This window comes from uncultured Serinicoccus sp. (assembly GCF_947500995.1).
Classification (GTDB): Bacteria; Actinomycetota; Actinomycetes; order Actinomycetales; family Dermatophilaceae; genus Ornithinicoccus.
The window spans coordinates 172,346-285,351 of record NZ_CANMUA010000001.1; the positions used below are offsets into that span (position 1 = coordinate 172,346).

At 74.3% G+C, this 113,006-nt stretch carries 106 protein-coding genes (2 of these 106 running past the window's edge); 43 read left to right on the forward strand and 63 right to left on the reverse strand.

Annotated features, from left to right (window positions below; genetic code table 11):
• Positions 1-279: the start of an SAF domain-containing protein gene (locus tag Q0967_RS00675; protein WP_298747789.1), read on the reverse strand. 411 nt of this gene lie to the left of the window's left edge; 279 of the gene's 690 nt are visible here — the first part of the coding sequence; the start codon lies at positions 277-279; the stop codon falls past the left edge of the window.
• A 143-nt stretch (positions 280-422) separates the two neighbouring features.
• On the opposite strand from Q0967_RS00675, the gene Q0967_RS00680 reads away from it, so the two are divergent.
• Positions 423-638, forward strand: a complete 216-nt coding sequence (locus Q0967_RS00680; protein WP_058891674.1) for a helix-turn-helix domain-containing protein — start codon at positions 423-425, stop codon at positions 636-638.
• Between the two features lie 28 nt (positions 639-666).
• Here Q0967_RS00680 and Q0967_RS00685 read toward each other — a convergent pair whose 3' ends face one another.
• Positions 667-1,212, reverse strand: coding sequence for a hypothetical protein (locus tag Q0967_RS00685; RefSeq protein WP_298747784.1), 546 nt, complete (start codon positions 1,210-1,212; stop codon positions 667-669).
• A 153-nt stretch (positions 1,213-1,365) separates the two neighbouring features.
• Between Q0967_RS00685 and Q0967_RS00690 the strand changes: the two genes are divergently transcribed.
• Together Q0967_RS00690 and Q0967_RS00695 are read left to right on the forward strand one after the other, a co-directional pair.
• On the forward strand, positions 1,366-2,109 hold the full coding sequence (locus Q0967_RS00690; RefSeq protein ID WP_298747781.1) for a LysM peptidoglycan-binding domain-containing protein: 744 nt from the start codon (positions 1,366-1,368) through the stop codon (positions 2,107-2,109).
• Positions 2,106-2,636 (forward strand): Rv3235 family protein, encoded by a 531-nt coding sequence (locus tag Q0967_RS00695; protein WP_298747778.1) that lies wholly within the window; start codon positions 2,106-2,108, stop codon positions 2,634-2,636. Before Q0967_RS00690 ends, Q0967_RS00695 begins: the two co-directional genes overlap by 4 nt.
• Positions 2,637-2,664: 28 nt before the next feature.
• Here Q0967_RS00695 and secA read toward each other — a convergent pair whose 3' ends face one another.
• Entirely contained in the window at positions 2,665-5,403 is a 2,739-nt protein-coding gene (gene secA, locus Q0967_RS00700) for a preprotein translocase subunit SecA (RefSeq protein ID WP_298747746.1), read from the reverse strand.
• 18 nt (positions 5,404-5,421) lie between these two features.
• Here secA and Q0967_RS00705 point away from each other — a divergent pair, with 18 nt between their 5' ends.
• Positions 5,422-7,185: a GNAT family N-acetyltransferase gene (locus Q0967_RS00705; protein WP_298747743.1), complete on the forward strand. Its 1,764-nt coding sequence runs from the start codon at positions 5,422-5,424 to the stop codon at positions 7,183-7,185.
• A 34-nt stretch (positions 7,186-7,219) separates the two neighbouring features.
• Here the strand turns inward: Q0967_RS00705 and Q0967_RS00710 are convergent, their stop codons facing one another.
• The 8 genes from Q0967_RS00710 to mtr all read right to left on the reverse strand — a co-directional run bounded on the left by Q0967_RS00710 (position 7,220) and on the right by mtr (position 17,216).
• Entirely contained in the window at positions 7,220-8,425 is a 1,206-nt protein-coding gene (locus tag Q0967_RS00710) for a winged helix-turn-helix domain-containing protein (RefSeq protein ID WP_298747740.1), read from the reverse strand.
• A gap of 100 nt (positions 8,426-8,525) precedes the next feature.
• Complete coding sequence (gene raiA / locus Q0967_RS00715; protein WP_367181606.1) at positions 8,526-9,236, reverse strand: ribosome hibernation-promoting factor, HPF/YfiA family; 711 nt, start codon at positions 9,234-9,236, stop codon at positions 8,526-8,528.
• Positions 9,237-9,361: 125 nt separating this feature from the next.
• A complete protein-coding gene (locus Q0967_RS00720; RefSeq protein WP_298747734.1) occupies positions 9,362-10,177 on the reverse strand; it encodes a ComF family protein in 816 nt (271 codons plus the stop codon).
• A gap of 9 nt (positions 10,178-10,186) precedes the next feature.
• Positions 10,187-11,965, reverse strand: coding sequence for an LpqB family beta-propeller domain-containing protein (locus tag Q0967_RS00725; RefSeq protein WP_298747731.1), 1,779 nt, complete (start codon positions 11,963-11,965; stop codon positions 10,187-10,189).
• Positions 11,965-13,578: an MtrAB system histidine kinase MtrB gene (gene mtrB / locus Q0967_RS00730; RefSeq protein ID WP_298747729.1), complete on the reverse strand. Its 1,614-nt coding sequence runs from the start codon at positions 13,576-13,578 to the stop codon at positions 11,965-11,967. The genes Q0967_RS00725 and mtrB overlap by 1 nt, the downstream gene beginning before the upstream one ends.
• 22 nt (positions 13,579-13,600) lie before the next feature.
• Positions 13,601-14,278 (reverse strand): MtrAB system response regulator MtrA, encoded by a 678-nt coding sequence (gene mtrA / locus Q0967_RS00735; protein ID WP_298747727.1) that lies wholly within the window; start codon positions 14,276-14,278, stop codon positions 13,601-13,603.
• A gap of 34 nt (positions 14,279-14,312) precedes the next feature.
• Positions 14,313-15,776, reverse strand: coding sequence for an adenosylhomocysteinase (ahcY, locus tag Q0967_RS00740; protein ID WP_298747725.1), 1,464 nt, complete (start codon positions 15,774-15,776; stop codon positions 14,313-14,315).
• Positions 15,777-15,785: 9 nt separating this feature from the next.
• Positions 15,786-17,216, reverse strand: a complete 1,431-nt coding sequence (gene mtr / locus Q0967_RS00745; protein ID WP_298747723.1) for a mycothione reductase — start codon at positions 17,214-17,216, stop codon at positions 15,786-15,788.
• 182 nt (positions 17,217-17,398) lie between these two features.
• Here mtr and Q0967_RS00750 point away from each other — a divergent pair, with 182 nt between their 5' ends.
• Positions 17,399-18,778, forward strand: coding sequence for a hypothetical protein (locus Q0967_RS00750; protein WP_298747721.1), 1,380 nt, complete (start codon positions 17,399-17,401; stop codon positions 18,776-18,778).
• A 506-nt stretch (positions 18,779-19,284) separates the two neighbouring features.
• Here Q0967_RS00750 and Q0967_RS00755 read toward each other — a convergent pair.
• From Q0967_RS00755 to Q0967_RS00780, 6 genes are read right to left on the reverse strand one after another with little or no spacing between them, the layout of a single operon-like run.
• Entirely contained in the window at positions 19,285-20,520 is a 1,236-nt protein-coding gene (locus Q0967_RS00755) for a kynureninase (RefSeq protein WP_298747719.1), read from the reverse strand.
• On the reverse strand, positions 20,513-21,409 hold the full coding sequence (locus Q0967_RS00760; protein ID WP_298748193.1) for a tryptophan 2,3-dioxygenase: 897 nt from the start codon (positions 21,407-21,409) through the stop codon (positions 20,513-20,515). Before Q0967_RS00760 ends, Q0967_RS00755 begins: the two co-directional genes overlap by 8 nt.
• 44 nt (positions 21,410-21,453) lie before the next feature.
• The gene (locus Q0967_RS00765; RefSeq protein ID WP_299448817.1) at positions 21,454-22,746 is read right to left on the reverse strand and encodes an SIS domain-containing protein; all 1,293 of its coding nucleotides are present in this window, start codon (positions 22,744-22,746) and stop codon (positions 21,454-21,456) included.
• A gap of 17 nt (positions 22,747-22,763) precedes the next feature.
• Positions 22,764-22,979 (reverse strand): Trm112 family protein, encoded by a 216-nt coding sequence (locus Q0967_RS00770; RefSeq protein ID WP_298747715.1) that lies wholly within the window; start codon positions 22,977-22,979, stop codon positions 22,764-22,766.
• Between the two features lies 1 nt (position 22,980).
• Positions 22,981-24,393 carry a phosphomannomutase/phosphoglucomutase gene (gene manB / locus Q0967_RS00775; protein WP_298747713.1) on the reverse strand — a complete coding sequence of 471 codons (1,413 nt, stop codon included), beginning with the start codon at positions 24,391-24,393 and terminating at the stop codon, positions 22,981-22,983.
• Between the two features lie 24 nt (positions 24,394-24,417).
• Entirely contained in the window at positions 24,418-24,786 is a 369-nt protein-coding gene (locus Q0967_RS00780; protein ID WP_298747711.1) for a DUF3499 domain-containing protein, read from the reverse strand.
• A gap of 89 nt (positions 24,787-24,875) precedes the next feature.
• On the opposite strand from Q0967_RS00780, the gene Q0967_RS00785 reads away from it, so the two are divergent.
• Positions 24,876-25,262 (forward strand): metallopeptidase family protein, encoded by a 387-nt coding sequence (locus tag Q0967_RS00785; protein WP_298747709.1) that lies wholly within the window; start codon positions 24,876-24,878, stop codon positions 25,260-25,262.
• A 49-nt stretch (positions 25,263-25,311) separates the two neighbouring features.
• On the opposite strand, the gene Q0967_RS00790 is transcribed toward Q0967_RS00785, so the two are convergent.
• From Q0967_RS00790 to Q0967_RS00800, 3 genes are read right to left on the reverse strand one after another with little or no spacing between them, the layout of a single operon-like run.
• Entirely contained in the window at positions 25,312-26,922 is a 1,611-nt protein-coding gene (locus Q0967_RS00790) for a DUF5719 family protein (protein ID WP_298747707.1), read from the reverse strand.
• Positions 26,919-30,101, reverse strand: a complete 3,183-nt coding sequence (locus Q0967_RS00795) for a glycosyltransferase (protein ID WP_299448820.1) — start codon at positions 30,099-30,101, stop codon at positions 26,919-26,921. Before Q0967_RS00795 ends, Q0967_RS00790 begins: the two co-directional genes overlap by 4 nt.
• A 53-nt stretch (positions 30,102-30,154) precedes the next feature.
• A complete protein-coding gene (locus Q0967_RS00800; protein WP_058891690.1) occupies positions 30,155-30,424 on the reverse strand; it encodes a WhiB family transcriptional regulator in 270 nt (89 codons plus the stop codon).
• A gap of 159 nt (positions 30,425-30,583) precedes the next feature.
• Here Q0967_RS00800 and cofD point away from each other — a divergent pair, with 159 nt between their 5' ends.
• Positions 30,584-31,591, forward strand: a complete 1,008-nt coding sequence (cofD, locus tag Q0967_RS00805; RefSeq protein WP_298747646.1) for a 2-phospho-L-lactate transferase — start codon at positions 30,584-30,586, stop codon at positions 31,589-31,591.
• Position 31,592: 1 nt separating this feature from the next.
• Complete coding sequence (locus tag Q0967_RS00810) at positions 31,593-32,636, forward strand: coenzyme F420-0:L-glutamate ligase (protein WP_298747643.1); 1,044 nt, start codon at positions 31,593-31,595, stop codon at positions 32,634-32,636.
• On the opposite strand, the gene Q0967_RS00815 is transcribed toward Q0967_RS00810, so the two are convergent.
• The gene (locus Q0967_RS00815) at positions 32,614-33,549 is read right to left on the reverse strand and encodes a DNA-3-methyladenine glycosylase (protein ID WP_299448823.1); all 936 of its coding nucleotides are present in this window, start codon (positions 33,547-33,549) and stop codon (positions 32,614-32,616) included. The two genes, Q0967_RS00810 and Q0967_RS00815, sit on opposite strands and share 23 nt — an antisense overlap.
• A 61-nt stretch (positions 33,550-33,610) precedes the next feature.
• On the opposite strand from Q0967_RS00815, the gene Q0967_RS00820 reads away from it, so the two are divergent.
• The 3 genes from Q0967_RS00820 to Q0967_RS00830 are packed head-to-tail and all read left to right on the forward strand — an operon-like array spanning position 33,611 to position 35,837.
• A complete protein-coding gene (locus Q0967_RS00820; RefSeq protein WP_298747637.1) occupies positions 33,611-34,357 on the forward strand; it encodes a TIGR03089 family protein in 747 nt (248 codons plus the stop codon).
• Positions 34,358-34,367: 10 nt separating this feature from the next.
• Positions 34,368-35,165: a CoA transferase subunit A gene (locus Q0967_RS00825; protein ID WP_298747634.1), complete on the forward strand. Its 798-nt coding sequence runs from the start codon at positions 34,368-34,370 to the stop codon at positions 35,163-35,165.
• A 3-nt stretch (positions 35,166-35,168) separates the two neighbouring features.
• Entirely contained in the window at positions 35,169-35,837 is a 669-nt protein-coding gene (locus Q0967_RS00830; RefSeq protein WP_298747631.1) for a 3-oxoacid CoA-transferase subunit B, read from the forward strand.
• A gap of 3 nt (positions 35,838-35,840) precedes the next feature.
• On the opposite strand, the gene Q0967_RS00835 is transcribed toward Q0967_RS00830, so the two are convergent.
• Entirely contained in the window at positions 35,841-36,818 is a 978-nt protein-coding gene (locus tag Q0967_RS00835; RefSeq protein WP_298747628.1) for a glycosyltransferase family 2 protein, read from the reverse strand.
• 86 nt (positions 36,819-36,904) lie between these two features.
• On the opposite strand from Q0967_RS00835, the gene Q0967_RS00840 reads away from it, so the two are divergent.
• Positions 36,905-38,164: an LCP family protein gene (locus Q0967_RS00840; protein ID WP_298747625.1), complete on the forward strand. Its 1,260-nt coding sequence runs from the start codon at positions 36,905-36,907 to the stop codon at positions 38,162-38,164.
• Positions 38,165-38,202: 38 nt separating this feature from the next.
• Positions 38,203-39,951, forward strand: a complete 1,749-nt coding sequence (locus tag Q0967_RS00845) for a serine/threonine-protein kinase (RefSeq protein ID WP_298747622.1) — start codon at positions 38,203-38,205, stop codon at positions 39,949-39,951.
• Between the two features lie 17 nt (positions 39,952-39,968).
• Here the strand turns inward: Q0967_RS00845 and Q0967_RS00850 are convergent, their stop codons facing one another.
• The 4 genes from Q0967_RS00850 to Q0967_RS00865 are packed head-to-tail and all read right to left on the reverse strand — an operon-like array spanning position 39,969 to position 43,979.
• Positions 39,969-41,132 carry an acyl-CoA dehydrogenase family protein gene (locus Q0967_RS00850; protein ID WP_298747619.1) on the reverse strand — a complete coding sequence of 388 codons (1,164 nt, stop codon included), beginning with the start codon at positions 41,130-41,132 and terminating at the stop codon, positions 39,969-39,971.
• Between the two features lie 43 nt (positions 41,133-41,175).
• Complete coding sequence (locus tag Q0967_RS00855) at positions 41,176-42,201, reverse strand: LLM class F420-dependent oxidoreductase (protein WP_298747617.1); 1,026 nt, start codon at positions 42,199-42,201, stop codon at positions 41,176-41,178.
• Between the two features lie 21 nt (positions 42,202-42,222).
• Positions 42,223-42,720 (reverse strand): 5-(carboxyamino)imidazole ribonucleotide mutase, encoded by a 498-nt coding sequence (gene purE, locus Q0967_RS00860; RefSeq protein ID WP_298748191.1) that lies wholly within the window; start codon positions 42,718-42,720, stop codon positions 42,223-42,225.
• A gap of 41 nt (positions 42,721-42,761) precedes the next feature.
• Positions 42,762-43,979, reverse strand: a complete 1,218-nt coding sequence (locus tag Q0967_RS00865) for a 5-(carboxyamino)imidazole ribonucleotide synthase (RefSeq protein WP_298747614.1) — start codon at positions 43,977-43,979, stop codon at positions 42,762-42,764.
• A 41-nt stretch (positions 43,980-44,020) separates the two neighbouring features.
• Between Q0967_RS00865 and Q0967_RS00870 the strand changes: the two genes are divergently transcribed.
• Positions 44,021-44,542, forward strand: coding sequence for a GtrA family protein (locus Q0967_RS00870; RefSeq protein ID WP_298747611.1), 522 nt, complete (start codon positions 44,021-44,023; stop codon positions 44,540-44,542).
• Here Q0967_RS00870 and Q0967_RS00875 read toward each other — a convergent pair.
• The 4 genes from Q0967_RS00875 to Q0967_RS00890 are packed head-to-tail and all read right to left on the reverse strand — an operon-like array spanning position 44,515 to position 47,913.
• Positions 44,515-45,579 (reverse strand): HAMP domain-containing sensor histidine kinase, encoded by a 1,065-nt coding sequence (locus Q0967_RS00875; RefSeq protein ID WP_298747608.1) that lies wholly within the window; start codon positions 45,577-45,579, stop codon positions 44,515-44,517. The two genes, Q0967_RS00870 and Q0967_RS00875, sit on opposite strands and share 28 nt — an antisense overlap.
• Before the next feature lie 5 nt (positions 45,580-45,584).
• Positions 45,585-46,289: a response regulator transcription factor gene (locus Q0967_RS00880; protein WP_298747605.1), complete on the reverse strand. Its 705-nt coding sequence runs from the start codon at positions 46,287-46,289 to the stop codon at positions 45,585-45,587.
• Positions 46,290-46,332: 43 nt separating this feature from the next.
• On the reverse strand, positions 46,333-47,151 hold the full coding sequence (locus Q0967_RS00885; protein ID WP_298747602.1) for an enoyl-CoA hydratase/isomerase family protein: 819 nt from the start codon (positions 47,149-47,151) through the stop codon (positions 46,333-46,335).
• Positions 47,152-47,160: 9 nt separating this feature from the next.
• Complete coding sequence (locus Q0967_RS00890; protein WP_298747600.1) at positions 47,161-47,913, reverse strand: biotin--[acetyl-CoA-carboxylase] ligase; 753 nt, start codon at positions 47,911-47,913, stop codon at positions 47,161-47,163.
• A gap of 22 nt (positions 47,914-47,935) precedes the next feature.
• Here Q0967_RS00890 and Q0967_RS00895 point away from each other — a divergent pair, with 22 nt between their 5' ends.
• Both Q0967_RS00895 and Q0967_RS00900 read left to right on the forward strand, forming a co-directional pair.
• Positions 47,936-49,555 carry an acyl-CoA carboxylase subunit beta gene (locus tag Q0967_RS00895; protein ID WP_298747597.1) on the forward strand — a complete coding sequence of 540 codons (1,620 nt, stop codon included), beginning with the start codon at positions 47,936-47,938 and terminating at the stop codon, positions 49,553-49,555.
• Positions 49,552-49,797, forward strand: a complete 246-nt coding sequence (locus tag Q0967_RS00900; protein WP_298747594.1) for an acyl-CoA carboxylase subunit epsilon — start codon at positions 49,552-49,554, stop codon at positions 49,795-49,797. The genes Q0967_RS00895 and Q0967_RS00900 overlap by 4 nt, the downstream gene beginning before the upstream one ends.
• Here Q0967_RS00900 and Q0967_RS00905 read toward each other — a convergent pair.
• The 4 genes from Q0967_RS00905 to Q0967_RS00920 form a co-directional block, all read right to left on the reverse strand.
• On the reverse strand, positions 49,794-50,459 hold the full coding sequence (locus Q0967_RS00905) for an MOSC domain-containing protein (protein WP_298747591.1): 666 nt from the start codon (positions 50,457-50,459) through the stop codon (positions 49,794-49,796). The genes Q0967_RS00900 and Q0967_RS00905 overlap by 4 nt on opposite strands.
• On the reverse strand, positions 50,456-51,925 hold the full coding sequence (locus Q0967_RS00910) for a sodium/glutamate symporter (RefSeq protein WP_298747588.1): 1,470 nt from the start codon (positions 51,923-51,925) through the stop codon (positions 50,456-50,458). Before Q0967_RS00910 ends, Q0967_RS00905 begins: the two co-directional genes overlap by 4 nt.
• A gap of 75 nt (positions 51,926-52,000) precedes the next feature.
• Complete coding sequence (locus tag Q0967_RS00915; protein WP_298747585.1) at positions 52,001-52,810, reverse strand: methyltransferase domain-containing protein; 810 nt, start codon at positions 52,808-52,810, stop codon at positions 52,001-52,003.
• The gene (locus Q0967_RS00920; RefSeq protein WP_298747582.1) at positions 52,800-53,837 is read right to left on the reverse strand and encodes a hypothetical protein; all 1,038 of its coding nucleotides are present in this window, start codon (positions 53,835-53,837) and stop codon (positions 52,800-52,802) included. Before Q0967_RS00920 ends, Q0967_RS00915 begins: the two co-directional genes overlap by 11 nt.
• A gap of 54 nt (positions 53,838-53,891) precedes the next feature.
• Here Q0967_RS00920 and Q0967_RS00925 point away from each other — a divergent pair, with 54 nt between their 5' ends.
• From Q0967_RS00925 to Q0967_RS00935, 3 genes are all read left to right on the forward strand, one after another.
• Positions 53,892-55,577 carry a DUF885 domain-containing protein gene (locus tag Q0967_RS00925; RefSeq protein WP_298747577.1) on the forward strand — a complete coding sequence of 562 codons (1,686 nt, stop codon included), beginning with the start codon at positions 53,892-53,894 and terminating at the stop codon, positions 55,575-55,577.
• Positions 55,574-56,167, forward strand: a complete 594-nt coding sequence (locus Q0967_RS00930; RefSeq protein WP_298747574.1) for a GNAT family N-acetyltransferase — start codon at positions 55,574-55,576, stop codon at positions 56,165-56,167. Before Q0967_RS00925 ends, Q0967_RS00930 begins: the two co-directional genes overlap by 4 nt.
• A gap of 257 nt (positions 56,168-56,424) precedes the next feature.
• Positions 56,425-57,069: a nucleoside triphosphate pyrophosphatase gene (locus Q0967_RS00935; RefSeq protein ID WP_298747567.1), complete on the forward strand. Its 645-nt coding sequence runs from the start codon at positions 56,425-56,427 to the stop codon at positions 57,067-57,069.
• Positions 57,070-57,159: 90 nt separating this feature from the next.
• On the opposite strand, the gene paaE is transcribed toward Q0967_RS00935, so the two are convergent.
• Genes paaE through paaA form a run of 5 tightly spaced genes read right to left on the reverse strand, consistent with a single transcriptional unit; the run spans position 57,160 to position 60,961 of the window.
• Entirely contained in the window at positions 57,160-58,287 is a 1,128-nt protein-coding gene (gene paaE / locus Q0967_RS00940; RefSeq protein ID WP_298747564.1) for a 1,2-phenylacetyl-CoA epoxidase subunit PaaE, read from the reverse strand.
• A 7-nt stretch (positions 58,288-58,294) separates the two neighbouring features.
• Positions 58,295-58,813, reverse strand: a complete 519-nt coding sequence (paaD, locus tag Q0967_RS00945) for a 1,2-phenylacetyl-CoA epoxidase subunit PaaD (protein ID WP_298747561.1) — start codon at positions 58,811-58,813, stop codon at positions 58,295-58,297.
• A gap of 8 nt (positions 58,814-58,821) precedes the next feature.
• A complete protein-coding gene (gene paaC, locus Q0967_RS00950; RefSeq protein WP_299448994.1) occupies positions 58,822-59,583 on the reverse strand; it encodes a 1,2-phenylacetyl-CoA epoxidase subunit PaaC in 762 nt (253 codons plus the stop codon).
• A gap of 44 nt (positions 59,584-59,627) precedes the next feature.
• Complete coding sequence (gene paaB / locus Q0967_RS00955) at positions 59,628-59,915, reverse strand: 1,2-phenylacetyl-CoA epoxidase subunit PaaB (protein ID WP_298747556.1); 288 nt, start codon at positions 59,913-59,915, stop codon at positions 59,628-59,630.
• Positions 59,912-60,961, reverse strand: a complete 1,050-nt coding sequence (gene paaA / locus Q0967_RS00960) for a 1,2-phenylacetyl-CoA epoxidase subunit PaaA (protein WP_298747553.1) — start codon at positions 60,959-60,961, stop codon at positions 59,912-59,914. The genes paaB and paaA overlap by 4 nt, the downstream gene beginning before the upstream one ends.
• A 96-nt stretch (positions 60,962-61,057) precedes the next feature.
• On the opposite strand from paaA, the gene Q0967_RS00965 reads away from it, so the two are divergent.
• From Q0967_RS00965 to Q0967_RS00975, 3 genes are all read left to right on the forward strand, one after another.
• Complete coding sequence (locus Q0967_RS00965) at positions 61,058-61,624, forward strand: GNAT family N-acetyltransferase (protein WP_298747548.1); 567 nt, start codon at positions 61,058-61,060, stop codon at positions 61,622-61,624.
• Positions 61,625-61,631: 7 nt separating this feature from the next.
• Entirely contained in the window at positions 61,632-62,816 is a 1,185-nt protein-coding gene (locus tag Q0967_RS00970) for a heparan-alpha-glucosaminide N-acetyltransferase domain-containing protein (protein WP_298747545.1), read from the forward strand.
• A gap of 190 nt (positions 62,817-63,006) precedes the next feature.
• On the forward strand, positions 63,007-63,159 hold the full coding sequence (locus Q0967_RS00975; RefSeq protein ID WP_161937881.1) for a hypothetical protein: 153 nt from the start codon (positions 63,007-63,009) through the stop codon (positions 63,157-63,159).
• Positions 63,160-63,252: 93 nt separating this feature from the next.
• On the opposite strand, the gene Q0967_RS00980 is transcribed toward Q0967_RS00975, so the two are convergent.
• Complete coding sequence (locus Q0967_RS00980; RefSeq protein ID WP_298747538.1) at positions 63,253-65,739, reverse strand: polyribonucleotide nucleotidyltransferase; 2,487 nt, start codon at positions 65,737-65,739, stop codon at positions 63,253-63,255.
• A gap of 139 nt (positions 65,740-65,878) precedes the next feature.
• Positions 65,879-66,148, reverse strand: coding sequence for a 30S ribosomal protein S15 (gene rpsO, locus Q0967_RS00985; RefSeq protein WP_130014607.1), 270 nt, complete (start codon positions 66,146-66,148; stop codon positions 65,879-65,881).
• Here rpsO and Q0967_RS00990 point away from each other — a divergent pair.
• The 3 genes from Q0967_RS00990 to Q0967_RS01000 are packed head-to-tail and all read left to right on the forward strand — an operon-like array spanning position 66,147 to position 68,003.
• Positions 66,147-66,272, forward strand: coding sequence for a hypothetical protein (locus tag Q0967_RS00990; protein WP_298747531.1), 126 nt, complete (start codon positions 66,147-66,149; stop codon positions 66,270-66,272). The two genes, rpsO and Q0967_RS00990, sit on opposite strands and share 2 nt — an antisense overlap.
• 4 nt (positions 66,273-66,276) lie before the next feature.
• Entirely contained in the window at positions 66,277-67,272 is a 996-nt protein-coding gene (locus Q0967_RS00995) for a DNA topoisomerase IB (RefSeq protein WP_298747528.1), read from the forward strand.
• The gene (locus Q0967_RS01000) at positions 67,269-68,003 is read left to right on the forward strand and encodes a PIG-L deacetylase family protein (protein ID WP_298747525.1); all 735 of its coding nucleotides are present in this window, start codon (positions 67,269-67,271) and stop codon (positions 68,001-68,003) included. The genes Q0967_RS00995 and Q0967_RS01000 overlap by 4 nt, the downstream gene beginning before the upstream one ends.
• Before the next feature lie 106 nt (positions 68,004-68,109).
• Here Q0967_RS01000 and Q0967_RS01005 read toward each other — a convergent pair whose 3' ends face one another.
• From Q0967_RS01005 to Q0967_RS01060, 12 genes are read right to left on the reverse strand one after another with little or no spacing between them, the layout of a single operon-like run.
• Complete coding sequence (locus Q0967_RS01005) at positions 68,110-68,946, reverse strand: Fpg/Nei family DNA glycosylase (protein ID WP_298747520.1); 837 nt, start codon at positions 68,944-68,946, stop codon at positions 68,110-68,112.
• Positions 68,947-68,992: 46 nt separating this feature from the next.
• The gene (locus Q0967_RS01010; RefSeq protein ID WP_298747518.1) at positions 68,993-69,652 is read right to left on the reverse strand and encodes a PepSY domain-containing protein; all 660 of its coding nucleotides are present in this window, start codon (positions 69,650-69,652) and stop codon (positions 68,993-68,995) included.
• 56 nt (positions 69,653-69,708) lie between these two features.
• Positions 69,709-72,501, reverse strand: coding sequence for a phosphoenolpyruvate carboxylase (gene ppc / locus Q0967_RS01015; protein WP_299448836.1), 2,793 nt, complete (start codon positions 72,499-72,501; stop codon positions 69,709-69,711).
• Between the two features lie 10 nt (positions 72,502-72,511).
• On the reverse strand, positions 72,512-73,048 hold the full coding sequence (locus tag Q0967_RS01020) for a GNAT family N-acetyltransferase (protein ID WP_298747512.1): 537 nt from the start codon (positions 73,046-73,048) through the stop codon (positions 72,512-72,514).
• Positions 73,045-75,117: a penicillin-binding protein 2 gene (mrdA, locus tag Q0967_RS01025; RefSeq protein WP_298747509.1), complete on the reverse strand. Its 2,073-nt coding sequence runs from the start codon at positions 75,115-75,117 to the stop codon at positions 73,045-73,047. The genes Q0967_RS01020 and mrdA overlap by 4 nt, the downstream gene beginning before the upstream one ends.
• Positions 75,114-75,599 carry a rod shape-determining protein MreD gene (mreD, locus tag Q0967_RS01030; RefSeq protein WP_298747504.1) on the reverse strand — a complete coding sequence of 162 codons (486 nt, stop codon included), beginning with the start codon at positions 75,597-75,599 and terminating at the stop codon, positions 75,114-75,116. Before mreD ends, mrdA begins: the two co-directional genes overlap by 4 nt.
• Complete coding sequence (gene mreC / locus Q0967_RS01035) at positions 75,596-76,396, reverse strand: rod shape-determining protein MreC (RefSeq protein ID WP_298747499.1); 801 nt, start codon at positions 76,394-76,396, stop codon at positions 75,596-75,598. Before mreC ends, mreD begins: the two co-directional genes overlap by 4 nt.
• Positions 76,397-76,401: 5 nt before the next feature.
• Positions 76,402-77,451, reverse strand: a complete 1,050-nt coding sequence (locus Q0967_RS01040; RefSeq protein ID WP_298747496.1) for a rod shape-determining protein — start codon at positions 77,449-77,451, stop codon at positions 76,402-76,404.
• Between the two features lie 19 nt (positions 77,452-77,470).
• Positions 77,471-80,038: a CHAT domain-containing protein gene (locus tag Q0967_RS01045; RefSeq protein WP_298747492.1), complete on the reverse strand. Its 2,568-nt coding sequence runs from the start codon at positions 80,036-80,038 to the stop codon at positions 77,471-77,473.
• 7 nt (positions 80,039-80,045) lie between these two features.
• The gene (locus tag Q0967_RS01050; RefSeq protein ID WP_298747489.1) at positions 80,046-80,537 is read right to left on the reverse strand and encodes a hypothetical protein; all 492 of its coding nucleotides are present in this window, start codon (positions 80,535-80,537) and stop codon (positions 80,046-80,048) included.
• Entirely contained in the window at positions 80,534-81,142 is a 609-nt protein-coding gene (locus Q0967_RS01055) for an RNA polymerase sigma factor (protein WP_298747486.1), read from the reverse strand. The genes Q0967_RS01050 and Q0967_RS01055 overlap by 4 nt, the downstream gene beginning before the upstream one ends.
• Positions 81,142-82,830 (reverse strand): S8 family serine peptidase, encoded by a 1,689-nt coding sequence (locus Q0967_RS01060; RefSeq protein ID WP_298747484.1) that lies wholly within the window; start codon positions 82,828-82,830, stop codon positions 81,142-81,144. The genes Q0967_RS01055 and Q0967_RS01060 overlap by 1 nt, the downstream gene beginning before the upstream one ends.
• Positions 82,831-83,001: 171 nt before the next feature.
• Between Q0967_RS01060 and Q0967_RS01065 the strand changes: the two genes are divergently transcribed.
• From Q0967_RS01065 to Q0967_RS01080, 4 genes are read left to right on the forward strand one after another with little or no spacing between them, the layout of a single operon-like run.
• Entirely contained in the window at positions 83,002-84,318 is a 1,317-nt protein-coding gene (locus Q0967_RS01065; RefSeq protein WP_298747481.1) for a hypothetical protein, read from the forward strand.
• On the forward strand, positions 84,315-85,211 hold the full coding sequence (locus tag Q0967_RS01070) for a phosphotransferase family protein (RefSeq protein ID WP_298747479.1): 897 nt from the start codon (positions 84,315-84,317) through the stop codon (positions 85,209-85,211). Before Q0967_RS01065 ends, Q0967_RS01070 begins: the two co-directional genes overlap by 4 nt.
• The gene (locus Q0967_RS01075; RefSeq protein WP_298747477.1) at positions 85,208-86,110 is read left to right on the forward strand and encodes a T3SS effector HopA1 family protein; all 903 of its coding nucleotides are present in this window, start codon (positions 85,208-85,210) and stop codon (positions 86,108-86,110) included. The genes Q0967_RS01070 and Q0967_RS01075 overlap by 4 nt, the downstream gene beginning before the upstream one ends.
• Entirely contained in the window at positions 86,107-87,396 is a 1,290-nt protein-coding gene (locus tag Q0967_RS01080) for a lanthionine synthetase LanC family protein (protein ID WP_298747475.1), read from the forward strand. The genes Q0967_RS01075 and Q0967_RS01080 overlap by 4 nt, the downstream gene beginning before the upstream one ends.
• Before the next feature lie 4 nt (positions 87,397-87,400).
• Here Q0967_RS01080 and ndk read toward each other — a convergent pair whose 3' ends face one another.
• The 3 genes from ndk to Q0967_RS01095 are packed head-to-tail and all read right to left on the reverse strand — an operon-like array spanning position 87,401 to position 89,098.
• Positions 87,401-87,844 (reverse strand): nucleoside-diphosphate kinase, encoded by a 444-nt coding sequence (gene ndk, locus Q0967_RS01085; RefSeq protein WP_298747472.1) that lies wholly within the window; start codon positions 87,842-87,844, stop codon positions 87,401-87,403.
• 36 nt (positions 87,845-87,880) lie between these two features.
• Positions 87,881-88,711, reverse strand: a complete 831-nt coding sequence (locus tag Q0967_RS01090; protein WP_298747470.1) for an undecaprenyl-diphosphate phosphatase — start codon at positions 88,709-88,711, stop codon at positions 87,881-87,883.
• A 3-nt stretch (positions 88,712-88,714) separates the two neighbouring features.
• Positions 88,715-89,098 (reverse strand): DUF4233 domain-containing protein, encoded by a 384-nt coding sequence (locus tag Q0967_RS01095; RefSeq protein ID WP_298747468.1) that lies wholly within the window; start codon positions 89,096-89,098, stop codon positions 88,715-88,717.
• Between the two features lie 99 nt (positions 89,099-89,197).
• On the opposite strand from Q0967_RS01095, the gene Q0967_RS01100 reads away from it, so the two are divergent.
• From Q0967_RS01100 to Q0967_RS01120, 5 genes are all read left to right on the forward strand, one after another.
• The gene (locus Q0967_RS01100) at positions 89,198-89,830 is read left to right on the forward strand and encodes a DUF3105 domain-containing protein (RefSeq protein ID WP_298747452.1); all 633 of its coding nucleotides are present in this window, start codon (positions 89,198-89,200) and stop codon (positions 89,828-89,830) included.
• A gap of 44 nt (positions 89,831-89,874) precedes the next feature.
• Positions 89,875-90,612: a DUF305 domain-containing protein gene (locus Q0967_RS01105; protein WP_298747449.1), complete on the forward strand. Its 738-nt coding sequence runs from the start codon at positions 89,875-89,877 to the stop codon at positions 90,610-90,612.
• 104 nt (positions 90,613-90,716) lie between these two features.
• Complete coding sequence (locus Q0967_RS01110; protein ID WP_298747446.1) at positions 90,717-91,031, forward strand: hypothetical protein; 315 nt, start codon at positions 90,717-90,719, stop codon at positions 91,029-91,031.
• A complete protein-coding gene (locus Q0967_RS01115) occupies positions 91,028-92,314 on the forward strand; it encodes a cupin domain-containing protein (RefSeq protein ID WP_298747443.1) in 1,287 nt (428 codons plus the stop codon). Before Q0967_RS01110 ends, Q0967_RS01115 begins: the two co-directional genes overlap by 4 nt.
• A complete protein-coding gene (locus Q0967_RS01120) occupies positions 92,311-93,342 on the forward strand; it encodes a sucrase ferredoxin (RefSeq protein WP_298747440.1) in 1,032 nt (343 codons plus the stop codon). The genes Q0967_RS01115 and Q0967_RS01120 overlap by 4 nt, the downstream gene beginning before the upstream one ends.
• Here the strand turns inward: Q0967_RS01120 and Q0967_RS01125 are convergent.
• The 4 genes from Q0967_RS01125 to Q0967_RS01140 all read right to left on the reverse strand — a co-directional run bounded on the left by Q0967_RS01125 (position 93,339) and on the right by Q0967_RS01140 (position 101,514).
• Entirely contained in the window at positions 93,339-94,814 is a 1,476-nt protein-coding gene (locus Q0967_RS01125) for a folylpolyglutamate synthase/dihydrofolate synthase family protein (RefSeq protein ID WP_298747437.1), read from the reverse strand. The two genes, Q0967_RS01120 and Q0967_RS01125, sit on opposite strands and share 4 nt — an antisense overlap.
• Positions 94,815-94,835: 21 nt before the next feature.
• Positions 94,836-98,198, reverse strand: coding sequence for an isoleucine--tRNA ligase (gene ileS, locus Q0967_RS01130; RefSeq protein ID WP_298747434.1), 3,363 nt, complete (start codon positions 98,196-98,198; stop codon positions 94,836-94,838).
• Between the two features lie 300 nt (positions 98,199-98,498).
• On the reverse strand, positions 98,499-99,608 hold the full coding sequence (locus Q0967_RS01135; RefSeq protein ID WP_298747432.1) for a hypothetical protein: 1,110 nt from the start codon (positions 99,606-99,608) through the stop codon (positions 98,499-98,501).
• Between the two features lie 226 nt (positions 99,609-99,834).
• Positions 99,835-101,514, reverse strand: a complete 1,680-nt coding sequence (locus Q0967_RS01140; RefSeq protein WP_299448846.1) for a sodium:alanine symporter family protein — start codon at positions 101,512-101,514, stop codon at positions 99,835-99,837.
• Positions 101,515-101,667: 153 nt separating this feature from the next.
• Here Q0967_RS01140 and valS point away from each other — a divergent pair, with 153 nt between their 5' ends.
• The 8 genes from valS (at position 101,668) to Q0967_RS01180 (ending at position 109,475) form a co-directional block, all read left to right on the forward strand.
• On the forward strand, positions 101,668-104,364 hold the full coding sequence (gene valS, locus Q0967_RS01145) for a valine--tRNA ligase (RefSeq protein ID WP_298747428.1): 2,697 nt from the start codon (positions 101,668-101,670) through the stop codon (positions 104,362-104,364).
• A gap of 8 nt (positions 104,365-104,372) precedes the next feature.
• Positions 104,373-105,101, forward strand: coding sequence for a DUF4129 domain-containing protein (locus Q0967_RS01150; RefSeq protein ID WP_298747424.1), 729 nt, complete (start codon positions 104,373-104,375; stop codon positions 105,099-105,101).
• On the forward strand, positions 105,098-105,646 hold the full coding sequence (locus Q0967_RS01155; protein ID WP_298747421.1) for a hypothetical protein: 549 nt from the start codon (positions 105,098-105,100) through the stop codon (positions 105,644-105,646). Before Q0967_RS01150 ends, Q0967_RS01155 begins: the two co-directional genes overlap by 4 nt.
• A complete protein-coding gene (locus Q0967_RS01160; RefSeq protein WP_298747418.1) occupies positions 105,643-106,677 on the forward strand; it encodes a MoxR family ATPase in 1,035 nt (344 codons plus the stop codon). Before Q0967_RS01155 ends, Q0967_RS01160 begins: the two co-directional genes overlap by 4 nt.
• Positions 106,677-108,041 (forward strand): DUF58 domain-containing protein, encoded by a 1,365-nt coding sequence (locus tag Q0967_RS01165; RefSeq protein WP_298747415.1) that lies wholly within the window; start codon positions 106,677-106,679, stop codon positions 108,039-108,041. Before Q0967_RS01160 ends, Q0967_RS01165 begins: the two co-directional genes overlap by 1 nt.
• Complete coding sequence (locus Q0967_RS01170; protein WP_298747412.1) at positions 108,041-108,601, forward strand: hypothetical protein; 561 nt, start codon at positions 108,041-108,043, stop codon at positions 108,599-108,601. Before Q0967_RS01165 ends, Q0967_RS01170 begins: the two co-directional genes overlap by 1 nt.
• A 149-nt stretch (positions 108,602-108,750) precedes the next feature.
• Entirely contained in the window at positions 108,751-109,122 is a 372-nt protein-coding gene (locus tag Q0967_RS01175) for a YidH family protein (protein ID WP_130014729.1), read from the forward strand.
• On the forward strand, positions 109,119-109,475 hold the full coding sequence (locus tag Q0967_RS01180) for a DUF202 domain-containing protein (RefSeq protein WP_298747404.1): 357 nt from the start codon (positions 109,119-109,121) through the stop codon (positions 109,473-109,475). The genes Q0967_RS01175 and Q0967_RS01180 overlap by 4 nt, the downstream gene beginning before the upstream one ends.
• Before the next feature lie 144 nt (positions 109,476-109,619).
• On the opposite strand, the gene clpX is transcribed toward Q0967_RS01180, so the two are convergent.
• The 3 genes from clpX to Q0967_RS01195 all read right to left on the reverse strand — a co-directional run bounded on the left by clpX (position 109,620) and on the right by Q0967_RS01195 (position 112,488).
• Positions 109,620-110,897: an ATP-dependent Clp protease ATP-binding subunit ClpX gene (gene clpX, locus Q0967_RS01185; protein WP_298747401.1), complete on the reverse strand. Its 1,278-nt coding sequence runs from the start codon at positions 110,895-110,897 to the stop codon at positions 109,620-109,622.
• Positions 110,898-111,130: 233 nt separating this feature from the next.
• Positions 111,131-111,799 (reverse strand): ATP-dependent Clp protease proteolytic subunit, encoded by a 669-nt coding sequence (locus tag Q0967_RS01190; protein WP_298748187.1) that lies wholly within the window; start codon positions 111,797-111,799, stop codon positions 111,131-111,133.
• An 80-nt stretch (positions 111,800-111,879) separates the two neighbouring features.
• Positions 111,880-112,488 (reverse strand): ATP-dependent Clp protease proteolytic subunit, encoded by a 609-nt coding sequence (locus tag Q0967_RS01195; protein WP_298747399.1) that lies wholly within the window; start codon positions 112,486-112,488, stop codon positions 111,880-111,882.
• Between the two features lie 197 nt (positions 112,489-112,685).
• Here Q0967_RS01195 and Q0967_RS01200 point away from each other — a divergent pair, with 197 nt between their 5' ends.
• On the forward strand, positions 112,686-113,006 hold the 5' portion of the coding sequence (locus tag Q0967_RS01200; RefSeq protein ID WP_298747396.1) for a DMT family transporter. It continues 609 nt past the right edge of the window; the window shows 321 of its 930 coding nt (coding positions 1-321); its start codon is at positions 112,686-112,688; its stop codon lies beyond the right edge, outside the window.

The following is a 113,006-nucleotide window of genomic DNA, read 5'->3' on the forward strand; positions in this document are numbered from 1 at the left end:
CGGGTCGGTGGCGTCCAGGTAGTGCTCCGCGGAGTCACCGAGCCGCACCTGGACGGTGACCAGGTCCGCGTCCGCGATCGGCTGACCTGGCAGCAGGTCGCGCGCCGCCGCGTAGACCGGCCGGGTGTCGTCCAGGCCGGACACCAGGCGGACACCGCCGGCCACCGAGAGCACCACGAGCAGCACCCCCACGACCAGGCGCAAGTCACGCCACCCCGGCGCCTGCAACCGGCGCGCGGTGCGCCCCGGCCCGTCCGACGTCGTCGCTGTCGGTCCCATCACGAGGCCCCCTTCGTCCCTGTCGGCCCGAACGGCACGATAGCGCCCCGGGCCCCCACCTCACCTCCCCTCGTCCACAGGCACCTCACGGCGTGGGGAGGGATCCGTACCATCGTGGTCAGGACCGACGAGAGGAGACCCGCGTGGCCGGGCCCAGATTCCTGACCCTCACCGACGTGGCGGACACCCTCAACGTGTCCCTGTCGCAGGTCAAGGCCCTCGTGCGGTCCGGGGACCTACCCGGGGTCAAGCTGGGGGGTCGCGGCGTCTGGCGGGTCGAGGCGGCCGAGCTCGAGGCCTACATCCAGCGCATGTACACCCGGACCCGCGAGTCGTTGCACCTGGGCGACGGGCCCTGAGCCAGCACCCCTGCCCGATCCAGAGCCGTCAGAGCCGCTGCACCATCGCGATGGCGTCGTAGGGCAGGGCCACCACCCCACGGACCGCGCCCGGTCGGCGCGGCTCGTCGTCCGCGTGCCGCGCCAGGTCCAGGTGGTCGGCCAGGGCCCGGTCCACGGTGCCGCTCGTGTGCTCGCCGCCCTGGTCGAACACCCGCACCCGCGCCCGGTCCCGGCTCAACGCGCGCACGGCGTGCCGCAGTCCGTAGCGACGCGGCCGGTCGTCCACCCGACCGCTGAGCCCCTCGACCGAGAGCAGGGCGGCGGTCGGGACCAGGCGCTCCTGGTGGGAGGAGGAGCGCGCCTCGTGCACCAGCACCCAGTCCGGGCCGACGTCCACCAGCCGCGCCTCCAGGACGCCGACCCCTCGGACCCCCAGGCGCACCAGCCGACCGACGTCCGCGGCCAGCCGGTCCCCCAGGAGGACGCGACCTCGCTCGGCGCGGGTGTGCTCGGCGGTCTCGGCCGCCCGCTCCCGCCGCTCCCAGTCCGCCTGCTGGCCCTCGAGGTCCGCGAAGAGCTGCTCCCAGCGCATCACCCCATGGTGCCAGGCGTCAACGCACCCGTCCGTCCGTCGTCCACAGGTCTTGACGCCTCTGCCGCACCGCTCGTAGATTGCCGTCATCGAACGCACATGAACGCAAACGTACGCATCGTGCACCCACGAGCGTGGTGGAGAGGGGACGCCATGGACACCACAGGGGGGCGGGTCGGTGGCCCGCCGGTCGGCTGGCGGGCCAGCGCCTGGGGAGGGGGTGGCGCCGCCGCCGCGCTGGGGGCCGCGGTGGTGCTGGGATCGCAGGCCACGACCGCGTGGTCGACCAGCGGGACCCCGGACCCGGGAGACGCCGTGCTGGGGGCCATGCTCACCCTGGCGACCGCCCTGCTCCTCTGGGTCGCCGCGGTGCTCCTCGTGGCGGCGTGGCGGGTGCGACCCGCCGCCGGCCCCGCACTCCCGCCCACCTCGGCCTCGGTCCGCGTCGCCACGGCGCTGCTCGTCCTCCTCGCGACGGGCGCCGGCGGCACCGGGGCCGTCGCCGTGCCCGTCTGCGCGACGGCCCCGGGCGGGGCGGAGGGCGGGGCGGAGGACCACGGTCCGGACGACCACGTCGACGCCGCCGGGGACGTGCCCCTGCCGGGATGGACCCCCGCCCCGGTCACCGCCGGGGCCTCCGGACGCGGCGAGGTCGACCTCGTCGGCGGGCGTGCCGCCGCGCAGTGGGACCTGCCGGAGCACGTGGTCGTCCGTCGTGGCGACACCCTGTGGGACCTGGCCGCACGGCACCTCGGCCCCGGGGCCACCTCCGCCGACATCGCCCAGGAGTGGCCACGGTGGTACGCCGCGAACCTCGCCACCATCGGCCCGGACCCGGACCTGATCCTCCCCGGGCAGGAGCTCACCGTGCCCGGAACCGCGGAGGGCGGGCGGTGAACGAGGCGGCCAGGACGCCCGGCGTGCTGCACCTGCGGCTCGTCGACGTCCCGGAGCCCCCCGCCGAGGGCGCGGACTGGACCCGCCCCGAGGCTGCGGCCCCGCCGCACGGGGACGACTACGTCCAGGGGACCCTGGCGGTCGACTTCCGGCACGAGGCCTACGACAGCTACTTCGGCCCGCAGGCCACCACCACCGACGACCTCCCGGAGGCCCGCGCCTGGGCGGACCGGATGATCCGGGCCCTGCTGGAGATCTGCGCCGGCACCCGACCCGTCCACCAGCTGTCCCGCTGGTTGGCGCCGGAGGTGCGCGACCGGGTCGCGCGCCGGTCGACGCTGGCCCGTCGGCGGGGGCACTGCCGCAGCGGCCCGCCCGTCGTCCGCGCCCTCCTGACCTGCCATCCCGCCGACGGCGTGTGCGAGGTCGCGGCGGTGGTCCACCTCGACGGCAGGGTCCGCGCCCTGGCCCTGCGCATGAGCGGCGTCGACCGGCGGTGGGTCATCACCGCCCTCGAGCTGGGCTAGGTCCTAGGTCCCGGCCGGCCGGGGCCGCTCAGCTGCGGCCGCGCTGCGCCGCCGCCCGGCGCTGGGCCCGGTTGCCCTGGCCCTGCCCCTGGTCGGTCGACGACGAGCCGTTCGGAGCGCCGTCGCTGTGGCTGCCGTCCGCCCGGACGCTGCTGGCCTGGACGTCGCCGCCCTCACCCGGGGCGACGAAGGTCAACCCCTGCCGGGGAGCGGGCTGCTGGGTCTGCGGGGCTCCGCCCGCGGACACCTGGGCGTGGAAGAGCAGGCGCACCGACTCCTCCTTGATCGCCTCCATGACCGCCTGGAAGAGCTGGTAGCCCTCGCGCTGGTACTCCACCAGGGGCTCGCGCTGGGCCATGGCCCGCAGCCCGATCCCCTCCTTGAGGTAGTCCATCTCGTAGAGGTGCTCGCGCCACTTGCGGTCGAGGACCTGCAGCACGACGCGTCGCTCCACGTCGCGCATGACCTCCTCGCCGAGCTCGGCCTCGCGCTCGTCGTAGGCGTGCTGGGCGTCGCTGGTGAGCTCCTCGACGAGCAGGTCGGTGGTCACGCCGGCCCGGCTCCCGGCGCGTTCGACGATCTGCTCGATACGCAGGCCGACCGGGTAGACCTGGCCCAGCTCCTGCCACAGCGCCTCGAGGTCGATGCCGTCGGCCAGACCGGCGCCCCCGGCGCTGGTGACGTAGTCGCCGACGACGTCGTTGACGAAGTGGCGGACCTGCTCGTGCAGGTCCTCACCCTCGAGGACGCGTCGACGCTCGGCGTAGATCACCTCGCGCTGGCGGTTGAGCACGTCGTCGTACTTGAGGACGTTCTTCCGGGTCTCGAAGTGCTGGGCCTCGACCTGGCTCTGCGCGCTGGCGATGGACCGGGAGACGATCTTGGACTCGATCGGCACGTCGTCCTGCATCCCCGACGTCGACATCACGCGGTCCACGAGAGCGGCGTTGAACATCCGCATGAGGTCGTCCTGCAGGGACAGGTAGAAGCGCGACTCCCCCGGGTCTCCCTGACGACCGGCGCGGCCCCGCAGCTGGTTGTCGATGCGGCGTGACTCGTGCCGCTCGGTGCCGAGGACGTAGAGACCGCCGAGCTCGGTGACCTCCTCGTGCTCGGCCTCGACGGAGGCCTCGGCCTGGGCGAGCGCCTCGTCCCACGCCGCCTCGTACTCCTCCGGGGTCTCGTGCGGGTCCAGCCCGCGGCCCTGCAGCGCGGTCACCGCACGAAACTCCGAGTTGCCCCCGAGCATGATGTCCGTGCCACGGCCGGCCATGTTGGTCGAGACGGTGACGGCGCCCTTGCGCCCCGCCTCGGCCACGATCGAGGCCTCCCGCTCGTGGTGCTTGGCGTTGAGCACCTCGTGCCGGACCCCGCGCCGGCGCAGCTGGTCGGAGAGGTACTCCGACTTCGCGACCGAGGTGGTGCCCACGAGCACCGGCTGCCCGGCCCGGTGACGCTCGACGATGTCGTCGACCACCGCGCCGAACTTCGCCTCCTCGGTGCGGTAGACGAGGTCCGGCATGTCCTGGCGGATCATCGGCCGGTTGGTGGGGATGGACAGCACGCCGACCTTGTAGATCTGATGCAGCTCAGCCGCCTCGGTCTGGGCCGTGCCGGTCATCCCGGCGAGCTTGTCGTACATCCGGAAGTAGTTCTGGAGGGTCACCGTGGCCAGGGTCTGGTTCTCGTTCTTGATCTCGACCCCCTCCTTGGCCTCGATGGCCTGGTGCATGCCCTCGTTGTAGCGGCGGCCCGGGAGGATGCGGCCGGTGTGCTCGTCCACGATCATCACCTGACCGTCCATGACGACGTAGTCCTTGTCGCGGGTGAACAGCTCGCGGGCCTTGATGGCGTTGTTGAGGTAGCCGATGAGCGGGGTGTTGGCCGACTCGTAGAGGTTGTCGATGCCGAGGTAGTCCTCGACCTTCTCGATGCCGCGCTCGAGGACCCCGACGGTCTTCTTCTTCTCGTCGACCTCGTAGTCGCCGCTGGACTCGATCCCGCGCAGCGGGTCGGCGGCCTCGCCGCGCTCCAGCCGGCGGACGACCTTGGAGAACTCGGTGTACCACTTCGTCGGCTGGTCGGCGGGACCGGAGATGATGAGCGGCGTGCGGGCCTCGTCGATGAGGATGGAGTCGACCTCGTCCACGATCGCGAACTGGTGCTCGCGCTGCACGAGGTCCTTGAGCGAGGTCGCCATGTTGTCGCGCAGGTAGTCGAAGCCGAACTCGTTGTTGGTGCCGTAGGTGATGTCCATGGCGTACTGCTCACGACGTTGCGAGGGCGTCATCGACGACAGGATGCACCCGGTCTCCAGACCGAGGGCGCGGTGCACGCGTCCCATGAGCTCGGACTGGTACTGCGCGAGGTAGTCGTTAGTGGTGATGACGTGCACGCCCCGGCCGGTGAGCGCGTTGAGGTAGGACGGCAGCGTCGCGACCAGGGTCTTGCCCTCGCCCGTGCGCATCTCGGCGACGTTGCCCTGGTGCATGGCGGCGCCGCCCATGATCTGCACGTCGAAGTGGCGCTTGCCGATGGTGCGCTTGCTGGCCTCGCGCACGGCCGCGAACGCCTCGGGCAGGAGCTGGTCCAGGGTCTGCCCGTCGGCGAGCCGCGCCTTGAACCGCTCGGTCTCCTCGCGCAGCTCGGCGTCGGACAGTCCCTCGAAGTCCTCCTCGAGGGCGTTGACCTGCTTGGCGACGGTCTCCAGTCGGCGCAGCGCGGACTTCTCCCCGGCGCGCAGCATCTTTTCGAACAGGTTCGGCACGCGTCTAGGCTAACGGGCATGGCTGAGGATGCCGCATCGAGCGTGGGGCCGGTGCGCCAGCAGGAGGGGTGGCGGATCGTCCCGCCGCACGAGGGGCACGTCGCGCTGCTGCTGGACCTGGGGGCTGACGAGGAGGCGCGCCGGTGGGGCGACGCCGTCCCCGTCCGGGACCCGGGGGCGGCACGGGCCTGGGTGGCGGTCGCCCGCGACGGGTGGGCAGCCCGGCACCGCTGGGCTCCGCGGCGCTGGGCCGTGGAGGGGTCCGCCGGGGCGGCCACCGGGGCGGGTGCGGATCGCGGATGGCGTCCGGTCGGCGTGGTGGAGTACCGCCCGGACGGCCACGGGGGCGCCGAGGTCGGGTATGCCGTCCACCCGGACCACCGCGGCCAGGGGGTCGCCACGCGGGCGCTCGGTCTCGCGCTGGACCACGCCTTCGAGGAGGACGACGTGGTCCTGGCGCGCTGGCGTGCCGAGGTCGGCCACCGGGCCTCCCGGCGGGTCGCCTGGCGGCTGGGCTTCTCCGTGCCGGTGCACGTCCGGGGCCTGCTGCCGGGGTGGGACCAGGACACCGCACCCCGCGACGGGTGGATGGCGACGTTGCACCGGGACGACCCGCGGGAGCCGGCATACCCGTGGCGGGAGATCCCGGTGCTGGCCGAGCAGGACGGTGACGTCCGGCTGCGTCCCTGGCGGGCGGACGCCGACGACACCGCGGCCCTGATGTCGGTCGACGACGTGGCCCGGCAGTTCGTCGGCCCGGTCCTGCCGGGGTCCGGCGAGGAGGCCGTGCGGGCCTGGACCAGGGCCCGGCTCGAGTCGGCCCTGCTCGGGCACGGCCTCACCTGGTGCATCGCCGACGCGCGCTCCGACGTGGCGCTCGGCGGCATCTCCCTCTTCGACCTGCTGGACCCCTTCGCCCACGGGTGCGCCGAGGTGGGCTACTGGCTCCTCCCCGCCGGTCGCGGGAGGGGGGCCGTGACCCAGGCGTTGCGCCTGGTCACCCGGTATGCCGCGGCCGAGCTCGGCGTGCACCGGGTCGCCGCCCAGACCGACGAGCGCAACGAGGCCTCGCACCGCGCGCTCCTGCGCGCGGGCTTCCGGTGGACGGTCACCGAGCCCCAGTCGTGCGTCTACTGCGCCGGGGGTGAGAGGCACGGCACCGCCCGGTTCGCGCTGCTCGGCGACGACGGGGCCGGGTCACCGGGAGTCCCGGCACCGCTCCCGACGCTGCGTGCCGACCCCCTGGTGCTGCGCCCGTGGCGCACCGGCGACGAGGACCGGATCGTCGAGGCGGTGACCGATCCGCTCAGCCGGCGATACCTGCCGCAGCTGCCCGACCCCTACGGCCAGCCGGATGCTGCGACCTTCGTCCAGGCCTGCGCCGAGGCCGCCGAGCGCGGCGAGCGGCGCACCTGGGCGGTGGCGGACGCGGCCGACGACCGGGTGCTGGGCGCGGTCAGTCTCACCCAGGCGTCCGCCTCGGGGCCGCCCGGGGAGATCGGCTACTGGGCCCACCCGGACGCCCGCGGCCGCGGCGTGACCACGGCCGCGGTGAGAGCGGTCGTCCGGTACGCCCTGGCGCCGGGGGCCGAGCAGGGTCTGGGCCTGCGGCGGGTCTGGGTGCAGGCGGCGGGCAGCAACCTGGCCAGCCAGCGCGTCGCGGTCGCGGCGGGGCTGCGCGAGGTGGGACGGGACCGTCAGGCCGAGGTCCTGGGCGACGGCACGGTCGAGGACCTGGTGCGGTTCGACCTCCTGGCGCAGGAGGTGCCTGCCCCGGGGTGAGCGCGCGCGCCGGGCCGGCGGGCTGGCGACGATCTCAGGTCGGCAGGTCGACCCTTCCCAGGCCCAGCCAGCCGGCCATCGTCTCGAGCTCGGCGACCAGCCGGGGAGCCGCGTGGGCCACGTCGGTGCCCTGCTCCCAGTGGACGGCCCGGGACCGCAGCACCCCCGCCTCCCGGTCCGCCTTGAGGTCGACCCGCCCGACGAGGTGCTCGTCGAGAAGGAAGGGCAGGACGTAGTAGCCGTGCACCCGTTGCGGCGCAGGGACGTAGATCTCCAGGCGGTAGCGGAAGTCCCAGAGCTGCTCCACCCGCTCGCGCTGCCAGACCAGGGAGTCGAACGGGCTCAGCAGCGCGCAACCCTCGACCCGGCGGGGTCGTCGGGCCCGGGGATCCAGCCACACCGGCCGGTCCCAGCCGTGGACGCGCACCCGCTCGGCCCGGCCCTGCGCCTCGAGCCTTGCGAGGGCCGCCGTCACGACCGGTCCACGCACCCGGAAGTAGTCGGCCAGGCAGCGCATGCTGCCCAGCCCGTGCGCCCGCAGCGCGACGGCCAGCAGCTCCACCACCGACTCCAGCTCGTCGGGCGCGTCCGGCTCACCGGGTGCACGACGCAGGACGTCCGGGGGCAGCACCTGCGTGGTGCAGGCATACCGCCGCTCGAACTGGCTGGTGCGCGCGGCGCTGGTGAGCTCGCCGGTCGCGAAGAGCGACTCCAGGGAGGTCTTGACCGCCGACCAGTTCCACCCCCAGTGGTCGTTGCGGCGCGTCGCGCCGTGCGGCAGGTGGACCTCGACCTCGCGGGCGGTGAGCGGCCCGTGCTCCGCCACCACCTCGCCGACCGCCTCCAGCAGTCCGGGATGCTCCTCGCGCAGCTGCCCACGACGCGCGAGCACGCGGGGACGCCGCATCCGGAAGCCGAGCAGGGGCCAGGTCGCCAGCGGGACGAGGGACGCCTCGTGCGCCCAGACCTCGACCATGCGGCGGCCGGCGCGGGCGCGGCCGCGCACCCCGGCGCCGTCCCGCATGCGGTCCAGGGACGCCGTGTCGTAGGCGCCGAGGCGGGAGAAGAACGGCAGGTACTGGCTGCGGGCGAGGACGTTGACGCTGTCGATCTGGACGACACCGAGGCGGTCCAGGACGCCGGTGAGCTGGCGGGTGCCGGGACCCTCGGGGCGGGCCCGGCCGAAGCCCTGGGCGGCGAGCGCGACACGGCGGGCCTGCGCCGGGGTGAGGGTCAGCACGGGGACCACCCTGCCAGTGCCCTCCGACGCACCGGCCCCGGGGCCACCGCAGGCGGGTGGTCCCCGGGGCCGGTCCGTCGGACCCGTGCGGGCCCCGGGCTCAGGAGGCGACCGCCTGGGCCCGCTCTCCCGTGCCGTGCTGCGGCTGGACCGCGTGCTCGTCGCCGTCGGTGTCGCCGTCGGCGTCGACGGCGTCCAGGCGCAGCACGCCGTAGGACCAGCCGCGGCGGCGGTAGACCACGCTCGGCCGGTCGGTGTCCGCGTCGTGGAAGAGGAAGAACTCGTGGCCGACCAGCTCCATCTGGGACAGCGCCTCCCCCACGGTCATGGGTGGCGACGCGTGCACCTTCTCGCGGATCTCGATGGGGCTGTTGCCGCGCGTCTGCAGGGCCTCGTCGACGGCCTCCTCGGGGCTGCGCGCGGCCGCGTGCTCACGGTCGTCGTCCTGGTCCGCGAGCGGGTCGGTGGGCAGTCCGAAGGTCGCCTCGGCGACGGAGGGGAGACGGTGCTTGCCGGTGTGGGAGACCCGCCGCTTGTCACCGAGCCGTCGCAGCCGCTCGGCCAGCTTGCCCATGGCGAGGTCCAGCGCGGCGTACTCCTCGTCCGCGGCGGCCTCGGCCCGGACCACGGTCCGGTGGACGTAGCAGGTGATCTCGCAGCGCTCGGCCTCCTTGGCCTGGCGCGGGTTGGTCTCGCGGGTCAGCACCACCTCGGTGCGACGGACCCGGGGGGCCAGCTGCGGGACCTTGTCCAGCTTGTCCTCGATGTGGCGGCGGAAGCGCTCGGGCACGTCTCTCTTGCGACCAGTCACGCTGAGTTCCATCAATAACCTCCATGCAAGACGGTGTGGTTCGGGGTATGGCGTCGGCGACGGCGCCTGCTCTCGACCGGCCTCACCCCCTCACGTCTGCTCGCGAGGTGCTCCATGAACCCACACTAGTCCGGCTCCCCCGTGCGCGATAGGGCAGGCTCGGAGTCGGCGCGCCCGCGGCGGGCGGTCGCCGCCACGGTGGCCGCGACCACCCTTCCGGCCCCTGCCTGGCGCAGCGCGCGAGCACACTCGGCGAGCGTCGCGCCGGTGGTGACGACGTCGTCCACGACGACGCACGGCACGCCCGCGAGAGCACCGACCAGCCCGGGGCGCACCCGGACGGCGCCGCCGAGGTTCGCCGCCCGCTGCCCGGCCGACAACCCGGCCTGGTCGGCGACGGCCCGGGTGAGGACGAGGGCCGGGACCACGGCACGCCGCGTCCCGGCCGCGACGACGGCGAGCTCGCGCACCGGGCAGCGACCCCGGGAGCGGGTGCTGGCCGCGGCCGACGGGGCGGGGAGCACGGCGACCGGGCGGCCGGCCCGGAGGGCGTCCCGGTGCTCCGGGGAGCCCGCGACGGCGGCTGCGACCGCCCCCCGCAGCACGTCGCCGAGGGCCCCCGTGAGGTCCACCCGGTCCTGCTCCTTCCAGGCGACGACGAGGGCGGGCAGGACGCCCTGGTAGGCCGGGCCCGACCAGGTGGGCGGGAAGCCGGGCGGGCATGGTGTGGGGCGCCAGGGGCGGGGCCCCGTCGCGTGCAGCTGGCCCAGGCAGTCAGGGCACAGACGGTGCCCCGAGCGCCCGCAGCCGGCGCACCCCGCCGGGGCGACCAGCTCCAGCAGGGCGCGCAGGTCCTCCCCCGGCCGCCACGGCATACCCCAGGATCGCACCCTCGGACCCGACGTGCGGCTGTCCACACCGATGCCGAGCGCGTCCGGCACCGACGCGCCTCAGCCGCCCGGGACGACCACCTGGTCCCCGTTGCGGACCGGCTGCCAGCCCCGTTGCCCCTCGGGGACGTAGACCCCGCCGTCCTGCGTGCGGGCGATGACGTCCACCCCCGTGACCCGGGGCACGGGGGTGGCGTCGACCAGGCCGGGGAGCTCGCCCAGGGGCTCCAGCCACCCGCCGAGCGCGAGCCGGAAGGCCTGCGGCTCGAGGTCGTCCTGACGCTGCCCGACGACGACGAGCTCGCCCGCCGCGCTCCAGTGCGCGGCCGAGACGTCACGCAGCGTCGTCGCGACCGGCAACGGGGTGGTGAGCTCGCGGGGGCGACCCGCGGAGTCCCGGACGATGCCGCTGACCAGCAGGCGGCCGACCGTCGGCTCCTCGGTCTCCTCGGTCGTCGTCGGACCCACGACCAGCGCGGCCCTGCTGCCGTCGGGGGAGATCGACATCGCCTCGACCCGGTCCTCGTCCTCCAGCCAGTCGGCCTCCACCGGACGTGCCACGGCGTCGAGCTGCGCGGCGTCGACCACCCAGACCCGGGGGGTCTGGGTGCTGCGGTGCACCCCGCCGACCCAGAAGGCGCCCTGGGGGTCCACCGCCGGGGCGGTGAGCCCGTCGCCGATGCCCTCGTTGGTGTGCACCCGCTCCCCCCGCCAGCGACGGAAGGCGGTGCCGTCGACCGAGACCGCGGCCAGGTCGTCGAGCCGGTCGGTCGCCGCCAGGCCGGTCCAGCGCAGCTCCACCTGCGGCAGCGCCACGTCGTCGGGGACGTCGAGGTCGCGCAGGGCGTACTGGGAGGGGTCCACCAGGATGAGATCCTCACCGACCCGCAGCAGCACCTCCGAGACCTGCCGGTCCACCTCGGCGTAGGGCAGCTCGGTGGCGGCCGCGATGGGACCCTCGGCGCCGTCCAGCCGCAGGGGCTGACCGGACGCCTGCACCTCCACCCCGGCCACCGAGCTCAGCCCGAGCAGGCTGTGCGCCAGCTGGCTGCTGAGCCCCTCGGCACGCGTCTCGTCCTGGGCCAGCGTCGCGCCCTGCAGGTTGACCGTGGCGACCAGGGTGGAGGGGTCGACGGGGACGGCCGGCGTCGCGAGCCGGACGGACTCGTTGGCGGCGGTGCTGACCGCCCCCTCCAGGTAGGCGGGCAGGGGTGCCAGCTGGGCGCGGGTGACCGCCGTGGGCAGGCCCTCGCTGTCGGCCAGCCACCGCAGCTCGGGGACGAAGACGTCCTCCTGCGTGTTGAGGTAGGACAGCACCGTCGGGCGGAAGACCCGCTCGAAGGCGGTGTCGGAGAGCCACAGGCCGGCGTCGTCCGGGAAGGTGCTGATGCGCGGCTCGCCGTCCACCTCGGTGAGGCCGAAGGTCTGCGTCGAGGACTGCGGGGCCTGCTCGGTGAGCCGCCCGTCGGCGTCCACCCGGCCCACCACGTCCAGCTCGACGCTCACCTCGTCCTCGGAGAGCAGGGTGAGCTCGGCGTCGCCCTCGTAGATCAGGACCGTGGCGGTCGGCACCCAGCTGCTGGCCAACTCGGAGGCGAGGTAGGAACGGGACACGTCGTCGTCCCCGGCGAAGCCCTCGCTCGCCCGCAGGAACCCCTCGACGACCTCGATGGGGCCGGCACCGGGCCGGGCGGGGGGCAGCAGACGGTCGACCTCGCGCTCGGACTGCTGGGAGACCGGCAGGCCGGCCCGCGGTGCGGAGCTGGTCGGGAGCTGCCCCGAGCAGCCGGTGGTGAGGAGCGCGGTGGCGGCGAGCACCGCGACCAGGGGGGTCCGCATCAGTCGTCCTCTCTCGTGGCCAGCGCCAGCACGACGGGGGGCACCTCGGCGTCCCGGGCGGCGGTGGCGCCACCGACGGGCCCCGGCCCGGAGGGCACCTCCGGCGGCTCGTCGGCGATGACGTGGGTATGGGCGCGGGGCAGCAGCAGGCGGAAGCAGGCGCCCTCGCCGGGCCGGCTGCCGACCTGCAACCACCCTCCGTGGACGCGGGCGTCCTCCTGGGCGATCGCCAGGCCGAGCCCGGTGCCGCCGGTGGTGCGGGTGCGGGCGGGGTCGGCCCGCCAGAACCGGTCGAAGACCTGGTCGCGCTGCTCCTCGGTCAGCCCGATGCCGTGGTCGCGCACGCTGATCGAGACCACCTGGGGGTTGGTGGCCACGGTGACGTCCACCGGCAGCCCCTCGCCGTGCTCGACCGCGTTGGTCAGCAGGTTGCGCAGGATGCGGGAGACCCGGCGACCGTCCATGCAGACCTCGACCCGCTCGCTGGGCACGTGCACCCGCAGCACCGTGCCCACCTTGTCGGCGAGGGTCTGCACCCCCTGCACCGCGGCGAGGACCGCGGGCAGGATGTCCTCCTCGTGGCGCTCCACGGTGGCGGCACCGGAGTCGAAGCGGCTGATCTCCAGCAGCTCGGCGAGCAGCTCCTCGAACCGGTCCATCTCCTGGTCGAGCAGCTCGGCGGACCGGGCGACCGGCGCCGCGAAGTCCTCCCGCGAGGCGTGCAGCACGTCGCCGGCCATCCGCATGGTCGTCAGCGGGGTGCGCAGCTCGTGCGAGACGTCGGAGACGAAGCGCTGCTGCAGCTGGGACAGCGAGCGCAGCTCGCGGATCTGGTGCTGGATGGAGTCGGCCATGGTGTTGAAGGAGGTCGCGAGCTGGGCGATCTCGTCGTTGCCCACGACGGGCAGCCGCTCGTCGAGGTGCCCCTGCGCCACCTCCTGGGACGCCTTGGCGACCTCCTCCACCGGCCGGGTCACCATGCGCGTCGCCAGCAGCGCCAGCCCCACAGCGAGGGCGAGCAGGCCCAGCCCGCCCAGGAGGAAGAGCTGCCGGACGAGGTCGAGGGTCTCCTGCTCGCGCAGCAGCGGGTAGACGAGGACGAGGTCGTACGGCCCCGCGCGCAGCAACGACACCCGGGAGCCCACCACGACGGCCGCCGTGCTCTCCTGCCCCTCCCCGAGCGACATCGGCACCACCATGACCTGCTGGTTGGCCGGGTCCTGCGCGATCGCCTCCTGCAGCGCGGCGGGGACGTCCTCGGCGGAGACCCCGGTGGACATGCGCTCCACCACGCCGCTGGTGTTGCCGAGGGCCGGGAGCAGCAGGGCCCGGCGCCCGTCCGCGGCCGACGGACCGCTCATCGACTGGATCTGCTCCTCGGCCAGCCCCCGCAGGCCGCTGTCGTCCCGGCGGTCCGTGGAGTCGAACGCCCGCTGGGCGGTGGCGACCTGCTGGGAGGCGTCCCGCTCCGCGCTGTCCACGGCCTGCTCCACCAGGCCCCGGGAGACCTGCTGGTAGAGCAGGGTGCCGAGCAGGACGGCCAGCAGGGTGCCCACCAGGACCGTCGAGGTGATGACGCGCGCCCGCAACGAGCCCCGCCACCAGGTCAGCACGCGCCGCCCGGTGGCGAACGGGTCAGGGGTGTCCGGCCTTGTATCCGACGCCACGCACCGTCACCACGATCTGGGGGTTCTCCGGGTCCTTCTCGATCTTGCTCCGCAGCCGCTGGACGTGCACGTTGACCAGCCGGGTGTCCCCCGCGTGGCGGTAGCCCCAGACCTGCTCGAGCAGCGACTCCCGGTCGAAGACCTGGGTGGGCTTGCTCGCCAGCGCCACGAGCAGGTCGAACTCGAGCGGGGTGAGCGGGATCTGCTCGCCGGCCCGGGTGACCTCGTGCCCGGCGACGTCGATCTGGACGTCACCCACCTGCAGCCGGGTGTCGTCGCCGGACTCGGTGCGGCGCAGCCGCGCCCGGATCCGGGCCAGCAGCTCCTGCGGCTTGAACGGCTTGACGACGTAGTCGTCCGCACCGGCCTCCAGACCCAGGACGACGTCCTTGGTGTCCGTGCGGGCGGTGAGCATGACGACCGGGATCCCGGACTCCGCCCGCAGCTCACGGCATACCTCGATCCCGTCCTTGGACGGCAGCATGACGTCCAGGAGGACGAGGTCGGGACGGAACTCGCGGAACATCGGCATCGCCCGTCCCCCGTCGGCGCAGCTGGCGACCTCGTAGCCCTCCTTGCGCAGCACGATGCCCAGCATCTCGGCCAGGGCCTGGTCGTCGTCGACCACGAGTACTCGAGCGCTCACGGGTTCCTCCTGCGTCTGTGCCCCTGCACCAGCATCAGTAGCGGTAGTGCTCCGGCTTGAACGGGCCGGCCACGTCGACCCCGAGATAGCTCGCCTGCTCCTTGGTCAGCTCGGTCAGGTCGGCCGCGACCGAGGCCAGGTGCAGCCGCGCGACCTCCTCGTCGAGCTCCTTGCGCAGCGTGTGGACGCCGAGCGGGTAGGCCTCGAGCCGGGTGTGCAGCTCGATCTGGGCCAGCACCTGGTTGGCGAAGCTCGCCGACATGACGAAGCTCGGGTGCCCGGTGGCGTTGCCGAGGTTGAGCAGGCGGCCCTCGGACAGCACGATGATCGAGCGACCGTCGGTGAAGGTCCACTCGTGCACCTGCGGCTTGATCTCCACCCGCTGCACGTCCGGCACCCGCGCGAGACCGGCCATGTCGATCTCGTTGTCGAAGTGCCCGATGTTGCCCAGCACGGCCTTGTCCTTCATCGCCGCCATGTGCTGCGGGGTGACGACGTCCTTGCACCCGGTCGCGGTGATGACGAAGTCCGCCGAGCCGATGACGTCCTCCAGCCGGGCGACCTGGTAGCCGTCCATGGCGGCCTGCAGGGCACAGATGGGGTCGATCTCGGTGACGATCACCCGGGCACCCTGACCGCGCAAGGCCTCCGCGCAGCCCTTGCCGACGTCGCCGTAACCGCAGACCACCGCGACCTTGCCCCCGATGAGCACGTCGGTGGCGCGGTTGATGCCGTCGATGAGGCTGTGCCGGCAGCCGTAGGTGTTGTCGAACTTGCTCTTGGTGACCGCGTCGTTGACGTTGATCGCCGGGAAGAGCAGCTCCCCGGCCTCGTGCAGCTGGTAGAGCCGGTGCACCCCGGTGGTCGTCTCCTCCGACACCCCGCGGATGCCCTCGGCGACCCGGGTCCAGCGCTGCGGGTCATGCGCCAACGAGGCGCGCACGGTCTCCAGGATGACCTTCCACTCCTCCGGGTCCTCCTGCTGCGGGGTGGGCACGGCCCCCTGCCGCTCCCACTCCCGACCCTTGAGCACCAGCAGCGTGGCGTCGCCCCCGTCGTCGAGGATGAGGGTGGGGCCGGCCCCGTCCGGCCAGAGCATGATCTGGGTCGTGCACCACCAGTACTCCGGCAGGGTCTCGCCCTTCCAGGCGAAGACGGGGACGCCCTGGGGCTCCTCGGGGCTGCCCTGCGGGCCCACGACCACGGCGGCGGCCGCCTCGTCCTGGGTGGAGAAGATGTTGCAGGAGGCCCAGCGCACCTGCGCGCCGAGCGCGACGAGGGTCTCGATGAGCACGGCGGTCTGGACGGTCATGTGCAGCGACCCGGCGATCCGGGCGCCGGCCAGCGGCTGCTCGTGGGCGAAGCGTTCGCGCAGCGCCATGAGGCCCGGCATCTCGTGCTCGGCCAGCCGGATCTGGTGCCGCCCCTGCTCGGCGAGCCCCAGGTCGCGGACCCGGTGCTCCAGCGCGGTGCCGGTCGTCGTCATCGTGTCGGGCATGGGGTCATGCTACGTGGCGTCCCCGACGTCCTCCGGCACGTGCAGGCCCAGCAGCGCGTTCTCCAGCACCTCGGACAGCGCCGGGTGGATCCAGTACTGGCCCCGCGCCAGCTCGTGGGCGGTCACCGAGGGGCCCATGCTCAGCGCCTGGATGGCGGGCTGGATGAGGGTGCTGGCCATCGGGCCCATCGCGTGCACCCCGAGCAGTCGCCCGGTCGCGGCGTCGCCCACCGCCTTGAGCAGCCCGGTGGTGTCCTCCATCGCCCAGCCGTACGCGGTGTCCCCGAAGCGCTGCACCTTGGTGGTCACGGCATACCCCTCGTCCTGCGCCTGGGCCTCGGTGAGGCCGACGCAGGCCATCTGCGGGTGGGTGAAGACGGCGGCCGGCACGAACCGGTGGTCGAAGGCGCGCAGGTCGTCGGGGTGGGCGAGGTTGTGGGCGACCACCCGGGCCTCGTGGTTGGCGACGTGCTTGAGCTGGTACTCGGAGGAGGCGTCGCCCAGCGACCACACGCCGGCGACGCCGGTGCGGCCGAAGCGGTCCACGACGACCCGCCCGTCGTCGTGGGTGGCCACCCCGGTGTGCTCCAGCCCCAGGTCGTGGGTGTGCGGCGTGCGTCCCGTCGCCACGAGGAGGACCTCCCCGCTCGCCGTCGAGCCGTCAGACAGGGTGAGCTCGATCTCCGCCTCCCCCTGCTCGAGCGAGACGGCCTCGACCCCGGTCCGGACGTCCCACTGGGCCCGTGCGAGGTCGGTCCACGCGGCGGCCAGCTCCGCGTCGAGCGCGCGCAGGAGCCCGTCGCCGCGGGTGACGATCCGCACCGCCACGCCGAGGGCGGAGAAGATGTGGGCGAACTCCGCGGCGATGTAACCTCCGCCGAGGATGACCAGGCTGGCGGGCAGCTCGGGCAGGCGCATGACCGTGTCGGAGGTGTGGAAGGGCACCCCCGAGTCCAGCACGACGTCGGGGACGTGGGGCCGCGAGCCGGTCGCGATGACGACCTGGTCGCCCGTGATGCGGTGCACCGAGCCCAGCTCGTGGTGGCCTCCGGGACGGGTGATCTCGATCTCCAGCTCGTGGTCGGAGACGAAGCGGGCGTGGCCGAGGTAGGCGTCGGTGTTGCCCCCGTCGACGCGGTAGTCCCGGCCACCGTCGCTGATCGGGTCGATCCGGCCGAAGACCCGGTCCCGGATGTCGGTCCACCGCACCTGGTCCAGGCTCGCGTCGATGCCGAAGCGCGCCGCGTCGCGGATGGTCGAGGCCACCTCCGCGGCATACACGAACATCTTGGTGGGGATGCACCCGACGTTGAGGCAGGTGCCACCGAAGACCCCGCCCTCGACGACGGCGATCCGCCGCCCCTCCAGCTCGGGAGTGACCAGCGAGTTGCCGGAGCCGGTGCCGATGATGACGAGGTCGTAGTGGGTGGTGTCGCTCACCTGGTCAGCGTAGTTCGCCCCCAGACGCACGCCACCGGAGGTGGGGTCGCCCCCCCCCGGGGGCGCCGTGAGCAGCGCCAGGTATGCGGCACGGGGTTGCTTTCGTACAGGTGTTCGACTACACTGGGAGGCACCCGCCGAGGTCGGCGGGGTGGAGCAGATCCTCGGGGGAGGTGGGTGTCGTGGCCGCATCGGTCGTCGAGTCGTCGCAGCAGGAGCCGGGTCATGCCGTGCTCGGGGTGCTGGGGGTGATCGGCGCCGCTCGGGCAGGCCTGGACGCGCGGTTGATCGAGGCCGCGCGGATCGTCGTCGCCACCACGGGGGCGGCGCTGCTCACGGACAAGGGGTTCGCCAGCGTGGAGGAGCTGACCGACGCGCAACGACGGGCGTGGAGGTCCGAGGCCAAGCGAGCCGCGTGCGCGGAGGTCGAGGGCACGCTCGGACTGGGTGTCGTCGAGGCGCGGCACCTCGTGGGTGTCGCCTGTGCACCCAGGGGTGTCCGCATCCCTGTGCTGGGAGCTCTCGACAGGGGTGACGTCACGTGGGGCATGGTCCGCGACTTCTGGCGCCGCTGCGCACGACTCTCCCCCGACGACGCGTCCCTGGTCGCCGAGTCCCTCTTCGGCACCGAGGCCGCCACGGCCGCACCCGAACGCCTCACCCCCGACGACCTCCTGAGGGACACCCCGTGGCACGCCGCGGACTACCGGGCCGCGCTGGAACGGGAGGCCACCCGTGCCGAGGGGGTGGACGTCCAGGCCGAACGCGACCGACGCCGGGATGCCTACCGTCAGCGCCGCGCCAGCGTGGTCGTCGACGCCGACGGGACCGCCACGCTGTCCGTCACCGGACCCCTCATCGCCGTCGTCGCCGCACACTCCCGCATCGAGCGGGCTGCCCGCCTCCTGCGCAAGCACGGCGACCTCCGCACCCTGGACCAGCTCCGCGCCGACGTCACCGCTGCTCTGCTCGTCCACGGGCAGCTCCCCCTCCCCGACACAGCGGACGACGCGTCGGGGTGGCGCGACCTGCAGGTGCCGGACCTGCACAGGATCGCCCGCGTCGTCACGGGCATGCCGACCGTCCAGCTCCAGGTGGTGCTGCCCTGGGACACCCTCACCGGCAGCCCGGCATGCACCCATGCCGGGCTGGACGAGCGGTCCGGCCGCGAGGTGGCACACCTGCTCGGAGCACATCCCGCCGCCCTCACCCCCGGCCATGCGCGCGAGCTCGCCCTGATGCCGGACACCACCCTGAGCCGGCTCCTGTGCGATCCCGCCGACGGGCGCCTCGTCGAACGCACCCTCACCACCTACCGGCCCGACGCGGACATGCGTCGGCAGGTCCTCGCGGCCGACGTCCACTCGCGCGCCCCCGGCACGCAGCACCCTGGTACCACCTGCGAGCTCGACCACGTCAGCCCCTGGGGCGGGTCGGACGAGGAGGGCAGCCGCTGGGCGGCCCGACGGCCGAGACCAACCTCGTCGCCCTCGGCAAGCGGGCGCACCAGCTCAAGACGCTCGGCTGGGCCACCGCCCGGATCAACGACCTCCGCGACCTGACCTGGACCACCCTGCTCGGTCACACGACCACCACCCGCACCCACGACTACCGCCACTACGCACCCACCCCACGGCCGTCCGCGTCCGGACCGGGCGGCACCGCCGACCCCCCGCCACCAGCTGACCCGGACGAGCAGCGCGACGTGCTCAACCGCGCGCTGTACGACGCCCTCGGTGCACGAGGACCCGACGCCCTCCTCACCGACGACGACGACCACCCGGGCACCGGGGACCACGGCGGGCCCCTGTCGCGCTGGATGTTCATCCCCCGCCACCCTGGTGGGCAGCCCCCACCGGCACCCCGCCGCGCCCGCGTCGTCGGATCGGGCCCCGCAGGAGCCCAGCCCGCCGGTCCCGCGGGAATCCAGCCCGCCGGCCCCGCGGGAGACCAGCCCGCCGGCCCCGGCACGGCCAGCGACCCCGACACGCGAGACACCCCGCCCGGCCTGCCCTGGTCGTCCCCTCCGGACGGACCCCCGCCCTTCTGAGGGCTGGGGTGTCGACGCTCAGCGCTGCAGCTCCTCCAGGACGGCCTGCAACCCGTGCCACACCTCGACGAAGGTGGTGGACAGCGGCGAGAGCCCCAGCCGCAGCCCGTCCGGGGAGCGGAAGTCGGGGATCACCCCGCGGTCCCAGAGCCGGGGGTATGCCTCCTCGAAGTCCGGGTGGCGCAGCGTCAGGTGACCGCCGCGCCGCTCGTGCGCACGCGGGCTCGCGACGACGACGCCCACATCGGCGGGCCAGGACTCCACCACGGACCAGGCGAAGTCGGTGAGGCGCAGCGACTTGCGCCGCACCTCGTCGATCCCGGCCTCGGCGAGCAGCTGCGCACCCAGGCGGACCGGCACCATGCCGATGATCGGCGGGGTGCCACTCACCAGGGCCCGGATGCCCGCGGCGGGCTGGTAGCCCTGCTCCATACGGAAGGGGTCGCGACGGCCCATCCATCCCTGCACCGGTTGCTGCAGCGTCGGGAGGTCGTGGTGGCGGCGCGCGAGGTAGGCGTGGGCCGGCGCCCCCGGCCCCCCGCACAGGTACTTGTAGTCACAGCCCACGGCCGCGTCCCAGCCCCACTCGTCGGCCCGCACCGGGACCGAGCCGGCGCTGTGGCTGGTGTCCCACAGGACGAGGGCTCCGGCGTCGTGCACCACCCCCGTGACGCGGGCCGCCTCGGCGACGAAACCGGAGCGGTAGGCCACGTGCGAGAGCAGGACCACGCCGGTGCTCTCGCCCACGACGTCCGCGACCTGCTCCGGGGTCACCCCCGCGGCCGGGTCGGCGTCGATCCACCGCAGGACGAGTCCGCGCTCGGCCGCGACGCCCTCCGCGACGTAGCGGTCGGTCGGGAAGTTGTCGGTGTCGATCACGAGCTCACGACGTGCCGGGTCCGTCGCGAGCTGGTGGTCCACGAGCGCCCGCAGCACCTTGTAGAGCAGGACGGTGGTCGAGTCGGCCACCACCGTCTGGCCGGGGGCCGCGCCCAGGGCGGCAGCGCCGACGAGGTCGCCGACCTCCTCCGGCCAGCGCATCCACCCCTCGTCCCAGGACCGGATGAGCCGGGTGCCCCACTCCTCGCGGACGAAGCGCTCCATCTCCTGCGCGGCCCCGGCGACGGGGCGGCCCAGCGAGTTCCCGTCGAGGTAGGCCACCACGCCGTCCGCCCGCTCGAAGCGGGACACGAAGCGCGCCAGCGGGTCCTGGGCGTCGAGCTCCTGCGCGCGCTGCAGGTCGGGGTCAGCCACGACCGTCACCTCCGTGGTAGCCCTCGGGCTCGACGTCCTGGATGGCCGAGCGCACGTCGTAGAGCTCGGGGAAGAAGGTCAGGTCCAGGGCGCGGCGCAGGAAGGGGGTGCCGCTCGACCCCCCGGTGCCACGCTTGCTGCCGATGATGCGCTCCACCGTCTTGAGGTGACGGAAGCGCCATACCTGGAAGTTGTCCTCGAGGTCGACCAGCTCCTCGGCCGTCTCGTACTCCGCCCAGAACCGCTGGGGGTCGGCGTAGACCCGCCCCAACGCCTCGACCACGCCCGGGTGCGAGTGGTAGGGCTGGGAGACGTCGCGGGCCAGGACCTCCTCGGGTATCGCGTGCCCGCGACGGGCCAGCCACGCCAGCACCTCGTCGTAGAGGCTCGGCCGGTGCAGCAGGCGGACCAGCTCGTCGTGCTGGGCCTCGTCGTGGGCGAAGACGGGGAGCATGCCGGCGTTCTTGTTGCCGAGCATGAACTCCACCGCGCGGTACTGCCAGCTCTGGAAGCCGGAGCCGGTGGCCAGGAAGGCCCGGAACCGGGCGTACTCGCTCGGGGTGAGCGTCGCCAGCACCGACCACTGCTCGGTCATGGAGGCCTGGATGTGCTTGACCCGGGCGATCCGCTTGAGCGCCTGCCGGTGGTCGTCGGCGCCCAGGAGCTCGCAGGCGCTGGTCAGCTCATGGATCACCAGGCGCAGCCACAGCTCGGTCGTCTGGTGCTGGATGATGAAGAGCAGCTCGTCGTGCTGGGGAGGCGTCGCGCGCGGGTGCTGCGCCGACAGCAGGGTGGGCAGGTCGAGGTAGGCGCCGTAGGAGAGGTTGCGCCCGAAGTCGTTCTCGATCCCGTGCTCGAGGTCGCGCTGCGCCCGGGTGTGCCGCGTCACCGGGTCCTCGCCCCGCTGACCGTCGGCGACCGGGTCCGCCCCGCTCACCGGGTCCGGTCCCGCAGGTCGGCGACGTGCGGCGAGACCGAGGGGTCCAGCCCCAGCCCGATCGCGAGGTAGGTCGCGGCGAAGTCGACGGCGGCCACGTGGTCGGCGAGCCGGACGATCGGCGGGCCGCTCTCGGCCTGCACCTCCATGACCCGCACGCCCGCCTCCCGCGCGGTGGTGAGCACCGCGTCGGTCAGGGCCTCCGCCTGCGCGGACTCCCGGGTGGGCGGCTCCACCGGCGCGTCGCGCAGCATGAGCAGGCCCAGCCGCGGCGGGCCCGGACCGTCGAGGTAGGGGTCGGCGAAGAGGTCGTCCCGTCGGCCTCCTTCACCGGGGCCCGTGGGCCGCTCCATGAGCTCACCCTCCGGCTCGGCGAAGTGGTGCGGCTCCCAGCGCGAGGTGTCGATGTCACCCAGCCGGATCCGCGCGTCGTCGTAGGTGCCGGGTCGGCGGCCGCCGATGGCGGTGTAGGGCCCGTCGAAGCAGGCGACGATGCCGCTGGCCGCGTCGGGCAGCTCGCCGAAGGTCGCCGGGATGCGCGCCGTGCGGGCCAGCATCGAGGCGGCGCGGGCCGCGGCCACACCGCCCAGCGGCCCGTCGCCGAGGACCACGGGAACGGTCTCGGCCAGCTGCACGGCCAGCACCTTCGCGGGGTTGACGAAGGCGTCCGAGGAGGGCCGGAACTCCTCGGCGCGCGTGTCCAGTCGGTCGGCGACGCCGACGACCATGTCCGAGGAGGCCTCGAGCAGGCCGAGGCGGTCGGCCCCGATGAGGACCGGGGTCAGCAGGGTCCACAGGGCGGTGCGCGAGCTGGTCCGCCCTCCGCTGCCCACCCCCACGTGCACGCCGCGGGCGCGCCGGCACACCTCGGCCAGCGGCGAGTCGTCCGCCCCGACGGTGAGCAGCATCGCCCCGCGTCGGGCCGCCTCGGCGGCCACGGCGAGCGGCCCCGGCGCGCGCCCGGAGAGCGACACGGCGACCACGAGGTCCATCGGGCCCACCCAGCCCGGCAGCGGCAGGTTGCGCCTGGCCTGGACGGGGACCGGGGACCCCGGCTCCGCGAGCAGCTCCAGGACCTCGGCGACGATCGAGGAGCCGCCGATGGCCGCCACGAGGACCGATCTCGGCCGCTCGCTGCGGGCCAGCCGGTCGATGCCGGCCTCCTCGGTCAGCGTCATCGCCTCGCGCACCTGGGCGCCGGCGCTCGCGAGGGCGCGCAGGGTCTCCCGGGAGTCCTTGCGCGCCAGCTCGTCCGGGTCGTCGAGCAGCGCTTCGTCGATGTAGGGCACGTGACCTCCGCGGCCGCTCAGCCGGTGACCGTGACGACGTCGGCGTCGTCGACGAGCAGGACGGGTATGCCGTCGCGCCAGGGGTAGCGCCGACGCCGCCCCGGACCGTCGCAGTCCTCGGCGCACTCGAGCACGGGCGCGCCGTGCTCGTCGGTCCGGTCGAGGAGCTCGTGCCGCCCCACCGGGCAGCGCAGGATGCTGCGCACCCAGGGGTCGTACTCCGGTCGCGCCATCTCAGGCCTCCTGTCTCACGAGCGCCAGGACGGCGTCCCGGACGCGGACCATCGTCTCACCGTCCTGCGCCTCGACGTTGAGCCGCAGCAGCGACTCGGTGTTGCTGGCCCGCAAGGACACCCACCAGAAGGGGTCGTCGTCGCGCCTCATGAGCAGCCCGTCGCCCGCCCGCTCCCGGGCACCGTGGGCGCGTGCCCAGTCGCGGACCCGATCCGTGGCGGCGGCGACGTCGCGCACCCCGCTGTTGATCTCACCCGAGGCGGCGTAGGGGTCGAGGGGGGCGAGCAGCGCGGACAGGGTGCCCTGCTCCCGCCCCAGCGCGGCCAGCACGTGCAGCGCCGCGAGCAGCCCGCTGTCGGCGTACCAGAAGTCCCGGAAGTAGTAGTGGGCCGAGTGCTCGGCCCCGAAGACGGCGCCGTGCTGCGCCATGCGCGCCTTGACGAAGGAGTGGCCGACGGGTGAGCGCACAAACCGGGCACCGAGGCCCGCGACCGCCTCCTCCACGCCGCGGGAGACGACCGAGCCGTGGACCACCGTGATGTCCCGCGGGCTCTGCCCGGCGGCGACGTCGCGGGCGATCTCGCGGGTCGCGATGAGGGCGGCCACCGCACCGGCCGGCACCTGGACGCCACGCTCGTCGACGAGGACGACCCGGTCGGCGTCGCCGTCGAAGGCGAGCCCGAGGTCCGCGCCGGACCGGACGACGGCGTCCTGCAGGTCGCGGACGTTGGCGGGGTCGAGAGGGTTGGCCTCGTGGTGGGGGAAGGTGCCGTCGAGCTCGAAGTAGAGCGGCTCGACGCTGATCGGCAGGCCCTCGATCCCGAGCACGGCCGGCACCGTGACGCCGGCCATGGCGTTGCCGGCGTCCACGACCAGGCGCAGCGGCCGGATGCCCTCGAGGTCGACCAGCGAGTGCAGGTGGGCGGCGTAGTCCGGCAGGACGTCGGCGTGGCGGACCGCCCCCGCCGGGCCGGCCGGCAGCGTGTGCAGGTCACCGCGGTCGAGCAGCCACTGGGCCAGGTCCCTGACCTCGCCCAGCCCCGACTCCTGGCCGACGGGGCGCGCCCCGGCGCGGCAGAGCTTGATCCCGTTGTAGCCCGCCGGGTTGTGGCTGGCGGTGACCATGGCACCCGGCCGGCCACCCGACCCGCTGGCGTAGTAGAGCGCGTCCGTGGAGCACAGGCCGAGCACGGTGACGTCCACCCCCTGGGACCGGGCGCCCTCGAGGACGGCGTCGGCGAGTGCGGGCGAGGACTCCCTCATGTCCCGCCCGAGCACCATCTCCCGGTGCCCTTCCGGCAGGACCACGACCTGGGCGAAGGCGGCGCCCAGGGCCCGCGCCACCTCCGGGGTCAGGGGTCCGGGGACGCGGCCCCGGATGTCATAGGACGTGATGACGTCGGCGACCTGCATGCCGTGCTCCCTCCACCGACCCGGTCAGCGGTCGCGGAGCACCCGCAGGTGGCCGCGCCGGGCGATCTCGGTGACGGTCGCACCCTCGCGCTGGGCGACGTCCTGGTCGACCCGCACGATCGTGCCCCGGTGCTCCCGGACGGCATCGGCCAGGGCGGCGAGGTCGTCGACCGGGGGGCGGGGCTCGCCCTCGGGCAGCTCCAGGCGCACGACGTCCCACCCACGGGGGGCGGTGAGCCGGGTGGCGTGCTCCTCGCAGAGGTCGTAGCTGTGCGGCTCGGCATACGTCGCCAAGGGCCCCAGCACGGCGGTCTGCTCCGAGTAGACGTAGGTGAGCGTCGACGTGGCGGGGCGGACGCACGCCGTCTTCGAGCACTGGCGAGTGAGGGTCACGCCCGACACTCTAGGCGCCCGCACCCACCAACCCGTGCTGCCACCCCGTGGCGGGCGGGACTGCTGCCCGGTGGCCTAGGGTCACGACCATGGGCAGGCACCGGGACCGGCGAGGGCACGGGATGCGGGGTCCGCTGGCGCGGCCGGGCGTCCCGGTCATGCGCACGCGCCGGGACCGCTTCGACGAGCTCGTCCTCGACGCGGCCGAGGCCCTCGAGCGGCGGCTCGACGCGCCCCTCGGCGTGGAGCTGGCGGTCGAGGAGGTCCCGCCGTCGGACCCCGCGCCGTGGGAGGACGGTGTCGCGCTCGGTCGGTTGTTCCCCGCCGAGCGGGGCGTCCCGGCCCGACTGGTCGTCTACCGCCGCCCCGTCGAGCACCGGGCGGTCGACGAGAGCGAGCTGGCCTCGCTGGTCAGCGAGGTCGTGGTCGAGCAGGTGGCGCGGATGCTGGGCAAGGACCCCGACGACCTGGTCTGAGCGGGCTGAGGGATCGCCGGCTCAGAGCACGACGCCAGGGGTCGCCGGCTCAGGGCACGACGCTGGTGATCGCGGTGACCTCTCGGGTCCACGGGACGGGACGCAGGGTCGTGGCCGCGCGGTAGGGACCGAGGTCGTCCTGCCCGGTGAGGTGCAGCGCGGCGGCGAGCCCCGGCATCGTCGTGTCCCCGGGACGCACCCACACCGCCGAGGTCCCGGCAGGGATCTCGACGAGGGCGCTGGTGTCGTTGTCGAGGTCCACCGTCTGCGACGTCGTGGCACCCTCGCGGGTCCGCAGGAGGACCTCGGCGGTCGTCGCGTCCAGCGCGGCGAGCGACAGCTCCACCCGGGCCCCGGGGACGTCGACGAGGTCGGGCACGGCCGTGCCGACCGGCTGGACGGCGAGGGCCGTGGCGGGCAGCCAGGTGAGGTCGCCGGCGGGACGCACGACCTCGCTGCCGTCCGCGGGCGCGCGGGTGGTGGCCGCCGCCTCGTCCGCCCCGGTGCTGGTCGCCTCCTGCGCGTCCTCGAGCGGTTCGTCCCCGGTGGGGGCCACCCGGACCTGCAGCGACGCGGTGACCGGGGCGTCCGCGCGCAGCCGCAGCCCCGCCGCGCCCTCGTCCAGGCCCGCGATCGGGACGTCCACGGTGGACCCGGCCGGCACCCGCACGGCGGCGGGGTCCGGTGTGGCTGGTCCGGTCGCCGTCACCGAGCCCAGCTCCACCACGGCCGCCCCCTCCGGCGCGAGGACGCGCAGGACCAGGTCCGTCGGGTCCTCGCCCGACGGGACGGGGGGCACGACGAGGTCCCGGGCGGGCGCGGCGGCCGGAGACGTGACGCTCGCCCCGAGCTCGGTGGTCCCGTCCCGGTAGGTCTCGACCAGCTGGGCCGCGACCGGGCCGCCCTCGGCGCGCACCCCCAGGGCGGGAGCGTCGACACCCTCCGCCAGGGCGTCGACGGGTCGCACCAGCCGGCCCCCCGCGGGCACCACGAGACCGGCGCCCCCGGTGACCCGGACCGGTCCGGCCTCGCCGCGCAGCTCCAGATCGACGCGCACCGGGTCGGCCCCGGGGTTGGTCAGGACGAGGCTCTCGGTGCGCCCCGGCTCGGCGCCCCCGGCCAGCAACCACTGGTCCTCGGCGGGCGCCACGCACCCGGAGAGCGCCGCTCCGCGCGGCGACGTGGCCGTCTGCTCCGCCCCGGTGCCGACGAGGACCTGCCCGGCCACCAGCCCCGCGGCGTCGCTGCCCGTGGCGAGGACCAGCGCCGAGTCCCCCTCGGCCAGCGGGACGCCGTCGGCCGCCTCCCCCAGCGGCACGGGGTCGGCGGACGGCCCCTGCGACCCGAGGACCTGCAGACGTCCTGCCCCCGGCCCGTCGCCGGGCAGGAGCTGCTCCGGCGCGGTGACGGCGAGCGCCCGGCCCGGGAGCCCTTCGCGGCCGGCGCAGGCCAGGGCGGCCTGCTCGACGAGCGCCTGCCTCCCTCCGTCGGCGGAGGCGTCGGCGGAGGTGCCGGGCCCGGCCGTCGGCGTCGACCCGTCGCCCTGGCCGGCACCCCAGCCTCCCGGCACCGTGCTGGTCCAGGCCAGCGCGGCCACGGCCGCGGCGGCCAGGGCCGGCCGCAGCCAGACGGCCCCGGGGGACCGGTCGTCACTGCTCACGGGACCTCCTCCGGCTCGTCCTCGGTCCGTCCGACGGGCAGGGCGAGGAACGCGGTCACGGCGCCGAGCACCAGCGCCAGGACGAGCGCCCTCAGGCCCGGTCGCTCGAGATCGACCTCCACGACGTGCTGTCCCTGGGGCAGGGGGACCCGGTGGGGGTCCTCCACCGCGACCTCCCGGCCGTCCACACGGACCTGGGCCACCTGCGCCCACCCGGACGGCTCGGCGACCGCCAGGACTGCCCCGGCGGGCACGTCGACCCGGCCCGAGGCTGCGCCGTGCGGGCCGTCGGCGGGCAGCACGGCCACGCCCCGGCCCGCCTCGTCCAGCACCCGGGTGCGCCCGGGATCACCGTCGACCATGCGCCACAGGACCGAGCCGCTAGGGCTGGACACCCGCCCGAGCCCCGAGATCCGGTCCAGCTGGGTGACGGCGGGATGGCTGTCGTCGGACTCCAGCAGGACGTAGCCGACCCCGAGGTCGAGCAGCTCGTCCTGCGCCTGGTCGGCCGGTGCGCCGCCGACGAGGGACTCGACGACCCCTTCCACCACCACCTGCTGCGGCCGGGGGGTGGGGGTACCGAGCTCGACGGTCCGGTCGCGCTGCAGACGTCCCGGCTCCGGCTCGGCACCCTGCAGGTCGACGACGAGGCCCGCACCGTCCGGACGCAGCACGAGGGTGCGGACCGCACCCGGGCCGTACGCCTCCTCGACGGCGACAGCGGGCAGCGGCTGCCCGGCCACCTCCAGGGCTGGTCGCTGGGCGGTCCACGGCGTCGACAACGCCGTGGCGAGCGGGGCGGCGAGCACCACGACCGCGGCCAGCGTCGCCGGGCGGGTCCACCGGCCGGCACCACCCGGTCGCAGCAGGTGCTCCACGGTGGTGCCGGCGGCCAGCAGCAGCGCAGCTCCCGCCAGCGACAGCGTCGGCCCCGTCCACAGGGTGACCAGCAGCCCCTCCTCGGGATGCCCCGGCGCCATGACCCCCAGCGCGGTCCGCGCCGCCAGCTGGGCCGCGCCGACAGCGGCGAGGGCGCCCAGCACCAGCGCGGCGACCCGGCGCCCGTCGCGGCCGGGCAGGAGCAGCCCACCGAGGGCCGCGAGCCACCAGGTCGCGGCGAGCCACAGGGGCAGGCCCGGCGCCCCGGCGTCGGCAGGCTGCAGCAGGAGGAGCTGCCAGAGCGCGGAGGGCGACGGGAGGTCGAGCGTGGCGGTGGTGGCACCGGCACCCCCCAGCAGCCGCAGCGGGTGCGCGGCCAGGGCACCCCACCAGGGCAGCAGGAGCAGCCACGGCAGGACCAGCACGACGGCCCCGCGCCAGCGGGCTCCCCCGCGGCCGAGCACGAGGAGGAGCACGCCCGCGGCGGTGGCGACGACGAGGACCGACGGCACCCAGGTCGAGGCCGCGGCCAGCCCCAGGGCGGTCGCGAAGGCGGCGGCGGCCCGCCGGGTGCCCCCGCCCCGGTGCGCGACCACCAGCAGCCCGGCGACGAGCAGGGGCGCGAGCACGTGCACGACGACCGGGCCCACCCGACCCTGGCCGGTGGCCGCGGCGAGCGGAGCGGCGACGCCCCAGCCGAGGGCGAGGGACGCGCGGGCCCAGCGCCGGGCGGTGCTGCGTCGCAGCGCCAGGTATGCCGTGACCACGCTGAGCAGGGGGGCGAGCACGAGGAGCCAGGCCAGGGCAGGTCCGGCGGTGTCCCGCCCGGCTCCCGGCAGCAGGCCCGTCACGGCGGCCAGGGCGGCCAGGGGCAGCAGCCAGGTCTGGGGCGGGTCGTCGTGCCCGAGACCGCCCCCACGCCACCCGTCGACGGCGGAGGACCACAGCGCTGCGCCGTCGCCGAGCCCGGGACCGAGCTCCCCGCCGACCCAGCCGGTGCCGGCCGGGTCGAGCCCGGCCCAGAGCCCCCGGGCCCACCAGGCGGTGAGCAGCAGGGTGAGGGCGCCGGTGGCGACCAGCGGCCAGCTCCACCACCGCGCGGCGCGCCCCTCCCCCGCGAGCTCGTCGAACTCCTCCGACACCGGGCCGCTGTCGGCGGACCGGGTGGAGGCACGCCGGCGCCCCGACCCCCGGGCCCGGCGCGAGCGGGGGTCCAGCGCCTCTCCCACCGTCTCCAGGGTCGCCCCCCACCCGGCGTCGCGCGGCTCGTGCAGGCCGGCCAGGTCACGAGGGGCGACGGTCCGCGCCCGGCAGAACCGACGTCGGGCTCCCCAGCCGCGGGCGGGAGCCAGCACGGCCCGGACGTCCGCCCACTCCCCGGCGGCCTCGGCAGGACGCTTGACGAGCAGGAGGAGCAGGGCCGCGGCCAGGCTCGTGAGCAGCACCCCGAGCGAGCGCCACGGCGCCGCCCACGCCGGGCCACGGGCGAGGGCGAGCTGTCGGGTGCGGATGCGGGTGCGCAGGGGGTCCTCCACCCCGAGGCCGGCGTCGTCCAGGCGGACCACGGCGTCGGGGGCGACGACCACGCGATGACCGGCCAGGTGCGCCCGCCACCCGACGTCGAGACCGTCGACCCCGTCGGCGGCGAAGGCGCGGTCCAGCCCGCCGATCGCCTCCAGCAGGTCCCGGTTTACCAGGGACCCGCTCAACGGGACCCCGAGCACGTCCTGCCGCAGGTCCAGCTGGCCCTGGTCGACGAGGGCCCGCACCGTCGGGTCCACGACGCGCCCGGCGGGGGTGAGGTGGTGGCCCATCGAGCGGAGCAACCGGGGCTGGTCGGTCCGGACCAGCTTGGGCCCGACCACCCCGACGCGGCTGCTGCGTCGAGACGCCCCGACCAGGGCGGCGAGCGCCCCGGGCTCGGGGACCGCACCGGGGGTGAGGAACCAGACCCAGCGCCCCGGGCCGGAGGGCAGCCGGCCCAGCGCGGCGTCCACCTGCGCCTCCCGGTCGGTCCCGACGTGCGCGAGGAGGGTCAGCCCGATCCCCAGCTCGCCGGCCAGCGCCTGCAGCTCGGCGGCCCGCTCCCCCTCCGGGTCCGGGTGGACGACGAGCACCCCCGCCGGTGTCCGCTCCTGCCGGGCCACCGCCCGCAGCGTCCGGGCATACCCCTCGTCGAGGCCCTCCACGCCCGGGCCGGCAGCCGGCTCCGCTGCACCCAGCAGGACGACCCGTACGTCGTCCGTCGCCGCACGGGCCCGGCGGGCGCCGGGCGGGGGCGGGACAGGTGTCGGGGACATGGCTGGGTCCGTGGCCTCCGGGTCGGTCCTGCCGACCGGCGCCGGGCGACCGCTCAGACCGCGCGCTTCTTCAGCTTGCGCCGCTCCCGCTCCGACAGCCCGCCCCAGATCCCGAAGCGCTCGTCGTTGGACAGGGCGTACTCCAGGCACTCGGCCCGGACCTCGCACCCGACGCACACCTTCTTGGCCTCGCGGGTGGACCCGCCCTTCTCCGGGAAGAACGCCTCAGGATCGGTCTGCGCGCACAGCGCCCGCTCCTGCCAGGACATCTCCTCCGTCTCGTCGATCCCGTGCATCATGGACATCAGTTCCAGCTCGTGCATGGCTCCTCCTCGACCTCTCGCCTACACACCTGCCGCCGGCCACGCCCCCGCGGCCGAAGGTGCTCCGGCGCAAGATCGCAACACCTGAATTACACGCGTGTCATCCGCTGGAGTCAACCCCGCATCTGCTAGACGCCGCCGCGACGCGACAATACCGACATGCAGATCACCGTCCTGGCCGGCGGCGTCGGCGGCGCCCGCTTCACCCGCGGCCTCCTCGCCGCGCTCCCCCGCGACGGCCACGACGGGCCTGACGGACCCCCGTCGGTCACCGTCGTCGGCAACACCGGCGACGACATCACGCTGGTGGGGCTGCGGGTGTGCCCGGACCTGGACACCCTGCTCTACACCCTGGGCGGCGCGGTCGACGAGGCCCAGGGCTGGGGCCGCGCCGAGGAGACCACGGCGGTCGCGCGCGAGCTCGCGGCGCTGGGCGTGGGGCCGGAGTGGTTCACCCTGGGTGACCGTGATCTCGCCACCCACCTGGCACGCACGCGGTGGCTGGCCCAGGGCCTCACCCTGAGCCAGGTCACCGAGCGGCTGGCCGCGCGGTGGGGGCTGCCGGAGCAGGGGGTGCGGCTCCTCCCGGCGACGGACACCCCGATCGAGACCCACGTGGTCGTGGACGACGAGGAGGGTGGGGAGCGGGCCCTGCACTTCCAGGAGTGGTGGGTGCGCCACCAGGCGGCCCTCCCGGCCCACCGGTTCACCGTGGCCGGCCTGGCGCAGGCCTCGGCCGCCCCGCAGGTCCTCGACGCGATCCGGTCGGCCGACCTCGTCCTGCTGCCCCCGAGCAACCCGGTCGTGTCCATCGGGATCATCCTGGGCGTCCCCGGCGTGCGGGAGGCGCTGCGGGGGACGCGGGCCCCGGTGGTCGGGGTCAGCCCGCTCCTGGGGGGGCGACCGGTCCGGGGGCATGCCGACGCCTGCCTGCGCCCGTTGGGCGTCGAGGTCAGCGCGTCCGGCGTCGCGGGCCTCTACGCCGACTTCCTGGACGGCTGGCTCGTCGACACCGCCGACGACCCCGCCACCGTCGACTACCCCTCGAGGCTGCGCGTCCGGTCCCTCGACCTGCTCATGCGGGACCAGGAGGGGGCGGCCCGGCTGGCGGGAGCGGCCCTGGAGCTGGGGCGCGAGCTGCGCGTCGCGACCGCGGGTCGGGGCTGACGTGGCGGGGCCCGACGCCCTGCACGTGCTGCCGCTGACCGGGATCCCCGAGGTGACCGAGGGCCTGGACCTCGCCGGCGCGCTGGTCGGCGCCGCCGAGCGCTGGGGCGGGGTGCAGGACGGCGACGTGGTGGTGGTCTCCAGCAAGCTCGTCTCCAAGGCGCTGGGGCTGCGCCACGAGGCGCCCACGGACCGGCTCGACGTGGTGCGTGAGCACACCGTGCGCGTGGTGGCCGAGCGCCTCACGCCCTCCGGCCTGACCCAGGTCGTGGAGTCGGTCGCCGGCCCGGTGCTGGCCGCGGCGGGCGTCGACGCCAGCAACACCGGGGCGGAGGACGCGGTGCTCGTGCTCCCCCGCGACCCGGACCGGGCGGCGCGAGACCTGCACCGGGCCGTGCGCGCGCACCTGGTGGCGGGGGCCGGCGACGTCGCCCGCTTCGGGCTCCTCCTCACGGACACGGCCGGGCGGCCGTGGAGGGAGGGGCAGACGGACCTGGCGCTGGGCGCCTGCGGGATGGTCGTGCTGGAGGACCTCCGGGGTGCGCCCGACGCCGACGGGCGGACCCTGTCGGTCACCAGCCGCGCCGTCGCGGACGAGCTCGCCGCCGCGGCGGACCTCGTCAAGGGCAAGGCGAGCGGCGTGGGGGCGGTCCTCGTGCGGGGGGTCGAGGCGCTGGTCCTGGAGGCCCCCGGGGACGGGGCGCGCCGCTTGGTCCGCACCGGACCCGGAGACTGGTTCGCCCTGGGCCACCGGGAGGCGGTCCGGGCGGCGCTCGGTGCCCCTCCGGGGAGCACCGCCGCGCAGGAGGTCGGCCTGCCCGGGGTCGTGCCCGAGTCGGCGGAGCAGCGGGCGGGGCGCGCCACGGCGCTGGCGCTGCTGGGTCACGAGGGCGTCCGGGTGAGCGGCACGGTGGTCGACGGGTTCGTCGTGCGGGCACCGGACCCGGTGCTGGCGGGCAGGGTCGCCGCCCGCCTCGAGGTGGCGCTGGCCGGCGAGGACCTGCGGGCGGGGGTCGGCGTCGTCAGCGGGACCGGTGACGCGTGACCGGGAGGTGCGTGCGCGGGGCCATCCGCTGGCCCCGGCGCGGTCGCATCGCCCCGGAGAGCTCGAGCAGACGCTGCACCCGGTAGCGGTGCCCCGCGTAGGGCAGCAGCAGCTCCACCAGGCCGTGGTCGTCGACGGGTCGGCCGGTCAGGGCCCATCCGATGTTGGCCGCCACGTGGTAGTCGCCGAAGGACACGGCGTCCGGGTCGCCCAGGGCCCGGTGCGCCGTCTCGGCGGCGGTCCAGACCCCGACCCCGGGGACGGCGGTGAGCCGGGCCCGCGCCGTCGCGTGCGGGAGCGCGACGCACTCCTCGAGGCGGGCGGCGACGCGCACCACCCGCAGGACGGTGTCGGCCCGCTGCGGGCTCACCCCCGCCCGCAGCCACTCCCAGGACGGGACGGCGAGCAGGGTGTCCGCCGAGGGCGGCACCCGCAGGCCGAGCCCCGCGCCGGGGCCCGGTGCCGGCTCGCCGAACCGCTGCACCATCCGGCGCCACCCCGAGAACGCCTCCTGCCCCGTCACCTTCTGCTCCACCACCGCCGGCACCAGCGACTCCAGCACGAGCCCGGTGCGGGGCACCCGCCAGCCGGGGTGCCGCCGCAGCGCCTGCACCACGGGCTCGTGGACCGGGACGAAGCCGTCCGGCTCGTCCTCCTCCCCCAGCATGCGCGGGAGGTGCTCGAGGACCCACTCCGCGCCCGGGCCCCACGCCCGCGCCGCCACGGGGGCGTCCGCCGGTCGTCGGGGCAGCCGCAGGGTGGCCGGGCCCTGGGGCGTGCACAGCCCCCGCCACAGCGCGCCCCCGCCGACCTGCCACGCCGGGTCCCCCGCCCCGCGGCGCAAGGTGCCCCAGGTCGCCCCCACGTCGAGGGGGGCGAGCGGGCGCCATACGCGGTGCCGGGCCGTGTCCACGACCCGCAACCCTGCCTCGCTGGTTGCCCCGGACGCAAGGGCAGCAGTTAGCGTGGGCGTCGTGCAGCTTCCTCACGAGATCCTCGCTCGGGCCGTCGCCGCCGACGCCACCCGCCCGGCTCTCACCTACTACGACGACCGTCCCGAGGGTGCCGGGGAGCGGATCGAGATCTCGCGCAAAGTCCTCGGCACCTGGGTGGCCAAGGCCGCGAACGCGCTCCAGGAGGGGCTCGACGTGCAGCCGGGCTCGGTGGTGCTCGTGGACCTGCCCGCCCCGCACTGGCGGCTGGCCTACTGGGCGCTGGCCGTGTGGTCGGTGGGCGCGACCCTCACCGTCGACGCCCACGAGGGCGCCGACGTGCTCGTCACCGCCGATCCCGACGCGCCCGTCGCGGACGACTGCGACGAGGTCGTCGCGGTGTCGCTGCCCGCGCTGGCCCGACGCTTCGGCGGCGAGCTGCGCTCGGGGGTGATGGACGAGGCGGCCGAGCTCGCGAGCTACGCCGACGACTTCACCGCGTGGGACGAGGCGGAGGACGGGGACACGGCCCTCGTCAGCGCCGGGGAGCGGGTGACCTACGCCGACCTCCTCACCGGGCTGCCGGACGTGCCGGACGGCGCCCGGACGCTGCTCTTTGACAGCGATCCCGGCCTGTTCGTGCGACAGGTGCTGCAGCTCCTGGACCGCCAGGCCTCCGGGGTCCTGGTCCACGGCGGGGCGGCACCGCAGGACGACCCCCGCTGGGCCGCCGAGGGCGTCGACCACCGCCCGGGGACCGGCGGCGGGAAGCCGGCGACCGACCGGTAGCCTCGCGGGCATGGACAAGGTCGTCGCCTCCGCCGCGCAGGCGCTCGAGGGGCTCACCGACGGGATGACCGTCGCGGTGGGCGGCTTCGGGCTCTCGGGCATCCCCACCGTGCTCATCCACCAGGCGCTCGAGCAGGGCACCACCGACCTCGAGGTCGTCTCCAACAACTGCGGTGTCGACGGCGCCGGCCTGGGGCTGCTGCTGTCCCGGGGCCGCATCCGCCGCGTCATCGCCTCCTACGTCGGGGAGAACAAGGAGTTCGCGCGCCAGTACCTCTCCGGCGAGCTCGAGGTCGAGCTGACCCCGCAGGGCACCCTGGCGGAGAAGCTGCGCGCCGGCGGCGCCGGCATACCGGCCTTCTTCACCCCCACCGGCGTCGGCTCGCAGGTCTCCGAGGGCGGTATGCCGTGGCTCTACGACAGCGACGGCGTCGTGGTCAAGGAGTCCCCGGCCAAGGAGACCCGCGGGTTCGAGGTACGCGGGCACACCCGCGACCACGTGCTGGAGCACGCCATCTTCGCCGACTTCGCCCTCGTCCGGGCCGCCCGAGGCGACCGGCACGGCAACCTCGTCTTCAACCAGTCCGCCCGCAACTTCAACCCGTTGTGCGCCATGTCCGCGCAGGTCGCCGTCGCCGAGGTCGAGGAGCTGGTCGAGCCGGGCGAGATCGACCCGGACGACGTCCACCTCCCGGGCATCTACGTCCAGCGCGTGCTGCCCCTCACCGCGCAGCAGGCCGGTGACAAGGACATCGAGAAGCGGACCACGCGTCCGCGTCCCCCCGCCGCGACCGACCAGGAGGCCTGAGCCATGCCGCTCACCCGTGAGGAGATGGCGGCCAGGGCGGCCGCCGAGCTGCACGACGGCGACTACGTCAACCTCGGGATCGGCATGCCGACCCTCGTCCCCAACTACGTCCCGGACGACGTCGAGCTGGTCCTGCAGTCCGAGAACGGCATCCTCGGGGTGGGGCCGTACCCGTACGAGGGGGACGAGGACCCCGACCTCATCAACGCGGGCAAGGAGACGGTCACCGTCCGCCCCGGCGCCAGCTTCTTCGACTCCGCGACCAGCTTCGGGATGATCCGCGGCGGCAAGGTCGACGCCGCGATCCTCGGCGCGATGCAGGTGTCCGCGGCCGGTGACATCGCCAACTGGATGATCCCGGGCAAGATGGTCAAGGGCATGGGTGGGGCGATGGACCTGGTCATGGGGGCCAAGAAGGTCGTCGTGCTCATGGACCACGTCGCCAAGGACGGATCGGCAAAGATCGTCGACGAGTGCGACCTGCCCATCACCGGCCTACGGGTCGTCCAGCGCATCATCACCGACCTGGCCGTCATCGACGTCACGCCCGACGGCCTGGTGCTGCGCGAGCTGGCACCGGGCGTCACCGTCGAGGAGGTCGTCGAGCGGACCGGACCGCCCCTGCGGGTCGCCCTCGACGAGCCCACCCCGGAGCCTGAACCGCCGGCCTAGCCGTCAGCCGCGGGGGCCTCGCAGGAAACCGGCACCCCAGGTGAGGTGCATGGTGGCCAGCACGGCGGGCATCCGTGCCACGACCCTCGGGTCGCGCCCGCGCGCGATCCAGGCGCCGCCGGCGGTGACGGCGGCGGCATACCCGAGGGGGAGCAGCCACAGCGGGCGCCACGCCACGCCCCCGGCCGCCCCGAGGACGAGGAGGCCGAGGGTGACCGGAGGCGCGAGGTAGCGGGCGTTCACCGAGTCCGGGTGCTGGCGCACCACCTGCCGTCGCCACTGCCCGCTGCCGTAGAACTGCCGGGCGAGGTCGCGGAACGTGGACCGGGGACGGTAGGTCACCGTGAGCTCCGGCGTGAACCACACCGTGCCGCCGGCCTGCCGGATCCGGTGGTTCATCTCCCAGTCCTGGGCCCGGGTGAACGCGGGGTCGTAGCCGCCCACGCGGCGCAGCCAGTCGCGCCGGAACACGCCCAGGAAGACGGTGTCCGCCGGCCCGGCCTCACCCCCGACGTGGAAGCGCTCGGCGCCCATGCCGAGCGGCGAGCGCATCGCCAGCGCGACCGCCTCCTGCATGGCGCCGGTCCCCTCGGCCAGCATGATCCCGCCGACGTTGGCGGCGCCGGTCTCCTCGAGGATCTCGACCGCGCGCCGGACGTAGCCCTCGCTGAGCTCCCCGTGCCCGTCCATCCGGACGACGATCTCGTGACGGGCCCGCGCCACGGCGGCGTTGAGGCCGTCCGGGGTGCGGCCCGAGGGGTTCTGGACCACCTGGACGCGGTCGTCCGCGGCGGCGAGCCCGTCGGCGACCTCCTGCGTGCGGTCCCGGCTGGGGCCCACCGCGAGGACCACCTCCATCGCGCCCGGGTAGTCCTGGGCCAGCACCGAGCGCACGGCCTGGGGCAGGTGCTCCTGCTCGTTGAGGACGGTCATGACGACCGACACGGGCGGGGCGGAGACGGGCCGGGACGCAGAGCTCACGCCGCGAGGCTACCCGGCTCGTGGACGCGCGCGACGGTGCGGCACTCCCAGCCCGGGGCAAGGTGGAGCACGTAGTCTGTCGTCCCGTGCCCGACCATCCGCAGGACGACTGGACCCGCCCCATGCCGCGTACCCCGCGGGGGGGCCGTCGCCACGACCCCGACGCCACCGAGCGCATCCCGCTGCCCTACGTGGACCGGCCAGGCCCGGACCGCGACGACGCCTGGGGGTACGACGCGCGGCAGGGCCGCGGTGACGATCGGGACCGCGAGCGGCCCCCGTCGCGGTACGACGAGCACGGTCGCCACGACGACCAGGACCGGTATGCCGGGCACGAGCGGCCCGAGGACCGGCAGCGGTACGCCGCTCCCCCGCCCCGGCGACGCCGACCGCGCTACGCCCTCCGCCGCGCCGCCGCTCTGGTGGCGCTGGGCGTGGTCGCCTACCTCGTCTCGATGATCGTCGTCGTCGCCCTGGTCTGGGGCAGCGTCAACCGCATCGACGCCACCCCCGACGTGGCCGACCGCCCGATCGGGGCGGCCGGGGCCAACTACCTGCTGGTCGGCACGGACAGCCGGGAGCAGCTCACCGACGAGCAGCGCGGCGAGTTCGGGACCGGGTTCACCGAGGGTCACCGGGCGGACACGGTCATGCTGCTGCACGTGCCCACCGTCGGCGCGCCGACCCTGGTGAGCCTGCCCCGGGACAGCTACGTCGAGATCCGCGACGGGGGGTTCAACAAGCTCAACGCCGCCCATGCCAACGGTGGTCCCGAGCTGCTCGTGGACACCGTGGAGCGGGCCACCGGGCTCCGGGTGGACGGCTACCTCGAGATCGGCTTCGGCGGCTTCGTCGACGTCGTCAACGGGGTCGGGGGCGTGGAGATGTGCCTGGACCAGCCGATCGCGGACGAGAAGGCGCACATCGACCTCCCGGCGGGGTGCCAGGAGCTGGCCGGCGAGCAGGCGCTGGGATACGTCCGCATGCGGTACAGCGACCCGCGTGGCGACCTCGGCCGCGTCGAGCGGCAGCGCGAGTTCCTCTCCGCCCTCGTCGACCGCATGCTCACCCCCGCCACCGTGCTCGTGCCCTGGCGGCTGCACGACGTGGGCACCTCCACCGGGTCGGCTCTCAGCCTGGGCGACGACACCTCGATGCTCGAGGCGGGCCGGATGGCCTGGGCCATGCGTCAGGTCGCGGCCGGCGAGGGCAACTCGGTGACGGTGCCCATCGCCGACACGAACTACCCGACGGAGGTGGGCAGCACCGTGCTGTGGGACGAGCAGGGGGCCAGCCAGCTGTTCACCGCGCTCCGTCAGGGGCAGGCCATCACTGTCGAGCCCTGAGCCCCGTCGGGCTACCCTTGCGCTGATCGGAGGTGACCATGGCGGACCCGCACGAGACGGACCACGAGCCGGAGACGACGGCTCCCGCACCGGCGTCGCAGGACCCCACGCTGGTGGCCGGGCGCTACCGCATCGTCCGCACCCTGGGCCGTGGTGGGGGCGGGCACGTCTGGCTCGCGACGGACGAGAACCTCGGGCGGCAGGTCGCCCTCAAGCGGGTCGGGGGCGAGCCCGACACCGAGGTGCTGCTGAGCCGCGGGTTCCGCGAGGCCCGCACCAGCGCGACGTTGGCCCACCAGCACGTCGTCCGCGTCTACGACGCCTTCGAGCACGAGGGGTCTCCCTGGATCGTCATGGAGTTCGTGGAGGGCCCCTCCCTGGCCGAGCTCATCAGCGACGGCCGACGCCTGCCGCCGGATCAGGTGGCCGCCGTGGGGGCGCAGATGGCGACCGCGCTGGCCGCGGCCCACCGCGCCGGCATCCTGCACCGTGACGTCAAGCCGGCCAACGTCCTGCTCACCGGCGGGGAGGGCCACGACGCGAAGCTCACCGACTTCGGCATCGCGCGGGCCGACGAGGACCCGCAGCTGACGCGGACCGGCTTCGTGTCGGGCACCGCCGCCTACTTCTCCCCCGAGCTCGCCCGCGGCGAGGACCCGAGCACCGCCTCGGACGTCTGGGCCCTGGGCGCCACGCTCTACGCGGCCGTCGAGGGTCGACGGCCCTACGAGGAGCGGCCCAACGCGGTGGCCCAGCTCCACACGATCGCGCGGGAGGAGCCACGCCCGCCCGAGCACGCAGGGCCCCTCACGGCGGCGCTGCAGGGCATGCTGGACCCCGATCCGCAGAGCCGGTGGGACGCGGCCCGGGCGGCCCGGGAGCTCGGCGCCGTCGCGGAGGGTCAGGACCCCGAGGACGGGGGCGGCGGCGTACGTCCGGCCGCCGCGGGTGCCGCCGCCGGCGCCGCGGCCGGTGCTGCCGCCGGTGCGGCGGCCGGTCACGCAGCCGACCACACCCAGGCGGTGCCGCAGGCCGACCCCACGCGCTCCTTCCCCCGGGCCACCCCCGACCCGGTCCGCGCCGACGCCCCCGCCGATCCCCCACCCACCTACCACCGCGAGCACCGGCCCCAGGGGGCCGACCGCCGCGGCGGCCCCGTCCGGACCCAGCCCCGCCGCGGCGTGTGGCTGGGCTGGCTGCTCGCCGTGCCGCTGGCCCTGCTGCTGGGCTGGCTGGTGTGGAGCATCGCGACGGCTCCCGACACCGGTGGGGGGACCCCGGCGGACCCGGGCCCGACCTCGCAGGCACCCGGCACGCCGGTCAGCGCCCAGGAGGCGCAGAGCCTCGCGGAGGAGTTCTACACCACGCTGGAGCGCGAGGGTCTCGCGGCCGCGCAGGAGCTGACCACCCCCTCGGCCTACATCGCCCCCGACATCGCGGACGGGTTGGACGCCGTCTCGGTCACCGACCTCACGGCGCAGGAGCAGGAGGACGGCACCGCCCAGGTCGACGCCGTGGTCACCTACACCTACGGTCCGGTCGTCATCGAGCAGCAGGAGACGCTGGGCGTCGTCCGCGAGGACGGACAGGCCCGCATCTCGGTGCGGCAGGCGGTGGAGCGCAGCAGGTCGGGTGAGCCGACCGACGCCGCCGACAGCGGCAGCGAGGACGGCGACCCCGACGAGGGGGACGGCAACGGCGACGACACCGACCGCGACGACACCAACCGCGAGGACACCAACCGCGACGACCAGAGCGAGGGCACCGGCAGCGGCGACGGCGGCTGAGCCCGTCGCGGCCCGGCTCAGCCGCGGAGCAGCTGGCGGGCCATGACGACCCGCTGGATCTGGTTGGTGCCCTCGTAGATCTGGGTGATCTTGGCGTCCCGCATCATCCGCTCGACGGGGAAGTCGCGGGTGTAGCCATACCCCCCGAGCAGCTGCACCGCGTCGGTGGTGACCTCCATCGCGACGTCCGAGGCGAAGCACTTGGCCGCCGCGCCGAAGAACGGCAGGTCGGCGTCTCCACGCTCGGACTTCGCCGCCGCGACGTAGACCATCTGGCGGGCGGCCTCGAGCTTCATGCCCATGTCGGCGAGCATGAACTGCACCCCCTGGAAGTCGGCGACGGACCGACCGAACTGCTGCCGTTCCTTGACGTAGCCGAGGGCGAAGTCCAGGGCGCCCTGGGCGATGCCCACGGCCTGCGCCCCGATGGTGACCCGCGTGTGGTCCAGGGTGCGCAGGGCGATCTTCAGGCCCTCCCCGAGGCCACCGACCATGCGGTCGCCCGGGATCCGGCAGCCGTCGAAGAGCAGCTCCCGGGTGGGGCTGCCCTTGATGCCGAGCTTCTTCTCCGGCGCGCCGAAGGTGAAGCCCTCGTCGCCCTTCTCCACCACGAAGGCGGTGACGTTGCGCCCGCGGGGGCCGTCCGGGTCGGTCACGGCCATGACGGTGTAGTACTCGCTGACCCCCGCGTTGGTGATCCACGACTTCTGCCCGGTGAGGACGAAGTCGTCGCCGTCGGCGACCGCCTTGCAGGTCATGCCCGCGGTGTCCGACCCCGCCCCGGCCTCGGAGAGGCCGTAGGAGAACATGGCCGCCCCGGAGGCCACCGCCGGGAGGTACCTGGCCTTGACCTCCTCGCTGGCGGCGAGGATGAGCGGCATGGTGCCGAGCTTGTTGACGGCGGGGATGAGCGAGCTGCTGGCGCAGGCCCGGGCGACCTCCTCGATGACGATGCAGGTGGCCAGCGCGTCCGCGCCGACCCCGTCGTAGTCCTCGGCGATGTGCGGGGCGTGGAAGTCGGTCGCGACGAGGGCCTTGAGCGCCTCGTCGGGGAAGCGGCCCTCCTCGTCGACGGCGGCGGCGTGCGGCGCGATCTGCTCGTCCGCGACCTCGCGGACCGCCTCCCGCAGCGCCTCGTGATCCTCGTTGATCCGGAACAGGTCGAACTCGCTCGTGCTCATGGGGGGCAGCGTACCCCCGCCCGGAGCGGGCCTGACGTGCGCGTCACCCGCCCAGCGCGGGGATGACCTCGCTCTCGAAGAGCTCGATGCCGGAGGTGTCGAAGGCCGCCTCGGGGAAGTAGGTGATGGCGTAGGTCATGCCCAGCGCCTCCAGGCCCGTCAGCGACTCGGCGACCTGCTCGGGGGTCCCGACCAGGGGTTGGGTGCGCAGGCTCTCGGCCTGGGCCCGCGCCGCCTCCTCGGAGAGCCCGGCGCGACGGTAGCGCTCGCTCACCGCGCTGAGCCGCTCCTCCACCTCGCCGGCGTCCCGGCCGATGACGACGTTGTAGTTGGCGCTGCGGACGATCTCCTCGGGGTCCCGGCCCACGTCGGCGCAGTGCTCGGCCAGCACGGCGGACTTGTGCCGGAACCCGTCCGGGGAGCCGTCGAAGTTGGTGGCGTCGGCATACTCGGCGGCGATGCGCAGGGTCTTGCGCTCCCCGCCGCCGGCGACCCAGACCGGTATGCCGTTGCGCGGGCTGCCCCCGAACCCCTCGGTGCTGCCCTGCAGGGGTCGGGGGAAGCACATGGCCCCGTCGACCTGGTAGTGCTCGCCGTCCAGCGTCGCCGACCCGGTCGTCCACATCTGCCGGAAGACGTCGACGCCCTCGCGCAGCCGCGCCAGCCGCTCCCCCGCGCCGGGGAAGCCGTAGCCGTACGCGCGCCACTCGTGCTCGTACCACCCCGCGCCGATGCCCATGTCCACCCGACCGCCGGAGATGACGTCCACGGTCGCGGCGACCTTGGCGAGGTAGGTCGGCGCGCGGTAGCTCATGCAGGTGCACATCTGGCCCAGGCGCACGCGTCCGGTGGTCGCGGCCAGCGCGGCCATGAGCGTCCAGGCCTCGTGGCAGGCCTCCTCGCTGGGCTCGGGCACGGTGTGCACGTGGTCGTAGACCCAGACCGACGTCCAGCCCTCCTCCGCGTCGGCGTGCCGGGCCACGTCGAGCATGGCCCCCCACTGCTGCTGCGGGGGGATGCCGACGAGGTCCATCCGCCAGCCCTGGGGCACGAAGAGTCCGAAGCGCATGGCCCCGACCCTACGCCGCGCTCAGGGTGCCGGCGGCCCGACCCGGCGGGCGCGCAGCCGCTCGCCCTTGGCGTGCGCCTGGTCCCGCAGGTCGTCGGCGAAGGCCGCCAGCTGCTCGCGCAGCCGCTGGGCCCGCTCGCCCTCGCCGGCGGCGAGGGTCCGCACCGCCAGCAGGCCGGCGTTGCGGGCTCCCGCCACCGACACGGTGGCCACGGGGATCCCGGCCGGCATCTGCACGATCGAGAGCAGGGAGTCCAGTCCGTCCAGGTGCTTCAGCGGCACCGGGACCCCGATGACGGGCAGGACGGTGACCGACGCGAGCATCCCGGGCAGGTGGGCGGCCCCGCCGGCGCCCGCGACGATGACCCGCAGCCCGCGGTCGGCGGCGGTGCGCCCGTAGTCGATCATCTCGGTCGGCATCCGGTGCGCCGACACCACGTCGGCCTCGAAGGGCACCCCGAACTCCTCGAGCGCCTGCGCCGCGGCCTCCATCACCGGCCAGTCGCTGTCGCTGCCCATGACCAGGCCGACGAGGGGCGGCACCGGGTGGTCCTCGCTGCTCACTCGGTCACCACTCCCTGCAGGTAGTCGGCGGCGTGCCGGCTGCGGCCGCGCAGCTCCTCGAGCGAGGCCAGGTCACCCTGCTCGCCTCCGTAGACGGTGACGTGCCCGAGCTTGCGCCCTGGTCGCACCCCCTTGCCGTAGAGGTGCACCTTCAACCCGGGGTCGCGGGCCAGCAGGTGGCGGTAGGTGGCGTACAGCTCGGGGTAGTCCCCACCCAGCACGTTGGCCGAGGCCGTCCACGGCGCCCTGGCCGACGGGTCCCCCAGCGGCAAGTCCAGCACCGCCCGCAGGTGCTGCTCGAACTGGCTGGTGACCGACCCGTCGATGCTCCAGTGCCCGCTGTTGTGCGGTCGCATCGCCAGCTCGTTGACGAGGTATGCCGGGGCGCCGGTCCCCGGGTCGCGCACCTCGAACGCCTCCACCGCCATGACCCCGGTCACGTCCAGCTCACCGGCCAGGCGCAGCGCGCCCTCGGTGAGGGCCGCGGCCAGGCCCGGGTCGAGGGAGGGGGCCGGGGCGAGCACCTCGGTGTTGATGCCGTCCTCCTGCACCGTCTCCACGACGGGCCAGGCCGCGGCCTGGCCGGAGGGGCTGCGGCCCACCATGATCGACAGCTCGCGGGAGAAGTCCACGGCCTCCTCCAGGAGGATGCCGTCGGCGAACCCGCCCCGGCCCACGCCCTCGAGCCACCCGTCGAGGTCGGCGGGGCCACGGCACACCAGCACCCCCTTGCCGTCGTAGCCGCCGCGCGGCGCCTTGGCCACCAGCGGCCAGCCCACCTGTGCGGCGAACTCCTCGACGTCGGCGGCGGTCCGGGCCTGCGCCCAGCGGGGGCAGGGCAGCCCCAGCGCGCTGAGGCGCCGCCGCATGGCGAGCTTGTCCTGCGCGAAGACGAGGGCCTGCGGGCTGGGGTGGACGGCCACGCCGGCGTCCTGCAGGGCCAGGAGCACCTCCTGGGGCACGTGCTCGTGGTCGAAGGTCACCACGTCGCACCCGCGGGCGAAGGCCAGCACGGCCTCGGTGTCGGTGTGCTCCCCGACCGGGCTGTGCGGCACCACGAGGGCTGCGCTGGAGGTCGGGCTCTCGGCGAGGACGGACAGGGTGAGGGCGAGGTTGGTCGCGGGCGGCTGGCACATGCGGGCGAGCTGCCCCCCGCCGACGATGCCCACCACCGGGAAGCCGCCCTCGGCACGGACGGGGCTGGGAGAGGTCACGCGGTCAGCCTACCCAGCCGCTGCACCTAGACTGCCGCCCCGTGACCCCCTCTGCCGCCTCCGGGCTCGTGGCGCGTGCACGCGCCACCTACCAGGTCCTCGTGGCCGAGCTCGCGAAGTTCGGCACCGTGGGGGCCGTGGCCTTCGTGCTCGACACGGCGCTCTACAACCTCCTCGTCTTCGGGGTGCCCGGCCTGGGCGAGGGGCCCATGTCCGGCTCCCCGCTGTGGGCCAAGGTGGTCGCGACGAGCGTGGCGACGGTCTTCTCCTGGGTCGGCAACCGGTGGTGGACCTTCCGGCACCGGCGCAGCGAGCCGGTGGCGCACGAGTTCGCCCTCTTCGTCCTCTTCAACGCGGTCGGGCTCCTCATCGCGGTGGCCTGCCTGGGCTTCTCCCGATACGTGCTCGGGCTGGACAGCCAGCTGGCCGACAACGTCTCGGGCAACGGCGTGGGCCTGGTGCTGGGCACGATGTTCCGCTTCTGGGCCTACCGGACCTTCGTCTTCCGCGGCGAGGTGGAGCTCGACGCGCCCGGTCAGGGCGTCACGGCCAGGGGCAGGTAGCAGGCGAAGGTCGGCGGGAAGGCCCGGGTCAGCTCCAGCCGGCCGCCGATCGACTCGGCCGTCTCCCGCGCCACGGCGAGCCCGAGCCCGGTCCCCTGCCCGCTGGTCGTGCCGCGGTCGAAGATGCTGCGGGCCAGGTCGCGAGGGATCCCCGGGCCCTGGTCGGACACGGTGAACACCGCCGAGGGCCCCGAGCGCGCGACGTGCACCCGCACGTCGCCGCGTCCGTGCACCAGCGAGTTCTCGACGAGCGTGTTGAGCACCTGGGACAGGACCGAGGCGCTCGCCTCGACGATGACCCCCCGCTCGCAGGTGAGCTCGATCGCCCGCCCCCGCTCCTCGAAGGCCGGCGTCCACTCCTCGTCGAGGCCGGCGAGCACCGCGTCGGCGGCGCTGACCGCACCACCGCTCGCGTGACCCGCCCGGGTGCGCTGGAGCAGCTCGTCGACCACTCCGGTCAGCCGCTCCACCTGGCTGATGGCGATCTCCGCCTCGGCCCGGGCCACGGACGCGTCGTCGGACTGGGCGATCTCCTCCAGCCGCAGCAGCAGCGCGGCCAGCGGGGTGCGCAGCTGGTGCGAGGCGTCCGCCGCGAAGGACCGCTCGAAGACGAGCGCCCGGGCGAAGGTGTGGTGGTGCCGGTCGACCTCGCGTGCCACGGCGTCGATCTCGGCGATCCCGGAGCGGAACGGCTCCTGCTCCACGAGACGCCCGGGCCGGGTCTGCGGGTCGAGCACGAACCCGCCCGAGGCGAGCTCGTCGGTGCGGTGGGCCAGCTGGCGCAGGGGGCGGGCGGTGGTCTCGGCAGCGCGGTCCGCCCACGAGCGCGCGGCCGGGACGGCGATCGCCAGGATGACCGCGCCGGTGAGGACCAGCGTGCCGAGGAGCCACCAGTCGGGCATCTCCCCGTTGCCGGTCTGCCAGCGGGTGGTCTGCGCCTCCCGCAGCAGCCAGGCGATGAGCGCGCCGAAGAGGAGGGAGACCCCGACCACGGTCAGCACGATGCGTACCGCCAGGTCGCGCAGCACCTTGCGCACGGCGCTCAGTCCACGCTGTCGGCGTCGGCGCCGTCGGGGTCGTTCTGGAAGCGGAAGCCCACGCCGCGGACCGTGACGATGTGCCGCGGGTCGTGGGCGTCGTCGCCGATCTTGCGGCGCAGCACGGAGACGTGCATGTCGAGGGTCTTGGTCGACCCGAACCAGGTGTCCCACACCTCGCGCATGAGCACCTCGCGCGACACGACCCGGCCCTCCTCCCGCATGAGGACCCGCAGCAGGTCGAACTCCTTGGTGGTGAGGCGGACCTCGCGGTCGTGGAGGAAGACCCGGCGGGCCTCGATGTCCATCCGCAGCGCCGTGCCCCCGGGCGTCTGGCTCGCGGTGGGTCCCCGGCGCAGCAGCGCCCGCACCCGGGCGAGGAGCTCACCGAGGCGGAACGGCTTGGTGACGTAGTCGTCGGCTCCGGCGTCCAGGCCGACGACGGTGTCCACCTCCTCGCTGCGGGCGGTGAGCATGAGGACCGGCATCCGCACCCCGGAGTCGCGCAGCGAACGGCATACCTCGACCCCGTCGAGCTGAGGCAGCCCGAGGTCGAGCACGAGGAGGTCGTGCGCGACGTCCCCGGTCGCCTCGGCCAGCGCCGCGCGGCCGTTGGCCGCGACGGTCACGTCGTAGCCCTCGCGCCGCAGCGCGCGGGCGAGCGGCTCCGAGATGGTCGGGTCGTCCTCGGCGAGCAGCACCCTGGTCACGTCGTCTCCCTCCGCGTGGCTGGTTGACAGTATGCGCTTTCGGTCACCGTCCGGGCCACTGCGGCCTGCGCTTCTCCGCGAAGGCGGCCACGCCCTCGGCCCGGTCGCGGCTGAACGCGGTGGCCCGCCAGGCGCCGTCCTCGATCTCCAGACCGGCGGCCAGGTCGGTCCCCATCCCCATCCGCATGGCCCGCTTGGCGTTGCGCACCGCGACCGGGGAGTTGGCCGCGATGGTCGCCGCCAGCTCCAGGGCCCGGTCCCGCGCGGACCCGGCCTCGACCAGCTCGTCGACGACCCCCAGGTCGCGACCCTCCTGCGCGCCGAGCCGGCGCCCGGTGAAGATCATCGAGGCCGCGCGCGACCACCCCACCCGACGGGTGAGCAGCTGCGTGCCGCCGCCCCCGGGGATGACGCCCACGCCGACCTCCGGCAGCGCCAGGGTCGCCCCCGTCCCGGCGACGACGAGGTCGCAGGAGAGCGCGAGCTCCAGCCCGCCGCCCAGCGCGTAGCCCTCGACCGCGGCCACGGCCGGCACCGGCAGGTCGAGGACGCCGCGGTAGGCGAGCTTGGACACGAGGCGGTGGTCCATCATCTGCGCGTCGGTGAAGCCGTTGCGCTCCTTGAGGTCGGCGCCCACGCAGAAGGCCCGGTCGTGGGCGCTGGTGAGCACCACGGCGCGCACGCTCGGGTCCGCGGCGAGGGCCGCGGTCGTCGCGGTGATCTCCTGCGCGAACTCCGTGGAGATGGCGTTCATGGCCTCCGGGCGGTCGAGGGTCAGCTCGACCACCGACCCGGGCTCTCCTCCCGACTCCTCGCCCGGGGACGGGTGCCGGGTCACCTGAAGCATCGTCGGTGCGTCCATGCGGTGAGGCTACTGGTCGCGCAGGTGCTCGACGTCGCCGGCGTGGTGCACCCCGACCGCGCCGTCCGGCTCGCGCACCAGCAGCGCCCCGTCCTCGCCCAGCCCGACCGCCTCCCCGCGGACCGTGGCGCCGTCCGGGCGGTGCACGACCACCGCGCGCCCGAGGGTCGCGCACCGGGCGAGGTATGCCGTGCGCACGGGCTCGGTCTCCCCGCGCGCCAGGGGGGCGTGCAGCCCACGCAGCCGGCGCAGGTAGTCCTCGAGGAGGTCCTCCCGCGCACCCTCCGGGAGCGGGGCGCCACCCCGGGCGAGGCGCCAGGAGGTGGCCGTCGGCACCGGCAGCTGGTCGCGGTCGTGGTCGACGTTGACGCCGACGCCCACGACGACCGCACCGGTGTCCGCGACCTGCACCAGCACCCCGCAGAGCTTGCCCGGGGCCGGCCCGTCCTGGAGCAGCACGTCGTTGGGCCACTTGAGGACCGCGTCCACCGGCCACCGGGTAGCCCGCAGCGCGTCCACCACCGCGACGCCCGCGGCCAGCGGCAGCCAGCCCGCCACCGGTGCCGGGACGGGCGGCAGGACGGCGCTGACCGCCAGGCAGGTCCCGGGCGGCGAGGACCAGGCGCGGCCGCGGCGGCCCTGCCCCGCGCTCTGGTGGTCGGCGACGACCACGCGACCGGGCCGCGGGTCGGCGAGGGCGAGGACGTTGGTCGAGCCGAGGCTCTCGTGGCGCTCCGGCGTGGCCCAGCACAGTCGGGTCATGGACCAAGGCTAAGTTGGGGGCATGACCGACCAGCTCAGCGACGACAGCCAGGACGCCGAGGGACCGGACCTGCGCACGACCGCCGGGCGGCTCGAGGACTACCGCGCACGGGTGGACCACGCCGTCCACGCCGGGTCCGAGAAGGCCGTCGAGAAGCAGCACGCCAAAGGCAAGCTCACCGCCCGGGAGCGCATCGAGGCGCTGCTGGACGAGGGCAGCTTCACCGAGCTCGACGCCCTGGCCCGGCACCGCTCGACGGCCTTCGGGCAGGAGCGCAACCGTCCCTACGGCGACGGCGTGGTCACCGGCTACGGCACCGTCGACGGTCGGCCCGTCGCCGTGTTCGCCCAGGACTTCACCGTCTTCGGCGGCTCCCTCGGGGAGGTCTACGGCGAGAAGATCGTCAAGGTCATGGATCTCGCGATGAAGATCGGGTGCCCGGTCGTCGGGATCAACGACTCCGGCGGCGCGCGCATCCAGGAGGGCGTGGTCGCCCTGGGGCTCTACGCCGAGATCTTCAAGCGCAACGTGCACGCCTCCGGGGTCATCCCGCAGATCTCCCTGGTCATGGGGCCCTGCGCCGGCGGGGCCGTCTACTCCCCCGCCATCACCGACTTCGTCGTCATGGTGGACCAGACCTCGCACATGTTCATCACCGGCCCGGACGTCATCAAGACCGTCACCGGCGAGGACGTCACCTTCGAGGAGCTGGGCGGGGCACGCACCCACAACTCCACCAGCGGCGTGGCCCACTACCTGGCCAGCGACGAGGACGACGCCTTCGGCTACGTCAAGGAGCTACTGGGCTTCCTGCCGCAGAACAACCTCGAGGACCCCCCGGTCTACGAGGAGGAGCCCGACGAGGAGCTCGGCGACGCCGACACCGAGCTCGACGTGCTCATCCCCGACTCCCCCGGAGTCCCCTACGACATCACCGAGGCCGTCCGCGCCGTGCTGGACGACGGCGACTTCCTCCAGGTGCAGGAGCTGTTCGCGCCCAACATCGTCGTGGGCTTCGGACGGGTCGAGGGTCGCTCGGTAGGGGTCGTGGCCAACCAGCCGATGCAGCTGGCCGGCACCCTGGACATCGACGCCTCGGAGAAGGCCGCCCGCTTCGTGCGCACGTGCGACGCCTTCAACATCCCCATCCTCACCTTCGTCGACGTGCCGGGGTTCCTCCCGGGCACCGACCAGGAGTTCGGCGGGATCATCCGCCGTGGCGCCAAGCTGCTCTACGCCTACGCCGAGGCGACCGTCCCCCTGGTCACGGTCATCACCCGCAAGGCCTACGGCGGCGCCTACGACGTCATGGGGTCCAAGCACCTCGGTGCCGACATCAACCTGGCCTGGCCCACCGCCCAGATCGCCGTCATGGGCGCCCAGGGCGCCGCCAACATCCTCTACCGTCGCGAGCTGGCCCAGGTGCAGGCCGAGGGCGGTGACGTGGAGGCCGAGCGGGCCCGCCGCATCCGGGAGTACGAGGACACCCTGGCCAACCCCTACGTCGCGGCCGAGCGCGGCTACGTCGACGCGGTCATCGAGCCGTCGCACACCCGCCTCGAGGTGGCCCGCGCCCTGCGCCACCTGCGCACCAAGCGGTCCAACCGGGCACCGCGCAAGCACGGGAACATCCCGCTGTGAGCGACACCACCGGACCCGCCGAGGCGCAGCAGCCCGCGCTGGTGCGCGTGGTGCGCGGCGCCCCGACGCCGGCCCAGCTCGCCGCGCTCACCGTGGTCCTCAGCGCTGCCGGCGGCGGCAGCGACACGGCGTCCGAGCGCCCCGGCGCCCCCCGCACCCTGTGGACGGCACGCGCGAGGTTCGCCCGGCCCCGCCCCTCGGTCGGGCCCGACGGGTGGCGCGCCTCGGCCCTGCCCCGCTAGCGGGAGGCGCGGGCCTCCAGCCGCCGGGCCAGGGCGTCGTGGTACCTCGCCGGCAGCGCGCCCGCGGCGACCACCTGCCGGGCCGCGGCAAGGTCCCCCATCGCCGCGGCGAAGGCGGTGCGCATGCTCACCCCGTGCGCCGGAGGGGCACCGAGCCCGATGGGGTCCCCCGGCGAGATCCGCCCCGGGGCGAGCACGCGCAGGTATGCGCCGCAGGCGCCACGCTCGGTGAACCGGCGGACCCAGCCCTGCACCCCCAGGTGCCGCGCGAAGGTGGCGCACGGCTGCCGCGGGAGCGAGACCTGCAGCGTCGCCGAGCCCACGTGCAGGTGCCGCCCGAGCTCGAGGCCGTGGAGGTCGATCCCCGACGTGGTGAGGTTCTCGCCGAAGGTGCCGTCCCGCAGCACCCGTCCGAGCTCCCCCTCCCACCAGTCGAGCTCCTCGCGGGCCACGGCATACACGGCCTTGTCGGCGCCGCCGTGGTGCCGGGCGTCGCCGACGTGGTCGCCCACGGCCCCGGACCCGTCGCCGTACCGGGGTCCGGGCGCGAGGACGTCGATCCCGTCCACCGGGTGCTTGTCTATACCGGTGGTGCGCGGCGTGCCGGGGTCGGGCTTGGGCCGGGCGAGGTTGGTGGAGCGGACGCACGCCCTCCCGGTCATGTCGTGACGGCGTCCACGCCGTCGGCGCCCTTCTCCTGCAGCTCGCGGCGTTCGGCGTCGGCCCGCGGCCGGAAGTAGAACCACCCGGTGCCCACGGCGACCAGGAACAGCGCGAGCATCACCGAGAACAGCGGCCAGATGCCGGTGAGCGCGATGACCGGGACGGCCAGCGCGGTGACGAGGCCGCCGCCGAAGAACGGCTCGAAGACCAGCTGCTTGTAGCCGAACGCCTCGAAGGCCGGGCTCTCGCCGTCCGGGTCGGTGATCCGCATGAGGATGAGCCCGGTGGCGGTGACGCCCATGGACTGGCCGAAGTCGCCGATGCCCCGCTCGAACCAGTAGCGGCCGATGATCCGCGGGGCGAACCACAGGAAGAGCCCGACGTTGAGCGCGATGCCGGCCACCGCCAGCAGCAGGAACGAGCCGATGTTGGAGCCGATCGCCTCCAGCGAGAGCGTGCCGATCGCGGCCACGATGAGGAAGTCGAGGGCCCAGCCCTGGATGCGCAGCATGATCTGGTGGTCGATGAGGTGGTCGACGCCGAGCGCGGCCGCCGCGGCCTGGATGGCGACGCCCCCGAGCAGCGCCAACGGGAAGAGCGGGACGAAGGCGAAGATCTCCAGCGGCGTGTCGCCGTTGATGAGCACGCTGGAGTAGGTCTGCGACTCCACCCACCGCAGCGCCTCGAGGAAGAGCCACCCGATGAGGATGGCCACCGCCACCAGCGCCATGTGCAGGGACAGCGGCTCCACCGAGGAGGGGCGGCTGGTCATGGTCCCCGCGGGGTAGTACTCGTCCTTGCGGAACAGCCCCTTCTGCTCCTCGACCGAGGCCTGGACGTCGCCCTTGAGGATCTCGGTGCGTCCGGTCCGGACCCCCCAGTTGATGAGGGCGATGCCGATGACGACGCCGGCGACGATGCCGACGGTGGCCAGCCCGACCGCGAGGTCGGCACCCTCGCCGTAGCCGAGGTCCTCGAGCACCGGACGCATGCCCGCCGCGGTGCCGTGGCCCCCCTCGAAGCCCATCTCGATGAGGGCCCCGACCATCGGCTCGGCGGCCAGCAGCGGCACCAGGACGAGCGCGGCGAGGAGCAGCCCGACGACGTACTGGCCGGACCCCATCGCGACCCCCAGGGCCAGCTGCGGGCCGACGAGCTTGCCGGCGCGGCGCGGGGTGGGCAGGTCCTGGCCGAGGAACATCGTGGCGAAGACCACGCTGATGAGCAGGCCCGGCAGGGCGGTCCACACGTCGAGCATCGGCTGGGTGAAGAGCCCGTTCTCGCCGACCGGGCCACCGACGCGGCCCAGCACCTGCGGCCCGAGGAGCAGGATGAGGAAGCCGCCGATGATCGAGCTGGGCAGGAAGAGCTTCTGCACCCATCCCACCTTGACCCTCACCACCTTGCCGAGGAGCAGGAAGAGCCCCAGCACGATGAGCGCGAATCCGATCTGGTCTGCGGACATGGCCGCCCTCCCTCAGTCTGATGGTGCGGTCACCCTGACACAGGACGTCCGCCACCGCCAGCGACCGGCCGAGGTTCAGCCGGACGGGTCCGGACGGGTGGCGACCGCGAAGACCCGCCGGAACGGCAGCACCACCCCCGCCTCGGTGCGGGGGTATGCCTCCCGCAGCGCCGCGCGGAGCTCGTCGGCGAAGGCCTCGCGCAGGTCCGGCGGCAGGGCCTGCAGGGTGGGGCGGGCGCCCGTGGCGCTCACCCAGGTGAACACCGGGTCGGGGTCCTGCCCCGCGGGGTCGAGGACGTGCAGGTAGGTGGTCTCCCAGGCGTCCACCTCGCACCCCGCGCCGGCCAGCACCCGGAGGTAGTCGACCGGGTCGTGCGCGGCCGGGGTCGGCACCCCGGCGAGGTGCGCGGCATACCGCGGCCGCGCCGCGATCTCGCGGCGCCGGGTGTGGCTGGGCTCGCCCATGTTCCCCGGCACCGTCATCGCGAGGACCCCTCCGGGGCGCAGCCGCCCGACCAGCTCCGGCAGCAGGGCGAGGTGCCCGGGGACCCACTGCAGGGTGGCGGTCGTCACCAGCAGGTCGACCTCCCCCGGACCCGCGCCGCCGCGGGCCCAGTCGACGAGGTCGCCCACCTCCGCCCGGGCCCTGCCCCCTCCGGCCGTCTCCCGCGCCGCGGCCACCATCTCCGGCGAGGAGTCCAGGCCGAGCACGTCGGCGCCCGGCCACCGGTCCGCGAGCCACCGCAGCCCGTGGCCGGGTCCGCAGCCCAGGTCGACGACGTGTCGCGGCTCGAGCCGGGGCACCCGGGCCATGAGCTCGACGAACGGCCGGTCCCGCTCGGCGGCGTACCGCCGGTAGTGGCCAGGGTCCCAGCTAGTGCTCACGAGGCTCCTCCCCGCCGTGGCTGTCGCGGCGCTCCCCCTCCCGCAGCGCCCGGTAGACGGCCCGGACCCCGACCGCGCGCTCCAGCTCGTCGGTGACGACCGAGAAGAACTGGTGCCGGTAGGTGTCGTCGGTGACCGCGCTCACGATGAAGTAGAGCCCGGAGAACGAGGCGAGGAACAACGAGACCTTGACCAGCTCGACCGAGACGCTGCCCAGGTAGGGCACGTGGCGGGTCTGCTCCAGACCCGTCCAGTTCAGCTGGGTCTGCTGCTGCATGATGATCGAGCCGAAGACGAGCAGGAAGATGAAGACCGCCACGATGAGGGCCACGACCTGCACCAGCTGGATGAGCAGCAGGGCGATGATGAGGTTCCACCGCTCGAAGCCGGTGACGCGGGCGTAGGACGCCGTGTCCACCCCGGGGTCCGCGGCGAGCCGGGCCTGGGTGGCCTGCATGGGCGTGCCGCGGCAGGCACGCTCCAGGAAGGCCTCGTCGACGGCGTCGTCGGCCCGGTCGACCTCCTCCGGCAGCCGGATGAGCTGGAACACGACACCGACGCCCAGGAGGAGCAGCACCACCAGCCAGTGCGTGGCGAAGGGCAGGCTCGCGCTCATCTCCCACGCCTCGGCGTTGATGAAGAGGAAGGCCACGAAGAGCAGCAGCAGCGGCAGCGCGCGCATCGCGGTCCCGACCAGGAGCGGGACGCTCGTGACCGTGCGGCGCAGCGCGAAGGTGAGGATCGGGCGCGCGTGCAGGGCGGTCGAGGCATACCAGAGGACCGCGAGGAGGAGCAGCGTCAGCCACACCGCCGGCGCCGCGCTGACCTGCTGCGAGACCCACCCGAGCGCCCCGCCGAGCGCGGCCGTGACGACGACCACGAGCAGGCCCACGGGCACGAGGTGACGGGGGCGCAGGGCGGCCCGGGCCGCCGCCCGCTCGGCCGGCACGAAGTAGGACAGGCCGTGCGCGAGGAACCAGCGCTCGGTCTCGCGACGGGGGTCGGCGGGGCGGGGTCGGCGGGGCACGAGCACAGGGTATGCACGCGGGGACGGCCCGCCCGCGCGCGGTAGGTTGCGTGGGTGACCACGCAGAGCCGCGAGCAGACCGACATCGACCGCATCGCCGAGGACCACCTGGACGCCACCGTGGCGCTCAGCCCGCTCGAGGCGACCTACCTGGGCGTGCCCGGCCGGGACGCCGAGATCGACGACCTGTCGCTGGAGGGGCTGCGCGCGCAGCGGGCGCAGTGCGCGAGCACCCTGGCCGCCCTGGAGGGCGCCCGCCCGGTCGACGAGACCGACCGGGTGACGGTGGCCGCGCTGCGCGAGCGGCTGGGCCTGGAGGTCGAGCTCCTGGACCTGGTCCTGGAGGGCCGGACGCCGGTGGAGTTCAACGTGCTCACCGCCGCCCCGCTGGCGGTGCGGGACGTCTTCGACCTCATGCCCAAGGACACCGAGGAGCACTGGGGGACGGTCGCCGCCCGGCTGCGCGCCGTGCCCACCGCCCTGGAGCAGTTCGTCTCCGCGCTGCGCTGGTCCGCGCAGCGGGGTCAGGTCCCGCCGGTCCGCCAGGTGCGCGGCGTCGCGGGGCAGTGCCGGGACCAGGCCGGCGACGAGGCCAGCAGCTTCGACGCCCTCGTCCGCGAGGCGGCGGACCAGCCCGAGGCGGTCCGCGCGGACCTCGCCGCAGCGGTCACCGACGCGAAGGCGGCCTTCGGCGAGCTCGCGGCATACCTCACCGACGAGCTGGAGCCGCAGGCGCCGGAGTCAGACGCGTGCGGGCGCGAGCTCTACCGGCTGCGGTCGCGCAGCTTCCTCGGTGCCGAGATCGACCTCGAGGAGACCTACCGGTGGGGCCAGGAGGAGCTCGCGCGGATCACCGCCATGATGGAGGAGGCGGCCGAGGCGGTCCGCCCGGGTGCGGGCGTCGAGGAGGCCGTCGCGATCCTGGACGCCGACCCGCGGTACGCCCTGGAGGGCACCGAGGCGCTGCGCGAGTGGATGCAGGTCAGGGCGGACGAGGCGGTGGCCGAGCTCGCCGGCACGCAGTTCGACGTGCCGGAGCCCGTGCGGCGCATCGAGTGCATGATCGCCCCCAGCCAGACGGGAGGCATCTACTACACCGGTCCCAGCGAGGACTTCACCCGTCCGGGTCGGATGTGGTGGTCGGTGCCCAAGGGGGTCACCCGGTTCTCCACCTGGCGCGAGCTCACCACCGTCTACCACGAGGGCGTCCCGGGCCACCACCTGCAGATCGCGCAGACCGTGTACCGCTCCGAGCTGCTCAACCGCTGGCGTCGCCTGGCGTCCTGGACCTCCGGGCACGGGGAGGGCTGGGCGCTCTACGCCGAGTGGCTCATGGCCGACCTGGGCCACATGGACGACCCGGGCAACCGGATGGGCCTGCTCGGCGGGCAGTCGCTGCGGGCGGCCCGGGTGGTCATCGACATCGGGGTGCACTGCGGCTTCGAGGCTCCGGCCGAGGTCGGCGGCGGGGAGTGGACGTACGACAAGGCCTGGCGCTTCCTCACCGCGCACGCCCACGAGAACGAGGAGTCCCTGCGCTTCGAGCTGGACCGCTACCTCGGCTGGCCCGGGCAGGCCCCGAGCTACAAGATCGGCGAGCGGCTGTGGCTGGAGCTGCGCGAGGAGTGCCGTCGCCGGGAGGGCGACGACTTCGACCTCAAGGCCTTCCACCGACGGGCGCTCGACATCGGCGGCGTCGGTCTCGACACGCTGCGTGCGGCGGTGCTCGGCGAGCTGTGAGCGGCCGGCCGCAGGCCCCGCGGCGGACCACCCGCCGGCTCGTGCTCCGCGGGTTCGTCGAGGCCGACCGGGAGCCGTTCGCCGCGATGAACGCCGACCCCGAGGTGACGCGCTACCTGCAGGGCCCGATGAGCCGCGAGCGCTCGGACGCCTTCGTCGACCGCATCGACGCCTGCTGGTCCGGGCGGGGCTACGGGCTGTGGGCGCTGGAACGGCGCGACACCGGCGCGTTCCTCGGCTACACCGGGCTGTGGCCCGCGGACTTCCTGCCCTCGGGGCCCGCCGTCGAGGTGGGGTGGCGGCTGGCCCGGTCGGCCTGGGGCCACGGGTTCGCCACCGAGGCGGCCACCGAGGCGCTGCGTCTGGGCTTCACCGAGGTCGGGCTGGCGGAGATCGTCTCGTTCACCCCGGCGGTCAACACCGCCTCGCTGCGGGTCATGGGCCGGATCGGGCTCCGGCGCGACCCGGCCCGGGACTTCGACCACCCCCGGGTGGACGCGACGGCATACCCCGAGCTCGTGCGGCACCTCGTCCACGCCCTCGACGGCCAGGCGTGGCGGGATCACGCCGCCGGCGCCGGCCGGTCGTGACGGCGGCTCGGGCCGCGGACGTGACGGGGGTTCGGGCCGCGGTTGTGACGGTGGCTGCGGCCGGGGGTCGCCGCTGAGCGTCGCCGCCGCGCACCACGAGACCCACGGGCCACACGGGCCCCTGAGTGCGGGGACAGGTGCGGATGACGGGGATATACCCCCCGCACCGGTCAACGTCCCCGCACCACGGGGCTGCCGTGACGGGTGCGGCCCGTGGGACGGCGCCGCGGTCGGCCGACGCCGGTAGGCTCCCGTCCGTGATCCCCCTCGTGCTCGCCTCCGCCTCGCCCGCCCGTCTCACCACGCTCACCCGGGCCGGCGTGTCCCCCGAGGTCATCGTGTCCGGGGTGGACGAGGAGGCTGCCCTCGCGGCCGCGCAGGAGCGGCACGGGGAGCTCAGCGCCGCCGACGTCGCGCTCACCCTCGCCCGGGCGAAGGCGGAGCAGGTCAGCCGCGAGCACGGCGTCGACGCCCTCGTCCTGGGCTGCGACTCGGTGCTGGAGCTGGACGGGCAGGTCTTCGGCAAGCCGCACTCCTCGCAGGTCGCGGTGGAGCGCTGGCAGGCCATGCGCGGCCGGTCGGGCACGCTGCACACCGGGCACTGGCTCGTCGACGACCGGGAGGCCGGGGCGGACGGCTCGCCCGGGACCGGCGCCACGCTCGGCGCCACCGCATCAACCGTCGTGCACTTCGCCGACCTGACCGACGCCGAGATCGCCCACTACGTCGGCACCGGCGAGCCGCTGCAGGTCGCCGGGGGGTTCACCGTCGACGGGCTGGGGGGTCCCTACGTGCGGGGCATCGAGGGCGACTACCACGCGGTGGTCGGCATCAGCCTGCCGCTGCTGCGCGAGCTCCTGGGCCAGCTGGACCTCGCCTGGCACGAGCTGCTCGACCGCTGAGCCTCTCGGGCGGCGCACGGCCACCCCGGCCCTCGCGGCCCCGGCCCAGGGGGCGGTGCCACCGCACCCGCGGGACGGCCGGCGCGCCGCTCAGGCGTCGTAGTCGATGGTGACCGTCCCCGTCACCGGGTGCGACTGGCACATGAGGCGGTAGCCGCGCTCGACCTCGTCCGGCTCCAGGGCGTAGTTGCGCTCCATCCGGACCTCCCCGTCGACGACCTTGGCGCGGCAGGTGCCGCACACGCCACCGGTGCAGGAGAAGGGAGCGTCCGGCCGCTCCCGCAGGGTCGCCGCCAGGATGGTCTCCGCGGCGCTGGCCATCGGCACGGTGGTGGTGCGCCCGTCCAGCGTGACGGTGGCGACCGCCTCGGGGGGAGCCCCCGGGTCGCGGGGCGTCGCGTCCTCGGCCGGGGTGGTCACCGGCGCACCGTCGCTGTCGACGTGGAAGATCTCGTGGTGCACGTGCCCGGGGTCCACCCCTCGCTCGGCGAGGACCTCCTGCACCGCCTCGACCATGCCGAACGGCCCGCAGAGGTACCACTCGTCGACCTGGTCCTCCGGGACGAAGGTGGCGAGCAGCTGCTCGACCTTCTCCCGGTCGATGCGGCCAGTGAGCAGCTCGGCGTCCTGCGGCTCGCGGGAGAGCACGTTGAGCAGGGTGAACCGCTGCGGGAAGCGGTTCTTGAGGTCCATGAGCTCCTCCAGGAACATCACCGAGTCGGTCCGCCGGTTGCCGAAGACGAGGGTCACCCGGGAGTGCGGCTCCTCCTCCAGCGCGGTGGTGAGCAGGGAGAGCACCGGGGTGATCCCGGACCCCGCCGCGACGCCCACGTGGTGCTTGGCCGCGGTCGGCTCGGTCGGGCAGACGAAGGACCCCATGGGGGTCATCACCTGCAGGGTGTCGCCGGGCTGCACGTGCTCGTTGAGCCAGCTGGACATCAGCCCGCCGGGGACCGTCGCGGCGGCCACGCGGACCTCGCCGGTCTCCCGGGACCGGCCGCGGGAGATGCAGCAGGAGTAGGAGCGACGGACGTCCTGTCCGTCGATGGTGGCCCGCACCGTGAGGTGCTGGCCGGGCTCGAAGGCGAACTCCTCGCGCAGGTCCTCGGGGACCGCGAAGCTCAGGGCGATCGCCTCGTCGGTCAGGCGGTCCACCCGGCTCACCGTGAGGTCGTGGAACCTCGCGCGGCGCCGCGTCGGCTGCTGGATCAGGCTCACGGTGCTCCTAGATCGTCTTGAACTCGTCGAAGGGCTCCCGGCAGGTCCGGCAGCGGCGCAGCGCCTTGCACGCCGTGGAGCCGAACCGGGCGACCTCCTCGGTGTCGTCGGACCCGCACTGCGGGCAGCTGACGACCCGGAGCTGGAGCCCCACGGGCACCGGCCCGGGAGGGGCCGCGTGCGCCCGCTCCCCGGTGGGCGGCGCGATCCCGAACCGGCGCAGGCTGGCCCTGCCCTGCTCGCTCATCCAGTCGGTCGTCCAGGCGGGCGAGAGCCGGGTGACGACCTCGACCGGTATGCCGTGGGCCCGGCCGGCCGCCACGACCGCGTCGGCCATGGCGTGCATGGCCGGGCAGCCGGAGTAGGTGGGCGTGATGGTGACGCGCATCCCGGGATGCCCGTCGACCTCGGCCGTCTCGACCCGGCGGATGACCCCGAGGTCGTCGATGGTGATGACCGGGATCTCCGGGTCGGGGACGGCGCGCATGTCCTGCTCCACCCGGGCGACCAGGTCGGGGTCCAGCACGGCGACCCTCACCACCGCGCGCCGGGATGGCTGCGGTGGAGGTGCTGCATCTCGGCCAGCAGGTAGCCCATGACCTCGGAGTGCACGCCCGCACGCCCGCCCCGGGCGTGCCAGCGGGGGGCGTCCGGCATGCTCAGCGTGGCCTGCTCGAGCACCCCGGCGACGGAGGCGTTGACCGCGTCGATCAGGCTCGAGGGCAGCACGCCGACGCCGTGCTCGGCCGCCCATCGTGCGGCGCCGTGGTCCTCGCCCAGCTCCGCGACGTAGGGGTGCACCGCGACCAGAGCCGCCTGCATCCGGTCGTGGCTCTCCTCGGTGCCGTCCCCCAGGCGCAGCACCCACTGGGTCGCGTGGTCCCGGTGGTAGTCGACCTCCTTGACGGCCTTGGCGGCGACGCCCGCGAGGGTCTCGTCGGTCGAGGTGAGCAGGGCGGAGTACAGCGCGCGCTGGTAGGTGGAGAACCACAGGAGCCGCGCCATCTCGTGGGCGAAGTCGCCGCGGGGCTGCTCGACGAGCTGCACGTTGCGGAACTCGCGCTCGTGGCGCAGCATCGCCAGGTCGTCCTCGTCGCGGACCGGGTCCGGGCCCTCGACCTCCCCGGCGTGGGTCAGCAAGGCCCGGGCCTGGCCGATGAGGTCCAGGGCCACGTTGCCGAGGGCCATGTCCTCCTCGATCTGCGGCGCGTGCGTGAGCCACTCACCGAGGCGCTGGGCGTAGATGAGGGCGTCGTCGCCGAGCCCGAGCAGGTAGTCGAACGCCGGGTCGGCCACGCGCCCCGGGTCTGCCCCGACCGTCTCGGTCGTGTGCTGCTCGGTCACAGGTACTCCACATCCTCCGGCACGTCGTAGAACGTGGGGTGCCGGTAGACCTTGTCGGCGGCCGGGTCGAAGAAGCTGTCGCGCTCGTCCGGGCTGGACGCGGTGATGTCCTCGGAGGCCACCACCCAGATCGAGACGCCCTCCTGACGCCGGGTGTAGACGTCGCGCGCGTTGCGCAGCGCCATCTCCCGGTCGGGGGCGTGCAGCGAGCCGGCGTGGACGTGCGACAGGCCGCGCCTGGCCCGCACGAACACCTCCCACAGCGGCCAGGACCCGGAGCTCACGCGACCGCCTCCGGCTGGTGCCGGGCGGCCTGCTTGGCGGCATACGCCTCCGCGGCCTCGCGCACCCAGGCACCCTCCTCGTGGGCCTGCACCCGGGTGCGGATGCGCTGCTCGTTGCAGGGGCCGTCACCCTTGAGGACCCGCCAGAACTCGTCCCAGTCGATGGGGCCGAAGTCCCAGTGCCCGCGCTCCTCGTTCCAGGCCAGGTCGGGGTCGGGAAGGGTGATGCCGAGCTTCTGGGCCTGCGGCACGGTCATGTCGACGAACTTCTGCCGCAGGTCGTCGTTGGAGAAGCGCTTGATGCCCCACGCCATGCTCTGCGCGGTGTGCCCGCTGCTCGCGTGCTCGCCGGTGTCCGGCGGGCCGAACATCTGCAGCGCCGGCCACCACCACCGGTTCGCCGCGTCCTGGGCCATGGCCTTCTGCTCCTCGGTCCCACGGGCGAGCACCCAGAGGATCTCGAAGCCCTGGCGCTGGTGGAAGGACTCTTCCTTGCACACCCGGACCATGGCCCGGGCGTAGGGCCCGTAGGAGCACCGGCACAGCGGCACCTGGTTCATGATGGCCGCGCCGTCCACGAGCCAGCCGATCGCCCCGGCGTCCGCCCAGGTCAACGTGGGGTAGTTGAAGATCGAGGAGTACTTCTGCCGGCCCGAGTGCAGCTTGTCGAGCAGCTCGGAGCGGTCCACGCCGAGGGTCTCGGCGGCGGAGTAGAGGTACAGCCCGTGACCGGCCTCGTCCTGGACCTTGGCCATGAGGATGGCCTTGCGCCGCAGCGAGGGCGCGCGGGTGATCCAGTTGGCCTCCGGCTGCATCCCGATGATCTCGGAGTGGGCGTGCTGGGCCATCTGGCGGATCAGCGTGGTGCGGTAGGCCTCCGGCATGGCGTCCCGCGGCTCGACGCGCTGGTCCTCCTCGATGAGCCCGTCGAAGTACTCCGCGAGCGCGTCGGTGTAGTCCGGCGTCTCCGCGGCGTTGAGGGGGTGCGGCGGCGCGCCCGCACCCGGGTCCGTCGTGCCGGGCTGGCCGAAGTCGTTGCCGTACATCCCTCCAGTGTGCCAGAGACGAGCCCTCTTGTATAACGCAACGCACGTCACATGACGGTGCGTCTGTAATACCGGGGCCGGTGCGAGACTGGGTGGGTGAGCCATCAGCACGAGCAGCCCCCCGCCGCCGACGCCAGCGTCCGCACCGCGCGGCCCAACGACGCCCCGGCCGTGGGCCTGGTCCAGGCCTTCGTCTGGCAGCACGAGCTCGCCGACGTGCTCGACCAGGAGGTCCTGGACGCCCTGACCGGGCCCCGCTTCGCGGCCGCCTGGCGCGAGTCCCTGGAGCACCCGCCCACGCCACGGCACCGTCTCCTCGTGGCCTGCGCCGGCCCGCAGGTGACGGGATACGTCGCGGTCGGCCCGGCCGACGACGAACCCGGCCTGCCCGAGGGGACCTGCGCGCTGCTCCTGGACGGCGGCGTGCACCCGGAGGCCAGGGCGGCCGGACACGGCTCCCGGCTGCTCAACGCGGCCATCGACACCCTCCGCGCCGCCTACGACCAGCTCGAGGGCGTCGCGACCTGGGTGCTCGCCGAGGCCGGCACCACCCGCGCGTTCCTGCAGGAGGCCGGGTTCGAGCCGGACGGCGCGTGGCGCGACCGGGTCGTCGGCGACGACGGACGCACGGTCCGCGAGGTGCGGCTGGTCGCGTGGACGTGAGGCGCCGATGACGACGTCCCGGCGGCTGGTGGGGATCGACCTGGCGCGCACCCTCGCGCTGCTGGGCATGTTCGCCGCACACCTGGCCGTCCAGGAGGGCGACGGCCCCGGCGGCGTCAGCTGGCTCTTCCAGCTCGTCGCCGGCCGCTCCTCGGCCCTCTTCGCGGTGCTGGCGGGCGTCAGCATCGCGCTCGCCGCACCGCTCTCCGCGGTCCGCGCCGACCCCCGCCTCCACCGGCGCCGGCTGCTCGTGCGCTCGGCGCTCATCGCGGTGATCGGCCTCGTCATCGGCCTCCCGAGCTCGGGCATCGCCGTGATCCTCACCTACTACGGCGTGCTCTTCTGCTGCGCCCTGCCCGTCCTGCGCTGGGAGGCCCGCTCCCTGGCGTGGCTGGCGCTGGGGTGGGGCCTGCTCAGCCCGGTGGTCAGCCTGCTGGTGCGCCAGGTGCTCCCGGAGCCGACCCTCATGGTCCCCTCCCTGGCCACCTTGCTCGTCGCCCCGCTCCAGATGGTCCTCGAGCTGCTCGTCACCGGCTACTACCCGGTGCTGACGTGGGCCACCTACCTGTTCGCCGGACTGGCCGTCGGCAGGTGGGTGCAGGCGCGCGGCGGCGCCGACCGCACGGTCCTCGGTGGCCTCGTCCTCGGGGGCGCGGCATCGGCAGCCCTGGCGCTGGTGGCCTCCGCCCTGGTCCTGCGGTCCCAGCAGGTGCGCAGCGCCCTGCTCGACAGCGTCGGCCTCGACGCCGGCTCCTGGGCCACCCTCGACGCGGACCGTCGCACGGGGTTCTACGGGACCCACCCCGAGGAGAGCGCCTGGTGGCTGGGCGTCTGGGCCCCGCACAGCGGCAGCGTCGTGGACCTCGTCCACACCACCGGCACCGCCCTGCTCGTCCTCGGCGGCTGCCTGGCGCTCGTCCGGCTCACCCCGTCCCTGCCCTGGCCGATCCTCGCCGGCGCCGGGCGGGCCACCCTCACCCTCTACGTGGCGCACGTCCTCGTCCTGTCGACCCCGCTCGGGGACACCGGGCCGCTGGCCCGTGACACCACGACCGGGCTGGTGCTGCACAGCGTGCTGGCCCTCACGGCCGGCGCCCTCATCGCGGCCAGCGGCCGTCGGGGCCCCCTGGAGGCGTTCCTGCACGAGGCCACCCACGGCACCCCCGCCAGGTCCTCCTCCCCCCGGTCCTGACCAGCACCCGCGCCCCGCGCCCCGCGCCGTGGGCGCTGACGCACCCTCCCGCCGTGCTGCCCTCCCTCGACACGCCTCGACACGCCACGCCCGTTCACCTGTCGTTCACTTCTACGACGTCTTGGGGTACGCTAGATGAACAGAAGATGAACGGCATACCGTTCGACCGACCTTGGAGGAGGTGGCTCCCATGGCGAGCGTTCGACCGCTGAGGACCGCGCGACCGACCCGGGCCCTCACCTGGGTCCCGGTGACGGACGCGTCAGGCCGCACCCGGATGGAGATGCGCTGGCACGTCGGTGCCCCGGCACCGCAGATCCGGCGCCGCGCCCAGGTCGCCTGACCTGGGGCGCGGACCACACCGCGACCACGCCGAAGGGCGGGCCCGACCGGGCCCGCCCTTCGTCATGTGTCGCGCGGTCGCCCGCGCGTCTGCTCAGCCCTCGTCGGAGCCGTTGTCGCCACCCTCGGTGCCGGCGCCGTTGCTCCCGCGGCCACGGCCGCCACGACGACGGCGCTGACGACGGGGGCGGTCGCCACCCTCCTGCTCGGAGCCGGACTCCTCGGAGCCCGCGGCCTCGGCCTCGGGCGCGTCGGACCCGGCGACCTCGGTGGCGGCACCGCTCTGCGGCACCTCCGCGGCCTCGGCCACCGGGGCGGGGGCGTCGACCGTCGGCTCAGCCGCCGGTGCAGCGGCCTCCGGTGCCGGGGCGGGCGCGCCGCCCTGCTCCCCGGCGACCACCGCGGCGAGCGAGAGCTTGCCGCGCGGGTCGATCTCCTTGAGCTCCACCTGGACCTTCTGGCCCACGCCCATGACGTCCTCGACCGCGTCGATGCGCTTGCCGCCCACCAGCTTGCGGATCTCGGAGATGTGCAGCAGCCCGTCCTTGCCGGGCAGCAGGGAGATGAACGCCCCGAAGGTCGTGGTCTTGACCACGGTGCCGAGGAAGCGCTCACCGATCTCCGGCATCTGCGGGTTGGCGATCGCGTTGACCGCCGCCCGCGCGGCCTCGGCCGACGGGCCGTCGGTCGCGCCGATGTAGACGGTGCCGTCGTCCTCGATGGAGATGTCGGCGCCGGTGTCCTCCTGGATCTGGTTGATCATCTTGCCCTTCGGGCCGATGACCTCACCGATCTTGTCCACGGGGACGCGCACCGAGATGACGCGCGGCGCGTAGGGGCTCATCTCGTCCGGGGCGTCGATGGCCTCGGTCATGACGTCCAGGATGTGCATCCGGGCGTCCCGGGCCTGGGTGAGCGCCCCGGCGAGCACGTCGGCGGGGATGCCGTCGAGCTTGGTGTCCAGCTGGATGGCGGTGACGAACTCCCGCGTCCCGGCCACCTTGAAGTCCATGTCGCCGAAGGCGTCCTCGGCGCCGAGGATGTCGGTCAGCGCGGCATACTTCGTCGCACCGTCGACCTCCGCCGAGACCAGGCCCATCGCGATGCCCGCGACCGGCGCGCGCAGCGGCACACCGGCGTTGAGCAGCGCCATCGTGGACGCGCAGACCGAGCCCATCGAGGTCGAGCCGTTGGAGCTCAGGGCCTCGGAGACCTGGCGGATGGCGTAGGGGAACTCCTCGCGGGTCGGCAGCACCGGCATCAGGGCGCGCTCGGCGAGCGCACCGTGGCCGATCTCACGACGCTTCGGGGAGCCGACGCGACCGGTCTCACCGGTCGAGTAGGGCGGGAAGTTGTAGTTGTGCATGTAGCGCTTGCGGGTCACCGGGGACAGGGTGTCCAGCTGCTGCTCCATGCGCAGCATGTTCAGCGTGGTGACGCCCATGATCTGGGTCTCGCCGCGCTCGAAGATCGCGGACCCGTGCGCCCGCGGGATGACCTCGACCTCGGCCGACAGGGCCCGGATGTCCCGGAGCCCACGGCCGTCGATGCGGACCTCGTCGCGCAGGATGCGCTCGCGGATCAGCTTCTTCTGCACGGCGCGGTAGGCCGCCGAGAGCTCCTTCTCGCGCCCGGCGTACTCGGCGTCATCGCCGGCCAGGCGGGCCGTCATCGCGGCCTTGATCTCATCGATCCGGTCCTCGCGCTCGGCCTTGCCCGCGATCTGCAGCGCCGAGGTCAGGTCACCGCTGGTGGCCTCCTCGACGGCGGAGTAGGCGTCGTCCTCGTAGTCGAGGAAGCGCGGGAACTCCTGCACCTCCTTGGCGGCGTTGGCCGCCAGCTCGGCCTGCGCCTCGCACAGCACCTTGATGAACTTCTTGGACTCCTCGAGCCCCTGCGCCACGACGTCCTCGGTCGGGGCCTGCTTGCCCTCGGACTTCACCAGGTCCCAGGTGGCCTCGGTGGACTCGGCCTCGACCATCATGATCGCGACGTCACCCCCGTCGATGACCCGCCCGGCCACGACCATGTCGAAGGTCGAGCGCGCGGCGTCGGAGAAGTTGGGGAAGGCGACCCACTGACCGTCGATGAGCGAGACGCGGACGCCACCGATCGGGCCGCTGAACGGCAGGCCCGAGATCTGGGTGGACAGGGACGCGGCGTTGATCGCCAGCACGTCGTACTGGTGGTCGGGGTTCAGCGAGAGGACGCTGATGACGACCTGGACCTCGTTGCGCAGGCCCTTGGCGAAGGTGGGGCGCAGCGGGCGGTCGATGAGGCGGCAGGTGAGGACCGCGTCGGTCGAGGGGCGACCCTCGCGACGGAAGAAGCTGCCCGGGATCTTGCCCAGGGCGTACATGCGCTCCTCGACGTCCACCGTCAGCGGGAAGAAGTCGAAGTGGTCCTTGGGGTGCCTGCCTGCGGTCGTGGTCGACAGCAGCATGGTGTCGTCGTCGAGGTAGGCGGTGACGGAGCCGCCGGCCTGCTTGGCCAGGCGCCCGGTCTCGAACCGGACGGTGCGGGTGCCGAAGCTGCCGTTGTCGATGGCGGCTTCGGCGAACGTGATCTCTGGACCCTCCATGGGCCCTCCTTTTCTCTTCACTCTCAGCGCGAGGGGCATCGTCGTTGTGCCCGTCGGTCCTGCAGACGGGGGGCGCGGGTGGCGACCCCCTGACGCACGGAGAGCGGTCCCCTCACGGGAACCGCTCTCGGTGCGAGACTCAGCGGCGCAGGCCGAGCCGCTTGATCAGCGACCGGTAGCGCTCGATGTCGATGTCCTCGAGGTAGCGCAGCAGCCGCTTGCGCTTGCCGACGAGGAGCAGCAGCCCGCGGCGGCTGTGGTGGTCGTGCTTGTGCTCGCGGGCGTGCTCGGTGAGCTCGCGGATACGGGCGGTCAGCAGCGCGACCTGCACCTCCGGCGAACCGGTGTCGCCCTCGGTCGTGGCGTACTCCTTGATGATGTCCTGCTTGGTGGCAGTCTCGATCGCCATGGGCGACTCCTTCGTGTTGTTGCGCGGCGCCAACCCGGGCCTGTTCACCGGGGCACTCTCGATCCGCGGCCGTCATGACGGCAGCTTCCAGGTTATCAGCGTGCGCCGGAGCACCCTAATCTGAGCAGATGCCCCGCCTGCGCACCGTCTCCCCCGCCTCGCCCGGCTGGACGCGCCGCCGCGTGGGCCGCGGCTTCACCTACGTCGACGCGCAGGGCACCCGGCTGGGCGCCGAGGACGTGGCCCGGGTCAAGGCCCTGGTCATCCCCCCGGCGTGGACGGACGTGTGGATCTGCCCCCACCCCACCGGTCACCTCCAGGCCGTGGGGACCGACGACGCCGGTCGGCGGCAGTACCTCTACCACCCCGCGTGGCGCGAGCAGCGGGACAAGCTCAAGTTCGAGCGGGTCCTGGGGGCGGCCGCCCGGCTCCCCGCGGCACGGCGCCGGATCATGCGGGACCTGGCGCTGGAGGGTATGCCGGTGCAGCGCGCCGAGGCGGTCGCCGTGCGCCTGATCGACCTGGGCTACTTCCGCATCGGCAGCGACGTCTACACCGACGCGCACGGCAGCTTCGGCCTCACGACGCTGGAGCGGCGGCACGTGCGGGCCCGCGGTGACGTCCTGCTCTTCTCCTTCGTCGGCAAGTCGGGGGTGGAGCACCGCATCCAGATCGACGACCGCGACGTCATCGCCGCACTGGACCGGATGCGGCGGCGGCGCTCGGGCGACCGGCTGCTGGCGTACCAGGAGGGGCGGCGCTGGATCGACCTGGACGCCGCCGCGGTCAACGCCTACCTGGGCGACCTGCTGGGCGGGGAGCTGACGGCCAAGGACTTCCGCACCTGGCACGCCACAGTCCTCGCCGCGACCTCCCTGGCGCTGACCGAGGAGCCCGGCGACACCCCGGCCTCACGACGCCGGGCGGTGCGGGCCGCGGTCGAGGAGGTGTCGGCATACCTCGGCAACACCCCGACGATCGCCCGCAACTCCTACATCGACCCCCGGGTCATCGACCTCTACGAGGCGGGGACGACGATCGGCGAGGCCGCCCGGCGGCGCCACCGCTCGCCCGCGACGAGGACGCGCGACCTGGAGCGTGCCGTGCTAGAGATGCTGTCATGAGCCTCACGACCTTCCCCCACGACTGGCAGCGGGCGCTGTGCATCGTCGCCCACCCCGACGACCTGGAGTACGGCACGGCGGCCGCCGTGGCGCGGTGGACCGAGGAGGGCAAGGACGTCACCTACCTCCTGGTCACCCGTGGTGAGGCGGGGATCGCCACCATGGCCCCGGCGGAGGCCGGCCCGCTGCGCGAGCAGGAGGAGCGGGACGGCGCCCGCGAGGTCGGCGTGGACGAGGTGCTCTTCCTCGAGGGCTTCTCCGACGGCGTGGTGGAGGCGGACCTGCGGCTGCGCCGCGAGCTGGCCCGGGTGGTCCGCGACGTGCGGCCCGAGGTCGTGACGACCCTCACCCACGCCGAGACCTTCCCGAACGGCGGCCTCAACCAGGCCGACCACCGGGCCGTGGGGCTGAGCGTCATCGACGCCGTCGCGGCCGCGGGCAACCGGTGGATCTTCCCCGAGCTCGTCACCGAGGGCCACGAGCCCTGGGACGGCGTGCGGTGGATCGCGTCCGCGGGCGGTCACGCCCCCACCCACGAGGTCGACGTCACCGGGACCTTCGAGCGCGGGGTCGCCTCGCTCGAGGCCCACCGCGAGTACCTCTCCGCGCTCGGCGACGACTACCCCGCTCCGCGCGAGCTGCTCGGCGGCATCCTGGGCGACCCCGACAGCGCCGGCGACGACGGCGTCCCCACCCGGTACCGGTGGGCCGCCCAGGTCTGGGAGCGCTGAGGCCTCCCGCCCGCCGCATCGGCGCCTGAGCAGAGAAGGGGTCCCCGAGGCAGTGGCCACGACCCCTCTCTGGGGCGCCCTTCTCTGCCCAGGCATGCCGGCGTGCTCAGGTGCGGCGCTGGCAGTTGCCGCACCAGAAGAGGTTGCGGCCGGCGACGACCTTGTGCCGCACGACCGAGCCGCAGCGCAGGCAGGGCAGCCCGGTGCGCTGGTAGACCGCGAACTCGCGCGGCACCGCAGGCTCCTCCCCCCGGGCCAGGGCGGCCTCGGTGTCCTCCAGCACGTCGTCGAGCGTGATGATGGTGCCCGTGCGCACCCCGAACGGCATGAGCCGCACGAGGTCGTCCCAGATGAGCTGCCACGACGCCCGCTTGAGGGTCTTCCCTGGTCGCAGCGGGTGCAGCCGGTGCCGCCACAGCACCTCGCACCGGTAGATGTTGCCGACCCCCGCGAGGACCGTCTGGTCCATGAGCAGCTCGGCCACGGTCTTGCCCGAGCGCGTGATGGTGCGGTATGCCGCGTCCGGGTCGTTGAGGTCGCTCACCGGCTGCAGCGGGTCGGGTCCCTGGCGCAGGACCAGCCGGTCGACCTCCGCCTCGTCCACGACCTGGCAGGCCATGGGCCCGCGCAGGTCGGCGACGTGCGCGTCGGAGAGCAGCCGCAGCCGCACCTGGCCGGTCGCCGGGGGCTCGTGGCCGGCCGGGTCGACGGGCAGCACGAACCACTTGCCGATGAGCCCGAGGTGCACGTAGAGCGTCCGCCCACCGGCGAAGTCGACGAAGAGCAGCTTGCCGTGCGCCCAGGAGCGCTCCAGCACGGACCCGTCGAGCCGGGCGGCCCCCTCGGCGAAGCGTCCCTGGGGACTGCTCACGGCGGGCACGGTGCCGCCGAAGGCGTCGTCGAGCGAGCGCGCCAGGCGGTGCAGCGTGTGACCCTCGGGCATGGGCTGATGCTCTCAGGTGCCCCGGGAGGCACGACACCCAGCCCGGTCAGGCGTCGGTGCGGAGCACCTCGCCCGTGACCGCGTCCACCCAGACGTCGACGTCGTCCCCGGGGTCGGGGCCCAGGTCCACCGACACCTCGTAGGCCAGGTCGCGCTCCTCCTCGAGGGCGGCGTCGTCCAGGACGCCGCCGACCTCGTCGAGCGCGGTGGTGACGGCCTCCTCGAGGGACACCTGCGCCGCGTCCATGGCCGCCAGGTCCTCGGCGTCGAGGTCGTCCTCCTCCACCCGGGTCACCGCACCGCCGGCGTCGACCTCCACCGTCACCGACCGGTCGTCGACCCGCAGGTCGACCTCCCAGGTGCCGTCGTCGTCGCCGTCGATCTCGTATGCCGTCCCGCCGGTCTCCCGCTGGGCCGCCTCGACCGCCGCGAGGGCGGCCGCGGTGACGCCGTCGTCGCCGCCCGCGTCCTGGGTCTGCGCGCCGGTGTCGGCGGCGTCGCCCGCACCGGTGTCGTCGGTGGCGTCGGTGCCCTCGGTGCCGCCGTCGCCGGTGTCGTCACCGCGGGTCGCGGCCGAGGTGCCAGTCGACGCCGCGGTGGCCTCGATGCCGTCGGCGGGGCCGTCCGCGCCGCCGCACGCGGAGAGGGTGAGCGCCAGGGCAAGCGCCAGGGCGGTCGTGGGCCTGAGGGCTGGGGGGAGGTTCATGAGGACCAGCCTGGACACCTCGGATGAGAGCGACTCTCATGAGAGTCCTCTCACGGTCAGCCGGTGTTGCGCAGCCCGGCGGCCACCCCGTTGACCGTAACCAGCAGCGCCCGCTGCAGCTCGTCCACCTCCTCGTCGGAGGCCGGGTCGCTACTGCCCCCCTCCTCGGCCGCCGGACGCTCGCGGAGCCGGCGCAGCAGCTCGACCTGCAGGTAGGAGATGGGGTCGAGGTAGTTGTCCCGCACGGCCAGGGTGCGCTTGAGCACCGGCTGGTCGTCGAGGAGGTGCTCCTCCCCCGTGAGCCGCTTCAGCTCGCTCACCGTCAGCTCGAACTCGGCCCGGATGGTGTCGAAGACGTGCTGCAGCGAATCCGGCACGAGGGTGTGCACGTAGTGCGCGGCGATGTCGAGGTCGGTCTTGGCCACCGTCATCTCCACGTTGGACAGGACCGAGCGGAAGAAGTGCCAGTGGTCCAGCATCTCGGTGAGCTCGGCCTCGTGGCCGGCCTCCCGCGCGGCCCGCAGCCCCGACCCGACCCCGAACCACCCCGGGATGATCTGCCGCGTCTGCGTCCAGCCGAAGACCCACGGGATGGCCCGCAGCCCGTCCAGCCCCTTGCCGGTGTCCGGCCGCTTGCTGGGCCGCGACCCGATGTTGAGCGCGCCGAGCTGGTCGACGGGCGTCGCCGCCACGAAGTAGGCCGGGAGGTCTTCGTCGTCGATGAGCCGTCGGTATGCGGCGAAGGCGGCGTCGCTGGCGACGTCCATCACCGCGCCGTAGCGGGTCCGCTCCTCGGCGGTCGTGCGCGGGTCGCGGTGCAGCGCGGAGGCGCGCAGCACGGCGGCCAGCGACAGCTCGAGGTTCTCCTGCGCCAGGGCGGGCAGGGAGTACTTGTCGGAGATGACCTCGCCCTGCTCGGTGAACTTGATCTCCCCCTCGAGCACGCCGTTGGGCTGGGCGAGGATCGCGTCGTAGGTCGGCCCGCCGCCCCGCCCGACCGACCCGCCCCGGCCGTGGAAGAGCCGCAGCCGCACCCCGTGCCGGGCGGCGACGTCGCGCAGTGCGCGCTGCGCCTGGTGGATGCCCCACTGGCTGGTGAGCACGCCGGCCTGCTTGTTGGAGTCGGAGTAGCCGAGCATGACCTCCTGCACGTCCCCGCGCAGGCGCACCAGCTCCCGGTATGCCGGGGTGGACAGCATCGCGTCGACGAGCCCGGCCGCGCCGCGCAGCTCGTCGATGGTCTCCAGCAGCGGCGCGAACCCGATGCGCGCGAAGGCACCCTCCCCGCCGGTGTCGCCGTGCAGGTCGACCAGCCCGGCCTCCCGGGCCAGCACCGCGGCGGCGAGCACGTCGTCCGGCCCCTGGGTCATCGAGATGATGTAGGTCTCCACCACGTCCGGGCCGTAGGTCGCGAGCGCCTCACGGATCTCGTCGAAGACCGCCAGCGTCTGCTCCCGCGGGGCGGCGCGGGTGAGCAGGGGCCGGCGCGAGCCCAGCTCCTCCCCGAGCAGGGCGAGCCGGTCCTCACGCCCGAGCGCGGCATACCCTCCCTCACCGGTGGCTCCGGCGGCGTCGAGCATCGGCGCCAGGGCCTCGTGGTGCTTCTCCGAGTGCTCCCGCACGTCGAGGGTGGCCAGGTGCAGGCCGGTGGAGGCGATGGTCCGGGTCGCGTGCGCGAGCCGGCCGTCGGCGACGAGGTCACCCCCGTGGCGGCGCAGCGAGTCGGCGACCACCCGCAGGTCGGCGAGGATCTCCCCGACCTCGGCGTAGTCCCGTCCGTCCTCGTGCACGGTCCCCGCCTCGAACCGGCGCCGGGTGTTGAGCAGCTTGGCCCGCACGCAGGTGAGCTTGAGCCGGTAGGGCTCCTGGGCGTTGAGCTCCAGCACCCGCTTGTCCAGGCCCGGCAGGTGCGCGAGGTCCTCGCGGACCGACGCCATGAGCTCCTCCTCCACGTCGACCACCACGGTCGAGGAGGACAGCTGGGAGATGAGCAGGTCGACCAGGGCCAGCGCCACCTTGACGGCGTGGGTCCCCTGCAGCCGGAGCACCTCGCGGGTCACGGCGGGGGTGACGTAGGGGTTGCCGTCGCGGTCGCCGCCGATCCAGCTCCCGAACCGGACCGGGGTGCGCCCGGCGGGCAGGCGCACGTCGTGCTCGGCCAGGAGGTCGGCGAGGTTCCCGAGCAGGGCGGGCATCGTGGTGGTGAGCACCTCGTCGAGGTAGTACATCGCGTTGCGCGCCTCGTCCAGGGGCGTGGGACGGTTCTGCCGCAGCTCGTCGGTCTGCCAGATGAGGTCGACGAGCTCGCCGAGGTCGCGGTCCTGGCGACGGCGGGCCTGGGTGTCCGGCTCGGTCGTCGTCGCGAGCAGGTCCGACAGGTGGCGGATCTTGGTGAGCACGCTGCGCCGGGACGCCTCGGTCGGGTGGGCGGTGAACACCGGGCGCACGTCGAGCTCGGCGACGCTGTCCTCGAGCAGCCGCGGCCCGCCGGCGTCGACGACGTCGCGCACGGCGGAGGTGAGCCAGCCCTCCCCCTCCGGGCGGGCGGCGTGGGTGCGGACCCGGTGGACCTGCTCGGCGGCGTTCGCGAGGTGGAAGTATGCCGAGAACGCCCGCACCAGCTCGGTCGCCTGGTCCAGGGGCAGCTCGGCGAGGACCTGGCGGACCTGCGCGGCGGCCTCCTCGTCACCCTCCTTGCTGGCCTTGGTGGCCAGGCGTACCCGCTCGACCGCGTCCAGCAGGTCCTGCCCGTGGTGCCGGACGAGGGACTGGCCCAGGAGGGTCGAGACGCGCCGCACGTCGGCACGCAGCTCGGGGCTGATCGGGTCGGTGGAGGTCGGCTCGCTCACGGGGTCGACCCTACGGCAACCGCGGCGGACCCTCCGCACCGATCCCGGGCTCGTCGACGTCCTCGCGCAGGGCCAGCTCGAACCAGTCGCACCCGTGCCACCGGCCGAACTTGCGGCCCACCCGGGTGAAGGCCCCCACCCGGCGGAAGCCGAGGGAGCGGTGCAACGCGGCGCTGGCCGGGTTGGGCGGGGTCGTGCCGGCCACCGCCGTGCCGTAGCCGAGCTCGCGCAGCCGGTCGAGCAGGGCGGCGTAGAGCGGGCGCCCGAGCCCCTGCCCCGCGGCCTCCTGCGCGAGGTAGATGCTCGTCTCGGCGGTGCGCGCGTAGGCGCTGCGGGCGCGGAAGCCGCCGGCGTAGGCATACCCCAGGACGACGCCGTCGCGCTCGGTGACCAGCCAGGCGTGGGCGCGCTGCGCGGCGGCGATGCGGCGGGCGAGCTCCTCGGCCCCCGGCGGCTCGGTCTCGAAGGTGACGGAGGTGCCCGTGACGTAGGGCGCGTAGATCGCCGCGCACCGCCCGGCGTCCTCGGGGCGGGCGTCCCGGATCACGGCTGCACCTCGCGCAGGGTGTCCCAGATCTGGCGCACCGCCGGCGCGGCGGTGTCCGACCCGATGCCACCCTCCTCGACGACGACGAGCACGACGTACTCGGGCTCGTCCGCGGGACCGTAGGAGGCGAACCACGAGGTCGCCTGGCGGCCGAAGGACTCCGCCGACCCGGTCTTGCCGGCCAGGGGGTAGTCGGCGCTGGGCCAGCCGGCGAACGCCGCCGCCCCGGTCCCCTCCGTCACGACGCCTTCCAGCCCGTCCCGCACGATCCGCCACGTCTCCTCGTCCAGCGAGACCCGGCCCTGGTCCGGTGCCTCGATCTGCTCCACCACGCTGCCGTCGGGGCGGACCAGCGCGTCGGCCACCTGCGGCGTGACCAGCCGCCCCCCGTTGGCGACGGCGGCGTAGACCACGGCCATCTGCAGCGGGGTCGTCGCGACGTCGCCCTGGCCGATGGAGAAGTTCACCGCGTCGCCGGGTCGCCAGCGGGCGCCGTCGACGCAGTTCTCCTGGGCCAGCTGCTCCAGGAACTCGCGCCGCTCCGTCTCGGCCACCTCCGGGTAGCCCTCCTCGGCGCGGCGGCAGACGTCCTCCCGGGTGCTCTCCCAGTAGTCCTGCTTCCACCGCCGCGAGGGCAGGGTGCCGGCCTCCTCGCCCGGCACGTCCACCCCGGTGCGCTGCCCGAGGCCGAAGCCCCGCGCCACCGCGAGGAAGCGGTCGCTCGCGTCGGCGTCGTCCACGCCCGCGTCCTGCAGCTCGCGCCACTGGTCGTAGGCCCAGCGGTAGAAGGTCGTGTCGCAGGAGACCTCGAGGATGCGGCGCAACCCGATCTCGCCGTAGGCCTCGGACTCGTAGTTGGTGAACCGTTGACCGGCGATGGAGACCGCGCCGGGGCAGGAGTACTCCCCCTCGGGGTCGATGCCGGTCTGCAGCGCCGCCGGGAGGGTGACGACCTTGAAGGTCGAGGCCGGTGGGTAGGTCTCCCCGACCACCCGGTTGACCAGGGGGGCGCCGCGGTCGACGTCGAGCAGCCGGGCGTACTCCCCGGCGCTCACGCCGCGGCTCCAGACCCCCGGGTCGTAGGTGGGGAAGCTCGCGGCGGCGAGCACGGCACCGGTGTCGGGGCGCAGGACGACGGCGGCACCGCTGGTCGCCGGGGCGCCCGCACGGCGCGCGGCCCGCACGGCCTCCACCAGGGCCTGCTCGGTGACCGCCTGGACCCGGACGTCGAGGTGGGTGAGCAGGTCGGCCCCCTGGACCGGGTCGGTGCTCCCGAGCGTGCCGGTGACCACCCCGCGCGGGTCGACGGTGAGGGTGGTGCGCCCGGGCGTGCCGCGCAGTCCCTCGTCGTAGACGGCCTCCAGCCCGGCGCGGCCCAGCCACGCCTGGGCGTCGAGCCCGTCCTCGGAGGCCTCGACCTCCTCGAGCGTCGGACGACCCAGGTAGCCCACGAGGTGCGCCGCGTTGACGCCCTCCGGGGCGGGGTAGTCGCGGACCGGGATGCTCTCGACCTCGATGCCGGGGTAGTCCTCGGGTCGCTCCAGCAGGGCCAGGGCGTCCACCGGGTCGACGTCGTAGACCAGCGGGACCGGGAGGTAGGGGGAGCCCGAGAAGCAGAACGGCACCGGCGGCGCACCCTCGGTGCCGCACAGGCGGGTGCGTCCCCACAGCTCCTCCTCCGGGCGGCGCAGGGCCTCGGACACCGAGGCCACGAGGTCGGCGCCCCCGTCGTCGGACTCCAGCAGCACCTGGGGGTCGACCGTCACGACGGAGCTCGCGGCGTTGGCGACGACCGGCGTGCCGTCGGCGGCCAGCACCCGGCCCCGCAGGGCCGGCGTGAGGATCTCCCGCGTGCTCACCTCGGCCGCCTGCACCGCGAGCTCCTCGTGCTGGCCGAGCTGCATCTGCCCGAGCCGTCCGGCCAGCAGCCCGCCGAGGGCGAGCACGGCCACGAGCACGACCCACAGGGCTCCCGTGGAGCGACGGCGCCGGACCCGGCGGGGGGTCAGGGCCGGCCGGGGGACGCGGGTGGCCGCCCGGCCACGGCGGGGGGCGGGGTGGGTGGTCATGCCCACCCCCGCTGCGTCATCCAGCGCTCCAGCCGCATGACGACCGGCAGCACGAGGACGGCCACCAGCATCGTCACGGCCAGGGTCCAGGCCAGCTCGGCCGGCAGGGCCCGCCCGACGCCCGCGGCCGCCGCCACGCCCCGGACGCCCAGCACCAGCGCCGCCGCCAGACCGGTCGCCACCCAGGGGAGCACCGGGGACAGGACGAGCTGGCGGCGGACCGCCCCCAGCCCCAGACCGACGGCGGCGTAGACGAGGGCGCCCGCGCCCAGCGGAGCCGCCCCGGGGGGCACCACGTCGACGAGCCAGCCCCCCGCCAGCCCGACCAGGAGACCGACCGGGGGTGGGTGCAGCAGCGCCACGCCCGCCACGACGAGCAGGACCAGGTCCGGCCGGGCCAGGCCGGCAGGCCAGGCGCTGGGCAGCAGGACCGCGGCCAGCAGGAGCACCCCGCGCACGAGCGGGCCCAGCAGGCGGATCATCCGTCCTCCCTCAGGACGACCGCGACGAGGTCGAGGGTGTCGGTGTCCACGAAGGGCTCCACGACGGCCGTGCGCCCGAGCTGGCCGCGGTCCGGGTCGACGGAGACGACGGTCCCCAGGGGTATGCCGGCGGCGTAGGGGACGTCGTCCGGGCTGCCCAGCGTGCTCACCCGGTCGCCGACCTCGACCTGGGTGTCGCCCAGCGCGGTGAGCGTGAGCTGGCCGTGCCCGCGCGCCGGGAGGCCGGGCACCGGGTCCGCCTGGACGTCGCCGAGCGCCCCGTCCTGCCCGAAGCGCACGCCCACGACGACCTGCGGGTCCCCGAGCAGCAGGACGTCGGCGCTGGTCGGGGCCACCCGCAGCACGCGGCCGGCGAGCCCCTCGACGGCGACGACGGTCTGGTCGGGCAGGACGCCGTCCTCGCTGCCCACGTCGACGGTGACCGTCCGCCCACCCACCGGCGTGCTGCCGGACGCGACGGCGACCACCCGCGCCGGGAGCAGGGTCCGGTCCACCACGGCGGCGGTGCTGGAGCGGGCCAGCTCCTCCAGCTCGGTGGCGTCCCTCGCCCGGGCCCGCAACCGGTCCACCTCGGCGGCCAGCGCGTTGCGCTCCTCCGTGAGCTCGGCGACCCGGCCGTCGTCCCAGCCGGCGAGCACCCGCTGCGCGGGGGCCAGCGCGGCGGCCACGGCGGAGCGTGCGGGGGCGGCGAGACCGGGCCGGGCCAGGTCGACCACGAGCACCGCCGCGGTGAGGGCGACGAGCAGGAGCGCGAGGACGGTGGTGCGCGAGGGCATACCGGTCACCCCTGGGACGCGGGCTGGCGGGTCAGGACCTGGCGCAGGGCCTTCATGTCGTCGACGCAGATGCCCGCCCCCCGGATGACGGCGTGCTGGGGGTCCTCGGCCAGCCGGACGGGCACCCCGAGCTCGTGCCGCAGGCGCTCGGTCCACCCGCGCAGGAGGGCACCGCCCCCGGTGAGCGTCACCCCCGTGTCGAGCAGATCGCCGGAGAGCTCGGGCGGGCAGACGTCCAGGACGGCACGGACCGCCTCGACCACCTGCGCCGTCACCGGTTCGATCATCCGGCGCACCTCCTCGCTGCCCAGCTCGATCGTGCGGGGCAGCCCCGAGCCGAGGTCGCGGCCGCGGACCCGGGTGGTGCGCTCGGTCGCCAGGGGCCAGACCGCACCCACCTGGTGCTTGATGTGCTCCGCGGACCGCTCCCCGAGCAGCAGGTCGTACGCCTCGCGCACACCCTGGGCGACGGCCTCGTCCACCTCGTCGCCGCCGACGCGCAGGCTTCGGGCGTTGACGACCCCGCCCAGGCTGATGACGGCGACGTCCGTGGTCCCCCCGCCCAGGTCGACGACCATGGTGGCGGCCGCGCTGTCGACCGGCAGCCCGGCCCCGATGGCCGCCGCCATCGCCTCCTCGACGACGAGGACCCGCCGCGCACCGCACCGCATGGCGGCGTCCTCCAGCGCCCGCCGCTCGACCGCGGTGACACCGCTGGGCACGCAGACCACGGTGCGCGGGCGGACCAGCCGGGTCGGCCGCACCCGCTCGACGAAGTGGCGCAGCAGCTGCTCGGCCACCTCGGAGTCGGTGATGACCCCGTCCGAGAGCGGCCGCAGGGTCAGCACCCGCTCGGGAGTGCGCCCCAGCATCTCGTGGGCCCGGGCCCCGGCCGCCACCAGCCGGCCGGTCGCCGTGTCGAGGGCCACCAGCGTCGGCTCGTCGAGGACGACGCCCCGGCCCTGGACGTGCACCTGCGTCGTGGCCGTGCCCAGGTCGATCGCGAGGTCGCGTCCGAGCAGGGTGGACCCTCGGGGGACGCGCGCAGTGCTCACCCCGGCATGGTACGCAGCGTCACGGACCGACCGGGGTGGCGCTCCAGGGGGCTCCCCACGCCACGAAGGCCCCCGCGAGCGGGTGGGCCCGGGTGGCCGCGCTGCTCAGCGCCTCGTCGGCGGGCAGCCCCCGGGCGAGCAGCTCGTGGTAGCGCGGCAGGTGGTCCGCCGCCACCTCGTCGGGGATCCGGCAGGGTGCCGCCACGACGCTCTCCACCCCCAGCCAGAGCAGGCCGGCCGCCAGACCGAGCGCCGCCGAACCGCCGCGGTGGCGCGACCGGCCCGAGTCGCAGGCCGAGAGCACGACGTGGGACGCGCGCCGCGGCTGGCGCTCCAGGTCGGCCAGGAAGTAGGGGCCGTCGGCCAGCCACAGCGAGGAGAACATCGGGCTGTCGTCCCGGTGCCGGCCGTGCGCGGCGACGTGGACGAGGTCGTGCCGCCCGAGCGCCGCCGCGAGCTCCGCGGCAGAGGTCTCGTGGTGCGCCCGGCCCTGCGGCCAGACCGCCGCCACGCGGTCCACCTCGTGCGTGGCGCGACCCAGCTCCGGGCCGGCGAGGGCGGCCACCGTCGGCGCGGTCACCTCGGTGCCGCCCCTGGCCCAGGCGCTGACGCTCGGGGCGACCGGGGTCGGCTGGTCGCGGCGGCTGGGCAGCAGGCCCCACGGCACCGAGGCCAGCGCCGGGACGGGCACGACGAGGACCCTTCCCTCCAGCCGCAGGGGGCGCAGCACCCGCTCGTCCAGGGCCCGCGCGGATCGCTCCAGCGAGCGCTGCAGGGTCTGCTCCATCGGCCCGCCGCAGGCCCGGGCCCCGGTCTCGAGGTCGGCCGCCAGCACGCGTGCCTCCTCCAGGGCCGGCGCCAGTGGTCCGAGGTCGACCGTGCGCAGGCGACGGGCGGTGCCGGCCACCGCGAGGAGCCGGTCCTGCGCCTCGACGAGGCACACCAGCGAGGTCTCCCGCTCGGCCAGGCACCCGAGGGACCGGGCGAGGTCCTCCCGGGTGACCATCCCGCGGGGTCCGCCCTGGCCCGGCGCGGACCAGGAGAGGGCCGCGACGGAGCGCTCCAGCTCCCGCAGCCGGCCGCGCATCCGGTGGGCCCGGTCCAGGTCCTCGCGCACCTGGTGCCGCAGGTGGCGCAGCACCGTCGTGCGTCGGGCCAGCTCGGGGTCGGCCGGCGGGAGGACGGCGGGCGACCTGCTCGCGGCCTCGCGCCAGCGCTCCACCGCGAGCAGCGTCTCGCGGGGGGCGTCCGGCGCGACGGCCAGGTCGAGCCGGGCGAGGTCCTGCGCGTGCAGGTGGGTGGCGGCCCGCAGCTCCAGGCTCGAGCTGCCGGCCAGCGTCTCGGTGAGGTCGGCCAGGGCGGCCCGCAGGTGGCGGCGCGCCGTGGGGGCGTCCTCGGCGTCCCGGGCCGCCGCGGCCAGCACGCCCCGGGCCCGCAGCCGGGTGCTGAGCGACCCGACGTGGGTGAGGTCGGCGGTGGCGCGCAGCAGCCGCACCGCCTCGACCGTCCGCCCGCGGTCGACCTCGGTCTCCGCGACGACGAGCCGCGCCAGGTCCGCGGCGACCCGGTCGCCGTCGGCGTCGAAGGCCTCGACCAACGCCCGTCCGCGCCGCGCGACGTCCCCGAGGCGGTCACCGCGCCGTCGGCGGGCGTCGAGCAGCACCAGCTCCGCGCGGCGTCGCAGACCGGGGGCCCGGTGCTGCAGGAGCCGCCTGGCCCGGGCCGCCACCTCGGCCGCCTCCCCGTGCCTCCCCTCGACGAGCTCGGCCAGGGCGAGGTCGCCCTGGATCTCCCCGGCGACGAGACGCTGCCCCGTGCTCTCGGCCTCCGTGGCGGCGCGCAGGAGCAGGTCGCGGGCCTCGTCGACGAGGCCGGAGTCGAGCAAGGTCCGGGACCGCCCGTGGAGGGCCACGGCCCGCGACGCCCCCTGGCCGAGCCGCTCGATGTCGCGGTACAGCCGCAGGGCCCGGGGCAGGTCGCCGGACAGGGCGACCGTCTGCGCCAGGTTGTGCCGGGCCATGAACTCCTGCACCGGCAGGTCGTGCTCACGGGCGATGCGCGCGGCCTCGGCGAAGTCCGCCTCGGCGCTCGAGGGGTCCGGACCGTCGCTCCGGACCGCCCCCCGCGAGAGCAGCAGCTCGAAGCGGTCGGCCGGACCCAGCTGGTCGATGCTGGTCAGGGCCCGTTCCAGGTGCTCCAGCGCGGTGCCCGTCTGCCCGGTGCGACCGTGGATCATCGCCAGCTGCAGGCGGCACTTCGCGACGAGGACCACCCGGACCTCGGGCTCGAGGCCCTCGGCCAGCTCGAGCGCGCGACCGGCCGCCTCCAGGGCGCTCCCCGCACCGTGCCGCTGCACCAGCGAGGTGCTCAACGACAGCAGCAGCCGCACCTCGGCCTCGGAGGCCGCGGCGTCCCCCGAGACCACCGACTCCACGCCCTCCACCCGCGCGGGCCGCTGCTCGTGGAGCATCCGCAGGGCGCGGCGCAGCATCCTCTCCCCTTCCGCCGGCCGGCCCTCGACGTTCGCCGACCGGCCCTGGACGAAGAGCGACCCGACCGAGGCCGGGGCGGCCGTTGCTCGGGGCATCCCTGCCTCAGAGGGTGAACGTCGGGGTGATGACCGTCCGGCCCCCCGGCGGACGCACGACGAGGTAGGCCGGGCCGCAGCTGACGGAGGCCAGCACGAACCGCCCGTCGTGCACCGGCACCTGCTCCGAGCGGCCGTCGGGCCGCGCCAGCTCGATCTCCTCGACGTCACAGGTGAGCCAGCCGTCGACCCGTGCGGTCCCGTCGCGCTCGGCCGTCACCGTGACCATGATGCTGACGCTGTCGGTGCTGAAGGTGACCGTCGTCGCCTGGTCCGGCTCGTCGTCGTCGGCCCGGGTGAGCGCCAGGGGCGCCCGGGTGAGCTCGGCCACCTCCGCGTGCAGCGCCCGGACCGTGAGGGCGAAGGCGATCCGCTCGGTGAGCCCGGCGGGGCACGGGTCCAGCCGGGTGACGGTCTCCCGCAGCTCGGTCAGCACGGCGACGTCGCCCTCGTCCCACGGCTGGGCACCGGGTCCCCTCGTCTCGCGGTCGTCGTTCATGGCCCTGCCCACCTCTCGTCGGCGGCCAGCGAGCGCCGCAGCTTGTCCAGGCACCGTCCCCGGGTGGGGCCGATGCTCCCCCGGGGCATGTCCAGTGCCGCCGAGATCTCGTCGTAGTCGGGGCGGTCGCAGAAGGCGACGATGCGCAGCAGCTGCCGGCACCGCTCCGGGAGCCCCTGCACGGCCGCCCACAGGGTCTGCTGCCGCTCGGTGAGGACCGCGAGCGCCTCGGGGCCGGGGTCGGCCCCGCCCGGGTCCACGGTCCCCGTGGGGTCGTGCTGGGTGCGGCGGGACACCTTGGCGGTGCGCCAGCTCTCCCGCTTGACGGACACGACCAGCCACCCGAGCACCGCCTCGCTCTCCCGGATGTCCCGGGCCCGCTCGACCAACCGGATCCACACGTCCTGGACGACGTCCTCGGCGACGTCCCGGTCGCAGCCGTGGGCGCGGGCGACGCTCCACAGCAGCGGGGTCACCAGGTCGACCAGCTCGCCCAGGGCCTGGTCCTGGCCCTCGCGGTAGCGGTGGAAGCAGGCGCCGGCCTGCTGACCGAGGGAGGGCCGGTCCCGGTCGGTCCCGACGTCGGGGTCGTGGTCGGTCAGCATCACGTCTCCTTCAGCAGGCGCTGCAGGGCCCCGGTGGCCCGTCGGCGCATGTCCTGCGGGGCATCCTTCAGGTCCTCCTTCGCCCGCTGAGCGGCCAGGTCGGCCGCCAGCTGGCCGGCCAGCCACGGGGCGGCGAAGCTGGTGCCGCTCCACACGCCGAACCCGCCGCGCAGGTCGTCCGGGTCGGGCGTGGCACGGTCCGGACCGCCGTGCGGGCCGGGGGTGGAGCGGTCGGCCTGCGCCGAGGCGTCGAAGGTCACGGGCAGCGTGCTGACCACGTTGACCCCGGGCCGGTGCGTGGTCACCCACGGCCCCGCGTTGCTGAACATCGCCACGGTGCGCCCGTCGGGGTTGAGCGCCCCGACGCAGACCAGCGGCACCGGCTGGTCGGCGTCCAGGGCCGCCCCCGGCCCCACCGCCCAGCCGCCGGGGTACATGGGGGTGGTGGTCGCCTGGTTGCCGGCCGCGGCCACCACGGCGACGCCGGCCCGGCCGTAGAGGTCCAGGAGGCGGCGCACCGGGTGCTCGGAGACCTCCCCGTCCTGGTGGTAGAACCCCAGCGACAGGTTGAGCACGTCGACGACGCCGCCGGCCTCGTCGAAGTCCTCGCGGCCCCGGTCCTGGTGGATGTGGTGCAGGACCAGCAGGACCGCCAGGGTGCGGGTGACGTCCTGCTCGGCGGCCAGCCCCGCGGAGTCGAGCACCGGCAGCGCCACGATCCGGGCCCCCGAGGCCGCCTGACGCACGACCCCGGCCACGAAGGTGCCGTGCCCGGAGAGGAGGTCCAGGGCGCCGGTCAGCTCGTTCTCGACGCCGGTGCCCTCGGGCCACGGTGCCGGACGGCCGTCCGGGAGGACGGGCCAGCCCAGCAGCGAGCGCTGCTGCACGGCGAGGTCGGACCCGGTGAACCACGGGTGCTCCCCGAGACCGGTGTCGGGGACCACGACGACGGGGGCGCGGCGGGCGCGCCCTGGACGGGTGGGGTCGGGCAGGGCCAGCTGCACGGGGGTACGGTCGGGCGCGATGCCGGGCACCCCGGTCTGGCCGCCCCAGTAGAGCCCGCCACCCTGGCCGCCCCAGTAGAACCCCCCGCCCTGGCCGCCCCAGTACAGCCCGCCGCCCCCGGGCAGCACCAGGTGCTCGAGGTCGACGTCCTCGAGCCCGGCGGCGCGCGCGGCCAGGAGCAGCGACCACGGGTCGGGCTCCTCCACCCGGGCGTCGGCGACGACGTAGACGCGGGAGGCGTACCCGGCGTCCAGCTCCGCCACGCTCACCGAGCCCACCCGCAGCCCGGGGTCGAGGCGGGTCACGGGGTCGTCGGGGTCCATCGGCCCGGCGCGCACCTGCTCGACGTCCTTCCCGGCGCCGGGCTCGGCGCCCGACTCGACCGCGAGGAGCAGCCACCGGCCGAAGGCCTCGTCGGCGGCGTCGGGGCGCAGCGTCACGGCATACCCGGCCTCGCGCAGCACCCGCTGCAGCTCCTCGATGCGGTCCGCCGCGGACACCCCCAGCAGTCCCGCGACGAGCAGCCGGGTGTTGAGGTATGCCGTCGCCGACGGGGCGGGCATCCGCCTGCCGCTGCGCGGGTCCTCCTCACGGGGTGCGGTCGCCGGGTCGAGCACGCGGGCGTCGTGGCGGCGGAGCAGGGAACCGGGCAGGTGCAGGTCGACGGGCTCGACGTCGGGCATGGGGCCTCCTTGTGCCGGCTCGGTCCCTGCGGGGCCCAGCCTAGGGGTCAGGTGGCGTTCAGAGAACCCCCAGCGCCCGCAGATACATCCGATCGTGACGTATCTGCGCGCCGGTCGGCCGCTCTGGACCCCCGTTGGTGCCGTCCGGCACCCCGAGCCCAGGAGGTAGCCATGGAGCACGACGCGGTAGCCGCCGCACGGATCCGCCCCACGAAGGAGCAGATCGAGGACGACCTGCTCGCCCTCGACGGGGTCGTCGGCGTCGACATCGGCGAGAAGATCAGCGACGGCAAGCCCACCGGGGAGCTGAGCATCGTCGTCTACGTCGAGGCCAAGAAGTCGCCCTCCCGGGTCCCGAAGGGCCAGCAGGTCCCGGCCGAGGTGGAGGGCGTCCCCACCGACGTGCAGGAGCTGGTCATCGAGCTGCAGGGCGGGCCGGGGCTCTACGCGGGCGACCCGCTCAGCGACACCAGCACGCACACGACGATCCGGGGCGGCATCAGCATCGGCCCGGCCCGGCACCAGAACGCGGGGACGGGTGGCGCCCTGGTGCGCGACACGAGCACCGGCGCGGTCAGCCTGCTCACCAACTTCCACGTGGCCTGCGTGGACACATCGTGGGCGGCCGGCGAGTCCGTCCTGCAGCCGGGGCGCTTCGACAGCGGTGACCCGGCGACCGACCAGGTGGGCACCTTGACGCGCGGCCTGATCTCCGAGCAGGTGGACGGCGCCGTGGTGCGTCTGGACGCCGACGAGACCTGGGCGGACGAGGTGGTCGACATCGGCGCCGTCGGCGGCAGCACGGCCGCCGTGGTCGGTATGGCGGTCCAGAAGCGGGGCCGGACCACCGAGCACACGCACGGCGAGGTGGTGTCGGTGGACGCGACGGTGACGCTGGACTACGGCGACGGAGTCGGTATGCGGACCCTCCGCCACCAGGTCTCCGTCCGGCCCGCCGCCGGGTCACCGCGGTTCTCGGACCGGGGCGATTCCGGCTCGGTCGTCATGGACGGCAGCCGCCAGGTGGTCGGGCTGCTCTTCGCCGGTGCCCGGGACGGCAGCCTGACCTTCGCCAACCCGATCGCCTCGGTGCTCTCCGAGCTCGAGGTCGCCCTCAACCCGCCGCGGACGGTGCTGCCGCCGCCGCTGCGCTCGAGGATCACCGTGCTGTGCCCCACGCGCAGCGAGCCGTGGTGCCCCGGGGCGCGGGTCACCAGGCCCTGGGTCAGCTGCCCGCCGGTGCTGCGGACCCGTCCGTTCGTCGACTGCCCTCCGGTCCGCCTCACGCGGGTGCCGGACTGCCTGCCGCCGGACAGCCGCCTCTGCCCGCCCGTCAGCCGCGTGTGCGGTGGCTGGCAGAACCCCTACGAGCAGGGCTGGGACGAGGACCCGGTGGCCGACGCCTCCTGGTGGGCCGGCTACCACGCCGCCCTGGACCAGGTCGCCCAGGAGCTCGACGAGGCGGAGCAGGACGGGCCGCTCGCATGAGGAGCGCCCCGGCCCTGCTGGCGCAGGCGATCACGCAGGGGGTGGTCGCCTGCGCCGGCGTGCTCGACGGGGAGGTACGGCTGGTGCCGTGCTCGCGCAGCAACCTCGTGCACCGCCTCGACGTGGGCGGGACCCCGGTGGCCTTCGTCAAGCAGCAGGGCCAGGCGACGGCGACCGACGGGCTGGCGACGGTGACCCAGGAGGCCGCGGTGCTCGGGGCGCTGCGCGGTGGGCCGGTGCCCGGGCTGCTGCACGCCGACGACGAGGCGGTCTGGACCGCCGCGGTCCCCGGGGCCCCGTTGCACCAGACCCTCCCCCACCACCCGGTCCCCGTGGCCCACGCGCTGGGGGCGACCCTCGCGGCCCTCCACCACCACCCGGTGCCCGTGGCGACGTCCCTGCCCCGCGCGACCCGACCGTGGCCGATGAGCGGGCAGGTCCCGGCGAGCGTGCGCAGCGCGCCCCCGGGGTCGGCGGCGGCGCTGCTCGCGGACGGGGTGCTCGACGAGGGGGGCCAGGAGTTCCGGCTCGCCCGCGCGGCCGCGCGGCGGTGGGGTGATCGGAGCTGGGTCCACGGTGACCTCTCGGCCGACAACGTCCTGGTGGCGTGGGACCCGGACGGGCCGGTCGCCCGTCTGGTCGACCTCGAGGACGGCGGCCTCGGGGAACCCTCCTGGGACCTGGTGTGCGCGCTGCGCATCCTCGACGACTGCCTCACCCCGGTGGACGTCGAGGCGGCCCGCCGGGCGCTGCTGGGCGCCTATGCCGCCGGCGCCGGACCGGGGGTGGAGGACCACGCCCTGCGGTGGGTGCACGACGTCATGGCGGACACCCGGACCGCGCTGAGCGACCTGGTGTCGTGGGGGCACCTCCAGCAGGTGCTCGCCTCATGAGCACCGTCGGACAGGCGCTGCTGGAGGCGACGCGGGTCGCGGGCACCGCGCCGGGGGTGAGCGACCCGGGTGAGCTGGCCGGTCGCCTCTACGCGCAGTGGTACGCCGCGCCGGTCACGCCCGCGCGGGAGCCGGTCGGGCCTCCCCTGGCCAGGCTCCTGGACGCCCGGCTCCTCGCCGTGGGCGGGTGGCGGGCGGTCACGGTCCGGCGGCTCGACCCGGGCGGGGGGCTGGTGGTCCGGGACCCCGGTGGCCGCCACCACGCCGTGCTGCCCGGCCGGTGGACCCGTCCGTCGGACCCCGGGGAGACCGCCAGGACCAGGACCTCGCTGCCGCCCCGCGAGGGCCAGCAGGTCCTGGTGCCGCCCGTCGGTGGCCCGGTCCTGACCGACTCGTGGTGGCGCACCTGGGCCACGGGGTGGGTGCACCCCGCACCCCCCGGTCCGCTGACCCGGGTCTACCTCTGCCCCCGGCTGGACCACCTCGTGCACGTGGTCGGTCGGGCCGTCGAGGCGCTCGTGCCGCTGCGCGGCGCGTGGCTGCTCAAGTGCGCCGTCGACGACGCGGCCCTGGCGCGCCCGGACCGGGTCGTCGTCTACGTCCCGGACCCGGCGGCGCCGGCCGCGCTGGCGGCGCTGGAGGACGCGACGCGCGGGTGGCTCGAGCCGCACACGCCACCGCTGACCCGGGTGCACGCCCCGGGCCTCGGCTGGGCGCAGGACGACGGTGACGGCGCCAGCTTCGGGGAGAACCGGTGCGCGGCACTGGCCCGGGGGCTGACGGCGTGGCAGCAGGCCGGGCGCCCGCAGGAGGCCGAGCCGATGGCCCGACGGGCGCTGCGCGAGGCCGGTCTCGACGACCGGCGGCCGCACCTGCGCCGGGCGGGGTCGGCGTCGTGAGCGCGCCCCGGACGAGCCCGCACCGCGGCGGGGGCGGGACCGACGTCGCCAGCAGCGCGGCGAGCAGCCTGGAGACGCTCGCCCGGGCGGCGACGCAGGCGGTCGTGGACGCCACCCTGCACGACGGCGGCCGGGTCGGCTGGGTGACCTGGTCGCGCACCGACGCCGCCACCACCGCCCTGCACGTCGCCGGGCCCGAGGTCTACGACGGCGACGCCGGCGTCGCGTGGGCGCTGAGCCTCCTGGCGCCCCTGCACTCCCGGCCCGAGGAGGCGCTCGCCCTCGCCCGGGCAGCCGTCGCCGTCCCCGCGCGTGCGCCCGGGACCGCCGGACTCCTGGACGGCGCTGCCGGGGTGGCCCTCGTGCGGGCCGCGCTCACGGGGGCGCCGGCCGCCGCCCCCGCACCCGGGTCCCTCACCGGCTCCGCCGACCACCTCGACGGGTTGTCCGGGCTGCTGCTCGCGACGGTGGGGCTTCGTGCGTCACCCCGGGGGACGGCCGCCGTCGGGCGCGCGCTGCTCGACTGCGGTCGGGCCGACGGGGAGGGATGGTGCCATCCGGGGCCGCCGGACGGGCACGGGGCGGCGGCCCGGCCGCTCACCGGCCTGGCGCACGGCAGCAGCGGCGTCCTGCTCGCCCTCGGTCACTGGCTGGCGACGGATCCGGCCCCCGCTCTCGCGCGCGCGGCGCGCGAGCGGTTCCTGCGGACCTGGCTCTGGGAGAGCGCCTGGGTCGACCGGGTGCTGGGGTGGCCCGACCTGCGGGACGAGCCCCCGGCCTACCCCGTCCTGTGGTGCCACGGCGCCGCCGGGGTCACCGCCGTCCGCCTGGAGCTCGGCCGGCTGGCCGACGCGGGCGTCGACCTCGGGGTGCCCACGACGGCGCTGCGCAGCCAGGCCGACGCGGGGCTCCTGCTGTGCCGCGAGCAGGTGGAGCTCATGGCCGAGGCGGCCCGCCGGCAGCTGGCCGACACCGGGCCGGTGTCGGTCCGGGTCGACCCCCATGACGCCGGGCTGACGCTGTGCCACGGCCTCGGGGGTCCGCTGGACGTCCTGGCCTCGGCGGCGGCAGACGGCGACACCGTGCACCTGGAGGCCGCCCGCGAGGCGGTGCTGCAGGTGGCCGCGCTCCTCGGCGAGGACCCGCACCTGTGGCCCACGGGGCAGCGGACCCGTGGCGGCTACGGGTTGTTCCAGGGCCTGTCGGGGACGGCGCTCGTCCTGGCCCGGCTGGCGCGTCCCGAGCTCGGGCTGCCCTCACCGGGGCTGTTCGGCGTCCCGGTCTGAGCGGTCAGCCCTGGGCCGGGAACCAGATGGCGATCTCGCGGTCCGCCGACTCCGGGCTGTCCGAGCCGTGGACGATGTTCTGCTGGACCTTGAGCCCCCAGTCGCGACCGTGGTCGCCGCGGATGGTGCCCGGCGCGGCCGCGGTCGGGTCGGTCGCCCCCGCGAGGGACCGGAAGCCGGGGATGCAGCCGTGGCCCTCGATGATGGCGGCGGTGACCGGGCCCGAGGACATGAACTCCAGCAGCGGCTCGTAGAACGGCTTGCCCTCGTGCTCGGCGTAGTGCGCCTCGAGCTGCTCGCGCGAGGGGCTCACGACGGCGAGGGCGGCGAGGGTGTAGCCCTTGGCCTCGATGCGGCGCAGCACCTCCCCCGACAGTCCGCGACGGTAGCCGTCCGGCTTGACGAGGACGAGGGAGCGTTCGGTCTGGGGCGGGGTCGTGTCGGTCACGGGGACCAGGGTATGCCGTGCCCGGCGCCCCCCGGGTCAGGGCTGCAGGACCCCGGCACCGAGCAGCCCGAAGAGCACGAGCGCCAGGACGATCCGGTAGACCATGAACGGGGTGAAGGTGTGGGTGGTGATGTAGCGCATGAACCAGGCGATCACGGCATACCCCACCGCGAACGCGAGGACGGTGGCCACACCGATCGCGCCCCAGCCGGTGCCGGAGCCGATGGCGTCGCCGGTGGCCACCTTGACCAGCTGCAGCCCGCCCGAGGCCAAGACCGCGGGGATGGCCAGGAGGAAGGAGTAGCGGGCGGCCGCCTCCCGGGTGAAGCCCATGAAGAGACCACCGGCGATCGTGCCCCCGCTGCGCGAGACCCCCGGGACGAGGGCCAGCGCCTGCCACAGCCCGAACCCGAGGCCCTGGCGCCAGGTCAGCTCGGAGAGCTCGCGCTCCTGGCGCCCCACGCGCTCGGCGGCCAGGATGACCAGCGCGAAGACCAGGAGCATGGTGGCGGTGAGCCACAGGCTGCGCAGGTCGGTCTCGATCCAGTCCTGCAGGAGCAGCCCGAGGATGCCGATGGGCAGGGTGCCCAGGATGACCCACCAGCCGAGCACCGCGTCCGGGTCGTTGCGCGGGATGCGGCCGGCGAGCGAGGCGAACCACGCCCGGACGATCCGCACGATGTCGCGCCAGAAGTAGAGCAGGACGGCGGCCTCGGTGCCGAGCTGGGTGATGGCGGTGAAGGCGGCGCCCGGGTCCTCCTGCCCGAGAAGCCGACCGACGATCGAGACGTGCGCGCTGGAGGAGATCGGCAGGAACTCGGTGAGGCCCTGGACGATCCCCAGGACGACGGCGCTCAGGAGGTCCATCGGTCAGCTCCCCTCCTCGTCCTGCGCGGCCCGCTCCGCGGTCAACCGGTCCATCCGGATGCCCTGGGTGAGACACAGCCACCACAGGAAGCCGAAGAGCCCGGCGACCACGAGCATCGCGGGCAGCAGCAGCCCGGTCGCCAGGGTGAGCAGCTGGGCGAGCCAGCCGAGGGCGACCCCCCACCGGCTGCGCATCGCCCCGGCGGCCACGACGCACAGGGCGGTCAGCGCCAGCCCGCCCCAGAGGTAGGCACCCGCCCGGGGGTCGTCGGTGGTCTGCCCCAGCCGCCAGACGACCAGGGCGCCGAAGAAGACCGACAGGGCCTGCGCGAGCAGCGTCGTGGCGCACAGACGTCGGGTGAGGGTGCCGGGAGTCACGCCGGTCATCCTCCCAGACCACGCCTGGGTGGCCTCTCAGCAACCCGCCAGCACCACCGCATACCCTGAGGTCGACACCATGGCCCGTCGCAGACCAGGAGCGCCCTGATGCCCCGACCCGACCGCACCCCCGCGGCCTCCGACCGTGCCGCCAAGGCGGCCAAGATCCAGAAGGCGGGAGCCGCCGCCGAGCGGCGCCGCGGCGCGCTCATCTGGGGGTCCGCGGTCGCCGTGGTGGTGCTCATCGTCGGCGCCGTCGTCTTCGCGGTCGTCCGCGACTCCCCGGCGCTGGGTGACCTCTCAGCGGTGGAGGAGTTCGAGAACGCCGGGGCCAACCACGTCAACGAGGCGATCGAGTACGACCAGACGCCACCAGTCGGCGGCCCGCACCACCCGGCGTGGTGGAACTGTGGGGTCTACGCCGAGGAGATCCCCAACGAGCACGCCGTGCACTCCATGGAGCACGGGGCGGTGTGGCTCACGTACCGCCCGGATCTCCCAGCCGACCAGATCGACATCTTGACCGAACTCGGCGGGGAGGACTACATGCTGGTCAGCCCGCTCGCCGACCAGGAGAGCGCGGTCGTTGCCACCGCATGGGACCACCAGCTGACTCTGGACACCGTCGACGAACGAACGCTGCAGGCCTTCATCCGGGAGTACAAGCAGAGCCCGGACACGCCAGAGCCCCTCGGTGTCTGCACCAACGGCACCACTACCGACCTGGTGGCGCGTCAGTGAGTCATCCTGCGGTCGAGCAGCAGAAGGGGTCGGTAGCCGACACCATGCCGCGGGACCGCTGGCGCACCTTCGGCGCCCCGGCGCTCGCGGTGGTGACCGTCGTCGCCCTGTGCCTCGGGGTTCTCGTGGGGTGGCTGGCCTTCGGTGAGCGGACCCCTCCCGACGACGGCGCGGACGCGGGCTTCGCCCGTGACATGAGCGAGCACCACGCCCAGGCGGTGCAGATGTCGATGCTGGTCATCCCGCGCACCGAGGACGAGGACGTCCGCCGGCTGGCGGTCGACATCGGCACCAATCAGTCCGCGGAGCGGGGCGTCATGGCCACGTGGCTACGGGATTGGGGGCTGCCACTCGCGCGCGGCGAGGAGCGGATGGCGTGGATGTCCATGGAGGGCATGGCGGGCCACGACCACGCGGCCATGGATGACCTCCCAGAGGGCGTGCCGATGCCCGGTATGGCGTCGCCCACCGAGATCCAGGAGCTCACCGACGCCTCCGGCGAGGAGGCCGAGGTGCTCTTCCTCCAGCTCATGACGACCCACCACATCTCGGGCGTGGAGATGGCCGAGGCCGCCGTCGCGCAGGCCACGCAGCCCGAGGTGCTGCTGGCGGCGCAGAAGATGGTCGACGCGCAGGAGGGCGAGATCATCCTCATGCGCGACATGCTCGCCGAGCGCGACGCCACGCCCCGTGAGGACGTCGACGCCTGGCTCGCGGCGCAGGAGGCGCAGGTCGAAGACGCCCCCGCACCTGCCCCTGGAACCGGCGGGCACGACCACTGACGGCCGCGCGTCACCCGGTTGCGGTTGCGGGGCGCCCGAGCACGGACGATGCTCGACCCGGGGCTGCGGACCCGCAGCCCCACCACGACTGGAGGGTGGATGCGATGAGCACGCAGGACAACGACCCGTTCGAGGACGTCCCCGAGGCGGGCCCGGTGAGCACGGGCGACGCGGACGGCCACGCCGGCCCCGGTGGTGACGGTGGAGCCGACGGCAGCGCCGACGGCCACGCCGGACCTGGTGGCGACGGAGGTGCCGACGGTGGCGCGGACGGTCACGCCGGACCTGGTGGCGACGGCGGAGCCGACGGTGGCGCCGACGGCCACGCGGGCCCCGGTGGTGACGGCGGTGCCGACGGTGGCGCGGACGGTCACGCCGGTGCCGGTGGTGACGGCGGAGCCGACGGTCCCGCCGAGTGACCGACGCACGACCGCACGTGGTGAGGGCCGGGCGACCGGCCCTCACCCGGCTCCTGGGCCGCCTCGACGCCGACACCTTCGCCCGCGAGCACTGGGGGCATACCCTCCACCTCGCCGCGGTCGAGGAGCGGGACGGCGACGAGTTCGCGGACCTGTTCTCCCTCGACGCGGTCGACGAGCTCGTCTCCGACCGCGCGCTGCGCACCCCCTTCCTGCGGGTGGCCAAGGACGGCTCGACGCTGCCGGAGTCCACCTTCACCTCCTCCGGCGGTACGGGTGCCGGCATGCCCGACCAGGTCGACGACACCCGGCTGCTCCGGCACTTTGCCGACGGGTCGACCCTGGTGCTGCAGGGGCTGCACCGGACGTGGGGACCGATCCGGGCGTTCGCGGCCGACCTGGCTGACGACCTCGGCAGCCCGGTGCAGGTGAACGCCTACATCACACCCCCGGCGAACCAGGGCTTCGACGACCACTACGACGTCCACGACGTCTTCGTGCTGCAGGTCTCCGGCACCAAGCGGTGGTCCCTGCGCGAGCCCGTCCTGCCGCAGCCCTTGCGCAGCCAGCCGTGGACCGACCGCCGCGAGGAGGTGGGCGCCCGCGCGCAGGAGCCGGCCTTCCTGGAGACCACGCTGCGTCCCGGGGACTGCCTCTACCTGCCCCGTGGCTGGATCCACTCCGCCCGGGCGATGGGTGAGGTCAGCGCCCACCTCACCATCGGGGTGCACGCCTGGACCCGGCATCACGTCGCGCGCACGGCGCTCGACCTCGTGGGTGCCGGTCTCGGCGACGAGGCGGGCGTGCGGCAGAGCCTGCCGCTGGGGGTCGACCTCTCCTCCCCCGACGGCTGGGGCGAGGACGTCGAGCAGGTCCGGGCCGCCCTCCTGCGACGGCTGCGCGACCTGCCCGCCGAGGACCTCGCCGCCGCGCTGGAGACCGGCCACCGGCGCAGCACCCGCCCGGCTCCGGTCCGCCCGGTGGCCCAGGCCGCCGCCGCCGAGCAGCTGCGCGCGGACGACGCCGTGGTGCTCCGCCGCCACCTCGAGCCCGCGCTGCGGGACGACGGCGGCCGGGTGAGCCTGATCTCGCGGGTCGCCACCTTCACCCTGCCCGCGGCCTACCGGCCGGCGCTGGAGCGGCTGCTGGAGGCGGAGCCGGTGGTGGTCCGCGACCTCGGGGCGCTCGCCGGCCTGGACGACGACGCGGCGCTCGAGCTCGGGCGCGGGCTGCTGCGCCGCGGGGTCGCCGGGCTGCCGGGCCCGACCGGCCGGACCGGATGACCGAGTCCTTCCGCTGCTCCGACGCCGCCCGCGAGCGCGGCGACCCGGTCCTGGGCACCGCTCCCCCGCAACCCCGGCTGCTGCTCGTCGAGGTGCCGGGCGGCTGGCCCGCGGACGCGATCGCGGCGCTGCCGGCGGAGGTCCGCGACGACCTCGTCCGGGTGATGACGACCGGCTCGGCCCGGCTGCTGCTCGTCCGGCGACCGGGAGGGCAGCATCGTCCCGAGGGGCCCTGGCAGTGGTATGCCGTGGACCCCGCGGCGACCCCGGGCGCCCGGGTGGTGGGTGGCACGTGGTCCACCGGTGCCGATCTCCGCGCGGCGGCGACCTCGGCGCTCGCCGGGGTCGCCGGGGTCGCTGCTCAGGGCCCGGGCGTGGTCGACGAGCAGCTGCTCCTGGTCTGCACCCACGGGCGCAAGGACGTGTGCTGCGCGGTGCGCGGGCGGCCGGTGGCCGCCGCCCTCGGCGAGATCTGGCCTGCCGAGGTCTGGGAGTGCTCGCACACCGGGGGCGACCGCTTCGCGGCCAACCTGCTCATGCTGCCCGACGGCGCGTGCTACGGCGGGCTCGACGCCGACGAGGCCGCCGGGGTCGTGCGCGGGCACCGGGCGGGGACGCCGGCGGTGGACCACCTGCGCGGCCGCATCGGCCAGGACCGACGGGTGCAGAGCGCCGTCGTCGCCGCCCTGGGCCGCTGGGCGGTGCCCTGGGACGGCGTGCGGCCGGTCGGTGCGCCCCAGGTGCTGCCCCCGGCCGAGGGGGACGGGGCGGTCGCCGGGACCGAGGACGTCGTGGCCCGGTGGCGCACCGACGTGGCAGTCGAGGGGCACGGGCTCTGGCGCGCCTCGGGGGTCGAGCGCCTGGCCCCCGCCCAGCGGCTCACCTGTCGTGCCGCCCAGGCCGGGTCGGTCCGGGTGCCCGAGGTGGTCGGCTGGAGCGCCCTGCCCGAGGCTTTCCGCGGGAGCGCCGCGTCCGAGGCCGTCCCCGGGAGCGCCGCGCCCGGGTCTGTCCCGCCGGACCTGCGCTAGCCGGTCGTCAGCCCCAGCAGCTCGCGCACCTCGGCGGCCGTCGTCACCGAGCCGGTGGCCAGGACGGCGCCGCCGACCCCGCCGTCGTCGGCCAGACCGGCCGCGACGTCCAGGGCGTCGGGCAGGTCGGCGACCACGGTGACCCGGTCCTCGCCGAAGAACTCGGCCACCAGCTCGCCCAGGCGGTGCGGGCGGATGGCTCGCGACGAGGTGGTGCGCGACACCACGACGTGGTCGAGCACCGGCTCCAGCGCCTGGATCATCGGCTCGACGTCCTTGTCCTCCAGGACGGCGAGCAGGCCGACCAGGCGGGTGAAGGTGAAGGACTCGCGCAGCGCCTCCACCAGGGCCTCCACCCCGGCCGGGTTGTGCGCGGCGTCGACGAGGACGGTCGGCGAGCGCCGGACGATCTCGAGGCGCCCGGGCGAGGACACGTCGGCCAGGCCGGCCCGGAGGACCTCGTCGGACAAGGGCTGCTCCCCTCCCCCGACGAAGGCCTCCACCGCGGCGATCGCCAGGGCGGCGTTGTGCGCCTGGTGCCCGCCGAAGAGCGGCAGGAAGAGGCCGTCGTAGTCGCCGGCCAGGCCGCGCACCGACACCTGCTGACCACCGACCGCGACCTCCCGCGCCAGGACACCGAAGTTGACCCCCACGGCCCGCAGGTCGGCCCCGACCTCCTCGGCGCGCTCGGTGAGGATCTGCATGACCTCGGGCTCCTGGACCCCGACGACGGCGATGGCCCCGGGCTTGATGATCCCGGACTTCTCCGTGGCGATCTCCTCGAGGGTGTCGCCGAGCAGGCGGGTGTGGTCCAGCGCCACCGGGGTGAGGACCGCGACGTCGCCGTCGGCGACGGAGGTGGCGTCCCACACCCCACCGAGCCCGACCTCCACCACGGCGACCTCGACCGGGGTGTCGGCGAACGCGGCATACGCCACGCAGACGAGGACCTCGAAGTAGGTCATCCGCACGCGCCGCGCCGGGTCCTCGTCGGCGGCCGACTCGAGGTCCACCATCTCGACGAAGGGCAGCACGTCGTCGTAGGCGGCGAGGAAGGCCTCGACGGAGACCGGCTCGCCGTCGGTGCTGATCCGCTCGCGCATGTCGTGCAGGTGCGGGCTGGTGAAGCGCCCGGTGCGCAGACCCATCTCCCGCAGGACCCGCTCGACCATCCGCGCGGTCGAGGTCTTGCCGTTCGTCCCGGTGAGGTGGACCATGCGGAAGGTGCGCTGAGGGTCGCCCATGAGCTCCATGACCCGCGCCACCCGGTGCAGGCTGGGCTCGGGCATGTGCTCGGGGGTCCGGGCCAGGATGTCCTCGCTCACCCGGGCGTAGCGCGCGAGGTCGGCCGGGTCGGTCGCCGGGGCGGCCGCGCCGCGGGCGGAGGGTGCCTCGTCGCTCGGGACGGCGCCGCCGGCGTCGAGCGGCAGCTCGGTGCTGCCGTCCTCGCCCTCGAAGAAGTTGTCACTCATCCGTGCTCATCTCCTCTGACCTCAGCGGTCGACGGTGGCGATCATGAGCTCGACGCTGCGTCCGGCGTCCAGCGTGGCGGTCCCACGGTAGGCGCCGGTGGTGCGCGCCGAGACCGGGGGCAGGGACGTGCCCGAGCCGGCGGCGCCGAACTGCACCGCCAGGGTCTCGGTCATGACGAGCTGCTGGTGGGTCATCGCGGCGTCCCACACCTCGTCGTCGCCGACGACGGTGAGGCTGATGCGGTCCGTGACCTCCAGACCGGCGTCCTTGCGGGCACCCTGCACGGCACGGACCAGGTCGCGCGCCAGGCCCTCCTTGGCCAGGTCCTCGGTCACCTCGGTGTCGAGGACGACGAAGCCCCCGCCGGGCCCGCCGAGCATGGCGGTCGCGCGCGACCCGGCACCCTCGGCGCCGTCGCCGGGACGGTCACCGACGACGGTCTCGAGGGTGAACTCGCCCTCGACCAGCTCGATCCCGCCGCTGGTCACCGTGCCGTCGTCCGCCACCTGCCAGTCGCCGGACTTGCTTCCCCTGATGGCCTGCTGGACCTGCTTGCCGAGGCGGGGCCCGGCGGCCCGGGCGTTGACGGCGAGCCGCTGCTCGACACCCCAGTCGGCGGCGGACTCCTCGCTGCTGTCCTGGACCACCACCTCCCGCACGTTGACCTCCTCACGGACGATCTCGGCGAGGTCCGACAGCCCCTGCGGGTGGGCCGTCACGACGGTGAGCCGGGCCAGCGGCAGCCGGACCCGCAGCCCCTGCGCCTTGCGCAGACCCAGGGTGGTCGAGCAGACCTCGCGCACGGTGTCCATCGAGGCCACCAGCTCCGCGTCCGCCGGCAGGTCGCCGGCCTCCGGCCAGTCGGTGAGGTGCACCGACTCGCCGCCGGTGAGCCCACGCCATACCTCCTCGGTCAGCAGCGGGAGCAGCGGGGCGGCGACGCGACAGGTGATCTCGAGGACGGTATAGAGCGTGTCGAAGGCCTCGTGGTCCTCGGCCCAGAAGCGGTCCCGGGAGCGCCGGATGTACCAGTTGGTGAGGACGTCGACGAAGTCGCGGATGACCTCGGCGGCGACCGCGATCTCGTTGCCGTCGTAGGCGGCCTGGGCCGCCTCGACGAACTCGCGGGTCTTCGCCAGCACGTAGCGGTCGAGCTGGTGCCCCGAGCCGGTCGACCAGCGCGCCTCGTAGCCCGCGGCGTTGGCGTAGAGCCCGAAGAAGTACCACGCGTTCCACAGCGGGATCATCGTCTGGCGCACGCCGTCGCGGATCCCCTGCTCGGTGACGATGAGGTTGCCGCCGCGCAGGATCGGGGAGGACATGAGGAACCAGCGCATCGCGTCCGCGCCGTCGCGGTCGAAGACCTCTCGGACGTCGGGGTAGTTCTTCAGCGACTTGGACATCTTCTGCCCGTCGCTGCCGAGCACGATGCCGTGCGAGAGGCACGTGGAGAACGCCGGCCGGTCGAAGAGCGCGGTGGCCAGGATGTGCAGGGTGTAGAACCACCCGCGGGTCTGCCCGATGTACTCGACGATGAAGTCGGCCGGGAAGTGCTCCTCGAACCACTGCTCGTTCTCGAACGGGTAGTGGACCTGGGCGTAGCTCATCGACCCGGAGTCGAACCACACGTCGAGCACGTCCTCGACGCGGCGCATGGTGCTCGCCCCCGTCGGGTCGTCCGGGTTGGGGCGGGTCAGCTCGTCGACGAACGGCCGGTGCAGGTCGACCTGGCCGTCGCGGTCGCGCGGGAGCGTGCCGAAGTCGGCCTCGATCTCCTCGAGGCTGCCGTAGACGTCGATGCGCGGGTAGGCCGGGTCGTCGCTGCGCCACACCGGGATCGGGCTGCCCCAGAAGCGGTTGCGGGAGATCGACCAGTCGCGGGCGTTCTCCAGCCAACGGCCGAACTGCCCGTGCTTGATGTGCTCGGGCACCCAGGTGATGTCCTCGTTGGTCCGCAGCATGTCGTCCTTGAAGGCCGTCACCTCGACGAACCAGGAGGAGACCGCCTTGTAGATGAGCGGCTGCTTGCAGCGCCAGCAGTGCGGGTAGGAGTGGGCGTAGGACTCGCGGCGCAGCAGCACGGTGCCCTCGGTCACCGAGGCGGTGTCGTGCTGCTCCCCGCCGAGCTGGTTGCGGGTGGCGGCCTTGAGGTGGTCCATGATCGGCGCGTTGGCGTCGAAGACCAGCATCCCGGCGTACTCCTCCACCGGCGCGGTGAAGGCACCGTCCGGGCCGACCGGCATGACCGGCTCGATGCCCTCGCGGTCGGTGACCACCTTGTCGTCCTCACCGAAGGCGCCGGCGGTGTGGACCAGGCCGGTGCCGTCCGTGGTCGTGACGAACTCGGCGACGACCAGCCGGTGCGCCCGCTCCCAGCCCTGGTAGTAGGAGAACGGCGGCACGTAGGAGCGCCCGGTCAGCTGGGCGCCGGTGTAGGTGCCGAGCACCTCCGGGTCCTCGCCGAGCTCGTGGGCGTATGCCGCGAGCCTCTCCTTCGCGACGAGGTAGCGCTCACCGCCGCCGACCTGGGCGTCCTCGGGGCTGGCGCCGGGGAGCGGGGCCCGCACCACGACATACTCGATGTCCTCGCCGACCATGATCGCGAGGTTGGCCGGGAGGGTCCACGGCGTGGTGGTCCACACCAGGGCCAGCGCGCCGTCCAGGACATCATCGACCGGCGCCGCAGGATCCTGTTTCGGCAGCAGCCGCGCGCCGACGGTGACCGCCGGGTCCTGGCGCACCTGGTAGACCTCGTCGTCCATGCGCAGCTCGTGGTTGGACAGCGGGGTCTGGTCGTTCCAGCAGTACGGCAGGACGCGGAAGCCCTCGTAGACCAGGCCCTTGTCGTAGAGCCGCTTGAACGCCCAGAGGACCGACTCCATGTAGTCGACGTTGAGCGTCTTGTAGTCGCCCTCGAAGTCGACCCAGCGCGCCTGGCGGGTGACGTAGTCCTGCCACTCGTCGGTGTACTTGAGCACCGACTCGCGGCACTTGGCGTTGAACGCCTCGATGCCGAGGCCGAGGATCTCGTCCTTGGTCTTGATGCCGAGCTGGTCCATCGCCTCGAGCTCGGCCGGCAGCCCGTGGGTGTCCCAGCCGAAGCGGCGCTCGACCCGCTTGCCCCGCATGGTCTGGTATCGCGGGACGACGTCCTTGACGTAGCCGGTGAGCAGGTGGCCGTAGTGCGGCAGGCCGTTGGCGAAGGGGGGCCCGTCGTAGAAGACGTACTCGTTGGCGCCGCCCTCGCCGGGGTCGCGCTGCTCGACGCTCCGGGCGAAGGTGCCGTGCTCGCGCCAGTAGGCCAGCACGGCCTGCTCGATCTCCGGGAAGCGCGGGGAGGGGGTGAGCGCGTCGGCGGAGGTGCTGGACTGGGGGTAGGCCATGGGTGGGCGGCTCCTGGGGTGTGGCGGGGCGGGCGTTGCGTGCGGTCGTGTCGTGGTCGTTCCAGTGCCACGAGGACGACGCTGCCGGGGTATGACGCCCGGTCGGCACCGCGGTACCACCTCGCTTGCCCGCCGTCGCCCTCCGGGCCCTGGCCAGGGTCCTCGTGACGCGACGTGCCGCTTCGTGCCGGCTGTGACGGGCCTACCCGTGCGGGTCTAGTGCGCTCACCGTCGGCATACGGTGGCGGTTCTTCCGCAGGCTCGCCGCTGATGACGGCTCGGACGCCTGTCCTCACCATGCTAGCGCCTCCGCGCCCGAGCGAGGCGTGCCACCGTCTGCCTGGCGGCGGAGTCGTGCGACGGAGTTCTCGCCAGGCAGGGGCGGTGCGCGTGACGTCCCGACGACACGCGCGGCCAGATCGGCTCATCCGCGCACGTGCGCACCTGAGCCGTCAGCCGTCGGCGCGTCTGCGGCGCGTCCTCGGCGGGTGGCCCGCCACGGCTGCTCCGGGAAGTGGCGGGCGAACCGGCCGGTGCCCGTGGCGGCAGGGGCTTGTCGAAGCCGCGCGAGGCGAGCACGCCGGCGATGCGCCGCACCGTGGCCCAGGGCGTGGCGTGCACGTCAGGGCTGCGCACGACGACGAGCCGCCAGCCGCGCCCGTCGAGCCACTCGCGGCGGTCGATGTCGTGGCCCCACTGACCGGCGTCCTCGGCATGGTGGCGCCCGTCGTACTCGATGGCGACCTTGAGCTCGGGGTAGCTCAGGTCCAGACGGTAGCGGGGCGACCCTTCCTCGTCGACCAGCGTGACCTGGACCCGGGGCTCGGGCAGCCCGGCCAGGACCAGCAGCAGCCTCACCTTGGTCTCCATGGGTGACTCGGCACCCCTCCGGACCAGCAAGGCCGCCTGACGGGCGCGTGCCGAACCGCGGTCCTGCGCCGCGTCCACCAGCTGGCCCGGGGTCACGCGACCCCGGTGCACCAGTGAGTCACCGAGGACGACGAGAGCCACCAGGTCCAGGTCGTGGGCGAGGTCGAGGAAGGTCTGGGCGGGGGTGGTGACTCGGATGCCGCCGAACACCCACGTCGCCGGGTCCGGGTGGACGTGCCACTCTAGCCCCTCGCGCCGGCGCCGGTCCTGGGCCCGCCGCACGGTCAGGTGCACCAGCGGCGAGCGGGGCACGACCGCGCCGTAGAGCCGGGCCGCGGAGTGGTGGCTGATGACGGCGTCGGGTGCGACGAGCAAGGCCGCCCGCGCCAGCAGCAGGGCGGTGAGGGTCACGCTGGCGGGTAGCCGGACGCTCCCGAAGAGGCGACGGAAGCCCGGGCCGTCCAGGGCGTGCTTGGTCAGTCCGGCCCGCAGCCCGTCCTGGCGGAGGAAGGGCACCGACGGGTCGAAGGGCTCGCTCATGCGGTCTACCGTGCCGGATCGCCCGACCTGCTCACCGAGCTTGTCCACAGGCGTACCCAGGACGGGCGTCGGCGTGCCGACGACACGCGCGCCTGGAGCGGCTCATCCGCGCACGTGCGTACCTCAGCCGGTCTGACCGGGCGTGTCGGCGGGACGAACCGACGCCGGGGACGGCCGAGGGCCGGGAGCGTGTGCTCCCGGCCCTCGGTGATGCTGCGGTATGCCGTCAGCGACGGTCGCGCGGGGTGGTCGCCCCACCCGCACCGAACCCGTCGTCGTCGGGGTCGGCCAGGCGGTTCGCGCCGGAGTCGTCGCGCACCTGGTTGGCCTCGGCGAGGTCACGCACGGACATGTCCTTGTCGGCGTCCAGCTTGCCGAGCTCGGCGAGCTTGCCGCTCTTGCGGTCCGCGAGGTACTCGTTCATCTCCTTCTTGATGACCGGCAGCAGGAAGTAGACGCCGAGCAGGTTGACGAACGCGCAGACGAACAGGAAGTTGTCCGCGAACGCCAGCACCTGGCCGAAGTTGAGGATGCAGCCCGCCACCGTGAAGAGGAGGAACACGACCCGGTAGATGAGGGTCGAGGTCCGGGTGTCGCCGAAGAGGTAGTTCCACGCCCGCTGGCCGTAGTAGGACCAGGTGATGAGGGTGGAGATCGCGAACAGCGCGACCGCGACGGCCAGGATCGTCGGGAACCACGAGATGTTCTCGGCGAAGGCGTCGGAGGTGATGACCACACCACCGCCGTAGTCGTAGCTGTCGTCCGCGAAGACCTGCTCACGGGTCTCGTTGTAGAACGTGGTGTCCGCGATGACGATCGTCAGGGCGGTCATGGTGCAGACGAGGACGGTGTCGATGAACGGCTCGAACATCGCGACGAAGCCCTCGGACACCGGCCGGCGGGTCTTCACGGTCGAGTGCGCGATCGGGGCCGAGCCCAGGCCCGCCTCGTTGGAGAAGGCCGAGCGGGTCAGGCCGACGACCAGGGCACCGATGAATCCACCGGTGACCCCCTCGGCGGTGAAGGCGCCGGTGAGGATGTCGCCGATGGCACCGGGGATGTGCGGGATGTTCGTCAGGATGACGACGAAGCAGGCGAGCACGTAGATGCCACCCATGAGCGGGACCAGCGTCGAGGTGACCCGGCCGATGGACTTCATCCCACCGATGATGACCGCGCCGATGAGGGCGGCGAGGACGAGACCGAAGATGAGCCCCGCGGAGGTGGAGGCCAGGAAGCTGTCCTCACCACCGGTGACCTCGACGGCCTGCGAGTAGGTCTGGTTGGCCTGGAACATGTTGCCGCCGCCGACGCCGAAGAAGAGGATCGCGAGGGCGAAGAGGCCGGTGAGGCCCACCGAGAGGAACTTGGGGAACTTGCTGAACGCGACGGGGAGGTACTTGAACGGTCCGCCGGAGACGGTGCCGTCGGCGCGGATCTCGCGGTACTTCACGCCGAGCGTGCACTCGGCGAACTTCGTCGCCATGCCGAAGAGACCGGCCAGGATCATCCAGAAGGTCGCCCCGGGGCCACCCAGGGTGACGGCGACGCCGACACCGGCGATGTTGCCCAGGCCCACGGTGCCCGAGACGGCGGAGGTCAACGCCTGGTAGTGCGGGATCTCACCCGGGTCGTCCGGGGAGGAGTACTTGCCCCGCAGCGTGTCCCACGCCACCTTGATGCCGCGGAACTGGATGAACCCGAAGTAGAACGAGATGATGATGGCTGCGGCGAGCAGCCACATCACGACGAAGGGCATCGGGATGCCGGGGATCTCGAAGAAGATGATGTCGCCGGAGACCTTGGTGATCGTCTCGAAGCTGGAGTCGACGGTGGACTCGAGGTTCTGGACCCACTGGGGGTCATCGACCGCCTCGGCCATGGACAGGGGAATTGTTCGCAACATGCGTCACACTGTTTGCCACATCAGGTGATTGGTCAACGACATACCCTGATCGTGACCAAAATGTGATCGTCCCCAGGAACACCTGGCCGGCCGTCCTCGTTGAGGCACTCCGTCCGCGCGGCCACCCCGTCGCGGTCTGTGACAATACCGAGCATGACGCACACCCACCAGATCGCTCCCTCGCGCCCGGCGCAGCTGCCCGAGCGCCCGTCCGTCGACGGCCTCGAGGAGAAGTGGGTCGCGGTATGGAAGGACACCGACGTCTACGCCTTCGACCGGGACACCGCGCTGGCCGGCCCGCGGGAGCAGGTCTTCGCCGTCGACACCCCGCCCCCGACCGCGTCCGGCACGCTGCACCTCGGTCACGTCTTCGGCTACACCCAGGCCGACTGCCTGGCGCGCTACCACCGGATGACCGGCAAGCACGTGTTCTACCCCATCGGGTGGGACGACAACGGGCTGCCGACCGAGAAGCGGGTGCAGAACTACTACGGCGTGCGCGGCGACGCGTCCCTGCCCTACGACCCCGACTTCACCCCGCCGCAGCGCGGTGGCGACGGCAAGAGCCTCAAGGCTGCCGACCAGGTGCCCGTGGGCCGCTCCACCTTCATCGAGCTCTGCGAGGAGCTCACGGTCATCGACGAGCAGGCCTTCGAGGACGTCTTCCGCCGCCTCGGCCTGGCCATCGACTGGAACGTGCAGTACCGCACCATCGGCGACCGCTCCCGGGCCGTCGCGCAGCAGGCGTTCCTGCGCAACCTCGCCCGCGGCGAGGCATACCAGGCCCTGGCACCCGGCCTCTGGGACATCACCTTCCAGACCGCCGTCGCCCAGGCCGAGCTCGAGGCGCGCGACTACCCCGGCGCCTACCACCGGGTGGCCTACCACCGCGCCGACGGGGACCCGGTCCACATCGAGACGACCCGCCCCGAGCTCATCCCCGCCGTCGTCGCGCTCATCGCCCACCCTGACGACGAGCGGTATGCCGACCTCTTCGGCACCACGGTCACCTCGCCGCTGTTCGGGGTCGAGGTGCCCGTGCTCGCCCACCCGCTCGCGGAGATGGACAAGGGCGCCGGCATCGCGATGTGCTGCACCTTCGGCGACATGACCGACGTGCAGTGGTGGCGCGAGCTGCAGCTCCCGACCCGGTCGGTCATCACCCGGGCCGGCCGGGTGCAGGAGCAGACCCCGGAGTGGGTCGCCGGAGGCCCCGGCGAGCAGCTCTGGACCGAGCGGCTGGCCGGCCGGACCGTGCACGCCGCCCGGGAGGCCGTGGTCGAGGCCCTGCGGGCGTCCGGCGACCTCGACGGCGAGCCCACGAAGACGCAGCGCAAGGCCAACTTCTACGAGCGCGGCGAGAAGCCGCTGGAGATCGTCACCAGCCGCCAGTGGTTCATCCGCAACGGTGGCCGCGAGGAGGGCGCCCCCGGGCTGCGTGAGGCGCTCATCGCCCGCGGGGAGGAGGTCGACTTCCACCCCGGCTTCATGCGCAGCCGCTACCGCAACTGGGTCGAGGGCCTCAACGGCGACTGGCTCATCAGCCGCCAGCGCTTCTTCGGCGTCCCGTTCCCGGTCTGGTATGCCGTAGACGCCGCCGGGGAGGTCGACCACGACACCGTCCTCGTGCCCGACGAGGCGCGACTGCCGATCGACCCGGTGAGCGATGTGCCGGAGGGCTACACCGAGGACCAGCGCGACCAGCCCGGCGGCTTCACCGCCGACACCGACGTCATGGACACGTGGGCGACGTCCTCGCTCTCCCCGCAGATCGCGGCCGGGTGGCCCACGCGCGGCGGGGCCGGCGAGGGCTCGGACCCCGAGCTCTTCGAGGCGATCTTCCCGTTCGACATGCGGCCCCAGGGGCACGACATCATCCGCACCTGGCTCTTCGCGACGATGGTCCGCGCGCACCACGAGCACGGCACGGTGCCGTGGACCGACGCCTACCTCAACGGCTGGATCCTCGACCCGGACCGCAAGAAGATGTCCAAGTCCAAGGGCAACGCCGTCACCCCGCTGGACATGCTCCAGGCCAGCGGGACCGACGCGGTGCGCTACTGGGCGGCCGCGGCGCGCCCCGGCGTCGACACGGTCGACGACCCCAACCAGGTCAAGGTCGGGCGCCGGCTGGCGATCAAGCTGCTCAACGCCAGCTCCTTCGTCCTCGGCTTCGGCGAGCTGCCGGAGGGCTCCTCCGAGGCCGACCTCGTCACCGAGCCGCTGGACCGGGGGATGCTGGCCGGGCTGGCCGAGGTCGTGCGCCGGGCCACCCAGGCCTACGAGGCCTGGGACTACTCCACCGCGCTGGACGTCACCGAGTCGTTCTTCTGGACCTTCTGCGACGACTACCTCGAGCTGGTCAAGGAGCGCGCCTACGGCGGGGAGTTCTCCGCCGACGGACCGACGGACGACCCGACGCCGCAGACGCTGTCCGCCCGCGCGGCCCTGCGGCTCGCCCTGTCGGTGCAGCTGCGGCTGCTGGCACCGGTGATCTCGTTCGCGACCGAGGAGGTGTGGTCGTGGTGGCACGACGCGGGCACCTCGGTGCACACCCAGCCGTGGCCCGTGGTGGAGGAGCTGGCCGTGGCCGAGGGTGCCGACGCCGCCCTGCTCGGCACGGTCGGGCAGGCCCTGGCCGGCCTGCGCCGGGCCAAGTCGGAGGCCAAGGTCAAGATGCGCACCCCGATCTCGGCGGCGACGGTGGCCGGCCCGGCCGGCGAGCTGGACCGGGTCCGCGCCGCCCTCACCGACCTGGCGGCCGCCGGCAAGGTGACCGGCGAGCTGACCTTCGCCGAGGCCGACCAGCTCGGCGTGCGCGACGTCGCCCTCGTGGAGGCCCCGGCTTAGGGTGAGGTATGCGCAGGGGCACGGGGTCGACCAGTGGTGTCGTCCTCGCGGTGCTCGCCGCGGTGGCCGGGCTGAGCCTGCTGCTGTGGAGCTCCAGCAGCGGCCGGCCGCTGCTGGGGCCTCCCACCGGCACGTGGGAGCCCGAGATCGGCCTGCCCCCGCCGCTGCCGGTCGCCGAGCAGACCGCGGCGACGGCCGCGCCCTCGGGGTCCCGCCCCCCGCCGCAGGAGGGCTGGGCGGTCGACTGGCTGCTCGTCGGCGTCCTCCTGCTGGTCGTCGTGGTCGTCCTGCTCGTCGTCCGCGCGCTCCTGGCCCGCGACCGGCACGACGACGAGCCGCTGGGGATGGAGGAGGACGAGCAGCTCGCCGCGCTGCTCGAGGCCAGCGGTGACGACGTGCGCTACCGCGCGCTCGCCGAGGGTGACCCCCGCAACGCGGTCGTGGCCTGCTGGGTGGCGCTCGAGGAGGCCGTCCGCCGGTCCGGTCTGCCGGACAACCCGGCCGAGACGGCCAGCGAGCTGACCCGGCGGGTGCTGGGCCGCTGGGAGGTCGACGAGACCTCGATCCGCACCCTGTCGGAGGCCTACCGCGAGGCCCGCTTCTCCCGGCACCCGGTGTCCGAGGAGCAGCGCGAGCAGGCCGTCGCCGCGCTCGAGCGCATCCACGAGGACCTGCGCCGCCGGGCCCTCGCCGAGCAGGAGCGGGCTCCCTCCGAGGGCGAGGGCGAGCAGCCATGACCAGGTCCCTCCCGCCGCTGCCGCACCGGCAGCAGGCGCTCGCCACCGACCTGCGCCGCCACCTGGTGCCGGCCCTGGTCATCGCGGTCCTGCTCGGCGGGCTGCTCTTCTTCATCGGCGCCCTGCCCTACGCCTGGCCCCTGGCCCTGCTCGTCGTGGTGCTGGCCGGCGTGGTGGGCGGGCTGCTCACCTGGGGGCTGTCCACGACGGCCCGGGACGTCGAGCAGGCCTACTGGGTCTCGACCCCGCGCCAGGAGGCTGCGCCCCCGGACGCGATGGACTACCGCCTGCTGCGGCTGCGCCGGGACCTGCGGGACGCCCTGGAGCGCGACGACCGCACGGACGAGATCTACCCCGTCATCCGCGAGCTCGCCGCCGAGCGCCTGCTCGCCCACCACGACGTCGACCTCGAGACCCAGCCCGAGCAGGCCCGGGCGCTGCTCGACCCGCACCTGGCCGACTACCTCGAGCACCCGCCCACGGGCACCCGCCGACGCAGCCGGAGCGCGCTGCATACCGCCATCGAAGGAGTCGAGAAGCTGTGAACGACACCCCCACCCCCGCCCTGGACGTGCCCGAGGTGTCCCGTCGCGCCGCGCAGGTGCTCGACCGGGTCGAGCAGGCGGTCGTCGGCAAGCGTGAGGCGCTGACACTGGTGCTGACCGCGGTCCTCTCCCGCGGCCACGTCCTCCTCGAGGACTTCCCGGGGCTCGGCAAGACGCTGGCCGCCCGCTCCTTCGCCCAGACCCTGGGGCTGGACTTCACCCGGGCGCAGTTCACCCCCGATCTGCTCCCCTCCGACCTCACCGGGTCCTTCGTCTTCGACCAGAGGAGCACCGAGTTCGTCTTCCGGCCCGGGCCGCTGTTCACCGGGCTGCTGCTCGCGGACGAGATCAACCGCACCCCGCCGAAGACCCAGTCGGCCCTGCTCGAGGCGATGCAGGAGCACCAGGTGACCGTCGAGGGCCAGACCTTCGCCCTGCCGCAGCCGTTCCACGTGCTGGCCACCGCCAACCCGGTGGAGTACGAGGGCACCTACCCCCTCCCCGAGGCGCAGCTGGACCGCTTCCTGGCGCGGGTGTCCTTCGGCTACCCCTCCCCCGAAGAGGAGTGGGACGTGCTGCGCCGCCGCGTCGCCCGGCAGTCCGAGGACCAGCGGCTCGAGCCGGTCACCGACGCCGCCGGGCTTGCCGCCATGCAGGACGCGGTCGAGCGGGTCCCGGTCGAGGACGACATCTCCCGCTACTGCGTCGAGCTGGCCTCGGCGACGCGCCGGCACCGCGCCGTGCTCGTCGGCGCCTCCCCGCGCGGCTCGCTCGCCCTCATGCTCACCTCCCGGGCGTATGCCGTCGTCCACGGCCGCGACTACGTCACGCCCGAGGACGTCAAGGCGGTGGCGCACGCCGTGCTCGACCACCGCATCTCGATCAAGCCCGAGCTGTGGATGTCCGACACCGGGGGCGCCGCGGTGGTGACGGCCGCCCTGGGACAGGTGCCCGTGCCCGGCTCGCGGACGGGGGCCTCCACGGTGGACGAGGACGACGCGACGGCCGAGCGGGCCGCGGCGCGGTCCTGATGGCGGCCTTCGAGCGGGCCGACGCCTGGCGACCCACGCACGCGCTCCAGCGCTGCCTCGTCGCCGTGCTCACGATCGCCCCGGTGGCGCTGGTGTTCCGGCGTCCGGACCTGCTCGTGCTGGTCAGCCCGCTCGCCCTCGTGCTCGCCTGGAGCCTCGCGACCCGTCCGCAGGAGCGCCCCGACCACCGGTTCGGGCTCTCGCACGCGCAGGTCCGGGAGGGCGACCAGGCGCTCGCCGTCGCCGACCTCGAGCCGGTGGAGGGTGCCGAGGTCCTCTCGGCCGCCCTCACGCCCGCCCCCTTCGTCACGGCGGTGCTCAGGGAGCGGATGCGCCAGGCGCGGGACAGCGACGACCTGCTCGTCCAGCGGACCTGCACCGTGGCCGACGCCGACGGGCCCCGGGTGCAGGGCTACCGGCGGCTGCTCGTCGGGGTCCGGGTGACCCGGTGGGGGGTGCGCCGGATCGGGCCGCTGCAGGTCGCCGCGGCGAGCGCCTGGGGCTCCTACCGGTGGGGTCCGCTGTCGATGGACGCGCAGGCGCTGCGGGTACTGCCCCAGCCGGCGGCCTTCGACACCTCCGCGCCGGCCCCGCACCCGCGCGGGCTGGTGGGGATGCACCGCTCCAGCCGCCCCGGGGAGGGCAGCGAGTTCGCGACGATCCGCCCCTTCCAGGTCGGCGACCGGCTGCGGCGTATCCACTGGCCCCGCTCGAGCCGGACCGGGGAGCTGCACGTGACCTCTAGCTACGCCGACCAGGACACGCACGTCGCCGTGCTCGTCGACGCGCACTACGACCTGGGCCGCTCCGGCGGCCTGGACGGCGACGTGAGCTCCCTCGACCGGTCGGTGCGGGCCGCGGCCGCGATCGCCGAGCACTTCCTGCACCAGGGCGACCGGGTCAGCCTCCGGGTGCTCTCGGCGCGCACCCCGCTCGTGGTGCCGACCGGCACCGGTCGGCGGCACGGGGTCCGGATCCTCGACACCCTCAGCGGGGTGCAGGCCTCGGTGGACGAGCAGACCGACCCGCGCCGGGTCCACCTCGGGATCGGTTCGGGGACCCTCGTGGTGATGATCTCCTCCCTGGTCTCCCCCGACGCGCTCACCCAGGCCGCGACCCTGGCGGCGCGCGGCACCTCGGTCGTCGTGGTGGACGCCCTCGGCGAGGCCGTCGCCCGGGTGGCGCCCAGCGGCGAGCGCGACGCCCTGGCACGGACCGCCTGGCGGATCCGGATGCTCGAGCGGGACCGGGAGATCCGGGCGATCCGCGCGCAGGGCGTCGCGGTGGTGCCCTGGCTGGGCCCGGGCAGCCTGGACGTCGTGCTGCTGGAGCTGGCCCGCCGCCGACGCCGGGTGGGTGCCTGATGGGCGAGTTACGCGAGCACTGGGTCAACCTGCGGACCGCCTCCCCCAGCCACCTGCGGGTGCGGTTGGTGGCGCTGGTCGGGTCGGTCGTCTTCGCACTGTGCCTCGTCGCGGCCGGCGGCGGGGGGCCGACCGTCTGGATCGGCACGGTCGTGCTGGGCGCGCTCGTCGTGGCCCAGCCCGCCGGTGTCATGCCGGCCCTCTTCCTCGTGTGGGCCATCGCGGCCTGGTGGGCCGCCGTCCCGGGGCCGTGGCACTGGGCGCTCCTGCCCGCGGCGTGGAGCCTGCTGCTCGTGCACGCGAGCGCGGCCCTCGCGGCCTCGGTGCCGCCCCAGGCGACCGTGCCCCGCTCCGTCCTCCTCCGGTATGCCGCCCGCGTCGGCGTCGTCGCCGCGGCGGTCACCCTCGTCTGGGGGCTGGCGGCGCTCGCCGCCGCAGGGAGCGGCGGGAGCGCCGGCGTCGGGCCGGTGCCCAGCATCATCGGCCTGGCCCTCCTGGCCGGGGCTCTGCTCGGCTACGTCCGCCTCCGCCGCCACCACACCGCACCGGACGCGCCGTAGGACGACACCGGACGCGTGCTCAGCCCGCACCGGACGCGCCGTCGGCCCGCGGTCGTGCTGCACGGGCCGGGGTCACGGCATACCTCGCGCCCCTCGCCCCGGCCTATGCTGGCGCCCATGCACGCGCTCGTCGACCTGACCGCCGGGCGATGAGCGGGGGTCGGTCGCGGCGTCGCTTCCCGCAGTCGGTGTACGCCCTGGGCAGCGACCCGGACCCCCGCTTCAGCCTGGCCAACGAGCGCACCTTCCTCGCGTGGATCCGCACGGCGCTCGCCTTCCTCGCCGCGGGGGTCGCCTTGGAGGCGCTCGCGGTGCCGATCGCCCCGGGCTACCGGCTGGCCGCCGCTGCCGTCTTCGTCGTGCTCGGGATGCTGGCCTCGGTGCAGGCGTGGGTGGGGTGGTTCCGGGTCGAGCGGGCGATGCGCGAGGGTCGGACCCTCCCGCCGCTCACCATCGGTGCCGTCATCGCGGTCGGTGTGCTGCTGGCCATCCTCCTCGTCGCGGTGGGGCTGCTCGCGTGACCGTCGGACCGGACCGGCCCTACGACCCCGGGTTGCAGCCGGAGCGCACCCTGCTGGCCTGGCGCCGGACGGCGCTCGCGCTCGCCGTCGTCTCGGCCGCGATCGCGAGGTATGCCGGTGACCGGCTCGGTCTCGTCGCCGCCGCACTCGTGGGTGTGGTGGGTGTCGCGGGCGCGGCGTGGGCCTACCACCGGGCGACGCAGCGCTACCGCCGGATGCATCTGTGGTTGCACCGCGAGGACACGTTGGCCGGCGACGGGTCCGCCTTCGCCGTCGCCAGCGCCTCCCTGGGCCTCGTGGCCGTGGCGGCTGCGGTCTACGTGCTGCAGGTGGGGCTGGAGAGGCTCGCCTGATCCGTCACGGCACGAGAGGTCCCGTCGCCCTGCCCATCACGCGCTCGGTGCGGTCTGACCACGCGTCCGGTGTGTCCTGGACGCGCCTCTGGTGTGTTCCGACCACGCGTCTGGTGTGTGCTGGACGCGCGTCCGGTGCGCGGGTCAGGCGCTCTCCTTGCGCTGCTGACGCTTGCGGGGGGCGACGTCGCGCCGGACGATCGTGGGGTTGACGTTCTCCTGGACGACCTCGCGGGTGATGACCACCTTGGCGATCTGGTCGTCGGAGGGGACGTCGAACATCACCGGCAGCAGCACCTCCTCCAGGATGGCCCGCAGCCCGCGGGCTCCGGTGCCGCGCAGCAACGCCTGGTCGGCGATGGCCTCGAGCGCCTCGTCGGCGAACTCCAGCTCCACGCCGTCGATCTCGAACATCTTCTGGTACTGCTTCACCAGCGCGTTGCGCGGCTCGGTGAGGATGTTGACCAGGGCGTCGCGGTCCAGCGGCGACACGGTGGTGATGACGGGCAGACGCCCGATGAACTCGGGGATGAGCCCGAACTTCATGAGGTCCTCCGGCAGCACGTCCCCGAAGTGCTCCCCGGCGTCCTTGGCCGACTTCAGCTCGGCGCCGAAGCCGAGCCCCTGCTTGCCGGTCCGCGACTCGATGATCTTCTCCATGCCGGCGAAGGCCCCGCCAACGATGAAGAGCACGTTGCCGGTGTCGATCTGGATGAACTCCTGGTGCGGGTGCTTGCGCCCGCCCTGCGGCGGGACGCTGGCGACCGTACCCTCGAGGATCTTCAGCAGCGCCTGCTGCACACCCTCCCCGGAGACGTCCCGGGTGATCGAGGGGTTCTCGCTCTTGCGGGCGATCTTGTCGATCTCGTCGATGTAGATGATCCCGGTCTCGGCCTTCTTGACGTCGAAGTCGGCGGCCTGGATGAGCTTGAGCAGGATGTTCTCGACGTCCTCGCCGACGTAGCCGGCCTCGGTGAGCGCCGTCGCGTCGGCGATGGCGAAGGGGACGTTGAGCATCCGCGCGAGGGTCTGGGCGAGATACGTCTTGCCGCACCCGGTCGGGCCGATGAGCAGGATGTTGGACTTGGCGATGTCGACGTTGTCCTCGCCGGCGCTCTTGCCCTCACCGGCCTGGATCCGCTTGTAGTGGTTGTAGACGGCGACGGCCAGCGCCCGCTTGGCGGGGTCCTGGCCGACGACGTAGTTCTGGAGGAAGTCGAAGATCTCGCGCGGCTTGGGCAGCTGGCCCAGCCCCAGGTCGCTGGACTCGGCCAGCTCCTCCTCGATGATCTCGTTGCACAGGTCGATGCACTCGTCGCAGATGTAGACCCCGGGGCCGGCGATCAGCTTCTTGACCTGCTTCTGGCTCTTCCCGCAGAAAGAGCACTTCAGCAGCTCGCTGCTCTCGCCCATACGTGCCACGTGGTCGGTCCTTCCTGAGCTCGGGCCTACGGTCCGTCGGACGAGCCGGGCTCGTCCTGTCCGCCCGACGCTACCTTGCCGGGAGGGGTTTGGGCAGGGTTTTCCAGGCCCCGCCCGCGTGTTGACGCCTGGTGTCCGCTGTCAGCGCAACGGCTCGCGCCGACGCGGCGCCAGGCCCCGGTATGCCGACGGCCGGGCCCGCGCGGACCCGGCCGTCGGCATACCTCGGCGCCTCAGTCGTCCAGCGACGCCTTGCGCGAGGCGAGGACCTCGTCGACGAGGCCGTACTCCTTGGCCTCGGCGGCGGTGAGGATCTTGTCGCGCTCGATGTCCTTCTGCACCTGCTCGGCGCTGCGGCCGGAGTGCTTGGCCCAGGTCTCCTCCAGCCAGGTGCGCATCCGCAGCACCTCGTTGGCCTGGATCTCGATGTCGGACGCCTGGCCGTAGTCGCCACCGGCCAGCGCAGGCTGGTGAATGAGCACCCGGGCGTTGGGCAGCGCGAACCGCTTGCCCGGCGCCCCGGCCGCCAGCAGCACGGCGGCCGCCGAGGCGGCCTGGCCGATGACGAAGGTCTGCACGTCCGGCTTGATGTACTGCATCGTGTCGTAGATCGCAGTCAGCGCGGTGAACGAGCCACCGGGTGAGTTGATGTACATGAGGATGTCGCGGTCCGGGTCCTGGCTCTCCAGCACGATGAGCTGGGCGATGATGTCGTCGGCCGACGCGTCGTCGACCTGGACGCCGAGGAAGATGATCCGGTCCTCGAAGAGCTTGGTGTAGGGGTCCTGGCGCTTGGTGCCGTAGGAGGTGCGCTCCTCGAACTGCGGCAGGATGTAGCGGCTGCTCGGCGCGAGCTGCGCCGGCACACCACCACCAGGCTGCTGCTGGGGGGCGGTGCCCATCCAGGCGCCACCGGCGTAGGGGCTCTGCTGCTGGGGGTAGGTCATCGGGAGATCAGCTCTCTTCTCGCGTCTGGGGCCGGTCAGGAGGTGGGCGACGACGGCGCGTCGCCGGAGCGCTCGTAGACGTGGTCCACGAAGCCGTAGTCCTTGGCCTCGGTGGCGGTGAACCAGCGGTCGCGGTCGGAGTCGCGGGTGATCTGCTCCACGCTCTGACCGGTGTGCTCGGCGATGAGCTCGGCCATCTGCTGCTTGATGTGCAGCATCTGCTCGGCCTGGATCTTGATGTCGGAGGCGGTGCCGCCGATGCCGCCCGAGGGCTGGTGCATCATCACCCGGGCGTGCGGGGTGGCGTAGCGCTTGCCGGGCGCACCCGCGGAGAGCAGGAACTGCCCCATCGAGGCGGCGAGGCCCATCGCGACGGTCGCGACGTCGTTGGGGATCCACTGCATGGTGTCGAAGATCGCCATGCCGGCGGTCACCGAACCACCCGGTGAGTTGATGTAGAGCCAGATGTCCTTCTCCGGGTCCTCGGCGGCCAGGAGGAGCAGCTGGGCACAGATCGCGTTGGCGTTATCGTCGCGCACGTCCGAGCCCAGGAAGATGATGCGCTCCTTGAGCAGGCGGTTGTAGATCTGGTCGTCCAGACCGGCCTGTGCCGGGCGCTCGGCCATGGTGGTGTCCTCAGTCATGTGCTGCTTTCCCTCGCTTCGTCCGGGGTATGCCGTGCGGCACGTGTGCTTGTCAGTGACCCTAACGCCCGCCCCGGTCGCGACACTCCCGCCCCGGGGCGATGTTCGCCGTGAGCGCACTGCCGGCCCGGCCGCGGGTGGGCCGGGCCGGGTGCCCGTGGGCGGGCGGACGGCCCCCGCCGTTCTAGGCTTGGCCGGTGACCGCCTCCCCCCGCACCGACCGCACCTGGCTGGTGGCCCTGGCCGCCTCGCTCTGGGGGCTCTCCGCCCTCTGGCGGGGCCCGCTCGCCCAGGAGCTGCCGTCGCTGGCCATCGTCTTCTGGGAGCACGTGCTGCTCACGCTCGCCCTGCTGCCGTGGCTGGTGCCGGCGCTGCGCCGGTGGCGGGCCGCGACGGCGCGCACGCAGGTCAGCGTCCTCGTCATCGGTGCCGGCAGCTCGGCGCTCGCGACCACGCTCTTCACCGCCGCCTTCCGGCTGGGCGACCCCATCACGCCGCAGGTCCTGCAGAAGCTGCAG

Bases quoted from the DNA above. Each gene is read 5' to 3' on its own strand.
- valS (WP_298747428.1), top strand. From the start codon at position 101,668: ATGACGCACACCCACCAGATCGCTCCCTCGCGCCCGGCGCAGCTGCCC.
- Q0967_RS01140 (WP_299448846.1), bottom strand. From the start codon at position 101,514: ATGTTGCGAACAATTCCCCTGTCCATGGCCGAGGCGGTCGATGACCCC.
- Q0967_RS01065 (WP_298747481.1), top strand. From the start codon at position 83,002: ATGGAGCACGACGCGGTAGCCGCCGCACGGATCCGCCCCACGAAGGAG.
- Q0967_RS00885 (WP_298747602.1), bottom strand. From the start codon at position 47,151: ATGGACGCACCGACGATGCTTCAGGTGACCCGGCACCCGTCCCCGGGC.
- Q0967_RS01190 (WP_298748187.1), bottom strand. From the start codon at position 111,799: ATGGGCACCGCCCCCCAGCAGCAGCCTGGTGGTGGTGTGCCGGCGCAG.
- Q0967_RS00825 (WP_298747634.1), top strand. From the start codon at position 34,368: ATGGACAAGGTCGTCGCCTCCGCCGCGCAGGCGCTCGAGGGGCTCACC.
- Q0967_RS01150 (WP_298747424.1), top strand. From the start codon at position 104,373: ATGCGCAGGGGCACGGGGTCGACCAGTGGTGTCGTCCTCGCGGTGCTC.
- Q0967_RS01070 (WP_298747479.1), top strand. From the start codon at position 84,315: ATGAGGAGCGCCCCGGCCCTGCTGGCGCAGGCGATCACGCAGGGGGTG.
- Q0967_RS00910 (WP_298747588.1), bottom strand. From the start codon at position 51,925: ATGTCCGCAGACCAGATCGGATTCGCGCTCATCGTGCTGGGGCTCTTC.
- Q0967_RS00800 (WP_058891690.1), bottom strand. From the start codon at position 30,424: ATGCACGAGCTGGAACTGATGTCCATGATGCACGGGATCGACGAGACG.
- Q0967_RS01005 (WP_298747520.1), bottom strand. From the start codon at position 68,946: ATGCCCGAGGGTCACACGCTGCACCGCCTGGCGCGCTCGCTCGACGAC.
- Q0967_RS00980 (WP_298747538.1), bottom strand. From the start codon at position 65,739: ATGGAGGGTCCAGAGATCACGTTCGCCGAAGCCGCCATCGACAACGGC.
- Q0967_RS01195 (WP_298747399.1), bottom strand. From the start codon at position 112,488: ATGACTGAGGACACCACCATGGCCGAGCGCCCGGCACAGGCCGGTCTG.
- Q0967_RS00770 (WP_298747715.1), bottom strand. From the start codon at position 22,979: ATGGCGCGACCGGAGTACGACCCCTGGGTGCGCAGCATCCTGCGCTGC.
- Q0967_RS01135 (WP_298747432.1), bottom strand. From the start codon at position 99,608: ATGAGCGAGCCCTTCGACCCGTCGGTGCCCTTCCTCCGCCAGGACGGG.
- Q0967_RS01095 (WP_298747468.1), bottom strand. From the start codon at position 89,098: ATGACCGGCGTGACTCCCGGCACCCTCACCCGACGTCTGTGCGCCACG.
- Q0967_RS01110 (WP_298747446.1), top strand. From the start codon at position 90,717: ATGAGCACGCAGGACAACGACCCGTTCGAGGACGTCCCCGAGGCGGGC.
- purE (WP_298748191.1), bottom strand. From the start codon at position 42,720: ATGGGCAGCGACAGCGACTGGCCGGTGATGGAGGCCGCGGCGCAGGCG.
- Q0967_RS01125 (WP_298747437.1), bottom strand. From the start codon at position 94,814: ATGAGTGACAACTTCTTCGAGGGCGAGGACGGCAGCACCGAGCTGCCG.
- Q0967_RS01060 (WP_298747484.1), bottom strand. From the start codon at position 82,830: ATGCCCGACGTCGAGCCCGTCGACCTGCACCTGCCCGGTTCCCTGCTC.
- Q0967_RS01170 (WP_298747412.1), top strand. From the start codon at position 108,041: ATGGGCGAGTTACGCGAGCACTGGGTCAACCTGCGGACCGCCTCCCCC.
- Q0967_RS00975 (WP_161937881.1), top strand. From the start codon at position 63,007: ATGGCGAGCGTTCGACCGCTGAGGACCGCGCGACCGACCCGGGCCCTC.
- Q0967_RS00970 (WP_298747545.1), top strand. From the start codon at position 61,632: ATGACGACGTCCCGGCGGCTGGTGGGGATCGACCTGGCGCGCACCCTC.
- Q0967_RS00725 (WP_298747731.1), bottom strand. From the start codon at position 11,965: ATGCGGACCCCCCTGGTCGCGGTGCTCGCCGCCACCGCGCTCCTCACC.
- Q0967_RS00995 (WP_298747528.1), top strand. From the start codon at position 66,277: ATGCCCCGCCTGCGCACCGTCTCCCCCGCCTCGCCCGGCTGGACGCGC.
- Q0967_RS01090 (WP_298747470.1), bottom strand. From the start codon at position 88,711: ATGGACCTCCTGAGCGCCGTCGTCCTGGGGATCGTCCAGGGCCTCACC.
- Q0967_RS00795 (WP_299448820.1), bottom strand. From the start codon at position 30,101: ATGTCCCCGACACCTGTCCCGCCCCCGCCCGGCGCCCGCCGGGCCCGT.
- Q0967_RS01165 (WP_298747415.1), top strand. From the start codon at position 106,677: ATGGCGGCCTTCGAGCGGGCCGACGCCTGGCGACCCACGCACGCGCTC.
- Q0967_RS00990 (WP_298747531.1), top strand. From the start codon at position 66,147: ATGGGCGACTCCTTCGTGTTGTTGCGCGGCGCCAACCCGGGCCTGTTC.
- ahcY (WP_298747725.1), bottom strand. From the start codon at position 15,776: ATGCCCGACACGATGACGACGACCGGCACCGCGCTGGAGCACCGGGTC.
- Q0967_RS01045 (WP_298747492.1), bottom strand. From the start codon at position 80,038: ATGCCCCGAGCAACGGCCGCCCCGGCCTCGGTCGGGTCGCTCTTCGTC.
- Q0967_RS01000 (WP_298747525.1), top strand. From the start codon at position 67,269: ATGAGCCTCACGACCTTCCCCCACGACTGGCAGCGGGCGCTGTGCATC.
- Q0967_RS01075 (WP_298747477.1), top strand. From the start codon at position 85,208: ATGAGCACCGTCGGACAGGCGCTGCTGGAGGCGACGCGGGTCGCGGGC.
- Q0967_RS00845 (WP_298747622.1), top strand. From the start codon at position 38,203: ATGGCGGACCCGCACGAGACGGACCACGAGCCGGAGACGACGGCTCCC.
- Q0967_RS00890 (WP_298747600.1), bottom strand. From the start codon at position 47,913: ATGACCCGACTGTGCTGGGCCACGCCGGAGCGCCACGAGAGCCTCGGC.
- Q0967_RS00690 (WP_298747781.1), top strand. From the start codon at position 1,366: ATGGACACCACAGGGGGGCGGGTCGGTGGCCCGCCGGTCGGCTGGCGG.
- Q0967_RS01100 (WP_298747452.1), top strand. From the start codon at position 89,198: ATGCCCCGACCCGACCGCACCCCCGCGGCCTCCGACCGTGCCGCCAAG.
- mrdA (WP_298747509.1), bottom strand. From the start codon at position 75,117: ATGACCACCCACCCCGCCCCCCGCCGTGGCCGGGCGGCCACCCGCGTC.
- Q0967_RS00785 (WP_298747709.1), top strand. From the start codon at position 24,876: ATGGGCAGGCACCGGGACCGGCGAGGGCACGGGATGCGGGGTCCGCTG.
- Q0967_RS00685 (WP_298747784.1), bottom strand. From the start codon at position 1,212: ATGCGCTGGGAGCAGCTCTTCGCGGACCTCGAGGGCCAGCAGGCGGAC.
- Q0967_RS00905 (WP_298747591.1), bottom strand. From the start codon at position 50,459: ATGACCGGGAGGGCGTGCGTCCGCTCCACCAACCTCGCCCGGCCCAAG.
- Q0967_RS01050 (WP_298747489.1), bottom strand. From the start codon at position 80,537: ATGAACGACGACCGCGAGACGAGGGGACCCGGTGCCCAGCCGTGGGAC.
- ileS (WP_298747434.1), bottom strand. From the start codon at position 98,198: ATGGCCTACCCCCAGTCCAGCACCTCCGCCGACGCGCTCACCCCCTCC.
- mreD (WP_298747504.1), bottom strand. From the start codon at position 75,599: ATGATCCGCCTGCTGGGCCCGCTCGTGCGCGGGGTGCTCCTGCTGGCC.
- Q0967_RS00830 (WP_298747631.1), top strand. From the start codon at position 35,169: ATGCCGCTCACCCGTGAGGAGATGGCGGCCAGGGCGGCCGCCGAGCTG.
- Q0967_RS00705 (WP_298747743.1), top strand. From the start codon at position 5,422: ATGGCTGAGGATGCCGCATCGAGCGTGGGGCCGGTGCGCCAGCAGGAG.
- Q0967_RS01120 (WP_298747440.1), top strand. From the start codon at position 92,311: ATGACCGAGTCCTTCCGCTGCTCCGACGCCGCCCGCGAGCGCGGCGAC.
- cofD (WP_298747646.1), top strand. From the start codon at position 30,584: ATGCAGATCACCGTCCTGGCCGGCGGCGTCGGCGGCGCCCGCTTCACC.
- mreC (WP_298747499.1), bottom strand. From the start codon at position 76,396: ATGCCCTCGCGCACCACCGTCCTCGCGCTCCTGCTCGTCGCCCTCACC.
- Q0967_RS01105 (WP_298747449.1), top strand. From the start codon at position 89,875: ATGCCGCGGGACCGCTGGCGCACCTTCGGCGCCCCGGCGCTCGCGGTG.
- Q0967_RS01155 (WP_298747421.1), top strand. From the start codon at position 105,098: ATGACCAGGTCCCTCCCGCCGCTGCCGCACCGGCAGCAGGCGCTCGCC.
- Q0967_RS00850 (WP_298747619.1), bottom strand. From the start codon at position 41,132: ATGAGCACGAGCGAGTTCGACCTGTTCCGGATCAACGAGGATCACGAG.
- Q0967_RS01010 (WP_298747518.1), bottom strand. From the start codon at position 69,652: ATGAACCTCCCCCCAGCCCTCAGGCCCACGACCGCCCTGGCGCTTGCC.
- manB (WP_298747713.1), bottom strand. From the start codon at position 24,393: ATGCAGGTCGCCGACGTCATCACGTCCTATGACATCCGGGGCCGCGTC.
- Q0967_RS01175 (WP_130014729.1), top strand. From the start codon at position 108,751: ATGAGCGGGGGTCGGTCGCGGCGTCGCTTCCCGCAGTCGGTGTACGCC.
- rpsO (WP_130014607.1), bottom strand. From the start codon at position 66,148: ATGGCGATCGAGACTGCCACCAAGCAGGACATCATCAAGGAGTACGCC.
- Q0967_RS00855 (WP_298747617.1), bottom strand. From the start codon at position 42,201: ATGCGCTTCGGACTCTTCGTGCCCCAGGGCTGGCGGATGGACCTCGTC.
- Q0967_RS01055 (WP_298747486.1), bottom strand. From the start codon at position 81,142: ATGCTGACCGACCACGACCCCGACGTCGGGACCGACCGGGACCGGCCC.
- paaA (WP_298747553.1), bottom strand. From the start codon at position 60,961: ATGTACGGCAACGACTTCGGCCAGCCCGGCACGACGGACCCGGGTGCG.
- Q0967_RS00895 (WP_298747597.1), top strand. From the start codon at position 47,936: ATGACCGACCAGCTCAGCGACGACAGCCAGGACGCCGAGGGACCGGAC.